Annotated in this window: 109 protein-coding genes (2 of these 109 only partly in view); 62 read left to right on the plus strand and 47 right to left on the minus strand. The window is 53.2% G+C overall.

Annotated elements, in window-relative coordinates; all coding sequences use genetic code 11:
* Both N9C89_RS11515 and N9C89_RS11520 read left to right on the plus strand, forming a co-directional pair.
* Window positions 1-1,236, plus strand: partial view of an ABC transporter transmembrane domain-containing protein gene (locus N9C89_RS11515; protein WP_263954020.1) — the 3' portion only. It extends 546 nt beyond the left edge of the window; the window shows 1,236 of its 1,782 coding nt (coding positions 547-1,782); its start codon lies beyond the left edge, outside the window; it ends in the stop codon at window positions 1,234-1,236.
* 99 nt (window positions 1,237-1,335) lie between these two features.
* Complete coding sequence (locus N9C89_RS11520; protein ID WP_263954021.1) at window positions 1,336-3,237, plus strand: acyl-CoA synthetase; 1,902 nt, start codon at window positions 1,336-1,338, stop codon at window positions 3,235-3,237.
* A 10-nt stretch (window positions 3,238-3,247) separates the two neighbouring features.
* On the opposite strand, the gene N9C89_RS11525 is transcribed toward N9C89_RS11520, so the two are convergent.
* From N9C89_RS11525 to N9C89_RS11535, 3 genes are all read right to left on the minus strand, one after another.
* Window positions 3,248-3,595 carry an ArsR/SmtB family transcription factor gene (locus tag N9C89_RS11525; RefSeq protein WP_263954022.1) on the minus strand — a complete coding sequence of 116 codons (348 nt, stop codon included), beginning with the start codon at window positions 3,593-3,595 and terminating at the stop codon, window positions 3,248-3,250.
* A gap of 140 nt (window positions 3,596-3,735) precedes the next feature.
* A complete protein-coding gene (locus N9C89_RS11530; RefSeq protein ID WP_263954023.1) occupies window positions 3,736-4,401 on the minus strand; it encodes an SOS response-associated peptidase in 666 nt (221 codons plus the stop codon).
* 99 nt (window positions 4,402-4,500) lie between these two features.
* On the minus strand, window positions 4,501-6,078 hold the full coding sequence (locus tag N9C89_RS11535) for a bifunctional metallophosphatase/5'-nucleotidase (RefSeq protein ID WP_263954024.1): 1,578 nt from the start codon (window positions 6,076-6,078) through the stop codon (window positions 4,501-4,503).
* Window positions 6,079-6,230: 152 nt separating this feature from the next.
* On the opposite strand from N9C89_RS11535, the gene N9C89_RS11540 reads away from it, so the two are divergent.
* Together N9C89_RS11540 and N9C89_RS11545 are read left to right on the plus strand one after the other, a co-directional pair.
* Window positions 6,231-6,569, plus strand: coding sequence for a DUF952 domain-containing protein (locus N9C89_RS11540; protein ID WP_263954025.1), 339 nt, complete (start codon window positions 6,231-6,233; stop codon window positions 6,567-6,569).
* Window positions 6,566-7,627, plus strand: a complete 1,062-nt coding sequence (locus N9C89_RS11545; protein ID WP_263954026.1) for a quinone-dependent dihydroorotate dehydrogenase — start codon at window positions 6,566-6,568, stop codon at window positions 7,625-7,627. The genes N9C89_RS11540 and N9C89_RS11545 overlap by 4 nt, the downstream gene beginning before the upstream one ends.
* Here the strand turns inward: N9C89_RS11545 and N9C89_RS11550 are convergent.
* From N9C89_RS11550 to N9C89_RS11560, 3 genes are read right to left on the minus strand one after another with little or no spacing between them, the layout of a single operon-like run.
* On the minus strand, window positions 7,624-8,949 hold the full coding sequence (locus tag N9C89_RS11550; RefSeq protein WP_263954027.1) for an MATE family efflux transporter: 1,326 nt from the start codon (window positions 8,947-8,949) through the stop codon (window positions 7,624-7,626). The genes N9C89_RS11545 and N9C89_RS11550 overlap by 4 nt on opposite strands.
* Complete coding sequence (locus N9C89_RS11555) at window positions 8,942-9,451, minus strand: PaaI family thioesterase (protein WP_263954029.1); 510 nt, start codon at window positions 9,449-9,451, stop codon at window positions 8,942-8,944. Before N9C89_RS11555 ends, N9C89_RS11550 begins: the two co-directional genes overlap by 8 nt.
* A complete protein-coding gene (locus tag N9C89_RS11560; protein ID WP_263954030.1) occupies window positions 9,448-9,885 on the minus strand; it encodes a PaaI family thioesterase in 438 nt (145 codons plus the stop codon). Before N9C89_RS11560 ends, N9C89_RS11555 begins: the two co-directional genes overlap by 4 nt.
* 133 nt (window positions 9,886-10,018) lie before the next feature.
* Here N9C89_RS11560 and N9C89_RS11565 point away from each other — a divergent pair, with 133 nt between their 5' ends.
* The 8 genes from N9C89_RS11565 (at window position 10,019) to N9C89_RS11600 (ending at window position 17,651) form a co-directional block, all read left to right on the plus strand.
* Window positions 10,019-10,387, plus strand: coding sequence for a MerR family transcriptional regulator (locus tag N9C89_RS11565; RefSeq protein WP_263954031.1), 369 nt, complete (start codon window positions 10,019-10,021; stop codon window positions 10,385-10,387).
* Between the two features lie 197 nt (window positions 10,388-10,584).
* On the plus strand, window positions 10,585-10,977 hold the full coding sequence (locus N9C89_RS11570; protein ID WP_263954032.1) for a MerR family transcriptional regulator: 393 nt from the start codon (window positions 10,585-10,587) through the stop codon (window positions 10,975-10,977).
* Between the two features lie 13 nt (window positions 10,978-10,990).
* The gene (locus N9C89_RS11575) at window positions 10,991-12,769 is read left to right on the plus strand and encodes an acyl-CoA dehydrogenase C-terminal domain-containing protein (protein ID WP_263954033.1); all 1,779 of its coding nucleotides are present in this window, start codon (window positions 10,991-10,993) and stop codon (window positions 12,767-12,769) included.
* Window positions 12,770-12,791: 22 nt separating this feature from the next.
* Complete coding sequence (locus N9C89_RS11580) at window positions 12,792-13,004, plus strand: hypothetical protein (RefSeq protein WP_263954034.1); 213 nt, start codon at window positions 12,792-12,794, stop codon at window positions 13,002-13,004.
* 37 nt (window positions 13,005-13,041) lie between these two features.
* The gene (locus tag N9C89_RS11585; RefSeq protein ID WP_263954035.1) at window positions 13,042-13,677 is read left to right on the plus strand and encodes a glutathione S-transferase family protein; all 636 of its coding nucleotides are present in this window, start codon (window positions 13,042-13,044) and stop codon (window positions 13,675-13,677) included.
* A 15-nt stretch (window positions 13,678-13,692) separates the two neighbouring features.
* The gene (locus N9C89_RS11590) at window positions 13,693-14,904 is read left to right on the plus strand and encodes an acetyl-CoA C-acetyltransferase (RefSeq protein ID WP_263954036.1); all 1,212 of its coding nucleotides are present in this window, start codon (window positions 13,693-13,695) and stop codon (window positions 14,902-14,904) included.
* 31 nt (window positions 14,905-14,935) lie between these two features.
* The gene (locus tag N9C89_RS11595) at window positions 14,936-15,406 is read left to right on the plus strand and encodes a cupin domain-containing protein (protein WP_263954037.1); all 471 of its coding nucleotides are present in this window, start codon (window positions 14,936-14,938) and stop codon (window positions 15,404-15,406) included.
* A gap of 43 nt (window positions 15,407-15,449) precedes the next feature.
* Window positions 15,450-17,651 (plus strand): 3-hydroxyacyl-CoA dehydrogenase NAD-binding domain-containing protein, encoded by a 2,202-nt coding sequence (locus N9C89_RS11600; protein WP_263954039.1) that lies wholly within the window; start codon window positions 15,450-15,452, stop codon window positions 17,649-17,651.
* 70 nt (window positions 17,652-17,721) lie between these two features.
* On the opposite strand, the gene N9C89_RS11605 is transcribed toward N9C89_RS11600, so the two are convergent.
* Complete coding sequence (locus tag N9C89_RS11605) at window positions 17,722-18,354, minus strand: Hint domain-containing protein (RefSeq protein ID WP_263954040.1); 633 nt, start codon at window positions 18,352-18,354, stop codon at window positions 17,722-17,724.
* A 537-nt stretch (window positions 18,355-18,891) separates the two neighbouring features.
* Here N9C89_RS11605 and N9C89_RS11610 point away from each other — a divergent pair.
* Entirely contained in the window at window positions 18,892-19,905 is a 1,014-nt protein-coding gene (locus tag N9C89_RS11610; protein WP_263954042.1) for a hypothetical protein, read from the plus strand.
* 4 nt (window positions 19,906-19,909) lie between these two features.
* Here the strand turns inward: N9C89_RS11610 and upp are convergent, their stop codons facing one another.
* Genes upp through N9C89_RS11635 form a run of 5 tightly spaced genes read right to left on the minus strand, consistent with a single transcriptional unit; the run spans window position 19,910 to window position 24,411 of the window.
* Window positions 19,910-20,542: a uracil phosphoribosyltransferase gene (upp, locus tag N9C89_RS11615; protein WP_263954044.1), complete on the minus strand. Its 633-nt coding sequence runs from the start codon at window positions 20,540-20,542 to the stop codon at window positions 19,910-19,912.
* Window positions 20,539-21,525: an adenosine deaminase gene (locus N9C89_RS11620; RefSeq protein WP_263954045.1), complete on the minus strand. Its 987-nt coding sequence runs from the start codon at window positions 21,523-21,525 to the stop codon at window positions 20,539-20,541. The genes upp and N9C89_RS11620 overlap by 4 nt, the downstream gene beginning before the upstream one ends.
* Complete coding sequence (locus N9C89_RS11625) at window positions 21,522-22,715, minus strand: phosphopentomutase (protein WP_263954046.1); 1,194 nt, start codon at window positions 22,713-22,715, stop codon at window positions 21,522-21,524. Before N9C89_RS11625 ends, N9C89_RS11620 begins: the two co-directional genes overlap by 4 nt.
* The gene (locus N9C89_RS11630; RefSeq protein WP_263954047.1) at window positions 22,715-24,019 is read right to left on the minus strand and encodes a thymidine phosphorylase; all 1,305 of its coding nucleotides are present in this window, start codon (window positions 24,017-24,019) and stop codon (window positions 22,715-22,717) included. The genes N9C89_RS11625 and N9C89_RS11630 overlap by 1 nt, the downstream gene beginning before the upstream one ends.
* Complete coding sequence (locus tag N9C89_RS11635; RefSeq protein ID WP_263954048.1) at window positions 24,019-24,411, minus strand: cytidine deaminase; 393 nt, start codon at window positions 24,409-24,411, stop codon at window positions 24,019-24,021. The genes N9C89_RS11630 and N9C89_RS11635 overlap by 1 nt, the downstream gene beginning before the upstream one ends.
* Window positions 24,412-24,584: 173 nt before the next feature.
* Here N9C89_RS11635 and N9C89_RS11640 point away from each other — a divergent pair, with 173 nt between their 5' ends.
* Window positions 24,585-26,885 (plus strand): NADP-dependent malic enzyme, encoded by a 2,301-nt coding sequence (locus N9C89_RS11640; RefSeq protein WP_263954050.1) that lies wholly within the window; start codon window positions 24,585-24,587, stop codon window positions 26,883-26,885.
* A gap of 96 nt (window positions 26,886-26,981) precedes the next feature.
* The gene (gene prpE / locus N9C89_RS11645) at window positions 26,982-28,877 is read left to right on the plus strand and encodes a propionate-CoA ligase PrpE (RefSeq protein ID WP_263954051.1); all 1,896 of its coding nucleotides are present in this window, start codon (window positions 26,982-26,984) and stop codon (window positions 28,875-28,877) included.
* A 41-nt stretch (window positions 28,878-28,918) separates the two neighbouring features.
* On the opposite strand, the gene N9C89_RS11650 is transcribed toward prpE, so the two are convergent.
* The gene (locus tag N9C89_RS11650; RefSeq protein WP_263954052.1) at window positions 28,919-29,680 is read right to left on the minus strand and encodes an NAD kinase; all 762 of its coding nucleotides are present in this window, start codon (window positions 29,678-29,680) and stop codon (window positions 28,919-28,921) included.
* A gap of 192 nt (window positions 29,681-29,872) precedes the next feature.
* Here N9C89_RS11650 and glyA point away from each other — a divergent pair, with 192 nt between their 5' ends.
* On the plus strand, window positions 29,873-31,168 hold the full coding sequence (gene glyA, locus N9C89_RS11655; protein WP_263954053.1) for a serine hydroxymethyltransferase: 1,296 nt from the start codon (window positions 29,873-29,875) through the stop codon (window positions 31,166-31,168).
* Window positions 31,169-31,220: 52 nt separating this feature from the next.
* Here glyA and N9C89_RS11660 read toward each other — a convergent pair whose 3' ends face one another.
* Complete coding sequence (locus tag N9C89_RS11660; RefSeq protein ID WP_263954054.1) at window positions 31,221-31,592, minus strand: hypothetical protein; 372 nt, start codon at window positions 31,590-31,592, stop codon at window positions 31,221-31,223.
* Between the two features lie 86 nt (window positions 31,593-31,678).
* On the opposite strand from N9C89_RS11660, the gene N9C89_RS11665 reads away from it, so the two are divergent.
* Complete coding sequence (locus N9C89_RS11665) at window positions 31,679-32,434, plus strand: alpha/beta fold hydrolase (RefSeq protein WP_263954055.1); 756 nt, start codon at window positions 31,679-31,681, stop codon at window positions 32,432-32,434.
* A 7-nt stretch (window positions 32,435-32,441) separates the two neighbouring features.
* On the opposite strand, the gene N9C89_RS11670 is transcribed toward N9C89_RS11665, so the two are convergent.
* Both N9C89_RS11670 and lepA read right to left on the minus strand, forming a co-directional pair.
* Window positions 32,442-32,999, minus strand: a complete 558-nt coding sequence (locus N9C89_RS11670; protein ID WP_263954056.1) for a PhnA domain-containing protein — start codon at window positions 32,997-32,999, stop codon at window positions 32,442-32,444.
* A gap of 81 nt (window positions 33,000-33,080) precedes the next feature.
* Window positions 33,081-34,880, minus strand: a complete 1,800-nt coding sequence (lepA, locus tag N9C89_RS11675; RefSeq protein WP_263954057.1) for a translation elongation factor 4 — start codon at window positions 34,878-34,880, stop codon at window positions 33,081-33,083.
* A gap of 265 nt (window positions 34,881-35,145) precedes the next feature.
* On the opposite strand from lepA, the gene N9C89_RS11680 reads away from it, so the two are divergent.
* Window positions 35,146-35,463 carry a hypothetical protein gene (locus tag N9C89_RS11680; protein WP_263954058.1) on the plus strand — a complete coding sequence of 106 codons (318 nt, stop codon included), beginning with the start codon at window positions 35,146-35,148 and terminating at the stop codon, window positions 35,461-35,463.
* Window positions 35,464-35,517: 54 nt separating this feature from the next.
* Here N9C89_RS11680 and N9C89_RS11685 read toward each other — a convergent pair whose 3' ends face one another.
* The 4 genes from N9C89_RS11685 to meaB all read right to left on the minus strand — a co-directional run bounded on the left by N9C89_RS11685 (window position 35,518) and on the right by meaB (window position 38,049).
* Complete coding sequence (locus tag N9C89_RS11685; protein WP_263954059.1) at window positions 35,518-36,039, minus strand: copper chaperone PCu(A)C; 522 nt, start codon at window positions 36,037-36,039, stop codon at window positions 35,518-35,520.
* A gap of 64 nt (window positions 36,040-36,103) precedes the next feature.
* A complete protein-coding gene (locus tag N9C89_RS11690) occupies window positions 36,104-36,445 on the minus strand; it encodes a hypothetical protein (RefSeq protein ID WP_263954060.1) in 342 nt (113 codons plus the stop codon).
* A gap of 161 nt (window positions 36,446-36,606) precedes the next feature.
* The gene (rpmB, locus tag N9C89_RS11695; protein WP_263954061.1) at window positions 36,607-36,894 is read right to left on the minus strand and encodes a 50S ribosomal protein L28; all 288 of its coding nucleotides are present in this window, start codon (window positions 36,892-36,894) and stop codon (window positions 36,607-36,609) included.
* A gap of 135 nt (window positions 36,895-37,029) precedes the next feature.
* Window positions 37,030-38,049 carry a methylmalonyl Co-A mutase-associated GTPase MeaB gene (gene meaB, locus N9C89_RS11700; protein ID WP_263954062.1) on the minus strand — a complete coding sequence of 340 codons (1,020 nt, stop codon included), beginning with the start codon at window positions 38,047-38,049 and terminating at the stop codon, window positions 37,030-37,032.
* A gap of 116 nt (window positions 38,050-38,165) precedes the next feature.
* Here meaB and N9C89_RS11705 point away from each other — a divergent pair, with 116 nt between their 5' ends.
* The 4 genes from N9C89_RS11705 (at window position 38,166) to N9C89_RS11720 (ending at window position 43,455) form a co-directional block, all read left to right on the plus strand.
* Window positions 38,166-38,906, plus strand: coding sequence for a DUF3108 domain-containing protein (locus N9C89_RS11705; protein ID WP_263954063.1), 741 nt, complete (start codon window positions 38,166-38,168; stop codon window positions 38,904-38,906).
* On the plus strand, window positions 38,903-41,371 hold the full coding sequence (gene hrpB, locus N9C89_RS11710; protein WP_263954065.1) for an ATP-dependent helicase HrpB: 2,469 nt from the start codon (window positions 38,903-38,905) through the stop codon (window positions 41,369-41,371). Before N9C89_RS11705 ends, hrpB begins: the two co-directional genes overlap by 4 nt.
* A gap of 68 nt (window positions 41,372-41,439) precedes the next feature.
* Entirely contained in the window at window positions 41,440-41,898 is a 459-nt protein-coding gene (locus tag N9C89_RS11715; RefSeq protein ID WP_263954066.1) for an NUDIX hydrolase, read from the plus strand.
* A 75-nt stretch (window positions 41,899-41,973) separates the two neighbouring features.
* Window positions 41,974-43,455: an inorganic phosphate transporter gene (locus tag N9C89_RS11720; protein WP_263954067.1), complete on the plus strand. Its 1,482-nt coding sequence runs from the start codon at window positions 41,974-41,976 to the stop codon at window positions 43,453-43,455.
* Window positions 43,456-43,512: 57 nt separating this feature from the next.
* Here N9C89_RS11720 and gndA read toward each other — a convergent pair whose 3' ends face one another.
* From gndA to N9C89_RS11745, 5 genes are all read right to left on the minus strand, one after another.
* Window positions 43,513-44,958 (minus strand): NADP-dependent phosphogluconate dehydrogenase, encoded by a 1,446-nt coding sequence (gndA, locus tag N9C89_RS11725; RefSeq protein WP_263954068.1) that lies wholly within the window; start codon window positions 44,956-44,958, stop codon window positions 43,513-43,515.
* 51 nt (window positions 44,959-45,009) lie between these two features.
* Window positions 45,010-45,936, minus strand: coding sequence for an ornithine carbamoyltransferase (gene argF, locus N9C89_RS11730; protein ID WP_263954070.1), 927 nt, complete (start codon window positions 45,934-45,936; stop codon window positions 45,010-45,012).
* The gene (locus tag N9C89_RS11735) at window positions 45,933-46,490 is read right to left on the minus strand and encodes an acetyltransferase (protein ID WP_263954072.1); all 558 of its coding nucleotides are present in this window, start codon (window positions 46,488-46,490) and stop codon (window positions 45,933-45,935) included. The genes argF and N9C89_RS11735 overlap by 4 nt, the downstream gene beginning before the upstream one ends.
* The gene (locus N9C89_RS11740; RefSeq protein WP_263954073.1) at window positions 46,490-47,662 is read right to left on the minus strand and encodes an aspartate aminotransferase family protein; all 1,173 of its coding nucleotides are present in this window, start codon (window positions 47,660-47,662) and stop codon (window positions 46,490-46,492) included. The genes N9C89_RS11735 and N9C89_RS11740 overlap by 1 nt, the downstream gene beginning before the upstream one ends.
* A 199-nt stretch (window positions 47,663-47,861) precedes the next feature.
* Complete coding sequence (locus tag N9C89_RS11745; RefSeq protein WP_263954075.1) at window positions 47,862-48,665, minus strand: ABC transporter permease; 804 nt, start codon at window positions 48,663-48,665, stop codon at window positions 47,862-47,864.
* A 169-nt stretch (window positions 48,666-48,834) separates the two neighbouring features.
* Here N9C89_RS11745 and N9C89_RS11750 point away from each other — a divergent pair, with 169 nt between their 5' ends.
* Window positions 48,835-49,410: a GcrA family cell cycle regulator gene (locus N9C89_RS11750; RefSeq protein WP_263954076.1), complete on the plus strand. Its 576-nt coding sequence runs from the start codon at window positions 48,835-48,837 to the stop codon at window positions 49,408-49,410.
* A gap of 58 nt (window positions 49,411-49,468) precedes the next feature.
* Here N9C89_RS11750 and N9C89_RS11755 read toward each other — a convergent pair whose 3' ends face one another.
* Entirely contained in the window at window positions 49,469-51,469 is a 2,001-nt protein-coding gene (locus tag N9C89_RS11755; protein ID WP_263954077.1) for an AsmA family protein, read from the minus strand.
* Between the two features lie 127 nt (window positions 51,470-51,596).
* Between N9C89_RS11755 and rimO the strand changes: the two genes are divergently transcribed.
* Window positions 51,597-52,979, plus strand: coding sequence for a 30S ribosomal protein S12 methylthiotransferase RimO (rimO, locus tag N9C89_RS11760; protein ID WP_263954078.1), 1,383 nt, complete (start codon window positions 51,597-51,599; stop codon window positions 52,977-52,979).
* Here the strand turns inward: rimO and N9C89_RS11765 are convergent.
* A complete protein-coding gene (locus N9C89_RS11765; protein ID WP_263954079.1) occupies window positions 52,976-53,428 on the minus strand; it encodes a nucleoside deaminase in 453 nt (150 codons plus the stop codon). The genes rimO and N9C89_RS11765 overlap by 4 nt on opposite strands.
* A gap of 75 nt (window positions 53,429-53,503) precedes the next feature.
* Here N9C89_RS11765 and N9C89_RS11770 point away from each other — a divergent pair, with 75 nt between their 5' ends.
* From N9C89_RS11770 to N9C89_RS11795, 6 genes are all read left to right on the plus strand, one after another.
* Window positions 53,504-54,427, plus strand: a complete 924-nt coding sequence (locus N9C89_RS11770) for a pseudouridine synthase (RefSeq protein ID WP_263954080.1) — start codon at window positions 53,504-53,506, stop codon at window positions 54,425-54,427.
* Between the two features lie 278 nt (window positions 54,428-54,705).
* Window positions 54,706-55,584, plus strand: coding sequence for a 5-bromo-4-chloroindolyl phosphate hydrolysis family protein (locus tag N9C89_RS11775; RefSeq protein WP_263954082.1), 879 nt, complete (start codon window positions 54,706-54,708; stop codon window positions 55,582-55,584).
* A gap of 8 nt (window positions 55,585-55,592) precedes the next feature.
* Window positions 55,593-56,780, plus strand: coding sequence for a toxic anion resistance protein (locus N9C89_RS11780; RefSeq protein ID WP_263954083.1), 1,188 nt, complete (start codon window positions 55,593-55,595; stop codon window positions 56,778-56,780).
* Window positions 56,781-56,869: 89 nt separating this feature from the next.
* Window positions 56,870-57,739 carry a DUF2927 domain-containing protein gene (locus N9C89_RS11785; RefSeq protein WP_263954445.1) on the plus strand — a complete coding sequence of 290 codons (870 nt, stop codon included), beginning with the start codon at window positions 56,870-56,872 and terminating at the stop codon, window positions 57,737-57,739.
* Between the two features lie 2 nt (window positions 57,740-57,741).
* Window positions 57,742-58,845, plus strand: a complete 1,104-nt coding sequence (locus N9C89_RS11790) for an SPFH domain-containing protein (RefSeq protein ID WP_263954084.1) — start codon at window positions 57,742-57,744, stop codon at window positions 58,843-58,845.
* A 40-nt stretch (window positions 58,846-58,885) separates the two neighbouring features.
* On the plus strand, window positions 58,886-59,965 hold the full coding sequence (locus N9C89_RS11795) for a TFIIB-type zinc finger domain-containing protein (protein ID WP_263954085.1): 1,080 nt from the start codon (window positions 58,886-58,888) through the stop codon (window positions 59,963-59,965).
* An 84-nt stretch (window positions 59,966-60,049) separates the two neighbouring features.
* Here the strand turns inward: N9C89_RS11795 and N9C89_RS11800 are convergent, their stop codons facing one another.
* Window positions 60,050-62,620, minus strand: a complete 2,571-nt coding sequence (locus tag N9C89_RS11800; protein ID WP_263954086.1) for a methyl-accepting chemotaxis protein — start codon at window positions 62,618-62,620, stop codon at window positions 60,050-60,052.
* A 294-nt stretch (window positions 62,621-62,914) separates the two neighbouring features.
* Here N9C89_RS11800 and N9C89_RS11805 point away from each other — a divergent pair, with 294 nt between their 5' ends.
* The 4 genes from N9C89_RS11805 to ptsP all read left to right on the plus strand — a co-directional run bounded on the left by N9C89_RS11805 (window position 62,915) and on the right by ptsP (window position 67,557).
* Entirely contained in the window at window positions 62,915-63,379 is a 465-nt protein-coding gene (locus tag N9C89_RS11805; protein ID WP_317134932.1) for an NUDIX hydrolase, read from the plus strand.
* 84 nt (window positions 63,380-63,463) lie between these two features.
* Window positions 63,464-63,916, plus strand: a complete 453-nt coding sequence (locus N9C89_RS11810; RefSeq protein ID WP_263954087.1) for a DUF1178 family protein — start codon at window positions 63,464-63,466, stop codon at window positions 63,914-63,916.
* A gap of 123 nt (window positions 63,917-64,039) precedes the next feature.
* The gene (locus N9C89_RS11815; protein ID WP_263954088.1) at window positions 64,040-65,278 is read left to right on the plus strand and encodes an aspartate kinase; all 1,239 of its coding nucleotides are present in this window, start codon (window positions 64,040-64,042) and stop codon (window positions 65,276-65,278) included.
* A gap of 26 nt (window positions 65,279-65,304) precedes the next feature.
* Window positions 65,305-67,557 (plus strand): phosphoenolpyruvate--protein phosphotransferase, encoded by a 2,253-nt coding sequence (gene ptsP / locus N9C89_RS11820; protein WP_263954089.1) that lies wholly within the window; start codon window positions 65,305-65,307, stop codon window positions 67,555-67,557.
* Between the two features lie 569 nt (window positions 67,558-68,126).
* On the opposite strand, the gene N9C89_RS11825 is transcribed toward ptsP, so the two are convergent.
* Complete coding sequence (locus N9C89_RS11825) at window positions 68,127-68,615, minus strand: GNAT family N-acetyltransferase (protein WP_263954090.1); 489 nt, start codon at window positions 68,613-68,615, stop codon at window positions 68,127-68,129.
* A 75-nt stretch (window positions 68,616-68,690) separates the two neighbouring features.
* On the opposite strand from N9C89_RS11825, the gene N9C89_RS11830 reads away from it, so the two are divergent.
* The 3 genes from N9C89_RS11830 to N9C89_RS11840 are packed head-to-tail and all read left to right on the plus strand — an operon-like array spanning window position 68,691 to window position 70,761.
* Entirely contained in the window at window positions 68,691-69,296 is a 606-nt protein-coding gene (locus N9C89_RS11830; RefSeq protein WP_263954091.1) for a flavin reductase family protein, read from the plus strand.
* A 3-nt stretch (window positions 69,297-69,299) separates the two neighbouring features.
* Window positions 69,300-70,181 (plus strand): S-methyl-5'-thioadenosine phosphorylase, encoded by an 882-nt coding sequence (locus tag N9C89_RS11835; RefSeq protein ID WP_263954093.1) that lies wholly within the window; start codon window positions 69,300-69,302, stop codon window positions 70,179-70,181.
* Window positions 70,182-70,224: 43 nt separating this feature from the next.
* On the plus strand, window positions 70,225-70,761 hold the full coding sequence (locus N9C89_RS11840) for an adenine phosphoribosyltransferase (RefSeq protein ID WP_263954094.1): 537 nt from the start codon (window positions 70,225-70,227) through the stop codon (window positions 70,759-70,761).
* Between the two features lie 114 nt (window positions 70,762-70,875).
* On the opposite strand, the gene N9C89_RS11845 is transcribed toward N9C89_RS11840, so the two are convergent.
* The 10 genes from N9C89_RS11845 to coxB all read right to left on the minus strand — a co-directional run bounded on the left by N9C89_RS11845 (window position 70,876) and on the right by coxB (window position 79,836).
* Entirely contained in the window at window positions 70,876-72,285 is a 1,410-nt protein-coding gene (locus N9C89_RS11845) for an FAD-binding oxidoreductase (protein WP_263954095.1), read from the minus strand.
* A 7-nt stretch (window positions 72,286-72,292) separates the two neighbouring features.
* Window positions 72,293-72,877 (minus strand): GNAT family N-acetyltransferase, encoded by a 585-nt coding sequence (locus N9C89_RS11850; protein WP_263954096.1) that lies wholly within the window; start codon window positions 72,875-72,877, stop codon window positions 72,293-72,295.
* Window positions 72,877-74,139 (minus strand): M16 family metallopeptidase, encoded by a 1,263-nt coding sequence (locus N9C89_RS11855; RefSeq protein ID WP_263954097.1) that lies wholly within the window; start codon window positions 74,137-74,139, stop codon window positions 72,877-72,879. Before N9C89_RS11855 ends, N9C89_RS11850 begins: the two co-directional genes overlap by 1 nt.
* Window positions 74,136-75,521 (minus strand): threonine synthase, encoded by a 1,386-nt coding sequence (gene thrC, locus N9C89_RS11860; RefSeq protein ID WP_263954098.1) that lies wholly within the window; start codon window positions 75,519-75,521, stop codon window positions 74,136-74,138. The genes N9C89_RS11855 and thrC overlap by 4 nt, the downstream gene beginning before the upstream one ends.
* Window positions 75,522-75,530: 9 nt before the next feature.
* Window positions 75,531-76,208, minus strand: a complete 678-nt coding sequence (locus N9C89_RS11865; RefSeq protein WP_263954099.1) for an SURF1 family protein — start codon at window positions 76,206-76,208, stop codon at window positions 75,531-75,533.
* Between the two features lie 98 nt (window positions 76,209-76,306).
* Window positions 76,307-77,107: a cytochrome c oxidase subunit 3 gene (locus N9C89_RS11870; RefSeq protein ID WP_263954100.1), complete on the minus strand. Its 801-nt coding sequence runs from the start codon at window positions 77,105-77,107 to the stop codon at window positions 76,307-76,309.
* A gap of 21 nt (window positions 77,108-77,128) precedes the next feature.
* The gene (locus N9C89_RS11875; protein ID WP_263954101.1) at window positions 77,129-77,704 is read right to left on the minus strand and encodes a cytochrome c oxidase assembly protein; all 576 of its coding nucleotides are present in this window, start codon (window positions 77,702-77,704) and stop codon (window positions 77,129-77,131) included.
* Complete coding sequence (locus tag N9C89_RS11880; RefSeq protein ID WP_263954102.1) at window positions 77,704-77,895, minus strand: hypothetical protein; 192 nt, start codon at window positions 77,893-77,895, stop codon at window positions 77,704-77,706. The genes N9C89_RS11875 and N9C89_RS11880 overlap by 1 nt, the downstream gene beginning before the upstream one ends.
* On the minus strand, window positions 77,895-78,836 hold the full coding sequence (gene cyoE / locus N9C89_RS11885) for a heme o synthase (protein WP_263954103.1): 942 nt from the start codon (window positions 78,834-78,836) through the stop codon (window positions 77,895-77,897). The genes N9C89_RS11880 and cyoE overlap by 1 nt, the downstream gene beginning before the upstream one ends.
* 82 nt (window positions 78,837-78,918) lie before the next feature.
* Window positions 78,919-79,836, minus strand: a complete 918-nt coding sequence (gene coxB, locus N9C89_RS11890; RefSeq protein WP_263954104.1) for a cytochrome c oxidase subunit II — start codon at window positions 79,834-79,836, stop codon at window positions 78,919-78,921.
* A gap of 181 nt (window positions 79,837-80,017) precedes the next feature.
* On the opposite strand from coxB, the gene tldD reads away from it, so the two are divergent.
* From tldD to N9C89_RS11935, 9 genes are all read left to right on the plus strand, one after another.
* Window positions 80,018-81,439 (plus strand): metalloprotease TldD, encoded by a 1,422-nt coding sequence (tldD, locus tag N9C89_RS11895; RefSeq protein ID WP_263954105.1) that lies wholly within the window; start codon window positions 80,018-80,020, stop codon window positions 81,437-81,439.
* 66 nt (window positions 81,440-81,505) lie between these two features.
* Window positions 81,506-82,672, plus strand: a complete 1,167-nt coding sequence (gene dprA / locus N9C89_RS11900) for a DNA-processing protein DprA (protein WP_263954106.1) — start codon at window positions 81,506-81,508, stop codon at window positions 82,670-82,672.
* A gap of 86 nt (window positions 82,673-82,758) precedes the next feature.
* A complete protein-coding gene (gene topA / locus N9C89_RS11905; RefSeq protein ID WP_263954107.1) occupies window positions 82,759-85,452 on the plus strand; it encodes a type I DNA topoisomerase in 2,694 nt (897 codons plus the stop codon).
* A 133-nt stretch (window positions 85,453-85,585) separates the two neighbouring features.
* A complete protein-coding gene (locus N9C89_RS11910) occupies window positions 85,586-86,281 on the plus strand; it encodes a CoA transferase subunit A (protein WP_263954108.1) in 696 nt (231 codons plus the stop codon).
* Window positions 86,282-86,284: 3 nt separating this feature from the next.
* On the plus strand, window positions 86,285-86,908 hold the full coding sequence (locus N9C89_RS11915; protein WP_263954110.1) for a CoA transferase subunit B: 624 nt from the start codon (window positions 86,285-86,287) through the stop codon (window positions 86,906-86,908).
* Window positions 86,901-87,191, plus strand: coding sequence for a GNAT family N-acetyltransferase (locus N9C89_RS11920; RefSeq protein ID WP_263954111.1), 291 nt, complete (start codon window positions 86,901-86,903; stop codon window positions 87,189-87,191). The genes N9C89_RS11915 and N9C89_RS11920 overlap by 8 nt, the downstream gene beginning before the upstream one ends.
* Before the next feature lie 79 nt (window positions 87,192-87,270).
* Window positions 87,271-88,278 (plus strand): lysylphosphatidylglycerol synthase transmembrane domain-containing protein, encoded by a 1,008-nt coding sequence (locus N9C89_RS11925; RefSeq protein ID WP_263954112.1) that lies wholly within the window; start codon window positions 87,271-87,273, stop codon window positions 88,276-88,278.
* Complete coding sequence (locus N9C89_RS11930; protein ID WP_263954113.1) at window positions 88,262-89,575, plus strand: FAD-binding oxidoreductase; 1,314 nt, start codon at window positions 88,262-88,264, stop codon at window positions 89,573-89,575. Before N9C89_RS11925 ends, N9C89_RS11930 begins: the two co-directional genes overlap by 17 nt.
* Entirely contained in the window at window positions 89,572-90,309 is a 738-nt protein-coding gene (locus tag N9C89_RS11935; protein WP_263954114.1) for an SDR family oxidoreductase, read from the plus strand. The genes N9C89_RS11930 and N9C89_RS11935 overlap by 4 nt, the downstream gene beginning before the upstream one ends.
* Here the strand turns inward: N9C89_RS11935 and N9C89_RS11940 are convergent.
* Window positions 90,306-91,748, minus strand: coding sequence for a UbiA family prenyltransferase (locus N9C89_RS11940; RefSeq protein WP_263954115.1), 1,443 nt, complete (start codon window positions 91,746-91,748; stop codon window positions 90,306-90,308). The genes N9C89_RS11935 and N9C89_RS11940 overlap by 4 nt on opposite strands.
* Window positions 91,741-92,652 carry a lytic transglycosylase domain-containing protein gene (locus N9C89_RS11945; RefSeq protein ID WP_263954116.1) on the minus strand — a complete coding sequence of 304 codons (912 nt, stop codon included), beginning with the start codon at window positions 92,650-92,652 and terminating at the stop codon, window positions 91,741-91,743. The genes N9C89_RS11940 and N9C89_RS11945 overlap by 8 nt, the downstream gene beginning before the upstream one ends.
* A 355-nt stretch (window positions 92,653-93,007) precedes the next feature.
* Between N9C89_RS11945 and N9C89_RS11950 the strand changes: the two genes are divergently transcribed.
* The 13 genes from N9C89_RS11950 (at window position 93,008) to N9C89_RS12010 (ending at window position 104,094) form a co-directional block, all read left to right on the plus strand.
* Window positions 93,008-93,193, plus strand: a complete 186-nt coding sequence (locus tag N9C89_RS11950; protein WP_263954117.1) for a Flp family type IVb pilin — start codon at window positions 93,008-93,010, stop codon at window positions 93,191-93,193.
* Between the two features lie 199 nt (window positions 93,194-93,392).
* Window positions 93,393-93,578: a Flp family type IVb pilin gene (locus N9C89_RS11955; RefSeq protein ID WP_263954118.1), complete on the plus strand. Its 186-nt coding sequence runs from the start codon at window positions 93,393-93,395 to the stop codon at window positions 93,576-93,578.
* Between the two features lie 197 nt (window positions 93,579-93,775).
* Window positions 93,776-93,958 (plus strand): Flp family type IVb pilin, encoded by a 183-nt coding sequence (locus tag N9C89_RS11960; protein WP_263954119.1) that lies wholly within the window; start codon window positions 93,776-93,778, stop codon window positions 93,956-93,958.
* A 180-nt stretch (window positions 93,959-94,138) separates the two neighbouring features.
* Window positions 94,139-94,981, plus strand: coding sequence for a Flp pilus assembly protein CpaB (gene cpaB, locus N9C89_RS11965; protein ID WP_263954121.1), 843 nt, complete (start codon window positions 94,139-94,141; stop codon window positions 94,979-94,981).
* Window positions 94,982-95,209: 228 nt separating this feature from the next.
* Entirely contained in the window at window positions 95,210-96,640 is a 1,431-nt protein-coding gene (locus tag N9C89_RS11970; RefSeq protein ID WP_263954122.1) for a type II and III secretion system protein family protein, read from the plus strand.
* Window positions 96,641-96,644: 4 nt separating this feature from the next.
* Window positions 96,645-97,298: an OmpA family protein gene (locus N9C89_RS11975; RefSeq protein WP_263954123.1), complete on the plus strand. Its 654-nt coding sequence runs from the start codon at window positions 96,645-96,647 to the stop codon at window positions 97,296-97,298.
* 192 nt (window positions 97,299-97,490) lie between these two features.
* Complete coding sequence (locus tag N9C89_RS11980; RefSeq protein ID WP_263954124.1) at window positions 97,491-98,729, plus strand: AAA family ATPase; 1,239 nt, start codon at window positions 97,491-97,493, stop codon at window positions 98,727-98,729.
* A gap of 9 nt (window positions 98,730-98,738) precedes the next feature.
* A complete protein-coding gene (locus N9C89_RS11985) occupies window positions 98,739-100,175 on the plus strand; it encodes a CpaF family protein (RefSeq protein WP_263954125.1) in 1,437 nt (478 codons plus the stop codon).
* A 5-nt stretch (window positions 100,176-100,180) separates the two neighbouring features.
* The gene (locus N9C89_RS11990) at window positions 100,181-101,149 is read left to right on the plus strand and encodes a type II secretion system F family protein (RefSeq protein ID WP_263954126.1); all 969 of its coding nucleotides are present in this window, start codon (window positions 100,181-100,183) and stop codon (window positions 101,147-101,149) included.
* Between the two features lie 9 nt (window positions 101,150-101,158).
* Window positions 101,159-102,145, plus strand: a complete 987-nt coding sequence (locus tag N9C89_RS11995; protein ID WP_263954127.1) for a type II secretion system F family protein — start codon at window positions 101,159-101,161, stop codon at window positions 102,143-102,145.
* Between the two features lie 3 nt (window positions 102,146-102,148).
* Window positions 102,149-102,715 carry a tetratricopeptide repeat protein gene (locus N9C89_RS12000; RefSeq protein WP_263954128.1) on the plus strand — a complete coding sequence of 189 codons (567 nt, stop codon included), beginning with the start codon at window positions 102,149-102,151 and terminating at the stop codon, window positions 102,713-102,715.
* Between the two features lie 18 nt (window positions 102,716-102,733).
* A complete protein-coding gene (locus tag N9C89_RS12005) occupies window positions 102,734-103,591 on the plus strand; it encodes a tetratricopeptide repeat protein (RefSeq protein ID WP_263954129.1) in 858 nt (285 codons plus the stop codon).
* A gap of 2 nt (window positions 103,592-103,593) precedes the next feature.
* The gene (locus N9C89_RS12010) at window positions 103,594-104,094 is read left to right on the plus strand and encodes a prepilin peptidase (protein ID WP_263954131.1); all 501 of its coding nucleotides are present in this window, start codon (window positions 103,594-103,596) and stop codon (window positions 104,092-104,094) included.
* Here the strand turns inward: N9C89_RS12010 and N9C89_RS12015 are convergent.
* Window positions 104,068-105,696 (minus strand): hypothetical protein, encoded by a 1,629-nt coding sequence (locus N9C89_RS12015; RefSeq protein ID WP_263954132.1) that lies wholly within the window; start codon window positions 105,694-105,696, stop codon window positions 104,068-104,070. The two genes, N9C89_RS12010 and N9C89_RS12015, sit on opposite strands and share 27 nt — an antisense overlap.
* Window positions 105,697-105,841: 145 nt before the next feature.
* Here N9C89_RS12015 and N9C89_RS12020 point away from each other — a divergent pair, with 145 nt between their 5' ends.
* From N9C89_RS12020 to pdeM, 3 genes are read left to right on the plus strand one after another with little or no spacing between them, the layout of a single operon-like run.
* The gene (locus tag N9C89_RS12020; RefSeq protein WP_263954133.1) at window positions 105,842-107,152 is read left to right on the plus strand and encodes an ATPase; all 1,311 of its coding nucleotides are present in this window, start codon (window positions 105,842-105,844) and stop codon (window positions 107,150-107,152) included.
* 42 nt (window positions 107,153-107,194) lie between these two features.
* On the plus strand, window positions 107,195-109,600 hold the full coding sequence (locus N9C89_RS12025; RefSeq protein WP_263954134.1) for a ligase-associated DNA damage response DEXH box helicase: 2,406 nt from the start codon (window positions 107,195-107,197) through the stop codon (window positions 109,598-109,600).
* Window positions 109,593-110,264, plus strand: a complete 672-nt coding sequence (pdeM, locus tag N9C89_RS12030; RefSeq protein ID WP_263954135.1) for a ligase-associated DNA damage response endonuclease PdeM — start codon at window positions 109,593-109,595, stop codon at window positions 110,262-110,264. Before N9C89_RS12025 ends, pdeM begins: the two co-directional genes overlap by 8 nt.
* Before the next feature lie 5 nt (window positions 110,265-110,269).
* On the opposite strand, the gene folD is transcribed toward pdeM, so the two are convergent.
* The 5 genes from folD to ftsH form a co-directional block, all read right to left on the minus strand.
* Entirely contained in the window at window positions 110,270-111,172 is a 903-nt protein-coding gene (folD, locus tag N9C89_RS12035) for a bifunctional methylenetetrahydrofolate dehydrogenase/methenyltetrahydrofolate cyclohydrolase FolD (RefSeq protein ID WP_263954136.1), read from the minus strand.
* A 3-nt stretch (window positions 111,173-111,175) separates the two neighbouring features.
* Window positions 111,176-111,478, minus strand: coding sequence for a chorismate mutase (locus N9C89_RS12040; RefSeq protein ID WP_263954137.1), 303 nt, complete (start codon window positions 111,476-111,478; stop codon window positions 111,176-111,178).
* Between the two features lie 62 nt (window positions 111,479-111,540).
* The gene (locus N9C89_RS12045; RefSeq protein WP_263954138.1) at window positions 111,541-113,217 is read right to left on the minus strand and encodes a formate--tetrahydrofolate ligase; all 1,677 of its coding nucleotides are present in this window, start codon (window positions 113,215-113,217) and stop codon (window positions 111,541-111,543) included.
* Between the two features lie 144 nt (window positions 113,218-113,361).
* Complete coding sequence (locus tag N9C89_RS12050; RefSeq protein WP_263954139.1) at window positions 113,362-113,946, minus strand: MOSC domain-containing protein; 585 nt, start codon at window positions 113,944-113,946, stop codon at window positions 113,362-113,364.
* 108 nt (window positions 113,947-114,054) lie between these two features.
* Window positions 114,055-114,496: the end of an ATP-dependent zinc metalloprotease FtsH gene (gene ftsH / locus N9C89_RS12055; protein ID WP_263954140.1), read on the minus strand. Its footprint extends 1,475 nt past the window's final position; 442 of the gene's 1,917 nt are visible here — the last part of the coding sequence; its start codon lies beyond the right edge, outside the window; its stop codon occupies window positions 114,055-114,057.

The raw sequence follows: 114,496 nt of genomic DNA on the forward strand, positions 1-114,496 counted from the left end.
GTTCCGATTGTTGTCCTTGGTCGGCGCCTTCGAACGCTGAGCCGCGAGAACCAAGACTGGATCGCGAATTCCTCCGGTAACGCGAGCGAAGCGCTTTCATCAGTTCAAACTGTACAAGCCTTTACCCACGAGGCAATCTCCGCAAAGACCTTCGCCGATGTCTCAGAAAAATCCTATCTGGTCGCACTAAGACGGATCAAAACCCGCGCGATTATGACGATTCTGGTGATCCTTTTGATCTTCTCAGGTGTTGTCGGGGTGCTTTGGGTTGGTGTCCAAAGTGTACGTTCCGAAGCGCTCACGCCGGGCGAACTTGTTGAATTTCTAATCTACGCGATCATGGTTGCCGGCGCCGTTGGCGCTCTGTCTGAAATTTGGGGAGAGCTGCAACGCGCAGCGGGCGCAACAGAACGACTTGTCGAGTTGCTAAACGCCACCGATGCGATCGAAGATCCGAACCAGCCCAAGCCCCTTCCCCGCCCTGTTCGCGGCGAGATCCTGTTTGACGACGTTACATTCCATTACCCTGCCCGCCCCGATATCGCAGCCCTAAAGGGCGCAAACCTATCCATCAAACCAGGCGAGACAGTTGCGCTGGTTGGGCCATCCGGCGCGGGGAAGTCAACCGTCATCCAGCTTTTGCAACGGTTCTATGATCCAACCAGCGGCACGGTTCAGATTGATGGGTATAACCTCAAAGATTTGCAACGTACTGACTTTCGCGAAGCTATCGCGCTTGTGCCGCAGGACCCGATCATCTTTGGCACCACAGCACGCGAGAACATTCGTTTCGGACGCCCAGATGCAACCGATGCAGAAGTCGAAGCCGCGGCCAAAGCGGCCGCAGCGCATGAGTTTTTGTCAGCACTACCCGATGGGTACGACAGCCAAGTTGGCGAGCGTGGCGTGATGCTCTCTGGTGGCCAAAAGCAACGGATCGCCATTGCCCGCGCCATCCTTCGAGACGCACCGATTCTGCTGTTGGACGAAGCTACAAGTGCGCTTGATGCCGAAAGCGAACGACTTGTGCAGGCTGCTGTTGAAGACATGGCAAAGGGCCGAACCACTCTGATCGTTGCGCATCGCCTTGCGACTGTGAAAAAGGCTGATCGGATCTTGGTATTTGATGGCGGCGAAATTGTTGCAGAAGGCACCCATGACGCCCTTGTTGCACAGGGTGGCCTCTATGCACGTTTGGCGCGCCTTCAATTCACTGACGGCGTTGCCGCAGAATAATCTTGGCGGTTTCGCAACGTAAAACTTGCGCATCCACCGCAGTATCCGCATGTTTTCTCAAAGGCTAAATCACGCTTTTGTCGAATTGGGAGGACAAGCATGAGCAAATTTGCGTCGCGCAAAGACATCGAAACCATCGAAGCGGAAGCGGAATGGGAAGATCGGGATGTCGCGAAGACCATGTATGAATTCGTTGCGGCGGCTGCAAACAAACATGGCGACCGCAACGCCTTTTCGTTCCAGCTCATGTCTGGCCCTCAAGACCCTGCAGAGACGCTCACGTGGAATGATCTGCGCGGAAAATCTGTACAAGCCGCAAATATGTTTCGCGCGCTCGGCGTCGGTGAAAACGACGTTGTTGCCTATCTAATGCCCAATGCAACCGAAACGGTTGTGACCCTGCTCGGCGGAATGATTGCTGGCATTTCCAACCCGATTAATCCGCTGCTGGAAGCGGAGCAAATTGGCTCTATCCTCCGCGAAACCAACGCGAAGGTTCTTGTAACGCTCAAATCTTTCCCTAAGACCGAAGTCGCTCAAAAAGCGGCCGAAGCCGTTAAACTTGCGCCGAATGTTGAAACCGTTCTTGAAGTCGACTTGGTGCGGTATCTTACCCCACCAAAAAGCTGGCTCGCGCGGCTAGTACGCCCGAAAAATCCTGTTTCGCACAAAGCTCGTGTTTTGAATTTCAATACCGAACTCGCGAAACACCCGTCCGACAAACTCGCGTTTGAAGACAGCAAAGTAGACCGCGTTGCCGCCTATTTCCATACGGGTGGCACAACGGGTATGCCAAAGGTCGCGCAGCACAAATATTCCGGCATGATCTACAACGGCTGGCTTGGGGAGCGGTTGCTGTTTACGCATGAGGATGTGGTGATTTGTCCGCTGCCTTTGTTCCATGTGTTCGCTGTCCATCCTATCTTAATGTCAACGATCGCCTCTGGTGCCCATGTTGTTTTCCCAACTCCTGCGGGCTACCGCGGAGAAGGCGTATTCGACAATTTCTGGAAGCTCGTGGAACGCTGGCAGGTCACATTCATGATCACCGTTCCAACGGCTATTTCAGCACTGATGCAGCGCCCAGTTGATGCGGACATCTCAACACTTCGGACGGCGTTTTCCGGTTCCGCCCCGCTTCCGGTTGAACTCTACCGCCGATTTGAAGAGGCAAGCGGTGTTACCATCGTTGAGGGATATGGCCTTACAGAAGCAACCTGTCTGGTGTCGTGCAACCCACCATCCGGTGAAAAGAAAATCGGCTCGGTCGGCATTCCGTTCCCGCACACCGAAGTTAAAATCCTTCAGGCAACCCCAGACGGCCCCGTTGAGGCTCCGCAAGACGAAGTTGGCGAAATCTGCCTCTACAATCCAGGCGTCAACCCAGGCTCGACCTATACCGAAGCCGACAAAAACCACGACCTCTTCCATCACGATATCTATCTTCGCACAGGCGACCTTGGGCGATTGGATGAAGATGGTTACCTCTGGATCACTGGTCGTGCAAAAGACCTCATCATCCGTGGTGGTCACAATATCGACCCTGCCGAAATCGAGGAAGCACTGTCAGGTCACCCTGCTGTTGGGTTCGTGGGTGCGATTGGTCAGCCTGACGCGCACTCTGGCGAAATCCCCTGCGCCTACGTCGAGCTTGTCGAAGACGCTTCTGTATCGACCGAGGAACTTCTCGAATATTGCAAGACGCACGTACATGAGCGTGCTGCTTGGCCGAAATATATCGAGATCATCGACGAACTTCCCAAAACCGCCGTGGGCAAAGTATTCAAACCGGACCTGCGCAAAATGGCGATCAAGCGCATCTATGACGCAGCCTTGTCTAAGGCCAAGGTTAACGCAAAGGTCGTCGAAGTTATTGAAAGCAAGAAGCGTGGGTTGGTCGCTCAGATCACATCAAAAACCGACGCAACAGAAACCGACATCAGCAAAGCCCTATCGATGTACACACGCCCTTGGGAATGGTTCGTCGAAGACGAAAGCTGATCGTGGAAGCCTAGCCCTGATCTTTACCGAGAAAATGATGGAGTGCTCCGAGTTGTTCGGAGCACTCCTGCCTTTTGAGCCTGTAAATGATGGATTTTCCGGACCTGCGGCATTGAACCAAGCCATCATTTCGAAGCCGCGAAAGCTGCTGCGATACCGCCGCCTGTCGCACTCCGAGTAGAGCTTCAAGTTCGCCCACGGTTTTCTCGCCCGAAGACAAGTGGCACAAAATCTGAAGCCGCCCTTCATGACTGATAGACTTGAGGAACCGCGAGATTGCAGGAATCTCGTTTTCAAAGCTAACCTGCCCATTAGCCTTTGCTTCTTCAACCTTCAGGTGCCGTTCGTGAGTGCCCATACGAAATATCCATTTTACAAGAATACTCTCATATCAATTGCGCGACGAACGGAAGGGTAGTCATTTACCGCACAGTGAAAGAACGGTTTTTCGCCCAAAACATCGCAGCGATGGGCAAAAAATGGCGCATGACCCAACGTTTAGTCCTCGATCGGCTCGATCAACTCGGGGCCGCTTGCTCTGTTCGAGTTTACTTTCGGGTCAACGCGGTGGGCTTGAAATCTGTCTTCTGGTGCAGCGACCATTAGCTGCGCAGCCCCCTTGCCTTCTTCACCGAGCCAAAGACCCCACTCGTTAGGTTCGAGAGAAACCGGCATCCGTTTGTGTATGTTTGACATCATTTCGTTGGCGCCCGTAGTAACTATCGCAACTGACCTTATACGCTCGCCCTCTTTCTCCCAATCTTGCCAAACTCCGGCAAACACACAGGGTTCGCCATCCTTCGGCGTGATGTACCAAGGCAGCCGCGCGCCCTCTTCGGTTTTGGTCCATTCATAAAACCCTGTCGCTGGAATTAAGCAACGCCGCTCGCGACAGGCTGCGCGAAATGCTGGCTTCTCCGCAATGGTCTCGGCGCGAGCATTGATTAATAGTGGGCCATCATTCAGCTTTTTGTACCAGTGGGGAAGGAAACCCCACCGCATCGGCACAAGCTTTCGCCCTTCGCCCTCGTTAAATACCGCATGAATGTTCACGGTCGGACAGACATTATAGTTTGGAACAGCAGGAAGATTATTCGCAGGTGACGCAGCAAAGATTTGCGCCATTGCATCATTCGGCAAAGTTACCGCAAGCCGCCCACACATGTCGTATCCTCCGAAACTTAAATTGGCCCGAAACAGAAAGGGCGCTCCACCAAGGAAGCGCCCCATCTCATGTTTTGCAAATCGCTGCGCCAGAGACGCTTATTTTACTGTGATGCGACCGTCGAGATAAGGCTTATATGGCCCTGCCTCCGCAAGGTATTCTGCAACCACTTCGGCAAGGTCCGGCCCAAAGTCATAGGCGTTCATTGCGTCGCGGAACATGCTATAGCCATCTCCTCCGCTACGAACAAAGTTATTTGAAACGACGCCATAAGTTTTCTCAGGATCAAGCGGTTCGAAACCGGAGCCCATATCGATCATCACGTCACTAATCCGGTTCCCAGTTGATTCCGATCCGGTGATTGTGAATTTCATGCCCGAAACCTGTGCAAACCGGCCGTCTTTGGACTCGTCGTCATATTGCAACACGGCATTTTCCAAAGCCTCTTTAAGCACAGCGCCAGTAACCTGGAATGTCGCCAGAGTATTCTGGAATGGAAGCACGGTATAAACCTCTCCCATTGTGACTTCACCGGCATCAATGCTGGCACGGAGACCACCACCGTTAGCAAGAGCAACCTGAATGCCTTGATCCTTCACGCGGGCGAGCATCGCATCGGCAACAAGATTACCCATCTGGCATTCCTGTGTCCGGCAGTTTTCGCGCGCGCCGTCAATCGCTTCTGCGGCTTCTGCAACGACTTTGTTGCGGATTTCATCAAGAGGTTTCGCCGCTTCCATGATCCGCGCAACAGTGTCGGAATCCTCCGATACGGATGCATCGTTCAGCAACGGCTCGCCCACTGCTTCAACAATCTCGCCAGCATCGTTGAATGTCACGTTCAGTTCGCCAAGAAACTTGCCGTAGGCATAAGCCGAGACGATTGCCGTATTGCCAACCATTGTCGGATATGGCCCTTCGGCTCGATCATTCGTATTCGACAGCAGCGTATTTGTGTGGCCACCAACAATCACGTCAACGCCAGTGGTTTCGGCGGCAACTTTTTGGTCAATGTTATAACCGGAGTGCGAGAGAACGATGATCTTGTTCACGCCCTCTTCGGTCAGCTTGTCAACTTCGCCCTGAACGGCGTCAACCGGATCGGTAAAAATCACGTTGTCACCAGGGCTTGAAAGCTCAGACGTATCGAGCGGTGTCAGGCCGATGAGGCCGATCTTCTCGCCATTTTTCTCGATCACAGTCGATTTCGGCAATTTACCGGCAAGTGCAGGTTCCTGTGAAACATCGGCGTTCGACATCAAAACAGGGAATTCCACCGCATCCATGAATCCGGCCAGAACTTCAGGGCCATCGTCAAACTCATGGTTGCCGACTGTCATTGCGTCGTAACCGAGTTTGTTCATCATCTCGGCAGCGAGTTTCCCTTTATAATAGGTATAGAACAGCGTGCCTTGGAATTGGTCGCCGCCATCTACAAGGATGCTGTTGTCCGAACGTGCGCGTGCGTCATTTACGGCAGTTACCAGACGTGCAGAACCACCAAAACATTTTCCTTCGGTGTTATCCTCAGCGGAGCAGCCGGAATCATATTTGCTGATCGGCTCGAAACGCGCGTGGAAATCGTTGGTATGAAGAATTGTCAGTGAGTAATCCGCGACTGCTGCACCAGCAGACAAAGCCAGTACGGCGGCGGACGTGAAATATCGGGCAAACATCTAAACACTCCCATTGTTGTTTTATTAAAGCAGCTTGGAGAAATTCGACCAAAGAGTCAAAGGTTCCGCGCTCTGGAGATAGAGTTCATTTGTAATGCTCAAATGACGTGCGGGGCTTGACCATATCTTTGGCAGAGGGCAAACCCTTCGCTATGCTGATTTACAAAGTTTTCCGCGTTCGAGAATGGAACGCACTTGCCGGTAGCGGCGAAACAGTGGGCGCGCCGATTGACCGCTCTGATGGGTTTATTCACTTCTCTACTGCCGAGCAGCTCCGCGAAACCGTTGCCAAGCATTTTGCCGATATTCCCGGCCTCGTCCTTGCGGCCGTAGACACTGAATCTTTAGGTGATGACCTGAAGTGGGAAGTGAGCCGAGGTGGAGACAAATTCCCCCATCTTTATCGTAAGCTGAAACTCTCTGAAGTCGTCCACCATGCGCCCTTAAAAGAGCTGGATGGCGTACATCTTTTTCCGGATGAGATCCCATGAACATACTTGAGCGCGTCGGGCTTAAAGCCCTTCACTCCTTTGATCCCGAAACGGCTCATGGCCTTACCATTACGGCGCTCAAAAAAGGACTGGTTCCACTTCCCGGTGCCCCCGTTGGAGGAACGCGCCTCGCAACAAATCTTTGCGGTATGGAAATGGCTAACCCGATTGGCCTCGCGGCGGGTTTTGATAAAAACGCTGAGGTGGTCAACGCGTTATCGAAAGCTGGTTTCGGTTTCATCGAAGTCGGCGCCGCGACCCCGCGCGCCCAAGCTGGCAATCCAAAGCCACGGCTATTTCGGTTGACGGAACAGAAAGCGGTTATCAACCGTTTTGGCTTCAACAACCAAGGCCAAGATGCGATCGCTGAACGGCTTGCCGCGGCCCGCCCGATAACGCCGGTTGGCATCAACCTTGGCGCGAACAAAGACAGTGAAAACCGTGCGGATGATTTTGCTCAGGTGATGCGGGCATGTGGACCACATGTGGATTTTGCTACCGTGAACGTTTCTTCACCGAACACAGAGAAGTTGCGCGACCTTCAAGGGGCAGAGGCGCTGAATAGCCTTTTAAGCGGTGTCATTGCGGCGCGCGGCGAACACGCCCCGAATGCAAAAGTCCTACTCAAAATTGCTCCTGACCTTAGTGAAAGCGAGCTCCAAGAAATCGCTGAGGTTGCGAAATCTGTTGGGATCGATGCTATCATCGCAACCAACACAACACTGTCGCGCGACGGTATTCCAAGCAAGTGGCAGGATGAAGCCGGCGGATTATCTGGCGCGCCGCTGTTTGAAAAAAGCACGCGTATTCTCGCTCAACTCTCCAAGATCACTAACGGTGAAATTCCACTCGTTGGTGTTGGTGGGATATCGTCCGCTCAAGACGCTTTCGCAAAAATCCAAGCGGGCGGCTCGGCAGTGCAACTATACTCCGCGTTGGTTTATCAAGGATTTTCGCTCGTATCCGATATTGCCAAGGGACTTGAACAACTTCTTGAACAGAACGGATTTGCGACCGTTGCGGATGCAATTGGCAGCAATCGGGATGCTTGGCTTTAAGCAGCTTCTTCCGCTCCGCGCTCTAGAGCGGGATAACGCGTGGCCAATGTAAGCGCGCGGGCAACAAAAGATATCAAGAGCGACATCCAGAGCCCGTGGTTCCCAAAGACTGGCACAAGGATCGCCGCGGCGAGCACATAAACAATCGCTGACTGAAACATCTTGTTGCGCATGTCGCGTGTACGGGTCGCGCCAATAAATACGCCATCCAAAATCCAAGACCCAAGGCCGGTTAGCGGCGCGAGGATCATATAGATCAGATAAACCCGCGCTTCGGCACGGACAGGTTCCGCCGTCGTCATTAGGTCGATGAATGTTGTCCCGAAAATGGCAAAGGCGAGTGTTAGAAGTACGCAAACCGCAAATGACCACCCCGAACATAAAACGACCGCACGACGCAAATTCGCCCGCGATTTTGCACCCAGCGCTTGCGCCACAAGCGCCTCTACCGCGAAGGCAAACCCGTCCAGCGCATAGGCCGTAACCATAAGAAACTGCATCAAGATTTGATTTGCGGCGAGCGGCACATCTCCGAGTCCGGCCGCGAAGAACATAAATGATAGAAACACCATCTGGAGGAGAACAGAACGGATCATGATGTCTATGTTGACGCTCATCATCCGCTTGAGTTTCTGCGGGTCGAATATATTGGATTTGGTGCGCCACGCCGTCCCTTTGAAGCCAGCGCGACAAAACCAAAGCGCAAGAGCACAGCCGCTCCACTCCGCGATGAAGGTTGCGAAGGCAACGCCCTGAACACCCCAGTCAAATCCAAGGACAAATACGAAATCGAGAACAATATTCAGCCCGTTCATAACGACCTGAATGGCCAAAACCGCACGTGTGCGCTCTGCCGCAATCAGCCATCCGGTAAGCCCATAAAGAGCAATCATTGCTGGCGCCGAGAAAACCCGTATCTGCATATACTCCCGAGCGAGGCTTTCGACCTCGGGCGATGCCGGAGAAACAAGGAACGCCCCCGCAAAAAGTGGCATCTGGAACAGGATAATCACAACGCCCGCAGTCAAAGCGATAAGAAGCGCACGAATTAGGATCGCGACTGTTTCCTCGGTATCCTTTGCCCCCATAGCCTGTCCGGCCAAGCCGGTTGTTCCCATGCGCAGGAACCCGAAAATCCAATAGATCGCCGTCAGGATAACTGCGCCGATCCCCACAGCACCGATCGGGGCGGCTTCGCCCATTTGGCCAACAACACCCGTATCGACGATGCCGAGCAACGGTACAGTGGCATTCGAGATAACAATCGGAATTGAAATATTCAGAACACGGCGATGCGTGATCTCTGGAGTGGCTTCATTCATCGCGGGCTGGCATCAAAAAGTGTCCTGTAGCCTGAGCGAAAAGACGCGCGCGATTATCTTGCCATGCTTCGACATGAACACTCGCATATCGCCGCCCAGAGCGGTTAACCCGCGCGCGCGCATAAGCATCGCGCGGCAATCCGGTGCGTAGATAATCAACCGTGAAATCAATCGTTTTCGGCATACGTGGCAAGCGTTCGGGCGTTACCTTTGTGGGATCGATTTTACCACTTTCGATATCATCCCAAATGTAAGACCACGACAGACCAATAATCGCCGTCACTTCAAGGAATCCAGCGGTCGCCCCACCATGCAGCGCAGGCAGAAGCGGATTGCCAATCAATTTCTCGGAATAGGGCAGAATAGCCGTAAGCTCGTCTCCGCGCCGATCAAACTCGACGCCGAGAAACTGGATAAAGGGCAAACCTTTGACCAAAGCGCCAAGGGCTGCGTCACGCCGCTGCTTAACGACTTGAACTGGTTCTGGTGCGGGGCGTCTCATGATTTGCCCTCCTTCGCGCGCTCAACGGTAAAGGCGCCGGTTGCTGCCGCCACCGGATTGGCGTCGTCATCGTCAAAAGCTGTTGCGCGTACAAAAGCAACATTGCGTGTCACATGATAGCACTCCGCGCGCGTTTTGATCCGCTGTCCGGGTGTGGCGCTGCGCATATAGTCGATCCTGAGATCAATTGTTGCCGTCGCAATCGCCATAGTCGGATGCGACATCACAGCTGCCCCACTACATGTATCCATGAGCGCAGAAACCGCTCCCCCATGAATAACTCCAGTTGAGGGGTCGCCCACCATTCGCTCGTCATACGGCATCGAAATCACAGCGACTCCGTCGTCAATCGCTTCAAGTCTCAAGTCCAGCGCCTTTGCATATGGAATGGCCTCAATAAATTGGCGAGCGAGGTTTTGGCGATCTTGATCCATGGTGGTCCCTCTCTTGCATGCCAGCAGGGTGCAGCAGGCGTTTTGATCAGCAAACATTTTTTTCGACGGCGTCACAACCCTTTGATTGAACCTATTCGCAGATATGCATAAGCTCCAAATCAGGAGAACCAATATGTCAGAAACACGCCTCAGTTTTAAAGAGATGTGCGCGAAATTCGATGTCACGCCGCGAACCCTGCGGTATTACGAGTACATTGAATTGCTGCAGCCAGAAAAAGAGGGCCGCAGCCGTTTCTACACGCCACGCGAAGTTGCGCGGATGGTTCTTATTCTTCGCGGCCGACGTTTTGGCTTCAGTCTTGAAGAAATCCGGCAATGGCTGCAGATCTACGAAGAAAAGGGCACGCGCCCGCAGCTTGAAGCATGGATCGACATGGCAGATCGGCAACTCGTTGAACTGCGTAAGCAGATGGACGAGCTGGCTGAGTCGATCGAAGACCTTGAAAAGCTCCGCGAGGACGCTGCCAAGATCATAAAGTAGCAGTTTTCGCCGCGTCCACTGCCAGCCTACGCCCAAATTTCGCGAACTTTTATTGCGTATGACCTAGCGTCACCTTTCTTGACCTTTCGTCAACTTGAAAATGACGCAGCGTTCCGTTTACGTCAACGTCAACTTTCCTTGTAAAGTAGCAGGAAGGCAAACACACTCAATTCGTATTCAAAAAGGAGAGCACCACAATGTCTAAAGTGATGACCATTCGCGAAATGTGTGACGCCTTTGATGTGACCCCACGCACATTGCGATTCTACGAAGCCAAGGAACTGTTGTTTCCGATCCGAGAAGGGCAACGCCGCTTGTTCACCAAGCGTGATCGCGCCCGCCTCAAGCTGATCTTGCAAGGCAAACGCTTTGGATTCAGCCTCGAAGACATCCGCCAGTTGCTTGATTTGTACGACATGGGGGATCAGCAATTTACCCAGCTAAACCGCACATACGAACTCGCTCAGGAGCGCCTTGCTGACATGATCAGCCAACGCGACGAGCTTACCGGTGCAATCGAAGATTTACGGCAGCAACTAAAGTGGGGCGAAGAGCGCCTCGCAGAGCTTAAACGGCACGCCGCCGAATAAGGGAGACTACGAAATGCCCACATACACAGCCCCAATCCAGGATATGAACTTTGTCCTCCACGAAGTTCTCAAAGTCAGCGAAAGCAACATCCCGGGGTATGACGAGCTTGAATCAGACCTCACCAACGCCGTGCTTGAAGAAGCGGGCAAAATCGCAAGCGATGTGCTTGCACCGCTGAATGCAGTTGGTGACACTGAAGGCTGCCGTCTTGAAAACGGTGTTGTGTATACGCCGACCGGCTTCAAAGAAGCTTTCGAACAACTCAAGGAAGGCGGTTGGACCGCGCTTGATTGCGATCCGGAATATGGCGGCCAAGGCATGCCTTATATCCTCGGCACAGCAGTGGGTGAAATCTTCGTTTCCTCGAACATGGCGTTTAACATGTACGCTGGCCTGACACACGGCGCATATTCTGCGATCCACGCACACGGTACAGACGAGCAGAAACAAACCTACTTGCCCAAGATGGTGAGCTGCGACTGGACCGGCACGATGAACCTGACAGAGCCACATTGCGGCACCGATCTGGGTCTCATGCGCACCAAAGCAGAGCCACAGGACGACGGCAGCTACAAGATCACTGGCCAAAAAATCTTTATCTCGGCAGGTGACCACGACATGAGTGAGAACATCATTCATCTCGTTCTGGCCAAAATCCCTGGTGGCCCCGAAGGTGTTAAAGGCATCTCGCTCTTTATCGTACCGAAATTCATCGTGAACGAGGATGGCTCGCTTGGCGATCGTAACAGCCTCTCGGTTGGTAAAATCGAAGAGAAAATGGGCATCCACGGCAACTCGACCTGTGTGATGGATTACGACGGCGCAACCGGATACCTGCTTGGCGACATGCACAAAGGTATGCGCGCAATGTTCACCATGATGAACGAAGCACGACTTGGCGTTGGGCTCCAAGGCTATGCACAAGCCGCAGTCGCTTATGAAAATGCGCTTGCTTATGCGAAGGACCGTTTGCAGGGCCGCGACGTGACTGGAACGAAAAATCCGGATGGCCCTGCTGATCCACTGATCGTACACCCAGACATCCGCCGCAACTTGATGGACCAGAAGTCTTTTGTTGAAGGCGCACGCGCATTTGTTCTTTGGGGTTCATCTCTCATCGACCAAGGGCACAAGCTTAACGACAAAGACGCCGAAGGCCTCGTAAGCCTGATGATCCCTGTGATCAAAGGGTTCCTCACCGATAAGGGCTTTGAGAATGCTGTAAACGCACAACAAGTCTATGGCGGCCATGGCTATATCGAAGAATGGGGCATGTCTCAGTTTGCCCGCGATGCGCGGATCACCATGATCTACGAAGGTGCAAACGGCGTTCAGGCGCTTGACCTTGTGGGCCGTAAACTCGCGACAGATGGCGGCAAGCATGTCATGGCCTTCTTTGAAATGGTGAAAGCTTTCCTCAAGGAAAATGCCGAGCACCCCGCCCTTAAGGATGATTTCATCCCGCAACTCAAGCAAGCGTCCAAAGACCTTCAAGCCGCTGGCATGTTCTTTATGCAAAACGGGATGAAGAACCCGAATGATGCGCTCTCTGGGTCTTATGACTTCATGCATATGTTCGGCCATGTTTGCCTCGGCCTGATGTGGGCGCGTATGGCAAAGGCTGCGCATGACGCACTTGAGGGTGGCGCTTCCAACAAAGAGTTCTACACTGCGAAAATCGCAACCGGTCGCTACTACATGGCGCGGCAACTGCCCGCCACTCGTCTGCACCTTGCCCGCATTGAAACCGGTGGAGATCCGGTCATGGCTTTGGACGCAGAGGAGTTTTAGACCGAAATTTTCGGAGGATCTCATGCCCAAACGCTTTCGCCTGACACGTCGCTTTCCCTGCGCAATGACCGAGGATGGTTATCGCCGCCTCAAAAGGTTCGCAGCGGAGGCTGGATTAGACGAAGGCGAGGCACTGAGCTTCTTGTTCGAGAATTTCACCTCGGTCATCGACGAGGACAACCTGACGCATCGGCTGCGGCTGTTCAACTCGGAGCTTGACGCGCGGAAGCGTTAGGTTGCCTCGACGACATATGACTAAAGGATAAGAAAAAATGACCATCCAACTCTATTGTTTCGGTGAAAGCGGACACTCCTATAAAGCGGCACTCGCACTCGAGTTGTCTGGCCTAGAATGGGAGCCGAAATACGTTGATTTTTTCAACGGAGAGGCGCGCAGCCCAGAATACCTCAAAATCAATGCAATGGGGGAGTGCCCCGCAATCGTGGATGGCGATCTCTCGCTTTCTCAATCCGGCGTCATCATTGATTATATAACAGAAAAAACAGGAAAATTCGGCGGCAAGACGCCCGAAGAGAAACGCGAAGTTCTCCGCTGGGTTCTATGGGACAACCATAAACTTAGTGCGCAGCTTGGCCCGCTGCGTTTCATGATGAACTTCCTACCAGAAGAGAAGCGCAACCCTGAGGTGATCGCGTTCCTAACCGGCCGCACCCAAGCCGCGTTGAAAACGTTGGAATCAGCCCTTGAAGGCAAAGACTGGCTGGTTGGCGACGAAATCACAGCTGCTGACTTGAGCTGCTGTAGCTATCTCTTCTATCCCGAGCCGTTCGGTTTTACCCGCTCGGATTGGCCAAACATTGACACCTGGCTCGCTCGTATCGAGGCGCTGCCCGGCTACAAAATCCCTTACGATCTAATGCCCGGTTCGCCGGCAGATCGTGCCTAAGAAAAGGACAAACCCATGACCGAAGCATATATCTATGACGCAGTGCGATCGCCGCGGGGCAAAGGCCGCAAGGACGGCTCTTTGCACGAGGTTACATCGGTGCGCCTTTCGGCTCAGGTTCTGAACGCTGTCAAAGAGCGGAACGATCTTGATACGAAAGCCATCGAAGATGTGATCTGGGGCAACGTTACCCAAGTAAAAGAGCAAGGCGGCTGTCTTGCGCGGACTGCTGTCTTGGCAAGCGATTTTGACGAACAGGTTCCTGGCCTTTCGATCAACCGCTTCTGTGCCTCGGGCATGGAGGCCGTGAATCTCGCGGCCAACCAAATCAAAGGTGGCTCAGGCATGGCCTATGTCGCCGGTGGTGTTGAGATGATGGGCCGTGTTGCAATGGGCAGCGACGGTGCGGCAATTGCCGTTGATCCGTCTGTTGCAATGAATACCTATTTTGTGCCGCAAGGCATTTCGGCGGACATCATCGCGACAGAATACGGCTTCACCCGTGATCAGGCCGACGCGCTTGCCGTTGAAAGTCAGCGCCGCGCTGCCGAAGCGTGGGAAGACAAGCGCTTCGCAAAGTCGATCGTCGAGATAAAAGACCAGAATGGCCTAACCATTCTTGACCACGATGAGTACATGCGCCCTGGTACCGATATGCAGGCTCTGGGCGCGCTCAACGCAAGTTTTCAGGCAATGGGCGAAGTAATGCCCGGCTTTGATAACGTCGCGCTGATGAAATACCCGCACCTTGAGCGGATTAACCACATCCACCACGCAGGGAACTCCTCCGGTATTGTAGATGGTGCAGCCGCTGTGCTGATCGGCAACAAGGAATTCGGCGAGAAATACGGCCTCAAGCCGCGCGCGCGTATCCGCGCGACTGCGAAAATCGGCACCGATCCGACCATTATGCTCACCGGCCCAGTCCCTGTGACCGAGAAAATCCTTGCCGACAATGGCATGGACATCAGTGACATTGACCTCTTCGAAGTGAACGAAGCTTTTGCATCTGTGGTTCTGCGCTTCATGCAACGGTTCGACGTTGATCCATCCGTGGTGAACCCGAATGGCGGCTCAATCGCGATGGGTCACCCGCTCGGTGCGACCGGCGCGATTATCATCGGCACCCTGCTCGACGAGCTTGAGCGTCAGGACAAAGAAGTTGGTCTTGCAACGCTCTGTATCGCCTCTGGTATGGGCGCGGCCACAATCATTGAGCGGATGTAAGCGGGAGCAAAGTCAACAACGGGAGGATACTATGAGCAAAATTGACCTTGATAACATTTCAGAGCGCGCAGGCTCTATCTATCCCGGTCGGTATGCGGACGAAATGAAGGGGCGCTCCTCGCTGCGGATTGGCGCGGCGGGTGGCCTCACACAATTCGGCGCAAACCTCATTATCCTTCAACCGGGCGCGAAATCCTCGCTACGCCATTGGCATGTAAACGAGGATGAATTCGTAATGGTAACCGAAGGGGTGGTGCAGCTTGTCACGGACGAAGGCGAAACCGAGATGGGCGCAGGTGACTGTGCCGCATTTCCCGCCAACGTCCCAAATGGGCATTGCTTCATCAACCGCTCCGGCTCCGAAGCCCGCTTTCTTGTTGTTGGTACATCTGCCCCCGAAGAAACCGCCTTCTACGCGGATATCGACATGAAATACACGCGGAAGAACGGCCAAAACAGCTTCACCCGCAAAGACGGCAGCCCTCTGCCCGACGATATCTAACGCACGTAACACCGATCTACTCCACAGATTTGGGAGACTATAAATGACTGATTTCACATCAAAAACCGACAAAGACGGCGTTGCCGTCATCACATGGGACGTTCCGGAAAAATCCATGAACGTATTGAACCTCGAAGGGTTCAAAGAACTTGACGAGGCCGTAGACGCAGCCCTTGCTGATGACGCCGTGAAAGGTATCGTTATCACTTCGGGCAAGCCAGACTTCGCAGGCGGCATGGACCTCAACGTGATCGCATCCATGAAGGACAACGCCGGCGACAATCCAGCCAAGGGCCTGTTTGACGGCCTAATGAACATGCACAAAGTGCTGCGCAAAATCGAGCGCGCCGGCATGGACCCGAAAACAAACAAAGGCGGCAAACCAATCGCTGCAGCCCTCCCCGGCACCGCACTTGGCATCGGTCTTGAACTACCTCTTTCGTGCCACCGCATTTTCGCGGCCGACAATCCAAAGGCCAAAATTGGCTTGCCGGAAATCATGGTCGGTATCTTTCCTGGTGCGGGCGGTACAACACGCCTTGCCCGCAAGCTCGGCGCGATGGCGGCAAGCCCCTTCCTCCTCGAAGGCAAGCTCTCTGATCCGCAGAAGGCCAAAGCAGGCGGAATTATCGACGAGGTTGTTCCTGCAGATGAATTGCTTGAGAAAGCCAAAGCGTGGGTTCTTTCGGCGACTGATGCCGATATTCTCAAACCATGGGATGCCAAAGGATACAAAATGCCAGGTGGCGCGCCCTACCACCCTGCGGGCTTTATGACGTTCGTTGGTGCATCCGCCATGGTAAACAGCAAAACCAAAGGCGTTTACCCAGCAGCCAAGGCTCTACTCTCTGCTGTTTACGAAGGTGCATTGGTTCCGTTTGATACCGCCCTCAAGATCGAGGCTCGCTGGTTTACTTCGGTTCTGATGAACCCAAGCTCCAGCGCAATGATCCGCAGCCTTTTCGTCAACAAAGAAGCGCTCGAAAAAGGTGCGGTACGCCCTGCAGATGTGGCGGACCAGCGTGTGAAGAAAGTTGGCGTCCTTGGTGCTGGCATGATGGGCGCAGGGATTGCGCTTGTATCTGCCAAGGCAGGGATCGAAGTTGTCTTGCTCGACCAGGACCAATCCGCTGCGGATCGTGGCAAAGCCTATTCCGAAACCTACATGGACAAAGGCATTTCCCGTCGCAAAGCCACAGAAGAGCAGAAAGAAGCCCTTCTATCGCGCATCACAGCAACCACGGACTACAACGCGCTTGCTGACTGTGATCTGATTATTGAAGCCGTTTTCGAAGATACAAAGGTTAAGGCAGACGTGACAGCAAAGGTCGAAGCTGTGATCTCTGAGGACTGCATTTTCGCAACCAACACGTCTACCCTGCCGATCACCGAATTGGCCAAAGCCAGCAAGGCGCAAGATCGCTTTATCGGCATCCACTTCTTCTCTCCAGTCGAGAAAATGCTGTTGGTTGAGATCATCAAAGGGGCAAAAACCGGTGATCGCGCAGTTGCGAAAGCGCTCGACTACACGCGTCAAATCCGCAAGACACCAATCGTCGTGAACGACGCGCGGTTCTTCTATGCTAACCGTTGCATTATCCCTTACCTCAACGAAGGTATTCGGATGGTTTCGGAAGGTGTTGCACCGGCGCTGGTTGAGAATGCCGCGAAGCTGGTTGGCATGCCACTTGGCCCGCTCCAACTTGCAGATGAAACATCGATCGACCTCGGCGTAAAAATTGCCAAGGCTACGATGGCAGCAATGGGTGATGACTATACCGACCACGCATCCTCAGACTTGCTGTTCTGGCTTGCTGACGAGGGCCGACTTGGCCGCAAAGCCAAGGCTGGGTTCTACAACTACGACGAAAAAGGCAAACGCCAAGGATTCTGGGAAGGGCTTGCCGAGAAACACCCGCATGCGGAAACCCAGCCGGAACTCACCGAAGTCCAACATCGCCTTTTGATGACACAGGTGCTTGAGGCCGTTCGCGCGCTTGAGGAGAATGTGTTGATGGATATTCGCGAGGGCGACGTTGGCGCAATCCTAGGCTGGGGCTTTGCGCCTTGGTCCGGTGGTCCGTTTAGCTGGCTCGATATCATTGGCGCTGAACGCGCTGTTGAGATTTGTGATGCACTTACCGAAAAGCACGGCGATCGCTTCACAACACCAGCACTCCTGCGCGAAATGGCGAAAAACGGCGAAACATTCTATGGCCGTTTCGGCTCCCAGAAAGCCGCTTAAAAACGAAGAAACGGCGCGTTGCCCTGCATCAACGCGCCGTTCTTAAATAGATCAAATCGCTATAGAGCGCTCAAGCGGCGAAACGGCCCCCATCAACCAGGTCCGCGGCGTCTTCCATAGCAATTGCACTTGCCAATTTCTTGGCTTCAGACATGGGCAGGGCCTCGTAGGCAGGCTGATCTGCACCTGCCACCTGAACGATGTCCACTTTTTGCCTTTTGGGGCAAAAAAACAATGCGCCGACATTGGCAAAAACCACTTCGTCACGCGCAAATTCCAAGGTTACCACTTCGGGGCAAAGCTCCGGAGCGGACCGTTCGATGCCACGAATGCCTTCGAGAGCCAAGGCGGGCAACAAAACGAACGGGTCGCCATACAGATTTTCGGCTGTATCGCTTTCGACCATCACATGTTGCGATGGCAGTAGAAAAATCTCTTCTCGGTTGCCAAGCGCCTCTGCCGGAACGCGCAACAAGAATGAGTTTTCATCAGCGGAGAATTTCTGGCGGGTAATTGCAAGCACTTCCTGCAAACCACCATCAAACGTCAGAACCTTGTCACCAACAGTGATATTCTGAACTGGGCTCCATCCCCGGCTCGTCGCAACTTTGGTGCCTGACATTATCCCCGGATTATTGACGGAACACAGATCAGCATCACGAGCGCCGGAAACTGCACCAGCAGCCTTCCTAACTCTGTTCATTACTGCGTTTCCAAGTCCGAGCATTCGGGTTCTCCGTTTTCGTTACATCGGGCGTTGCTGCTGTGTGCGGGCAGCTTTTGCCGTCGACTTAACCAATTAGATTGATTCTTTCGTTCAGATCGCGTCGAGATTTGGGCAAAAATTTGTCAGAGTTTCCCGTGAGAAGACAAAAGGAGCAGACAGGAGTTATTGACTCCGAGAAATGGAAAAAATGCACATTTTTCGTTCATTTAGCGGGCTTTTTTGGGTGAAAATTTTGTGGAATTTCGTTCGTTATCCGTCCGGACATGTCCTTTTAGGCAGGTGCACTCTATCCGAAAGAGCCAATTTGGAGCGAATCTGTATGAGAAGACCTGTCCTTTTCGGTAGGTTGACCCAAGTTTTTGAGCAAATGTGGCAAAGCCTGACGTTGGGTAAACTTGATCTTAAGTTTCGTGACCACAATTGTCGTTTGGCGCATGTGTGAACTGGTTCTTGTTGCGGAAGGGCTGCTCCGCTAATCTCACTTCATATTCATAAGAACCGAGCAGTAAATTAATGACCGCACTTTCCGAGTACGAACGGTTGGAAACAGAAGGGCTGTGGCGCGAAACGCCCGATGCCCAACTTAGGCGCGTCATTGTGAGCGTTGGGGACACCACGCTCGTTCTAACTGGAAACGCAGACACACCATTGGCGCACTGGTCGCTTCCTGCGATTGTCAGACTGAATCCTGGTGAACACCCTGCTGTCTTTTCCCCGAGCGCCGACGGCGATGAAACGCTTGAGATCGACGAAGAGCTTGTTGTTACCGCGATTGAACGTGTGAAGCGCGCCATTGATCGGCGCCGCTCGCAGCCTGGGCGGTTGCGGTTAATTCTGACGGTCGCCTCACTTACCGCCGTCATTGCGCTCAGCGTGTTTTGGCTTCCGCAGGCGTTGGTCGGGTATGCAGCGCGCATAACGCCGGAAATCAAACGTGCAGAGATCGGAGAAAGCCTTCTCACGCAAATCCGTCGCGTTACGGGGCCTCTATGTTCGCAACCCGAAGCAAATCGGGCCTTGGCACAAATAGCAGCCCGTCTCGGAATAGAAACCGAACGACTTATTGTTGTACGTTCCGGCGTCGCGACGACAAAGCACCTACCCGGCGGATTTATCCTCTTGAACAGCAGCCTCGTTGAAGACACCGAAGACCCGAACGTCGTCGCGGGATATATTATCGCGGAACAACAGCGTGCCGCTCAAGACGATCCGCTCGTAGCGTTGTTTTCAGACGCTGGTGTCACGAGCACCGCGCGCTTCCTGACTTCCGGTCAGATACCCGTTGAAGCGCTCACAGACTACTCCGAGACGCTCCTCACACTTCCGATGGAAGAGCCGCACATCGAACCGTTGCTGGATCGGTTCCGTACGGCCAACATCCCAGCAACGCCTTATGCCTATGCGCTTGATATCTCTGGCGAAACAACCTTGCACTTGATTGAAGCGGACCCAGTCGCGATGACGGCTTACGTACCGATCCTAAGCGACGGAGAATGGGTCGCGCTGCAGGAAATCTGTCAGGGTTAACGCCCTATTTAGTGCCGAACATCCGATCACCAGCATCCCCCAAGCCAGGAACGATATAGCCTTTATCGTTCAGGCGTTCGTCCAGAGACGCCGTGACAATCGGGACATCAGGATGCGCTTCTTTCATGCGCTCCACGCCCTCCGGCGCGGCCAGAAGACACAAGAAGCGAATGTTTTTGGCGCCCGCTTTCTTTAGCAGATCAATCGCAGCCACCGAGGAGTTACCAGTGGCAAGCATCGGATCTACGGCGATGACAAGCCGATCTTCAAGCTCTGTCGGAACCTTGAAATAATACTGAACCGGTTCGAGCGTTTCTTCATCACGATAGAGGCCAACAAACCCCACACGCGCGGAAGGGATGAGCTCCAGAACCCCATCAAGCAATCCGTTGCCCGCACGCAGGATCGAAATAAGCGCCAGCTTCTTCCCGTCAAGAACTGGTGCCTCCATGTCTTGCATCGGCGTTGTGATCGTTTTGGTGGTCATCGCCAGCCCGCTGGTCACCTCATAGGCAAGCAACTGGCTGATTTCGCGGAGCAACTGGCGGAATACTGCGGTCGAGGTTTTCTCTTCGCGCATGAGCGTCAGCTTATGTTGCACGAGGGGGTGTTCGACGACTGTGAGATGCTGGCTCATGCGGCCTCCAATTTCTTTTCGATTTCACTTCGCGTTTCTTCGGAGCAGAACGCCGAGGAGATCGCGCTTTTGTTCAATTCACGGAAAATGCTTTCGTCCCAACCGAATGTTTTGTTGAGCATATCATATTCGTTTTTCATCGTTGTGTGAAAGAAGGGTGGATCATCTGTGGAAACAGAGACTGTGACACCTGATTTGCGCAACAGATCAATCGGATGCTTATCCCACGATGAATAGACGCCCAGCGCGACGTTAGAACCAGGGCAAACTTCAAGCGCAACACCCTTGTCTTTGATCTCGCGGATCAGGTCTGCGTCTTCTATCGCTCTTACGCCATGACCAACTCGCTTGATGCCAAGGTCGCGGATGGACGCGCGAACTTCGTCCGGTCCATTCCATTCGCCCGCGTGCGACGTGAGCTGCAACTTGGCTTCTCTCGCCATATCAAAGGCATAAGCATAATCCTTGGGCTCTCCGTATTTCTCGTCTCCGCCCATGCCAAAACCAACAACCCAATCGCCTGCGGTCTCTGCTGCGCAGAGGGCGGTTTTGCGAGATTGGTCGGCGCCAAAGTGCCGAACCGCGGTTACGATACCCCGCAGAGTTACACCAAGATCGCGCTCGGCGGCATCCGCAGCTTCCTGAATTGCGTGCAGATACTCTTTCCACGCGGCCACATCTCCGCCACCGCAGAAGTCCGGCGCGAGGAACGTTTCGGCATAAACGACTCCGTTCGCGGCACACTCCTCGAGAACGGCCGTGGTAAGGCGCGCGAAATCCTGCGGTGTTTGCAGGCAGGCGGTTGCGGCTTCATAGACTTTCAGGAAATCCCAAAAATCCTTGTATTGATAGTGGCCGTCGTCATCAAAAACGCCTTCAAGCGGCACGCCTTTTTCTTGCGCTAAGCCGCGAATAAATGTGGGGGGAGCTGCGCCCTCCAGATGAAGATGAAGCTCGACTTTTGGTAGCTCTAGTATGCTCATAGCAAATTCTTTCCCGGCCCCTGCGAAGGCACGTCTAGATGTGCAGCGATTGTGGCGGCAACATCCGTAAATTGGCAAATCCCGATCTCACCTGTTCCAGCGCCCTTTATGAGAACTGGAACGCGCTCACGCGTATGATCGGTTCCATGCCATGTGGGGTCATTGCCGTGATCAGCGGTGAAAATCACAAGATCATCTTCTTTGAGGTTCGCGTAGAATGCTGGGAGAGCAGAGTCAAACCATTCAAGCGCTCTGGCATACCCAGAGACATCGCGGCGGTGGCCATACAAGCTGTCAAATTCCACGAAGTTCGCAAAAATCAGGCTGCCGTCCTCTGCGCTTGCGGCATAATCTGCAAGGTGCTGCATCAACTTTTCATCCGCGCCTTTGCGGACCTCATCTATGCCACGCATAGAGAAAATGTCACCAATCTTGCCAACCGCATAGACCTTACGCCCTGCACCTTGAACCCAATCACACAGCGCGGGCGCTGGTGGCAGGATTGCGTAGTCCTTGCGGTTAGTTGTGCGCGTGAACCCGTCTTCCACAGAGCCGACAAAAGGCCGTGCAATTACACGTCCAACTTTCATTTCGTGAAGAATTGGCGCGAGCGTTTCACAGAGATCGAGCAATTTTTGCAGCCCGAAGCTTTCTTCATGCGCGGCTATCTGAAACACGCTGTCTGCGGAGGTATAGCAAATCGGCCACCCTGTTTTGACATGTTCAGCACCGTGCTTCTCGATGATTGCCGTTCCTGATGCATGGCAGTTTCCGAGCGTTCCAGAAACTTGCGCCGATTTACACACCAGTTCCAGAAGTTCATCGTCAAAGGTGTTCTCCTCTGGAAAATAGTGCCAATCCCACGGCACTGGCAAACCAGACAATTCCCAATGACCCGATGGCGTATCTTTGCCGATAGAAACTTCAGTTGCGGCCGCCCAGCGCCCCTCTCTTCCGCCTGTAAGGCCAGGGGCTTTCTCACCCGATGCTAAAGTAATCGCATCTCCAAGACCGAGCGCATCAAGGTTTGGCAATTTCAGCGGTCCGCTGCGCCCCTCCTCTGCACGACCCTCGGCACAAGCCTGCGCAATGTGAAACAGCGTGTTTGCGCCTTCGTCGCCAAACTGAGCAGCATCAGGTGCGCCGCCGCATCCAACGGAATCCAGAACAACCAGAAATGCACGAGCCATCACGTCACCCTTTCTATTACTAGCGGTCTTTGCTCAGGTGTAGCGTTGCCGATCTGGATTGCATCCGTGACCGACTTTACCGCAATCCGCGCATCAACCTCGTTGGCTGCATGAACACGCGCTAAAACGTCTCCCTGCTGAACCACAGCACCAAGGCGAATAACATGAGACAAACCAACAGAGGGATCAATCCGAGCGCCGCCAACCAGCCTTCCACCGCCAAGATGAACAACAGCCTGCCCCAAGGCCTGCCCGTCGATTGCAATTACGCGGCCATTCTCTCGCGCTGGAATATCAATGACAAAACGCGCCGCCGGTAGCCGATCGCGCCAGCGTTCAATGAAATCTTTTGGGCCGCCCATTCGGACGATCATTTTGCCAAACCCTTCGGCCGCATGCCCGCCCTCGATCGATTGGCGGATCATCGTTTGACCCTTCGCCTCTGTGTCGGCCTGCCCACTCAAAGCGAGAAGCGTTCCGCCCAATTCAACAGTAAGATCTTGGAGCGGTGTTTGGTGTGGCTCCGTTAGGGCTTTTATGATCTCCATAATTTCAAGCGCGTTGCCGAGACTGCTTGCCAAAGGTTGATTCATATCAGTTATGAGGCCCGCAGTTTTGCAGCCCGCACCATTACCCGTATTCACCAAGGATTGCGCAAGCGCTCGAGCGTCTTCGACCGTTTCCATAAACGCGCCAGAGCCACATTTGATATCAAGAACCAAGGCCTCAAGGCCACTTGCAAGTTTCTTTGAGAGGATCGAAGCAGTTATGAGATCAACGCTTTCAACAGTTGCCGTTACATCCCGCACCGCATAGAGGCGTTTGTCTGCGGGTGCGATATCAGCGCTCGCACTTACAATGGCAAAGCCGATATCCTCGACAATCTCGCGAAACTCTTGTTTTCCAACCTCAGTGGACACACCCGGGATCGCCTCAAGCTTATCCAATGTGCCGCCTGTATGGCCAAGGCCACGACCGGAAATCATCGGAATATAGACACCACAAGAGGCCAATGCCGGAGCGAGCAGTAATGAGACACAATCACCAACGCCACCGGTTGAATGCTTATCCACCACCGGCCCGGGCACATCCCAATTCAGTATTTCGCCGCTGTCGCGCATAGCTTCGGTGAGCGCAACCCGCCCCTCTTCGCCAAGTCCATTGAGACAAACGGCCATCGCGAATGCACCTGCCTGCGCGTCAGAAATATCTCCGCTAGCAAGCCCATTGGCAAAGTCGCGCAGGTCTTCGCGTGAAGGCGTTTCCCCCTGCCGCAACTCCGCAATGACGGCGCGCGCATCCATCAGGAGTTATCCATGTGCGCCTGCGTGAACACACCGGGCAACAGCTCTGCCAGCGTCATAGTTTGAGCGTTTCCTTCGAGCGTTGTCATCGTGACCTTGACGTCGCCTTTGCCAAACTCGGACAATTTTTGCCGGCACCCGCCACACGGGCTAACGGGCAAAGGCGAATCCGCGATCACAACGACCTCTTCGATTTCACTATCACCCGCAGCAATCATCGCTGCGATAGCGCCCGCTTCCGCGCAAGTTCCCTCAGGATAAGCCACGTTCTCGACATTGCAGCCCTGATACACATTGCCAGAGGTTGCGCGGATCGCAGCACCTACTTTGAAATTTGAATAGGGCGCATATGCGCGCTCTCGGATTTCGGTTGCGGCATCTAGCAAAGACATATGAGCCCCCATTTTTTACCTATCGGTCAACTTTGCCTTGCCCTGCTGAATGATGCAAGTGTTACCGATCGGCAATAAAGTGTTTCTTGATAGCCCGTATTGACGCAACGCAAGGCAATGCGTTAGGCATGTCGCGAAATAGTTTAACGCTAAACTATACATGGAGGCCCACCATGAATGACACAGTAAACGACTCGAACCGCCAAGCTGCGCTATACTACCACGAGTACCCCAAACCGGGGAAACTCGAAGTGCGCGCAACCAAGCCCCTCGCTAACGGACGTGACCTTTCGCGCGCCTATAGTCCCGGGGTTGCCGAAGCCTGCTTAGAGATCAAATCCGATGCCTCGACAGCCAGTCGATACACTTCACGCGGCAATCTTGTGGCGGTGGTCAGCAACGGTTCTGCTGTTCTTGGACTTGGCAACATCGGCGCGTTGGCTTCCAAACCTGTGATGGAAGGCAAAGCGGTTCTTTTCAAGAAATTCGCCAATATCGACTGCTTTGACATCGAAGTTGATGAAACAGACCCGGAAAAGCTTGCAGATATCGTTTGCGCACTTGGCCCGACGTTTGGAGCGATCAATCTTGAGGACATCAAAGCGCCAGACTGCTTTATCGTGGAGAAAATCTGTCGCGAACGGATGAATATCCCTGTGTTCCACGATGATCAGCACGGAACGGCGATTGTTGTGGGGGCCGCCGCAACAAACGCGCTTCGTGTGGCTGGCAAAAAATTCGAAGACATCAAAGTTGTCTCGACCGGTGGCGGAGCGGCGGGGATCGCGTGTTTGAACATGCTTCTCAAGCTTGGCATCAAACGCGAAAACGTTTGGCTCTGTGATATCGACGGCCTCGTCTACAAGGGCCGCGAGAGCGAAATGACTCCGCAGAAAGCGGAATTCGCCCAAGACAGCGATTTGCGAACTCTTGATGATGTCATCGATGGCGCAGACTTGTTCCTTGGCTTGTCAGGGCCAGGCGTTCTGAAGCCCGAAATGGTTTCCAAGATGGCGGAAAAGCCAATCATCTTCGCCCTTGCGAACCCGACACCAGAAATCCTGCCGGAATTGGTCCGAGAAGTGGCTCCCGATGCGATTATCGCCACCGGTCGCAGCGACTACCCTAATCAGGTGAACAATGTTCTCTGTTTCCCGTTTATCTTCCGAGGCGCGCTAGATGCTGGCGCAACAGAGATCAACGACGAGATGCAGCTTGCCTGTATCGAAGGGATCGCCGCCCTAGCCCGTGCAACCACGAGCGCAGAAGCCGCTGCCGCCTATAAAGGCGAGCAAATGACATTTGGCGCAGACTATCTCATCCCTAAACCGTTCGATCCGCGCCTTATGGGTGTTGTTGCCAGCGCAGTTGTAAAAGCTGCAATGAAAAGTGGCGTTGCCAAGCGCCCAATCGAAGACCTCAAGGCGTATAAGGCAAATCTTGATGGTTCGGTCTTTAAATCGGCGCTCATCATGCGCCCGGTTTTCGAAGCTGCGGCAACCGCCGAGCGCAAGATTGTATTTGCCGAGGGAGAAGACGAACGCGTTTTGCGCACCGCTAGCGCAATGCTTGAAGAAACAACGGACAAACCGATCCTGATCGGACGCCCCGAAGTTATCGAAATGCGGTGCGAACGCGCCGGTCTCTCTATTCGACCAGGCCGCGATTTCGATCTCGTAAACCCAGAAAACGACCCGCGCTATCGGGACTATTGGGGTACGTATCACCAGTTGATGGCCCGAAAAGGTGTTTCACCAGATCTTGCCAAAGCAATCATGCGCACGAACACCACAGCGATTGCGGCTGTGGCCGTTGCACGCGGGGATGCAGACAGCCTGATTTGCGGCACTTTTGGCCAGTACCTATGGCATCTGAACTATGTCCAAAACATCCTTGGGACAGGGCCACGCGAAGATGGCCGCGCAGGGCTGCACCCTGTTGGTGCACTCTCGATGATGATCCTTGAGGACGGACCGCTATTTATTGCCGACACCCACGTTCACCCCGAACCCACTCCAGCACAAATAGCCGAGAGTGTTGTTGGAGCGGCCCGCCACGTGCGCCGCTTTGGTGTTGAGCCACGAATTGCGATTTGTAGCTACTCGCAGTTCGGCAACCTTGATTGCGATACAGGGCGCCGTTCCCGCGCTGCACTTGAGATACTCGACAGCGAGCCACGTGATTTCATCTACGAAGGCGAAATGCACATCGATTCCGCTCTCGATCCTGAACTTCGCTCGCGTATCTTCCCGGATTGCCGCCTTGAAGGCGCCGCGAATATCCTTGTGTTTGCCAATACCGACGCGGCCTCTGGCGTTCGCAACGTATTGAAAATGAAAGCAAATGGCCTAGAAGTTGGGCCTATCTTGATGGGTATGGGCAACCGCGCGCATATCGTCACGCCTTCCATTACGGCACGTGGCCTTTTGAACATGAGCGCGATCGCCGGGACGCCTGTTGAATACTACGGCTAGAAGGGCGGCAATCGGGCGCAGGCGTGCCTCTTGCCGCAATTCTCTTGCCCCGCTATGACTTACCTCACGAGAGCGCGATTCTGAGGAGGACGAACCATGGGTTATTCCCAGGTTTATGACGCGTGGAAACAAGACCCCGAAAAATTCTGGATGGACGCCGCACAGGGTATTGATTGGGTCACCCCCCCATCAAAGGCGCTGTTTGACGAACGCGCGCCTCTTTACGAATGGTTTAAAGACGGACAAGTCAACGCGTGTTACAATGCCGTTGATCGGCACGTTGAAAATGGCCGCGGCGAGCAGACCGCACTGATCTATGACAGCCCGATAACCCACACAAAACGCGAAATTAGCTATGTCGAGCTTCGCAATCGCGTTGCCAATCTTGCTGGTGCGCTACGAGCCAAAGGCGTTGAGAAAGGTGACCGCGTTGTCATCTATATGCCGATGATCCCTGAAGCAATTGAGGCCATGCTCGCCTGTGCGCGGCTTGGAGCCGTTCACTCGGTTGTTTTCGGCGGCTTTGCCTCAAATGAACTCGCAGTGCGGATTGACGACGCAAAGCCAAAAGCGATTATCGCAGCTTCGTGTGGATTGGAACCCGGACGTGTTGTGCATTACAAACCGCTGCTTGATGGCGCGATTGACCTTGCTACACACAAGCCCGACTTCTGCGTTATTTTTCAGCGGGAACAAGAGGTTGCCGAACTTGTCGAAGGGCGCGATTTTAACTGGCACGGATTTCAATACGGTGTTGAGCCTGCTGAATGCGTGCCTGTTTCGGGCGATCACCCCGCGTATATCCTATATACATCAGGCACCACAGGCGCACCAAAAGGCGTAATCCGCTCTACTGGCGGGCATCTCGTTGCGCTGAATTGGAGCATGAAGAACGTCTATAACGTCGACCCGGGCGCGGTCTTTTGGGCGGCGTCTGATGTTGGCTGGGTCGTTGGGCACAGCTATATTTGCTATGGGCCATTAATCCACGGCAATACTTCTATTGTGTTTGAAGGAAAGCCCATCGGCACACCCGATGCCGGCACATTCTGGCGCGTAATTTCGGAACATAATGTAAAGAGCTTCTTTACGGCGCCCACAGCGTTTCGCGCCGTCAAACGCGAGGATCCTAACGGAGATTTTGTCAAGAAATACGATATGTCGTCGCTCAAGGCGGTGTATCTCGCGGGAGAGCGCGCAGACCCAGACACGATTGTTTGGGCGCAGGAAAAGCTTAACGTTCCGGTGATCGACCACTGGTGGCAGACTGAAACTGGCTGGGCCATTGCTGCAAACCCGCTGGGCATTGAGGAACTGCCCGTCAAGCTCGGTTCGCCCTCCGTTGCCCTACCCGGTTATCAAGTCGAAGCACTAGATGAAGGCGGACATCCACTTCCCGCCGGAGAGCTCGGCGCGATTGCGATCAAACTACCATTGCCGCCGGGCACACTTCCCAACCTCTGGAATGCCGAGGAGCGATTTGTAAAAAGCTATCTCTCGCACTTCCCCGGTTACTACGAAACGGGCGATGCGGGTTACATAGATGAGGACGGATATGTCTACATCATGGCGCGCACCGATGACGTGATCAATGTGGCAGGCCATCGGCTTTCAACAGGCGCTATGGAAGAGGTTTTGGCAAGTCACCCAGATGTTGCAGAATGCGCGGTGATTGGGCCGAAAGACTCTCTCAAGGGGCAAGTTCCGCTCGGGTTTGTCTGTCTCAACGCAGGGCTTGAGCGGCCACATGACGAAATCAAAGCCGAAATCGTCAAACTGGTGCGCGAAAAAATTGGCCCCGTTGCGGCATTCAAACTGGTTCTTGTAGTAGATCGGCTCCCCAAAACGCGGTCAGGCAAAATCCTGCGCGGAACAATGGTCAAGATCGCGGACGGCGAGGATTTCAAAGCGCCTGCGACGATTGATGACCCTGCTATCCTTGATGAAATCCGAGAAGCCCTTGGCGAAATCGGATTTCCTTCAGCAGCCTAAGCGTAATCAGGAAGGCGGCAATTGCTGCCTTCCCACGTGCCCTAAACGAATTGTTCTCGGATTAGGCGCTCTTCCAGACCGTGGCCTGGATCAAACAAAATCCGGTGCGCGATGCTAGGCTCGCTTCGAATTTCAACAGACAGAACATTCTTTTCCGAACGGCTATCTGCGGCAACCATTACAGGGCGTTTTTCTGGCTCTAGCACATCAAAGCGAACCTTAGCCATTTTCGGCAGCAACGCCCCGCGCCAGCGCCGTGGTCGGAACGCAGACATCGCCGTAAGCGCAAGTACATCCGCACCAATCGGCAAGATCGGCCCATGCGCAGAATAGTTATAAGCTGTTGAGCCTGCTGGCGTAGACAGAAGCGCGCCGTCACAGAAAAGCTCTGGCATCCGGACTTTATCATCCACCGTGATCTGTAGCTTCGCGGCTTGCGGCCCCGCACGCAGCAGAGAGACCTCGTTAATGGCAAGCTCATCATGGGTGCTGCCGTCCGCGCTAACGGCGTGCATGGCGAGCGGGTTGAGGATTTCTTCTTCTGCCGCGTCGAGCCGCTCTTCAAGTTCCTCTTCCGAAAATTCGTTCATCAGGAAACCGATAGTGCCGCAATTCATGCCGTAGACGGGGGTATCAAGATGCTGCGTTCCGTGGAGCGTTTGCAGCATAAAGCCATCCCCACCAAGCGCGACAATCACCTCAGCCAAATCGGCTTCGGCATTTCCGTGCAAATCCTCAAGCCGTTTCAGCGCAAATTGCGCGATCTCGCTATTGCTTGCCCTGAAGTGAAACCGCGCGGTCATAGCCTGCCTTATCCTTGCCTTTCCAACAGTTTGCCCGAGCCAATCGGAAACACAAGGCCCGATTGGAAATAAACCATAACGGAATTTCATGATCCATGCGCAAAAAGTCATGGAATGCAATCAAATCGGGCTTTTGCGAACGGCACGCTTTGGGTAAAAGGCCACATCATTTTTCGCGACAGGGAGACCCCGATGACCGCCACCACAAGCGATAACGGCTTTTTCACAGAAAGCCTTGAAAGCCGTGATCCGGAAATTTTTGCCGTTACACGGCAAGAGCTCGGACGCCAACGAGACGAGATCGAGCTGATCGCCAGCGAGAACATCGTTTCCGCCGCCGTTATGGAAGCGCAGGGTACTGTGCTGACCAACAAATACGCCGAGGGATATCCGGGCAAGCGCTACTATGGTGGTTGTCAGTATGTGGATATTGCCGAAGATCTCGCGATTTCCCGTGCGAAAGAGCTTTTCGGCTGTGAGTTCGCAAACGTTCAGCCCAACTCTGGCTCACAAGCGAACCAAGGTGCCTTTAACGCGCTCATCAAGCCGGGCGACACAATTCTTGGCATGAACCTCGCATCCGGTGGCCACCTCACCCACGGTGCCGCGCCAAACCAATCGGGCAAATGGTTCAACGCCGTTCAATACGGGGTGCGCAAACAAGACAGCCAGATCGACTATGACGCGATCCAAGAGCTTGCAAACGAGCATAAGCCCAAGCTGATCATTGCCGGTGGTTCTGCAATCCCTCGTCAGATCGACTTTGCAAAGTTCCGTGAAATCGCCGATTCCGTGGGCGCATACCTCATGGTCGATATGGCGCATTTCGCTGGTCTTGTTGCTGCTGGTGAACACCCATCGCCCTTCCCGCATGCCGATGTTGTGACAACAACAACCCACAAAACTCTTCGCGGTCCGCGCGGCGGCATGATCCTGACCAACAACGAAGATATCGCCAAAAAAGTCAACTCTGCGATCTTCCCTGGCATTCAGGGTGGCCCGCTCATGCATGTGATCGCCGGCAAGGCCGTTGCCTTCGGCGAAGCCCTGCGTCCAGAGTTCAAAACCTATCAAAAGCAGGTCCGCGCCAATGCTGTTACGTTGGCTGATCAGCTGATGAAAGGTGGCCTTGATATCGTAACTGGCGGTACGGACACACACGTGATGCTCGTTGATTTGCGCCCCAAAGGCGTGAAGGGCAACGCGACTGAAAAAGCGCTCGGACGTGCGAACATCACGACCAACAAAAACGGTATTCCGTTTGACCCCGAAAAGCCGTTTGTGACATCCGGTATCCGCCTTGGTACCCCTGCGGGCACCACACGTGGATTTGGCGAAGAAGAGTTCCGCCAAATTGCCGATATGATTGTTGAGGTCGTTGACGGTCTTGCAACCAATGGCCCTGAAGGCAACGCGGAAGTTGAGGAAGCAGTTAAGGCAAAGGTCGCTGACCTCTGTGCCAAGTTCCCGATCTACCCGAATCTTTAAGTCTTAGGACAAAGCTTCAAGGGGCTCCGCTTTGCGGGGCCCTTTTTCGTTGCTAAACCAGATCGCGCCAGACAAGAAACGCGATGAAAAGCGCGCCACTCACAAAAATTGCAAAGGAAACACTACCCAAGATCGACATGAACAGCCCTTTGCGCCGCTCGCTCGGATTGACCGACTTAAGATAGCTCACGCAGGTCTTGTGGGACTTTGCCAATTTCTTCTCGTCAAGCATCCGCGCAAGTTTTGGATGCTGTGAAAGCTTCTGGGATTCAACGATGTACTGCGCGTCCTTGCGGACATAGCCCGGAAGCAACCGCCCGCTACGCTTAATCCTTTTCTCTAGTGACTTACCCTTTACAGAAAGCTGTTTGGTAAGCAGTGCCGCGACGTCGTCGGCATAACTATCTACTGAAACGATTTTCATAAAATACTCCGCGCGCCACGATACGGCGCAAACAGATTCGGCTCAAGCGGGTGGCACACAAACTCTATACAGGTTACATGAGCAACATGCTTAGAGTTGTTTCCCAAGGTTCTCAGACGAACCTCCCGTCGTTGCTAATTGTCCATGGCTTGTTTGGCTCTGCTCGCAACTGGAATGTTGTAGCAAAGCGCATGTCGGCCACACGTATGGTTTATACGGTTGATATGCGCAATCACGGAGAAAGCCCACGCGCGGAAACGCAAAGCTATGCAGATATGGCGGATGACCTCGCGGAAGTGTTGGAAAGCATCCAAGGCAATGTCGACGTCATCGGTCACTCCATGGGCGGCAAAGCCGCGATGGTTCTGGCATTGCAGCAGCCTGATCTAGTCAATCGCTTACTTGTCGCTGACATCGCGCCAGTTGGCTATTCACATACGCAAACACCGCTGGTTCACGCAATGAAATCGCTCGACTTGTCAGCCATTGAGCGGCGTAGCGAAGCCGATGGGCAGCTTGCATCGCAAATCGAGGATGCGGGTGTTCGAGCCTTCCTGCTTCAGTCTCTCGATGTAAAGGAAAAGCGCTGGCGTTTGAATTTGGATGTTCTGGAGGCCGAAATGGAAAAGATTGTCGGCTTTCCCGATGTGACAGGCCAGTATGACAAGCCGACTCTTTTCCTATCGGGCGCGAACTCTGATTATGTTCAGCCAGAGCATCGCCCAAAAATTAAATCGCTGTTCCCGAATGCAAAATTTGCGAAAATTCCAGGAGCGGCCCATTGGCTTCATGCAGAAAAACCGCGTGAATTCGAAGCCGCGCTACAGGCATTCTTCAATTAAATGCGTTTCAGCGCTTCTTAACAAACTCGGTTAAGATCACGATCCGCTGCCCTTCTACACGGCCTTCAATCTGGCCCGCGTTGTCTTCGACGAGGGAAATGTTACGAACGGCAGTCCCCCGCTTCGCCGTAAAGCCCGCGCCTTTTACAGGCAAATCCTTCACGAGCGTCACAGCATCGCCCGCAACCAGAACAGTTCCGTTTGCATCTTTGTGCTCGAGTTTGGGCACTGCGGCACCGGCCTTGGCCCACTCCAGTTCATCCGCTTCAAGATCGAGCATATCAAATAGATCATGCGCCCATGCCTCGTCTTTCAGACGATCAAGTAAACGCCAGACCAAAACCTTTACGGGCGCATGTTCGCTCCACATTGAAGATGTAAGACAGCGCCAATGGTGTGGGTCAAGCTCGCCATCGATCTGCTCGATGCACTTCTGGCAAAGAAATGCAGACATATGCACCGTATTGTCGGCGTTTGGCCCGACATCATATTGCGCAAGATGGTCGCTTGAGCCGCAAAGCTCGCATTGATCGTTTGAGCGGGCGGACAGTGCGGAAAGAGGCATGGCGGACCTTTATGTTGAGCTTCGCGTACACGAAGTCTACTCCCGCACCGAAACGATGCCAACCCGCGCAGATGGTCGCGCCTAGTCGTCCATCTTGAGCGCGTTGATAAAGGCCTGCTGTGGGATTTCCACCTTGCCGAATTGGCGCATCTTTTTCTTACCGGCCTTTTGCTTCTCCAAGAGTTTTTTCTTACGAGAAACATCGCCGCCGTAACATTTGGCTGTCACGTCCTTGCGCATTGCCGAAAGTGTTTCGCGTGCCACCACACGGCCACCAATAGCCGCCTGAATCGGAATTTTAAACATATGACGCGGAATAAGCTCTTTGAGCTTTTCAACAAGCGCGCGCCCGCGTTGCTCTGCGCGGTCACGGTGCACCATGGTCGAAAGCGCGTCCACAGGATCCTCATTCACGAGAACGGTCATTTTGACCAAAAAATCCTCGCGATAACCAGTGAGTTGATAGTCAAACGAGGCATAGCCCTTAGTCACCGACTTAAGGCGATCATAAAAGTCAAAGACGACCTCGTTGAGCGGCAAGTCATAAACCACCATCGCCCGCGAACCCGCATAAGTCAGGTCAAGCTGGATGCCGCGGCGGTCTTGGCAAAGCTTTAGCACGTCACCGAGGTATTCATCCGGCACAAGGATTGTCGCTTTAATCCGCGGCTCTTCTATATGGTCCACATGGGTCAGATCAGGCATGTCAGCGGGATTGTGAAGCTCCAGCATCGTGCCGTCACGCATATGCACATGATAAATCACCGACGGCGCGGTCGTGATCAGCTCGATGTTGTATTCACGCTCAATCCGATCGCGGATCACCTCAAGGTGCAACAGCCCGAGGAAGCCACAGCGAAAGCCAAAGCCAAGCGCTGCCGAGGTTTCCATTTCGTAAGAGAAGCTGGCGTCGTTCAGAGCGAGCTTCTCAATTGAATCGCGCAGGTCTTCGAACTCGGCATTATCAACGGGGAAGAGCCCACAGAACACAACTGGCTGTGCTGGTTTGAAGCCCGGCAGTGGCTCCGCGCAACCTTTCTTCTCGTGAGTGATCGTGTCACCAACACGGGTGTCTCGCACTTGTTTGATCGACGCTGTCAGAAAGCCGATCTCGCCCGGTCCAAGCTCATCAATCATGGTCATCTCTGGCTTAAACACGCCAATACGATCAACCGGATGAACAGAGCCGTTCTGCATCATCTTAATGCGGTCACCCTTGCGAAGAACTCCGTCAATCACACGCACAAGAACAATCACACCAAGGTAGGCGTCATACCAGCTGTCAACAAGCATTGCCTTGAGTGGTGCATCACGATTGCCTTCGGGCGCAGGAAGCTCCTTCACAATCGCTTCAAGCGTTTCGTGGATGCCCTGCCCTGTTTTGGCTGACACCTGAATTGCACCTGTGGCGTCAATTCCGATCACGTCCTCGATCTGCTCTGCGACGCGATCGCAATCCGATGCGGGCAAATCAATCTTGTTGAGAACGGGCACAATTTCGTGGTTCGCCTCAATCGCATGGTAAACGTTTGCCAGTGTCTGGGCCTCTACGCCTTGCGAAGAGTCCACAACAAGCAAGCTGCCCTCAACCGCACGCATACTGCGACTCACCTCATAGGCAAAGTCGACGTGGCCCGGCGTGTCGATCAGGTTCAGTACATACTGCTCGCCATCATCGGCAAGGTAATCAATACGCACCGTGTTGGCCTTGATCGTAATACCGCGCTCTCGCTCGATATCCATCGAGTCGAGCAATTGTTCTTTCATCTCCCGCGTCTCAACGGTGCCGGTCTCTTGGATGAGACGGTCAGCGAGCGTGGATTTACCGTGGTCAATATGCGCCACGATGGAGAAGTTACGAATTTTGGCGAGATCTGTCATGGAATTGGATATGAGGTGGATTCGCGTGCTGGTCAAGCGGGGTTGACGCTTGGCATCGTCTCAATTGCGGGTTTTTGCAATAAAAATGGCGCAACCCATCGCCAGTGGCGCTCGGGGTGTATTTGAATTGCCTTTTCGCATCAGGAAAAGAGGAATTTTTATCAACAAATTGATTTTTTCCCTGATTTGAGTCATTCTGCGCTCAGGCAATTCGCACAGAGACTCGCAAAGAGCGCGTGCGAACATCGGTAGAATAGGTAGACATATGAAAACGACAGGCATCCTTATGCTGGCGATGGCGGCCAGCCTTTCTCTAACAGCCCCTCAACCTCTTAACGCTAGCGCGATCGAAAACGCCTGCAATAGCTCGGGCCGCAAAGCCGCAAACCGTGCGCTTTGCGGATGCATTCAAGATGCAGCAGATATGATCCTGACGCGCAGCGACCAACGCAAAGCAGCGAAGTTCTTTAAAGATCCGCATCAAGCACAAGTTATTCGCCAATCCAGCAAGGCAAGTGATGAACGCTTCTGGCTTCGTTACAAAGAGTTTGGCCAGACAGCAGAAACATTCTGTTCTAGCTAAAACGCGAAAAGGCCGGAGAATTCTCCGGCCTTTCCTACTTAAGACGATAACGATTTAGTTCGATTTATCGTCATGCTTCATGTCGCCATGGTCCATTTTGGAATGATCCATGTCGCCGTGATCCATCTTGTGATCTGCGCCACGTTCAAGATCGACAGGAATGTCGACGGTAATGTCACCCGCGTTTTCAAATGTCAGGGTCACAGAAACTGTCTCGCCCTCTTTGAAGCCTTCGCTCAGGCCCATGAACATGACGTGATCGCCACCACGCTCAAGCGCGTGCATACCACCCGCAGGAATGACAAAGCCCTCTTCGACTTCCATCATCTTCATTACGCCGTCACCCATGTCTTTATGAGTATGCAGCTCTGTACGAGGCGCAACGTCTGAAGAAACCGCCACAAGACGATCGTCCTGATCAGACTTATTCATGATGTGGAAGAACGCACCACCCGCTTTTGCGGTTGGTGTGGATGTACGGGCATATGCATCGTGGATTTCGATATCTGCGGCAAAAGCAGGCGCAGCAAGAGCGCCCATGAATACGGAAACGGCAAGGGATTTTACAAAAGACATTTCGAGTCCTTTCTTATGGTCATTGATTGTTAGTTAAGTGTTGGCGGAATCCGCCATGGGTTGCTTAGGCAGCTGCAGGGGGCGCACGTGAGGGCGGCGCTACCGCACTATGTACAGCACGGCGGATTTCGCCCTCGCTTTGGAATATTGCATCCGAATAAACGATAGAGCTTGGGGTCGCATGTGTTTGCTGCGGCGCACCGAAAGCAACCGTCGCCATACATTCGGGGCAAACTGTCTTCTGCTGAATCGGCTGGCCGTCGGCATCGACCTGAACGGTGATATGGCCGTTGCCAACACATAGAACCATCTCGCCCGAAGCATCGGCGCGCATCTGTCCAACCGCCATTGCAACATTGGTCAGCCCAATCAAGGCAACCAACGCGAAGGCGAGCAACTTGCTCATATCTGGAAAAATCCGGCGGTTCATGGCGCGACTATATGGCCGCCTGAAATGCTCCGCCAGTGACAAATTGTAGCTTCACTTGAGCGCGCTTCGAACCAACTGACGCAAACGAGAAAAGCCCCGCCGGTTAGGGCGAGGCCTTTAAGAAATCTGAATGCCGATTAAGCGGTTGCTTGGGCTTTCAGGATGTCTTTTTTGATTTTCAGCGCGTTTTCCGAAAGCTCAGCGTCTTTTGCTTTTGCAAGATACGCGTCCAGACCACCACGGTGATCTACAGAGCGCAGAGCAGCAGCAGAGATTTTGAGCTTGAATGTGCGGCCCAGTGTTTCGGACTGCAGGGAAACGTCATTCAGGTTCGGGAGGAACCGACGACGTGTACGGTTTTTCGCATGGCTGACATTGTTGCCAACCATAGGGCCTTTTCCGGTCAATTCGCAACGACGTGCCATGATGATCTTCCTTTGTCGTGGCCATGTAAGAGCGGATCCCTCACACAACTCGATAACATAAATGGGCGCCAACACAGTGACGCCCTGAATTCCGTTCGCGGTTATTACGTCCGATATGAGGGGACGTCAAGCGATTCATCCGGTGGTTTTTAACGCTTTCAGCAAGTTTTCCGCGGCAACCGAGGGGCTCACTGTGCCATCACTCACATTGGAGCGGTAGTTTTGCATTAAATTCCGAATCGTTTCGCTTTCCGTGAGCTGCGCGAGCAGCCCCGCTTCGACCTCTTGTTGAAACCAATCCGCGGCCTGACTTGCGCGAGCCTTATCCCAAACCCCGCTCTCTTTACGCCAATTGGCAAGAGTTTCGATTTCTTCCCAAACGTCGGCAATCCCCTCCTCCTCAAGTGCAGAGGCAAGCATCGCCTTTGGAAACCCGTCCGGATCACGCGCGCGCTTTCGAAGCAGCCGAAGCGCACCGGCATAATCTGCACAGGTTCGCGTGGCCGCTTGTTTGAGGTCCCCATCCGCTTTGTTCACGACGATGATATCGGCAATTTCCATAATGCCGCGTTTTACACCCTGAAGCTCGTCGCCTCCGGCTGGAGCCATAAGCAATAGAAAGATGTCGGAAACACCAGCTACCATTGTTTCGCTCTGCCCGACTCCCACGGTCTCGATCAGGATCACATCATATCCCGCCGCTTCACACAGGGTAACCGCCTCGCGCGTTCGCCGTGCAACGCCACCAAGGGTGTTGGAGCTTGGCGAGGGACGAATGAACGCGTTGGGCGCACGCGACAATAGGCTCATGCGCGTTTTATCACCAAGGATAGAGCCGCCTGATCGCGCAGAACTTGGATCAACCGCAAGAACCGCAACACGTAAGCCCTTGTTGACGAGCATCATACCGAATGACTCGATGAACGTTGATTTCCCGACTCCCGGCGTGCCGGACAATCCAATCCGAAGCGCTTGTTTAGAGTTGTCGCCAGTCTCCTGCCGGACCCGCGACAAAAGCTCGAGCGCATCTTTGCGATGGCTTGGCTTAACACTTTCGATAAGTGTGATCGCCCGCGCCAAGGCGCGTCGCTGTCCGCCAACCAATCCCTCAGCAAGCTCGGCGACCTCAGATGTTGGTTTTTCTGGTGCGCTCAATGGGCAGCCTTTCGCCTGATAGTGTCACGACTTTGCGCGTGATATTGGATAACATTGCCATTTCCACCAAGTATTTGCCATACCAAGAGCCGAATCCACACAGGAATCCTGTCTATATGTTCAAATCCATTCTGCGCGTCGCTGTTACCCGCATGGCCGCAACACTTTGTCTCGTAATTTCGACGCCGCTATTGGCCGAAACACTCAAAGATCAAGGGCAATACAAACTGTATCTCAGCGGGATACCCGCGGGCGGACTTGCATTCAATGCTGTGAACGACGGGAATACTTACCGCATCGGCGGGAAGCTTGCGAGCACAGGCCTTGTTGGTTCAGTGGTTAAAGTTAGCTATGACGCGCAATCCGCAGGGCTTGTGCGCGGCGACAAGCTGATCCCAACGCGATACTCCGAACAGGCAAACACCGGCCGGCGCAAACAAAGTAGCTCGCTCAATTACAAGAATGGCGTACCGCAAGTCTTGGAAGTTAAGCCAAAACGCAAACCCAAGAAATACGATGCCGACCCATCAAAACAAAAGGGCACATTGGATACGCTAACATCGATGTACACACTGCTGCGCAAGGTTGATCAAAAAGACGTATGCACGCTCAATGTTCAAACCTTTGATGGCCGCAGGCGCAGCGAAACGCGCCTGTCAAAGCCAATCGTGAACGGAAACGAAATCACATGTAATGGCGTTTACCGGCGTATCGAAGGTTTTTCGCCTCGTGAGATGCGCGAACGCGTTAATTTCGAGTTCAAGGTCGTTTACTCGAAATTGCCTACGGGGCAGTATCATGTAACCAAAATTTTCACCGACACCCTTTTCGGACGCGCCAGCCTGATACGACAGTGAACCCAAGCCAGTTTTCTCTTCCTATTGACGAAGTTGTCGGCGCGTTCTGTGACGCGCTCCACCGGCATGGCCGCGTCGTTTTGCAAGCGCCTCCAGGCGCAGGCAAAACAACACGTATCCCTCTAGCGATACGAGAGAGCAGCAAGACCACTGGCCGCATTCTCATGCTTGAACCAAGACGGCTTGCAGCGCGCGCCGCCGCAGAGCGAATGGCCAGAACACTTGGCGAAAACGTCGGCGAAACGGTTGGCTATCGGATTAAGGGCGAAGTCAAATCAGGCAAGAATACACGTATTGAGGTTGTAACCGAAGGTATCTTGACGCGCATGATCCAATCCGACCCCGAATTATCGGGCGTCGACACGATCATATTTGACGAATTCCACGAGCGAAGCCTCAATGCCGATTTGGGCTTGGCTCTCTGTTGGGAGATCAAGGGTGCGCTGCGTGACGATCTCCAGATTGTCGTAATGTCGGCCACGCTTGACGCTGCTCCAGTTGCTGCATTGCTTGATGATTGCCCAATTATAACATCAGAAGGCCGCAGTTTTCCGGTAGAGACCCGACACCTGCCAAAACCAATCGCAAGAACCGCCAAGAAACGCGGGTGGTTTGAAGACGCCGCCGCGAGTTTGATCGAAACAGCGGTGAACGAAACAGAGGGCGGCGTTTTGGTGTTTCTGCCTGGAGAGGGTGAAATCCGGCGTGTCGAAACGCGACTAAAAGGCCGCGTTCCCTCGGATTGTCATATTCACACACTTTTCGGCGCTATGAACTTCAAAGACCAGCGCGCAGCGATTGCGCCAGCCAAGTCCGGTCGCAAGATCGTGCTGGCCACCGCAATTGCAGAAACTTCCCTTACAATTGAGGACGTGCGCGTTGTTGTGGATTGCGGACGATCGAGACGCGCACGTTTTGATCCATCATCAGGCATGTCGCGGCTCGTGACCGAACCGGTGTCCCGAGCAGAGGCGGAGCAGCGCCGCGGTCGCGCGGGCCGCGTTGCCGAAGGTACGTGTTATCGAATGTGGACAAAAGGAGAGGAAGGCGCACTTTCGGCCTTTCCTCCTGCTGAAATTGAATCAACTGATCTGGCATCCCTTGTGCTGGAACTCGCGCTTTGGGGCGCAGCAAGCGCAGATGAACTCGCCTTTCTCACTCCACCAAACACCGGTGCAATGATAGAGGCCCGTCGTCTATTACAATCTCTCGGCGCGCTCGACGATGAAGGGCGCACTTCCCACCATGGCAAACAAATCGCGCGCCTTCCGCTGCATCCTAGATTGGCGCATATGCTGCTAAAGGCTGGTGACAATGCTATTCCCCTCGCCGCGCTGATTAACGGTCGCGATCCAATTCGCGGCCAAGGATGCGACATACGCAAGCGGCTCGAATTAATCCGCTCGTCTTCTCCTAAAAACTTTGCCGCAGAGCTTAACCACGCGGCATTTCACTCAATAAAAGATGAAATGAAGTCGCTGGTAAAATCACTCAAAGGGGTCCAGCCCCCCGAAGTTGACTATTCTGAAGCTGAAATGATTGCACTTGCCTATCCAGACAGGATTGCAATGCGACGTCCGGGCGGGCAGCCAAGGTATATTCTATCCGGCGGGAAAGGCGCCTTTTTGGCCGACGATGATCCCCTTGCTGGCGCGCGCATGCTTGTGGTCAGCGATCTCGACGGAGACGCGAAAGAAGCGCGAATTCGTCAAGCACTTCAAATTGACCAAAGCAGCGTAGAACGATTGTTTTCCGATCAACTCATTTGGGTGGAGTCCTGTGAATGGTCACGCCGAGAGCGCAAAGTTCTGGCGCGCAAACAGCAGAAACTTGGCGCTCTTACTCTAAGCGATACAAACTGGAAAGATGCACCAGATGACGCAATTGCCAATGCTGCGCTTGACGGATTCCGCGATATTGGCTTGCCAGTGTCAGCAGCAACGGCGCGCTTTCTGTCGCGCGTCGCACTGTTCCCAGACGATCTGCCTGATATGTGCGTTGATAAGATACTCGACGATGCAGAGGATTGGTTACTTCCTCATATCGCGGGCCTCAAAACTGAAAACCAATTGCGCGGCTTTGATCCACTCCCCGCGCTGAAGCAGCGACTGAACTGGGAGCAAACCAAACTTTTGGACCAACTCGCACCGGCAAGTTTTGTTACGCCACTTGGTCATAAAACGCCGATTGATTATAGCGGAGAAGCTCCCGAAATATCCGTAAGGCTACAGGAGATGTTTGGGGTTACAGAGCACCCAACAGTTGGAAAAAACAGGACTCCGCTGCGCATAACTTTGCTGTCACCTGCTCGTCGGCCCTTGCAAACAACCGCCGACCTCCCAGGCTTCTGGGCCAATTCTTATGCTGATGTTCGCAAAGATATGCGCGGGCAGTATCCAAAGCATCCATGGCCCGAAGACCCGACCAAAGAGGCACCAACTCTGCGTGCGAAGCGGCGTCAATAGTCAACTATTTGTAAACTATTAAAAAATAGCCTATATTATACAAAACAAAGAAACGATGAGGCAAAACAATGGGCAATGCTCTTAAGAAAGCATGGGAAGATTACGTATCGCCCCTGATAAAGCGCCCTGCTCGCGTGCAGGTTGCAGTGCTTTGTTACAAAGGTAACGGAAGCGATAAAAAGGTTCTGCTTGTGACCAGTCGGGACACGGGCCGTTGGATTCTACCCAAGGGTTGGCCGATTGACGGCAAAGATGCTCCGAGTGCTGCCATGCAGGAAGCATGGGAAGAAGCCGGTGTCTCCGAGGGAGAAGTCTCCCGTAAAGCCATCGGTCAGTTTTCCTATGAAAAGAAGATGGATACAGGCGGCATTGAAGTTTGCGAAACATCTATATTTGCGGTCAACGTGAAAAAGCTCGAGGATTCATTTCCCGAAGCTGCGGAACGGGAACGCAAATGGGTAACTCCGACCGAAGCTGCAAACATGGTCCAAGAACCAGAGTTGCAGGCAATTCTCGAAGAATTGTAACGGAAGTACGACATTTTCCTTGATCGAAAGGGTCTCGCCCGTTAGCGATCACCAAAGCCGATTCCGGGGGATGAAATGTCAGACAAACCCAAGAGCAACCAGTGGCAGACACTGGACAAAGACCTCAACAAAATCAGCCAAATTGAATCAGCGACCGCGTATATCTCTCGGCCGCTGATTGCGCCGGGCATTGCGCTCGCCTTCATTGTGCTGACAGTTTTGATGGCGGCGATCTTTTTTGATGCGACGCCTACCAATTTTGTTGTTATCGCCGCAGCCGGTTTCGGCGCGTATATGGCGATCAACATCGGTGCAAACGACGTTGCGAACAACATGGGGCCCGCCGTCGGGGCGAATGCGCTTACGATGGGCGCGGCGATTGTCATTGCCGCCTTGTTCGAAAGCGCCGGAGCGCTGATCGCGGGGGGCGATGTGGTTTCGACCATCTCGAAAGGTATTGTTGATCCTGCCGGGTTCACCGAAACCCGTGTCTTTATCTGGGCTATGATGGCCGCGCTAATTAGTTCGGCGCTTTGGGTGAACCTTGCCACTTTTGTCGGTGCACCTGTTTCTACGACGCACTCTGTTGTTGGTGGTGTTATGGGCGCTGGCATCGCCGCCGCTGGCCTGACCGCTGTAAATTGGCCAACAATGGGCGCTATCGCCGCAAGTTGGGTGATTTCGCCGGTTTTGGGTGGTGTGATCGCCGCTCTGTTCCTTGCGTTTATCAAGGCCAAAATCATCTATCAAGACGACAAGATTGCCGCCGCAAAGAAGTGGGTACCTGTTCTGATCGGCATCATGGCTGGCGTATTCGCGACTTACCTCGCGATGAAGGGCCTCAAGAGAATTATGAAGATCGATATCGGAACTGCGCTTCTGATCGGTCTCGTAATCGGCGCAGTCTGCTACGTCGTTTCCGCACCGCTGATCAACAAGAAGGCAGAAGGCCTAGAGAACCGCAACAAATCGCTAAAGATCCTGTTTGCCGCTCCGCTGGTCATTTCTGCTGCGCTTCTTTCGTTCGCTCATGGTGCGAACGACGTTGCCAATGCCGTTGGACCATTGGCTGCGATTGTGCACGCCGCAGAGTTTGGTGATTTTGCCGCGAAAGTTTCTATTCCGTCGTGGGTCATGGTGATTGGCGCTTTGGGCATCTCGTTCGGTCTCGTACTGTTCGGGCCAAAGCTTATCCGCATGGTCGGAAGCCAGATTACAAAACTCAACCCGATGCGTGCCTACTGTGTTTCGCTTTCTGCCGCGATTACGGTCATCGTGGCAAGCTGGCTCGGCCTTCCTGTTAGCTCGACGCATATCGCTGTGGGCGGTGTTTTCGGCGTTGGATTTTACCGCGAATGGCATACTGAAAAGCGCCTGAAGCAAAGCCGCGCAAAACGCCCGCCCGAGCTTCGGATAGCACCCGAAGAGCGCCGCCGCAGAAAGCTTGTACGTCGCTCGCACTTTATGACCATCATTGCAGCATGGGTGGTCACAGTCCCCGCTGCAGCGATCATGTCAGCCGTGATCTTTATGATCCTGAACCTATTGGTTGGCTAATCCCAACAAAAAAGGGCCGCTCAATCAGCGGCCCTTTTATTTTCGTGCTCACGTAAGTTAACGCGATACGTTCATGTCTTCTGCGCTCAGCGCCCATGGGCCGTGGAAGCCACCACCCTCTTGATCAACACGTTCAAATCCATGCGCACCAAAGAAATCACGTTGCGCTTGCACAAGGTCCGTTGTTCCGCGCGCAGTACGCATTGTGTCAAAATAGGCGAGTGCGGCAGAGAATGCTGGTGTCGCTTGACCGTTCATTGCTGCGGAGGCAACAACGCGGCGCAAAGCCGCAGAGCCGTTCACAAGCCGTTTTGCGAACGCAGGCGCCAAGATTAGGCGGCCTTTTGGCAACTCGCCACGGAACGCGGCCGAAATATCATCAAGAAGTGCAGACCGAATAATACAACCGGCACGCCAAATCTCTGCAACACGGGCCATATCCAAATCCCAACCATAGGTCTCTGATGCCGCGGTCAGGATGTCAAAGCCCTGTGCGTAGGCAAGGATACGCGCTGCAAGCAAAGCATCGGCAAGGTCTTCTTCGGATACCTGAGGGCCACCCTCTGGCTGAACTGCCAATATCTCAGCGCCCGCTTCGCGAACGTCCTTGGCCGCAGACCAGCTTCGTGCACCGACCGCTGCTTCAATCGTTGACGCAGATTGACCAAGGCCAAGCGCTTCAATCACCGTCCAGCGCCCCGTGCCTTTTTGGCCAGCACGATCAAGGATAATATCTACAACCGGTTTGCCAGTCGCTTCATCCGTCGCGCCAAGCGCTTTACCGGTTATCTCAACCAGATAACTCTTTAGCTCGCCTTCGTTCCAACGGTCAAATAGAGCGCCCACTTCTGCGGCGGACTTTCCCTGCCCGTCACGAAGGATGCCCCAGACCTCAGCAATCAATTGCATATCGGCATATTCAATGCCGTTGTGAACCGTTTTAACGAAATGCCCAGCGCCATCAGGGCCAAGATGAGCAGCGCAAGGATCGCCTTCATACTTAGCAGCAATTGCATTGATGATTGGCTCAATAGGCTTGAAGCTTTCTTCGGGGCCCCCAACCATGATGGACGGACCGAAACGCGCGCCTTCTTCTCCACCAGATACGCCCATGCCAACAAACCGGAAACCATCCGCCGCAAGCTCTGCATCACGGCGTCGGGTATCGTGGAAGTTCGTGTTTCCCGCATCAATGAGCGTGTCGCCCTCATCAAGATAAGGCTTCAGCGCTTCGATCTGGTCGTCAAACGGCTTCCCTGCGGGAACCATCACAATAATTGCGCGCGGAGTTTGCAGTGAAGCGACAAAGCTTTCGATATCATCGCAACCGATCAGATATTCAGACAACTCGCCCGCATCGTTGATAAACTCGCTCACACGCGAAACAGTTCGGTTGGTCACAGCGATCTTGTAGCCATTGTCTGCAATGTTCAGCGCCAGTGCGCTCCCCATCGTTCCAAGGCCAATCAAGCCAATTGCGGCCTTATTCCCACTGTCACTCATATTCATCCCATCCTTGGTCCGTTAGCGTAAAACTTCGCGACAAATACGACCTTATAGGCCGAGACACCAGCGCATGATCGCTTTTTGTGCGTGAAGGCGATTTTCAGCTTCGTCAAACACAACCGATTGCGGCCCGTCCATTACCTGATTGGTCACCTCTTCTTCGCGATGCGCGGGGAGACAATGCATGAACAATGCGTCGGAGTTTGCCTGCTCCATCAAGGCTTGATTAACCTGATATGGATAGAGCAGATTGTGCCGCCGTTGACGCGCCGATTGCGGGTCGTGCATCGACACCCATGTATCAGCAACTACCAGGTCCGCGCCCTGTACCGCCTTGGCGGCATCGCGTTCCACTTCGACTTTCACGCCTTTCGCGCGGGCTTCGTTCATGAAGACATGCTCAGGATCAAACTCCTCTGGGCCCGCGAAGGTGAAATCAAAGCCAAATTGACCAGCAGCATGTACAAATGACGCTGCAACATTGTTACCGTCACCGGTCCACACGACTTTCTTGCCCGCAATTGGTCCGTTGTGCTCTTCGAATGTCTGAATGTCCGCCATGATTTGGCACGGATGCGTTCTATTGGTTAGGCCGTTAATTACGGGAACGGTGGCATATTCTGCCATCTCCAGTAGCGTCGACTCTTCGAACGTGCGGATCATGATGAGATCAACGTAACGGCTCAGCACCCGAGCGGTATCGGCAATGCTTTCACCGTGACCAAGCTGCATGTCGCTGCCAGAAAGAACCATCGTTTCCCCGCCCATCTGGCGCACACCAACGTCAAAGGAAACGCGTGTCCGGGTTGAGGGTTTTTCAAAGATCAATGCAACCATCCGCCCCGCAAGAGGCTGATCGTCGTCCTTCATACCTTTCGGCCGATCATTCCGCGCAGTTTTCATTGACTTCGAGAGTTCAATCATTGCCCGCAGATCATCAGGCGCGGTTTTGTTGATATCTAGAAAATGGTTCATGTTTTATCCGTTTCGGGTGTTTGTTGGGGCTTGGCAATGCTATCGCCGCCCTTGAATGTCATGATGTATACTGGGTCGCCCGTTTCACAGATGCGCCTCGGGCCTTGCTCGAACCCGGCGCCCTTGAACATGGCGATGCTTCGTGCGTTTCGGCATTCTGGGTCTGATACAACGCGTGCGGCGCCATTTGCCAACAGCAGCTCGGCATACTGCCGAACAAATGCTTTTGCATGGCCCTGCCCCAGAAACGCCGCGTCCCCCAGAAACACGTCAATCGCACGCGTCCCTGTTGGCACATCGTCCATATGCGGAATATCGACCGTTTCTGGCCCCCAATCCTGAATGAATGCAAAGGGCTGGGCCGCCTCGCGCCCATCGGCAATGCCCCAAACGATATGCATATTGCAGTCGCCGCCATCGATTTCTTCTTCGATTAAGGCCAGTTCGCGATCCGGATCTCCCCAAAACTCGCGCACCGCGGCTTGCGAAAGCCATCCGTACAACAACGGGAAATCCTCCCGTGTTGCACGTTTGAATTGATACGTTTGTGGCATCACCCGCTCGCCTTTTTCGCAACAGCCTCAAGCCGCGCCAGCCCTTCGGCAATGTCATCGTCCGTGAGGTTTAGGGGCGGTAAGAGACGGATAACGTTATCCGCAGCGGGCACAGTGATCAGGCATTCGTCATAGCCCTTTGCAACGATATCCGCACAGGCCGGAACGCATTTCAGCCCCAACATCAAACCGCTGCCGCGCACTTCGGCGAATACATCCGGATATGTTGCAACCAATCCTTCCAGACCTTGGCGCAGCAGCGCAGATTTGCGCGAAACTTCGGCCAGAAACTCCGGTGTGGAGACCTCCGACATCACCGCAGAGCCAACAGCACAGGCCAGTGGGTTACCCCCATATGTAGAGCCATGCGTGCCCGCAGTCATTCCGCTTGCAGCCTCTTCTTTGGCAAGCACTGCACCGAGCGGGAAGCCACCTCCGATACCTTTGGCAACCATCATAATATCTGGCTCGATACCTGCGAATTCATATGCAAACAGTTTACCTGTTCGGCCCATGCCACACTGCACTTCGTCCAGAATGAGCAGAGCGCCGCAGTCGTCACATATTTCACGAAGGGCCTTGAGTGTGCTGTCAGGAAGCGCGCGAATACCGCCCTCACCCTGAATTGGCTCAATCATGATCGCGGCTGTCTTGTCGCTCGCGGCGGCCCTCACTGCGTCGAGGTCGTTGAATGGCAGGTGTGTGAACCCACCGACAATCGGGCCAAACCCTTTGACCATCTTTTCGCTACCCGCCGCCGCAATACCTGCCGCCGAACGCCCGTGGAATGAACCTTCAAACGTCAGGATTTCAACACGCTCTGGCTGACCTTTCTCAAACCAGTATTTCCGCGCCATCTTAACGGCAAGTTCACAGGCCTCTGTACCGGAATTGGTAAAGAATACCGTGTCCGCGAATGTCGCATCGACGAGTTGATCCGCAAGTTTTTGTTGCTGTGGTATTTGATAGAGGTTGGACACATGCCAGAGTTTCTCTGCCTGTTCTGTCAGCGCCTTTACCAATGCCGGATGCGCATGCCCGAGTGCCGAAACGGCTATCCCAGCACCAAGATCCAAAAATCGGCGGCCGTCTGCCTCTACAAGCCAAGCACCTTCACCTTTTTCAAAGGAAAGTGGAGCGCGGTTGTACGTCGGCAGAACGGTAGAAATCATGGGTATTGTCCTTATAAGAAGGGGCTTTGGTGCCGTAAGGGCAGCCGTGTGTCAAGATTTTGAGGAGTGTTGCGCAATATTGCGCGAAATCAATAGCGAATTGGCCGCAGCTATACTTAGCGTCGGCGTCGGAAAGATATGTTCGCAGCGTTGATCATGCGGCTCGTATAGACGGGAGCGGCTAGAGCTGACAAGCTTTTTATGGCTTGAGCCGATAGCCCTTGCGGAACCACGCCCAACATATTGCAATAATGCAACCGGTCGTCACGACACAGATCAGCAACCCAAGCCATGGGCCTGTCTCCGCTCCTCCAAGCACTCCATAGCGCACACCGTCAATCAGGTAGTAAATTGGATTGGCACGTGTGAGTGTTTGGATAAGTGGCGGCAGCGCATCTATGGAGTAAAAAGTTCCGGACAAGAACGCCAAAGGTGTCACTATGAAGTTGGTGATTGCCGCAACTTGATCGAACTTATTGGAATAGACGCCAGCAAGAATGCCAAGCCCCCCGAGCATCGCGCTGCCAAGAAACGCAAAGACCAGAGCCCAGATCGGATGATGAATCTCGATGCCCAAGATCAAGCTCATTCCAAGGCCGATAACAACGGCAACAAGCATCCCGCGCCCGATCGCCCCTGCTAGGTATCCGGCAACGAGTTCAATTGGGGAAAGCGGCGGCATCAATGTATCGACGATATTGCCCTGAACCTTCGCAACGGTGATGGAGGATGAAGTATTCGCAAACGCGTTCTGAATAACCGTCATCATTAGAATACCCGGCGCGATGAAATGCAGAAACGGCACCCCGTTTACGTCACCACGGGTCGGCCCGATTGCAACGGTGAAAATTGCAAGGAACAAAGCAGCAGTCACCAACGGCGCAAGTAGCGTTTGCGTCCAGACAACGACAAAACGGCGTATCTCGCGTTGGGCGAGCGTATAGGTTCCAAGCCAGTTGATCCGGCCAAACTTGCGTTTCTGCTCCGAATATTCCGCCTGCATGCTCATACTTCCTCAACTAATTTCTCGGATTCAACCTGAATCGACTCCTGTGCCTTGTATCCCGTTGCGGGGTGATTAAAATAGGGGGTCAGTTGAATTCTTTCAGGTTGCGGCCTGCGAGACTGTTTTGTGCGGTCTTAATCCCGCGAACCGAACCAAAGGAAGTTATATGTCCTGGACAGATGAGCGCGTCGAAACCCTGAAAAAAATGTGGGGCGAAGGCCAGTCCGCGAGCCAGATTGCCAAGGAACTTGGCGGCGTTACCAGAAACGCCGTTATCGGCAAGGTGCACCGTCTTGGCCTTTCCAACCGCACAACCAGCAGCGCCAAGCCAAAAGCCAAAGAAAAGCCCGCAGCGGCAAAGCCAGCCGCGCGCGCAAAGCCGGCCACACCAAAGGCCGCGCCGGCAGCGGAGAAAGCTGCTGCACCTGCGGAAGCACCCGCTCGCCCAGCTACACCTGCGCGCAAAGCGATCATTCCTGCCGGACAGCCATTGCCTCCTCAACCTTCGGCCAATGAAATCAGCCCTGAAGCGCTGGCATCGGTTCGTGAAGTTGAAAAGACGGCCAAGAAGCTTTCGCTCATGGAGTTGACCGAGCGTACATGCAAATGGCCAATTGGCGACCCCGCCACAGACGAATTCTGGTTCTGCGGTCTCAATGTCCAAACTGGAAAACCTTACTGCGAGGCGCATGTCGGCGTTGCATTCCAGCCAATGAGCAGCCGCCGCGACCGTCGCCGCTAAGGCTTCGAAACATTCAAACATTCAGAGCGCCTCATCGGGCGCCCTTTTTTCTTTCTGGCTAGTTTCCGCCGCCCAAAATCTTCATAAGCTCCTTGGTCGCGGTATCTTCGATCGTTCGGCGCGCGGCATCCTTCAAGCTCTCGCCCTTTTTCTGTTTGATCCCAAGCTTTTTGGCGATGTCGTTCTTTGCTTTCTTCCTCGCCTTTTTCACCTTCTTATCAAGATCTTCTTGATCAATATCCAAATCCTTAGCGTTTAGCGCCTCAACATCGAGGAAATAGCGCGGCCCCGCCCACGGGCCTTTGATCCGAACTGGAACCTTTACGCCGCCTGTACCGTCTTCTTTCACAAGCGCGGTCGGGACGATGCGGAAATCAAGCATCTGCTCGCCGAGATCGACTTCACCTGTACCAACAGCAGTCAGCCCATTTGCCCGAGCATCAAGATCATCCGTACGCGCAATTCCATTCTCCATATCGAAAGATGCCGTCAGGCTGTCAAAAATTGTCCGCTTGCCTTCACCTTGCTGATCCGGGTCTGTATTCGCAATCATCCGCTTCAGATCAACACCCTTTAGCGCGCCTTTGCGCATCGCAAGTTGAGCAGAACCAGAGAAGTTATGCATAATTTCATCAACGGATTCCCCGACGCCAAGGAACTCGATCGAAAAATCTCCCTTTCCGGAAAAGCGTTCTAGATCAACAAGGTCGACGAGAAGCGGCTCCACATCAACATTTGCTGCTGCAAGATTTCCGCCAACAGAAAGCCCACCTCTCCCATTCATCACAAACTGCCCCGAAAGCGCACCGTCATAGGCAGCGGTTTGTTCAAGCGCGAACACAGCCCTGCCCGCTTCAGCCCGCGTTAGAATCTGACTATTGCCGAGCTTCAAACCGCCAAGGACAAGCTTGTTTGCCCGAAGGGAAACTTCAGCATCGGTCAGAAATAGAAACTCAGTACTGATTTGGTCTTTGGGCCAACCCGTTTGTGTTTTGGGTTTCTTTGGCCGAGCAGATTGTGGCTTGCCTTGTGAGTTGCGCGATTTTGAAGTTTCGGAAAAGTCCAAGACGTCCGCCGTCAACGCGGCTTTTAACTTCGGCCGATCCTTGCCTGGAAGGAGGTCGATATCACCGCGCACTTCATTTTCACCAATCGCGATCCGCCCAGAGCGTAAAAAGAGCGCGCCGTCGTCTGTGCGTGTCGCTTTTCCTGAAAGCGCGAGCGCACCGTCGAATGCGCCCCCTGCGCCACCCATTCGTGCCGCTATGGTCGACAGGTCATTGGCATATGCTGATAGTTGCCCGTCAAACTCGAAATTGCCGAGGCCCAGCTTACCATCGAAGCTCGCTTTAACGCCGCCATACTCGGCCGAAATTTCAAGCGGCGTGACGAGCCCATCAATGAAGTTTCGAGCGTTGGTAACGGTCGCTCCCATTTTCACGACTGCGCCGGAATACTCACCCGACCCGACAACCTTAATCGCACCATCTGCATCTGGCATCCGAAGCGTGAAGTCCACATTTTGAAACCGCTCATGTCGTCCATTCTGGTGGTCAATAAAACGGATGTCCGCCCCCTTCACCGCAGCCTCATCTACGCTGTAGGACCTTGAAGTTGCGGCTTTTTCGCCGCCCCCTTCATTTGAGGATGGCGCCTTCACGGCTTGAATGGTCTTCTGGTCAAATGACCAGTTTTCGCGGCCATCCTCGGCAATTTCGAGTAGAATTTTTGGTTGATTAAACTCAACCGTCTTGATCACGACATCGCCGCTCAGCAACGAAAAGAAGGAGACACCAACTTTCAAGCCCTCAGCAGTGATCATCGGGCCAGAATCTGACCAATCTGCATTTGCCAGCTTAACAGGTCCGGTTTTAATCGACAGATGCGGAAACAAGCTTGTTGTTACATCGCCCTCAATCTGAACATCTCGTCCGGTTACAATTTCCAACCGCTCGCTCGCGAGGTCCGCGAGCTTTTGACCAGGAATAAGCGCGAGTGCGACAAGTGCAAGAAAGCCGAGGGTAAATAGGAATGCGACACCCCGATAAATCCAACGCATAGCTCACCTCAATTATTTTCTTTCCTGTGTAAGCGCCATTTCAACTGCCCACAATGGCCCTCACCTCAGTGTGACTTCGCTTATGTTTGTCTTTGCTCCGCATCAAACGCCAGTGTATAGCCACGCCATGAGCCAGAATCCGCCAGAACTCCGCCCCGACCTTGCACCACGCGCGCAAATCTCTGACCCCATTCGAGAGGGCCAGCCGAAAATCGGTATGGTGAGCCTTGGGTGCCCGAAAGCATTGGTGGATAGCGAGCGCATCCTTACACGTCTGCGCGCCGAAGGGTATGCTATCTCTCCGGACTATGGCGGAGCAGAGGCTGTGATCGTCAATACCTGCGGTTTTCTGGATAGTGCGAAGGCAGAGAGCCTTGAGGCGATTGGCGAAGCGATCAACGAAAACGGCCGCGTCATTGTAACGGGATGTTTGGGCGCAGAACCTGAATACATTACCGGTGCGCATCCAAGCGTTTTGGCCGTAACTGGCCCACACCAATACGAGCAAGTGCTTGATGCGGTTCACCAAGCTGTGCCGCCAAGCCCCGATCCGTTTGTTGACCTTCTTCCCGCCCGCGGGGTTTCGCTAACACCGCGCCACTTTAGCTATCTCAAAATTTCCGAGGGCTGTAACCACAAATGCAAATTCTGCATTATTCCCGACATGCGCGGCAAACTTCAGTCGCGCCCTGCACACGCAGTTTTGCGCGAGGCAGAAAAGCTTGTTGATGCGGGCGTGAAGGAACTCTTGGTCATCTCACAAGACACCAGCGCCTACGGCCTTGACCGCAAGTATGATGTAAACCCTTGGAAAGATGGCGAAGTGCGTAGCCACATCACTGATCTCGCTCGCGAACTGGGGAGTTTGGGCGCTTGGGTTCGGCTGCACTATGTTTATCCCTATCCCCATGTACGTGATCTCATTCCGTTGATGGCGGATGGACATATTCTCCCTTATCTCGACATCCCGTTTCAACACAGCCACCCAGATGTTCTGCGTCGTATGGCACGCCCCGCAGCCGGCGCCAAAACGCTGGACGAAATCAATGCGTGGCGCGAAATTTGCCCCGACATAACGCTGCGCAGCACTTTTATCGTCGGCTATCCTGGTGAAACCGAAGAAGAGTTTCAGCATCTGCTCGACTGGCTGCAAGAGGCGCAACTCGATCGCGTAGGCTGCTTCCAATACGAGAACGTCGAAGGCGCGCGAAGCAATGCCCTCCCCGATCACGTTCCTGCCGAAGTAAAAGAAGAGCGTTGGCACCGATTTATGGAAGTTTCGCAATCCATCTCGGCCGCGAAACTTGAGCGCAAGGTCGGAACGCTTCAGGACGTCATTGTTGATGAAGTGGACGACGAAGCCGCCACATGCCGTACCAAAGCCGATGCGCCCGAAATCGACGGAAACCTGTTTATCGACGAAGGGTTTGAGGACCTCAAACCGGGCGATATGCTTACGGTAAAAGTAGATGAGGCAAGTGAATACGACCTTTGGGGCAAAGCCGTTTAGCGGCGAGATTTGAAGAAGCTTTTTAGCAGCTCTTCTGACTCTTGCGCCGAAATGCCATCATATACTTCAGGAACATGATGCGCCTGCGGGTGCGCGAAAATTCGCGGCCCCTGCGCAATACCGCCGGACTTTGGGTCGGCCGCCCCATAATAAACACGCCGGAGACGCGCAGCTGAAATGGCCATTGCACACATCGGACAAGGCTCAAGCGTGACGTAAAGATCGCAATCAGTAAGACGCTCGGTCTGAAGCTTTGAACATGCTTCTCTTATGACAAGAACCTCTGCGTGTGCGGTCGGGTCATTAAGCTCACGAGTCCGATTGCCATTCTCTGCAAGCACTTCACCAGATCCAGAGACCAGCACCGCGCCAACAGGCACTTCCCCACGCTTTGCAGCGTTCTTTGCTTGGATAAGCGCATGTTTCATATGGCTGTTGAAGCGTGTCATGGCATCGTTTTGCCTCGTTCTGGGTTCTATGCCAAGCTGCTTTCTATTCTCCAAGAACTGCTATAGAGCGAGCCTATGGAAAAATCAGCCAATACACCGACCACAAAATCAGGCGACCGGATCGCCAAAGTCCTAGCCCGAGCGGGCGTTGCGTCGCGCCGCGAGGCCGAGCGGATGATTGAAGCTGGTCGGGTATCGGTCAATGGCAAGGTAATAGACAGCCCCGCTTTGAACGTTACTGAAAAGGACAAGATCGAAGTCGACGGGAAGCCGCTTGCCGAACCAGAGCACGCACGTATGTGGCTTTACTATAAGCCGCTCGGCCTCGTGACGACAGAAAGCGACGAAAAAGGCCGAGAGACAGTATTTGACGCCCTGCCAGAAGAGTTGGGGCGCGTTTTGAGCGTTGGCCGGCTGGACATCAATTCGGAGGGGCTCCTGCTTCTAACGAATGACGGCGGCATTAAACGCAAGCTTGAGTTGCCTTCTACCGGATGGCTGCGCCGCTATCGCGTACGTGTGAATGGCCGCCCCGATGAAACAACCCTTGAACCGTTGCGCAAAGGGATCAGCGTGGATGGAGAAACTTTCCAGCCCATGATCGTATCTCTAGACCGCCAACAAGGCGCAAACGCGTGGCTCACGGTCTCTATTCGCGAAGGTAAAAACCGCGAGATCCGGCGCGCTATGGCGGCGATTGGGCTAACTGTGAACCGCTTGTTGCGTGTATCTTATGGTCCGTTCAGGCTTGGAGAACTTAAGCCCGGTGAGGTCGAAGAAGTGAAGCAGCGTGTCCTACGCGACCAACTCGGCCTCGCGCAGGATGAAGGGAAACCTTCAAAGCCAATGCCAGTGCGAAAACGCAAAGAACTTGCAACAAAAGGCAAGGCAGCAGGTTTCAAGGGAGCGGCGAAATCTGGCGCTTTCGGTGCAAAATCCGCGAAGAAGCCACGCAAGACAACAAGCGCTCGACCACCGCATAAGCGCAATAAATCCTAGGCGATTTCGCGACTGTAAGCTCCTTAAGCGACAGGCAAGAATTTTAAGCGCGCCAGCTTCGAATGGGGCAGCGCATTCTGTCGTGCTTCGCTCATCCGAAATTTCCCCCTTAAAAATTCGGGTCATGCGCTAGCATGAATCGGTGTACTGCCCTATATCTTAAAGTAATTTTAAAGCACCCGCATGGGGGAATTCATGGCTGGGACAGGTATTCAAAAACTTGCGTTCATTCTTTTGGTGGTATTGACGCTTTATGTTTCAATCTCCGGAGGGGCATAATGGCCCAGCGCTTCGGAGGGAAATACAGCCCGAACGGCGCGACAGAGGGGCAATCTCAGCCCCCTTCACACCCGTTTCGCGGCAAGAAACCGGCGCGCGCTGCCGCGCGACTTAACGTCCTTTTCTTTACCCCGCTGCCACTTGCCCTGCTCGCGTTCTTTCGCGAGCCCGCTCAAATGGCTCTCTCTCTCCTCGCAGTAGCGCTGCTGTTGGCGGCTGCGTGGCTTACCCGTGAAGGTGTACTTGCCCACGAAGCTTATGATTCAAGGCGCGTTGCCCGAAAACCCGCGTTTCCACGCAAGATATTTGGCTCGGTTTTAACTGGCTGTGGGCTTGGTGTTGCCGGACTTGCTGGCGGCGGCGAAGTGTTTGAAGCTGGCCTCTATTTTACTTTGGGGTCTGCACTTCATTTGATTTCGTTCGGCCCTGACCCTTTGAAATCCAAAGGGACCGAAGGTGCAGACGAATTTCAACAAGATCGGGTTGCCCGCGCAGTTGCAGAAGCGGAAAAACACCTTGAGTACATGTCAAAGGCGATCCGACGTGCGGAAGACCGACAGCTAATTGCTCGCGTCGAACAGTTCCAGACTGTCGCGCGCGATCTCTTTCGGACCGTTGAGGAAGATCCGCGCGACCTTTCCGCCGCACGTCGCTACATGGGCGTCTATCTAATGGGTGCACGAGACGCGACAACCAAATTTGCCGACATTTACAGCCGCACGCAGAACCAGCAAGCCAGACTAGACTACGAGAATTTACTTACTGACCTTGAAACAAATTTCGCAGCCCGCACGCGTTCACTTCTAGAAGCGGACAAAGGCGATCTTGATGTTGAAATCGAAGTCCTTCGAGAGCGCTTAGCGCGCGAAGGTGTATAGGGGGAATTATGGACGAAAACATTCGCAAACAAGCCGAGAAAGCAACCGAATTGGTTGAAGAGGTCGCAAAAGTTGAGCTGGCAGAGCCCTCAAACAGCCTTGTTTCACTCAAGGAAGCCGAACCACCTATCGCGGAAGAAATCCAAAAACGTATGGATGAGTTAGATCTGACTGATACAGGATCAATTGTGAACTTCGGTTCATCCGCACAAGCAGAGTTGCAAACCATTTCGCAAGCTATGCTGAGCGATGTGAAGAATAAGGATGTCGGCCCCGCTGGTGACAGCCTGAGAAGCATTGTTTCGACGATACGCGGCTTTAGTGTTTCTGAGCTAGACGTTCGGCGGAAGCGCAGTTGGTGGGAACGCCTCACCGGACGCGCCGCTCCTTTTGCAAAATTTCTTGCAAAGTTCGAGGACGTTCAGGGGCAAATCGACAAGATTACTGACAGCCTCCTCACACATGAGCACAAGCTGCTGAAGGATATTAAGTCGCTTGATAACCTGTATGACAAGACCCTGAGCTTCTATGATGAACTCGGGCTGTACATCACAGCAGGCGAAGAAAAAATCGAAGAACTCGACACAAAGACCATTCCAGAGAAAGAGGCTGCAGTTAACAAAGCCGCCGAAAACGACGCTGTGATGGCGGCCCAAGAGCTTCGTGACATTCGCGCAGCACGGGATGATCTTGAGCGTCGCGTTCACGACCTAAAGCTTACACGACAAGTCACAATGCAGAGTTTGCCGTCCATTCGTCTCGTACAAGAGAATGACAAATCTCTCGTTACGAAAATCAACTCTACTTTGGTCAACACCGTTCCGCTTTGGGAAACCCAATTGGCCCAAGCCGTCACAATTCAACGCAGCTCCGAAGCAGCACATGCCGTTAGAGATGCAAATGATTTGACGAACGAATTGCTAACTGCCAACGCCGATAACCTTCGCCAAGCCAACAAAGTTGTCAGAGAAGAAATGGAGCGTGGTGTATTCGATATTGAGGCCGTGAAAGCAGCGAATGAAACTCTGATCGGTACAATCAACGATAGCCTTGCCATCGCTGACGAAGGCAAACGCCGACGCGCCGAAGCAGAAGAAGAGCTTGTCCGTCTCGAGCACGAGCTTAAAGAAACTCTCGCATCAGCAAAGGCGCGCGGAGACAAGACCGGAAGTGAAATCGGGACGTCCGTGAACTAATGAGCACAGTCCGGCGCGCATTAAAAACTGTTGGAGCAGCGAGCATTCTTTTGCTCGCTGCCTGTCAGAGCGCGCCGCCACCAATGCCGATGCCGAAACCGCGCCCAGAAGCCCCTGCGCCGACGCGCTCGGAACTGAGTGAGTTCTATATTCAGCATTTCGCTAGCCTCCAAGAAGACTATCTTGTTCGCGGTTTGCTGCGCACGGATGGAGGCGGCGTTGACGTTCCGTTTGACGCGAACGACCTCACGCAGAATTTTATGAAAATCGCATTCTTTGCGGAGTTTTCGCCGCTCAACGACCGCCTCATCGCGCAGGAAATGGCAACACCCCTACGTCGTTGGGAAAGACCCGTTGTTATCAGCGTCGAGTTCGGAGAGTCTGTTTCACCGGAAAGCCGCCGCAAAGATACATCTGAAGTCGAGCGATTTGCGCGCAGGCTGGCATCGGCAACAAAGCATCCTATTTCAACAGGATCGGCAAGGAACGCTAATCTTCATGTGCTGATTTTGAACGAGGATGAACGGCGCGAAATAGCGCCTCTCTTGCAAGAGTACGTACCCGGCATTGCTCAAAGAGAAGTCAACGCACTGATAAACATCACGAAAAATGACCTGTGCATCACTCAATCCCACAGCGAAAGCGGCAACCCCAACGTCATAGGAAGCGCGGTTGTTATCATTCGAGAAGAGCATCCAGACTTGCTTCGCCAAAGCTGCATTCACGAAGAAATTGCGCAAAGCCTAGGACTATCAAACGACAGCGATGCCGCGCGACCATCGATTTTCAACGATGACGAGGAGTTCGCTTTGCTAACGACACATGACGAGCAACTGCTTCGAATTTTATATGACTCTCGGCTTTCCGCTGGAATGGATGCGAGTACGGCCCGCCCGATCGTCAATGAAATTGCCACAGAATTGATGGGTGGCGAAAAGATAGCCCAATCAGGGAGGTAGAAATGGGAATTTTTGATTTTCTTACCGGTGAGTTCATTGATGTCATTCATTGGACCGACGACACGCGCGATACCATGGTTTGGCGATTTGAGCGTGAAGGACACGAGATTAAGTACGGTGCAAAGCTGACTGTTCGTGAAGGGCAGGCCGCAGTTTTCATCCACGAGGGGCAACTGGCGGATGTCTTCACGCCCGGACTCTACCTTCTTGAAACCAACAATATGCCCGTACTGACAACGCTGCAGCACTGGGACCATGGCTTCAAAAGCCCCTTCAAATCCGAAATTTATTTTGTGAACACCACTCGGTTCAACGACCTTAAGTGGGGGACGAAGAATCCGATCATTTGCCGCGATCCTGAGTTTGGTCCGGTGCGCCTACGGGCTTATGGCACCTATAGTGTGCGTGTGTCCGACCCGGCGGTATTTCTGCGCGAGATTGTCGGGACCGATGGTGAATTCACGATGGATGAGATAAGCTTCCAGATACGAAATATAATCGTTCAAGAGTTTAGCCGTTCGATTGCCGGAAGCGGCATTCCAGTCTTGGACATGGCGGCAAACACCGCTGACTTGAGCAAACTCATAGCCAGTCAGATCAGCGCCCAAGTCGCAGAGTATGGACTGGTTTTACCCGAATTATACATCGAAAATATAAGCCTACCCCCAGCAGTAGAAGCAGCCCTCGACAAAAGGACATCGGTCGGAATTGTTGGAGACATGGCAACCTACACCCAGTTCTCCGCTGCTGAAGCGATGACAGCCGCTGCACAAAACCCAGCGGGCGGCGGAATGGCCGCCGGCATGGGGGCCGGAATGGGGCTCGCCATGGCGGGCCAACTCGCTGGACCGTGGGGGCCAAGACCCGCCTCTCCTCCCAGCGCACCTCCGCCGCCACCGGTTGAAAAAGTATGGCACATCGCAAAAAATGGTGAAACAACAGGCCCATTCTCTAGGGCAACTATGGGGCAAATGGCGACCGACGGGCGCCTCACACGCGAAAGCTTAGTTTGGACCGCTGGGCTCGATGGGTGGAAGAAAGCAGAAGACGTTTCAGACCTCGCAACCCTGTTTACGGTGCTACCCCCACCGCCCCCGCTACCTTAGAAGCGAGCCTTTTGGGTATGGGATTTGAGGACATTCAGATATGAACAGCCCCCACGAGGAACACCGTTTCCCCTGTGAGCAATGTGGTGCGGATCTTAGGTTTTCGCCCGAGACAGGCGTCTTAACCTGCGATCATTGCGGGTTTACCGAAACTGCGGAGAACCCTACCTCCCCTGAAATTCTAGAGTTGGATTTTCAAGATGCGTTAAGTAATTCGCTGTCCGAAGAACAGTTAGAAGAACGACGCGTCACCAATTGTACAAATTGTGGCGCTCAAATCACCTTTGATGAGCAGGTCCACGCGGACGAATGCCCGTTTTGTGCCACACCGGTCGTGACTGATACAGGCTTGCATCGCGTGATAAAGCCGAAAGCGGTTCTCCCTTTTGCTATTCCTGAGAGCGAAGCGCACGATCATATGGAAAAGTGGCTCGGCAGGCTTTGGTTCGCTCCAAACGGGCTTGCCGCTTACGCACGTAAAGGGCGCAAAATGCAAGGTGTGTACATACCTTACTGGACGTATGACGCCCAAACCAAAACTCGGTACACTGGCGGCAGAGGAACTGAATATACAACAACCAAAACAGTTGTCATTGATGGCAAGCGGCAAAAACGAACTGTTGTGAAAGTTCGGTGGGTTTCTGTCTCCGGTCGGGTATCGCGATTTTTTGATGACGTTTTGGTTATGGCAAGCCATTCGCTTCCTAAGGGTTACTCAGATGGCTTGCATCCGTGGGACCTCTCATCTCTTGAAACCTATCAGCCACGCTTTCTTGCCGGTTTTATGTCGGAGGGATACTCAGTTGGACTTGATGAAGGCTTCATTATTGCAAAAGACGTTATGGCCAACCGAATTCGCCGAGACATTCGTTTCGATATCGGGGGAGACCGTCAAAGAATTGATCGCGCCGAAACTCAGTACTCCGACATAACATTTAAGCACATTTTAGCTCCGATCTGGATGGCCGCATACAAGTACAGAGGGAAGTCCTATCGCTTTGTTGTAAATGGCCAAACCGGGAAGGTTCAAGGAGAACGTCCCTATTCAATTTGGAAGATCTTGTTTGCGGTATTGCTTGCAGTGATAGCGCTTGCCGCAGGTATGTATTTCACGCAGTGACGCTTTTGGTATTGTCTGGCGATTAACGCGCCTAGCGCTCTCTCAAATATGGCCCACCGAACTAAACCCGGTGGGCCATTACATTCAAAAATCTTCCCACCCGTCGTCGATTCTATCCGGAAGCGAACTTCCATTAACAACAGACTTTGCCGCAGCAGAATTCGCTCCAGGAGAAGGAGGCGAACTTATTGGAATTGGGCTCGTAACCTGTGGTGGTTGGTTACCTGTGTTGAACTGAGCCATTGTGTTCGCCAGATTTTCAGCTTCACCGGTCAACGCGTGGCTTGCCGCGGTTGTTTCTTCAAACATAGCTGCGTTTTGTTGTGTAACTTGGTCGAGTTGATTGACCGCTGTATTGATCTCTGCGAGCCCTCGGGATTGTTCTTCTGCGGAAACTGCGATCTCCGCAACATGGCTCGAAATCTCTGATACGCGATCAAAAATTCCTTTCAACGCGTCACCAGTCTGATCAACCAAATCTACCCCTCGCTTAACGTGATTTTCACTCGTAGAGATCAACCCATTGATTTCGCGTGCTGCATCTGAGGAACGCTGAGCTAAGTCACGAACCTCTGTCGCAACCACTGCGAACCCGCGGCCAGCATCCCCCGCTCTGGCGGCTTCAACACCGGCGTTGAGTGCGAGTAGATTTGTTTGGAAGGCGATATCGTCGATGACGCTCGTAATCTTGGATATCTGTTGTGACGAACTTGCAATCTCGCTCATCGCTGTAACTGCTTCTCGAACGACATCGCCGCTGGCCTCTGCATTGTCGCGGGCTTCCGTAACCATTTTCCGCGCAAGTGCTGCGCCATCAGCCGCGGAAGAAACCGAGGACGTCATTTCTTCAAGCGCGGCCGCGGTTTCTTCCAGAGTTGCGGCTTGGGTTTCTGTACGCCGTGAAAGGTCGTCAGCCGCTTTGCTTATTTCACCGGTTTCGTTGCGGATCATGTTTGAGTTCTCGACAACGCTTGTCATGGCTAGGCAAAGCGCCTCGATCGCATGGTTAAAATCGTTGCGGAGTTGTTCATATTCTGGAGCGAAACTTTTTTCGATTTTTGCAGACAGGTCGCCGTTTGAAAGCTTTTTCAGTCCAACGCGCAATCCGTCTACTACGGCATTTTGCTCGGCTTCCATTTTGGCTCGTGTTTCTTCTGCAGTTTGGAGCTCGAGCTGTGCAGTTGTTACATCATTCGCAATCATTACAATTCGACTAACGTTGCCTTCTCGATCGACAACCGGACTGAAGCTGCCATCAAATATTGCTGTTTTTCCTGAACTATCGCGGTAATTAAAACGGCCGACCACAGATTGTCCGCTTGCGAGAGCGTGCCACATAGGCGTGTCATCTCTATTCGCTAGCTCATTTTGCGGAAGTAAATCCTGACCTTGCTTTCCGGATACTTCCCGCTCTGTCCTCTCGACTACAGAACAGAAATTATCATTTGCCTTAATAACTTTGCCGTCGGGTTGGAATTCCACACGTGCTTGGCTTGCATCAAGAGACGTTAGAATCGCTCTGTTCAGGCGCTCTTCTGTAACATCTTTCCATTCAATCACGCGGCCAATAGGCGCCCCACTCGCGTCATGTACGATATTGATCGACTGTGAAATTCGAACATCGCCCAAAACAATATCCGAGATATGAGGCAGATTATCCGTATCCGAAAGAATGCGCTCGATACTGTGATCACCTCCAAGTAATTCAGCATAGGGCTTGCCAATAATGTCATTGATCTCGGAGCTTCTGATTGCTTTGGGAAGAGCCGCTTCGTTATCTTTCAGAAGCGCAAAAAACGCAGAGTTCACGTAGTTTATTCTGAGCTCTTTATTGACCATCATCATCGCAGACGAAGAGGATTCAAACGCGGCTCCTTTAAATTGGCTCTCCCGCGCACTTTTCTCGGCATCTTGCAGCGTTTGGCGAAACTCTTCCAAGGATCGCGCGATGTCGCCGATCTCATCGTTGCGCTTCTGACTTGGGACCTCTGCTTCGTAGTTAGCCTTCGCGACGTCTTCCATCGCATGACGAACTTGGACGAGTGGTTTTGAAAGTAAAGCGCGCAGCACAAACATTACCGAGACCAAGGCAATCAGGAAAACCGCAGCCGCAATGAGCAACGTTTGGATCTGATCCTTTTTCATCTCTGCAAGCACCAGCGCCGGGGTCCAAGAGAAGGCTATTGCTCCAACGAGGTCATTACTCTTCCCAAAAAACGCAGGCATTGCGATTTGAAAACCGTCGGCAGAGGTTTGCGCCGCTCCGCTTGAAACTGCTTTTGCGGCTAGTTCATATAGTTCTGTTCCGCCTAGATCCTTATTCTCGTGACTATAGATGACCTCGCTTTTCAAGTTCAGAACGAGACTGTCTAGGGCGCTACCCTGTGAGGAGGAAACCGCTCCTTTGACAATTGAATCAAGTGCTTCCTTGTTGCCAAACCTGATCGCGCTCGCGCTTTGGCTTGCTGAAAATGTCGTTACTTTTTGAGCAAATGCTCGTGTGTTGTTTTCAGCGATGTCTTTGCTAGAGACATACGACATGTAAGCCATCGTGCCCGCGACAGCAGCGGTACAAACGGCCATGATGGCAGAGACACGAAAGAACACGGATCGAAACGAGCCGACGGACTTCCGCAATGAAGAGATCAGCGACATAAAAACTCCCTCAGAGTAAAAGGCGCATCCCGCTTGGGATACCAATCCACGGGACACAGCCCCACTTGCCCTGACGCTAGAGCGCGAATCTTTCGAACGGTTTAAGGCCGCGTCTCTCAAGCGCGTGTTGTTCACAAACTTTGATTAAAAAGCCGCGAAACAAACTTGGGGGTGGCAGGCATGCTTCTGTAACTGTCAAATTCGGACAAACATCTTGCCAATCTCCGATTATCAATGGAAAATTGGCGTTAGATATCAGGTGACGCCATCAGAAAAAAAGTTGAGAAAAAGAAAGTGGCACGCATAAGCCCGCAACCTTTGTATCTTCCCGCGGAAGGAAAGCGCGGGATTCGAACGCAGTTTGGAGCTATTTGTTATCGCGTGGTAAATGCACGCGTTCAGGTTCTTTTGGTTACAACGCGGCGCTCTGGCCGATGGATTGTACCAAAGGGATGGCCGATGGATGGACAAACCGCTGGGGAAGCCGCCGCTATCGAAGCTTGGGAAGAGGCTGGCGCGAAAGGCAAAGTTAAAGAATTCTGTGTAGGCGTCTATTCCTATACGAAAGACCCAGACACAAAAGCAGCGCTTCCGTGTATAGTCGCGCTTTATCCAATCAAAGTAAAAAAGCTGGCCAAAGAATACCCGGAACGCAAATCCCGCAAACGCAAATGGGTAAGCCCGAAAAAAGCCGCAAAACTTGTGAAAGAGCCAGAATTGGCGGCAATACTTAAGCGGTTCAACCCCAAGATTTATTAAGTATTGCATGGCCGCTTGAATTGGCCTTAAACACGAGCCGCCGCTTACCTATATAAAGAGTGCACCCAAGATAGGACCCGCTAAATGATCCGCTTTGCCCTGAAATGCAGCAATGAACACAGCTTCGAGAGCTGGTTTCAATCCGGTGCTGCATTTGAAAAGGTTAATGCGTCTGGGATGGTCTCGTGTCCGGATTGCGGCGATACAGAGATCAGCAAAGCGGTTATGGCGCCACGTGTTCAATCGGGGATGGCCAAACGTGCCCCGGAAGCCGACCCAACTGATGCAGCGCCCTCTGCGCAGTCTGCTCCTCCAGCTGATATCGAGAAGCAAATTCGCGAGCTGAAAGCGCATATAGAAGCAACATCAGACTACGTTGGTGATAAGTTTAGCGACGAGGCCCGCGCGATACATGATGGGGATGCGCCGGAGCGCCCTATCTATGGAGAAACTTCGCTGAAAGATGCGAAGTCTTTAATTGATGATGGCATTCCCGTCGCCCCTCTCCCGTTCGTACCGGCGCGAAAAACGAATTAACCGCGATTGGCACTCGAAACGCGCGTTGAATGACCGTTCTTTTGTGCTGTTTGCTCCTTCCCTGCTTGCTCTTGAGACCACTTCCGCCTAAGACACACGCGGTTTAACCAAAAAGGAGCACCCATGCCGCTTTTGGTCATGAAATTCGGGGGCACTTCAGTTGCGACACTCGACCGTATTCGGCGTGCAGCCAAACGCGTCGGCGTAGAGGTTGCGAAGGGCTATGATGTAATCGTTATTGTCTCGGCGATGTCGGGCAAAACGAACGAACTTGTTGGCTGGGTCAAGGAAACGTCACCACTATTTGACGCGCGCGAGTACGACGCGGTGGTGAGTTCCGGCGAGCAGGTAACAGCAGGCCTCATGGCATTGACGCTTCAGGAGATGGACGTTCCTGCACGAAGCTGGCAAGGCTGGCAGGTTCCGGTGCAAACTACATCCGCACATAGCGCCGCGCGCATTGAAGACATCCAGACAGAAAACATCAACGGCAAGTTTGCCGAAGGGATGCGTGTTGCGGTTGTTGCTGGTTTCCAAGGTGTCAGCCCAGAGGGCCGGATTACAACGCTTGGTCGCGGCGGCTCAGACACAACCGCTGTTGCTTTTGCTGCCGCATTTGGCGCAGAGCGCTGCGACATCTATACTGATGTTGACGGTGTTTATACGACTGATCCGCGCATCAGTTCAAAGGCGCGCAAGCTTGACCGGATCGCATTTGAAGAGATGCTTGAACTCGCCAGTCTTGGGGCAAAGGTTCTGCAAACGCGCTCCGTAGAGCTTGCAATGCGCTATAAAGTGAAACTGCGCGTTCTTTCGTCCTTTGACGAACAAACAGATACATCCGGCACTCTAGTGTGCGACGAGGAGGAAATCATGGAAAGCAATGTAGTAGCTGGCGTCGCCTATTCTCGGGACGAAGCGAAGATGACACTTATCTCGGTTGCTGACCGCCCAGGCATTGCCGCCGCGATCTTTGGGCCACTTTCAGAATCAGGCGTAAATGTTGACATGATCGTGCAGAACATCTCCGAAGATGGCCGTACCGACATGACATTTTCGCTCCCAACAGATCAGGTCGCACGTGCTGAAAAAGCAATGGAAGATGCTAAAACATCGGGCAGCATCAATTATCATGACCTCGTCACAGATACAGATGTCGCCAAGGTGAGCGTTGTCGGAATCGGCATGAGAAGCCACACAGGTGTTGCCGCTAAGATGTTTGCTGCTCTCAACGCCGAGGGCATCAATATCAAGGTTATTACAACCTCAGAGATCAAAGTTTCTGTGCTCATAGACCGGAAATATATGGAACTTGCGGTCCAAGCCCTGCATGATGCCTTTGAATTGGAAAAAGTGGCTTAGTTCACAGGCATTACAAAAGGGGCCATATGGCCGACAGCACAGAAAGCGAAAGCCGGAAGCTCCTCGGGCGGCTCAGAGAGGCGTTGGCCGAAGATAGCGAAGGTCAGGAGCGCCTTGATCACATCACCCATCTGATCGCAGATTCGATGGCGACAGAGGTGTGTTCAATCTACCTCTTCCGTGATGACGAGACGCTAGAACTCTGCGCAACCGAAGGGCTGAAAGCTGAAGCGGTTCACCAAACGCGTATGCGACTTGGCGAAGGCCTCGTTGGTCGCGTGGCCAAGAGCGGCTCAGTTGTGAACTCTGCTGATGCGCCAAAAGAGCGTGGCTTCCGCTATATGCCGGAAACCGGCGAGGAAATATACAGCAGTTTCCTTGGTGTCCCGATTCAGCGGCTTGGCGATGCGCTTGGGGTTCTTGTTGTTCAGTCCAGAACCGCCCGCGAATTCTCCGAAGATGAGGTCTATGCGCTCGAGGTCGTTGCGATGGTCCTTGCTGAAATGGCAGAACTCGGTGCCTTTATAGGTGAAGGGGCCGCTCTGTCTGCGCGTCATCAACACCCGGTTATGATACGCGGCGGCGTCGGACAAGAAGGGACAGCCGAAGGGCATGTCTTTCTCCACGAACCACGCGTCGTTGTAACGAACCCGATCGCTGATGACCCTCACGCAGAGCGCGAACGTTTGCACGAAGCCGTTGATACATTGCGAATGTCTGTCGATGAGATGCTCGCAGGCGCGATGACGGGCGACACCGAGCAGGTAAAGGTTCTGGAAGCCTATCGCATGTTTGCCAATTCCAAGGGCTGGATGCGGCGCATGGAAGAAGACATTGCGCGCGGCCTTTCGGCAGAGGCCGCGGTCGAAAAAGAACAAAGCAAAGCGCGCGCGCGCATGAGTCAGGTGCCGGACGCCTATTTGCGCGAACGGCTCCATGATTTGGATGATCTTTCCAACCGTCTTCTGCGTATTTTGACCGGTCAGGGTAAAGACACTGGCGCCGAGATGCCCAGTGATCCCGTATTGGTCGCGCGCAACATAGGCCCCGGAGAGTTGCTCGAATATGGCCGCAGCCTCAAAGGTATAATCCTTGAAGAAGGGTCAGTCGGGAGCCATGCAGCGATTGTCGCTCGTGCGCTCGCAATACCTCTTGTTATCAACGCCGATCGGATTATCACCGAAGCCCTTAACGGTGATCACGTGCTCGTGGATGGCGAACAGGGCATCGTCCATCTTCGCCCCGAAGACAGCATTAAAACTGCTTTCCGCGACAAGATCGCAATGCAGACCACCGCTGCCGAGAAGTATTCCTCGATCCGCGAATTGCCTGCAATTACAAAAGACGGAACAGAGATCAGGCTTTCGATGAATGCCGGTTTGATGGCCGATTTGCCGTCGTTGGAATCATCCGGCGCAAACGGCGTTGGACTGTTTCGCACAGAGCTTCAGTTCCTGATCCGCAACCAAATGCCGAAACGCGGCGAATTGGTTGCCCTGTATCAGCGCGTTCTTGCGGCCGCTGACGGACAGAAAGTTGTTTTCCGCACGCTGGATATCGGCTCAGATAAGGTTCTGCCCTACATGAAGCCTCAAGAAGAGCCGAACCCAGCTATGGGCTGGCGCGCCATACGCCTCGGCCTCGACAAGCCGGGCGTTATGCGCATGCAGCTTCAGGCCTTTATCCGCGCCTGTGCTGGACGGCCATTGTCTGTGATGTTTCCCTTCGTGGCTCAGTTCGATGAATATCGTGTCGCGCGGGCGCTGTTGGAGAAAGAGCTCGAGAACGAAGCCCGCCTCGGTCACATCTTGCCCGAAAGCGTTGAAATTGGAGCAATGTTAGAGACCCCATCTCTCGCTTATGCCCCCACGCAATTCTTCGAGAGTTGTGATTTCATTTCGATTGGCGGTAACGACCTTAAACAATTTTTCTTTGCTGCAGACCGAGAAAACGAGCGCGTTCGCAAGCGATATGATTCACTAAATGTCAGTTTCCTGAGTTTTATTGAGCAAATTGTAGAACGCTGCGAGTCCACAAATACACCTGTGTCTTTCTGCGGCGAGGACGCTGGGCGCCCTCTCGAAGCACTTTGCTTTGCCGCGATGGGGCTGCGCACTCTCTCTATGCGGCCAGCATCAATCGGGCCAATCAAAAGCATGCTTAGAAGCATAAACCTTGCCGAAGCCAAGTCTGTGATTGATGAGGCGCGCAACAGCGGCACCCAGTCCGTGCGTCCCGCGATCGAAGAGTGGCTGCGCGAGCGCGTTGGCGCTGACTAATCAAAAGCTGAGACAAGAAATTGCGATTCGTGGTTAAGGGATTTCTAGTCGCTGTTATCGTTACAGTAGCGGCACTTGCTCTTGGCGTTGGTTGGAAATCCTCGTTTCTCCTATACATCGCAAGTGGTATCGCCATTACGTTAGCATTGGCTTTGTTAGACTTCGCGAAGTCAAAATAAATGTTTAAAACAAGCAACTTAAGTGCCAGTTATTGCACAGCCGCGATTATCCCTTCTTATTGAAGAATAACGCCCTTTGTACGAACATGTCTGAAAATACTTTTCCCGTTAACCGGCCAGAAACGATTATTCGGTAGCTTCGATCACAGTTAAGAATTGCGTATCAGGAGGACGCTTGATGATCGGCTCTGTTGTGATGGGATTTTGTATTGGAAGCATTTCGGCAATTGTGGCTCTGGACGCCGGATTTTCGCTGTCACTCGCGCTGCTCGCCTACTCCGGGACCGGAACAATGACCTATCTGCTGCTTGCCGCGTGCATTTACTTGATTTCAAGACTACGCCGCCCTGCGAGAAACTGGCCGACCGCAACTGATACGGCTCCCAGAATTCAAACCGGCATTTTCTCTACAAGCCCTGCACATTCGTCCCAAGCGCCAGCTTGCAACGCAAGGCCAAGTACACGTTCTGGATTGGTTAATGGCGGCATGATCACCCCATTCAGTCGGGTAAATCCAAACCGTCCATAATACGGTTCGTCCCCCACAAGCATGACCCGCTCCCAGCTTTCATTTGTTGCTTTCTCAAGGCTGGAGCGGATCAGCAAGTCTCCCAAACCTTCGCCCTGCCTCGTCGGATGGACGGCAACTGGCCCCAACAACAACACAGGCTGATTATCAACCTGCACCGGCCAAAACCTGATGGCACCAGCCAGTATGCCCTCTTCATCACGCGCAACAAGTGACAACCCTTCAACGGGCGGCACGCCGTCACGAAACCGATATGAAGTAAGCGCCTCTCGACCCGGTGCAAAGCACAGATCATAGAGCGCTTCCACCTCCCACCAGTCCGATTTTTCCTCGCGGTGCAATTGATACACGCGACTTTCTCCGTTTTTGCTGGCAACGCCCCTAACACGGCGTTACCTCTTGTTCAAATACAAGAAAGGCCTCGCATGTTCTATATCCCAAAAAACGGTCACGGCTTACCGCATAACCCTTTCAACGCGGTTGTAACCCCAAGACCGATTGCGTGGATCTCAACGAGAGATTCCGATGGAAATGAAAACCTTGCCCCCTATTCCTTCTTCAATGCCGTAGCATATGAACCGCCACAGATTATGTTTGCCTCGACAAGCGCCAAACTGGATCGCGATGGAACGAAGGACACTGTTAGCAACATTCGGGAAACAGAGGTCTTCTGTGTAAATATTGTCGCATACGAAATGCGCGATATGATGAATAAAACGTCCGGTGCCTATCCAAAAGAGACCAATGAATTTGAACTGGCGGGCGTTGAAAAATCGGAATGCAGCGAGATCAATGCCCCACGCGTTGCAAACGCTCCCGCAAGCCTAGAATGCAAACTTACGCAAATTGTAAAGCTTCCGGGCGAGGCAAATTTCACAGTATTCGGCGAGGTGGTAGGCGTTCATCTCCGCGACGATTGCATTAAAGATGGTGTGTTTGACGTCACAAGTTTCTCGCCTCTCGCACGGCTTGGATACCGTGATTATTCAAGAGTTGAGAACCTGTTTAGCTTAACGCGGCCGGAGGTTTGATCAATGACACGTGAAACAATGATCGGCGTAATTGGCGGTTCGGGTTTATACGAGATCGATGGCCTGCAAGATGCGAAATGGGTCGAACTTTCAACGCCATGGGGCGCACCAAGCGATGCTATTTTCACAGGCACACTCAACGGTTTACCAATGGCGTTCTTGCCTAGACACGGCAGAGGCCACGTTCATTCGCCAAGTTCCGTTCCCTACCGAGCAAATATCGATGCCTTAAAGCAACTCGGCGTGACTGATATCATTTCGGTTTCAGCTTGCGGTTCGTTTCGCGAAGAGATGGCCCCCGGAGACTTTGTAGTTGTCGACCAATTTATCGACAGAACTTTCGCAAGGGAAAAGAGCTTCTTTGGAGAAGGGTGCGTCGCGCATGTTTCCGTTGCGCATCCAACCTGCAGTCGTTTGTCAGAAGCCTGTTTCGAAGCGGGCAAAGCGCAGGGTGTTAAAATGCATAATGGCGGCACCTACCTTGCAATGGAGGGGCCACAATTCAGCACAATCGCAGAAAGCAAAATGTACCGCGAGAGCTGGGGCTGCGACGTGATTGGCATGACGAATATGCCGGAGGCCAAACTCGCGCGCGAAGCCGAGATATGCTATGCCTCCCTTGCGATGATCACTGATTACGACAGTTGGCATCCAGATCATGGCGAGGTCGACATCACCGATATTATCAAAACATTGATGGGCAACGCAGATAACGCGCGCGGCCTCGTTGCGCGCCTTCCTGAAATTCTAGACGCAAAACGCAACGCTTGCGAGCAAGGTTGCGACAGTGCTCTTGAGCATGCGATCCTGACCGCACCAGAAAAGCGCGACGCCGAACTCGTTGCTAACCTAAATACTGTCGCCGGTAGAGTGCTAAATCGATAACCCGATCACCTTGGCATACCGCCTAAGAAAGAACGGACCCAATATGAGCAAGAAAACAGTTAAAGACTACATTCGCACGATCGTAGATTTCCCCCACGAAGGCATTCTGTTCCGCGATGTTACAACGCTTTTTGCAGACCCGCGCGGTTTTCGCATGGCCGTCGACCAAATGCTGCACCCCTATGCTGGCCTACAGATCGACAAGGTTGTTGGCCTCGAAGCTCGCGGCTTTATTCTTGGGGGAGCCATTGCTCACCAACTTTCGGTTGGTTTTGTTCCAGTTCGCAAAAAAGGCAAACTGCCTGGTCGGACAATCTCACAAGAATACACGCTGGAATACGGTGAAGCCATTGTGGAACTCCACGAGGACGCCATCCAGCCAGGGGAGAAAATCCTACTCGTTGATGACCTCCTTGCAACCGGCGGAACCGCCGAAGCTGGCATCAAACTTATTGAGCGGCTTGGCGGAGAGATTATCAGTTGTTCATTTGTTATCGATCTTCCTGACCTTGGCGGCCGGAAGCGGCTTGAGGCCATGGGGATGGAAGTATTGAGCTTGTGTGAATTCGAAGGGCTTTGATCGCCAACAAATTGGTAGGAAACTGATCTAGCAGGTACATTCCAGTTATGAATTGGAGGTTTTTTGCAAGAGCCAAAAGGGCGCCCCTCACCTCCGATGGGGCGCCCGTTTCCTTTAGCGCAGCACCGCACCCGGATTCATAATTCCATTGGGATCCAGCGAAGCTTTGATTGCACGCATTGCGGAAAGTTTCGCCGCGTCCCCATAGATTTCGAGGGTTTCGGCCTTTAGCCGCCCAACACCATGCTCTGCGGAGAATGAACCGCCCTTTGAGGCTACCAACTCATTCACGACCGTCTGGATTTCCTGCCGTAGATCTGCATATTCATCCCGGCTTTTTCCTTTCGCGGGAAATACATTGAAATGCAGGTTTCCATCACCAAGATGCCCAAAACAATTCAATCTGATATTGCCAAGGGCTTCGAGTTTTCGACGCCCTTCATCAATAAAGTTGGCGATTTCGCTTAACGGCAATGAAACGTCATTCGACACAATGGAACCAATGCGCTTGTTTGCCTGAGGAATACGCTCTCGAACTGCCCAGAACTGCTCGCGCTGTGTGGCGTTTTGCGCAACGAGCCCATCCAGAACGACTCCACGTTCCATGCCATCTTCAAAAATATGAAGCAACAATTCGCTGCAATCCTGAGAACCGATCACGCCCAAGTCTAACAGAACGAGCCATTCCGGCAGATCTTCGAACGGCTGCCGGACTTCAGGAAGAGTTTCGCGCAAAAATTCCAGTCCAACGCGATGCATGAGTTCAAACGCAGACACATCATTACCAGCAACACGCCGAGACAGGTTTAGCAACTCAAGTGCGGCATCAGGCGATGGCACAGTAAATAGCGCGGTGCCGTAGTTTTGCGGACGTGGGAACAGCTTCAGAGCGGCCGCCGTAATAACCCCGAGGCTGCCTTCGGAACCGATAAGAAGATTTCGCAGGTCATACCCCGTGTTATCTTTGCGCAGCCGCGTCAAACCATTCCAGATTTGCCCGTCCGGCAGAACAGCTTCCAGACCCAAACAGAGATCACGCGTATTACCATATCTCAGAACGTTTAGGCCGCCCGCATTCGTTGCCAAATTTCCGCCGATGCCGCACGAGCCTTCTGAAGCAAGTGATAAAGGAAATAGTAGCCCCTTTTCCTCGGCGGCCTCTTGAACATTTTGCAAGATCGCCCCCGCTTCCGCGATGATGACGTTCTCCTCTGCATGGACGTTTCGGATTGCGTTCATGCGTTCAAGCGACAGGATTAGAGGAACTGGCCCATCCGGGCAAACCTGCCCGCCAACAAGCCCCGTTCCGCCCCCATACGGCACAACACCGACCCGTGCTTGGTTGCACGCAGCAACGATAATAGAAACTTCTTTGGTTGATTTCGGCTTTGCAACAAAACCAGGTTGTCCAAAGTACCTACCGCGTGGTTCTTCGAGATAACGGTTATCGGCAGGCTGAATCGTCCCTTTTGGAAGCTGGCTTTCCAGCGTCTCAACAAATGCCGCATCCAAGGAATTCAACATGGTTTTGCTACCTAACGTCGGTTTTTCCGCGCCTATCGCGTCTCAGATTGGCGTAAAGAACATGATTTCTCCAGCGCCCAGAAATCTGCAGATAGCTTTGCGCGACACCTTCATATTTGAAGCCGGATTTTTCAAGGACACCACGCGAAGCTGTGTTTTCAGGCAGGCATGCGGCCTCAAGCCGTGAAATATCGAGAACTGTGAAGGCATAGTGCGTCACAGCTTGGATCGCTTCTCGCATGTAACCGTTGCGAGCGTGGCGCTCTCCGATCCAATACCCCAAGGTACCCGCTTGCGAAGGTCCTCTACGAATATTGTCTAGCGTCAGCGCACCAAGCAACTCACCGCTATGGCGCTCTGTCAGGAATAGCGGGAGCGCGCTACCGCTCACAGTTGATCGCTGTGCCCAGTACACACGGTTAGTAAACGATTTGCGTGACAGATGATCACTCGACCAGAGCGGCTCCCACGGGATCAGAAACGCGCGGCTTTCGTTTCGCAGCGTTGACCAAGCCCGATAATCACTATGCAGCGGCAAGCGCAGTGTCATGCGCTCAGTTTCAATCAGAACCTTTTTCCGCCGCACAAACATCAGCCAACCAATCGCTCGCGCAACTCCTGAACCGAGACAGATGTTGCTTTTGGCCCGTATGTGGCCATAGAGATTCTAGCGTCAGCGGACATTTTAGCAGCCATCTCGCGCACGCCCATATGCGTAACGGCATCAACTTTCTCAACCGTTTCTTCTAGCGACGGAACTCGCCCCCAGATAGAAACCAATCGCGCAAGCCGTTCGGCGCGGCTGCTCGGGCTTTCTAGCCCCATTAGCATGCCTGCTTTCATTTGAGCGCGAGCGCGAGCGACCTCTTTTTCTGACATGTCATCCGCCGCGCGTTTGACTTCGTCCACCGCAAGGCAAGCAAGCTCAGCCAATTGATCACCACTGGTGCCCGCATAGATCGTTGTCGTGCCGCCATCGGAAAACGCCCCTGCTTGGGCGAAGATTGTATAGCAGAGCCCGCGCTTTTCGCGCACCTCTTGAAACAGTCGCGATGACATTCCACCGCCAAGTGCCGATGCCAAAATCTGGCTCGTGTAAATGTCATCGTTTCGATATCCGGGGCCGTCAAAGCACATTGCAAAATGCGCTTGCTCCAACTGTTTCTCGACCCGATGCTCACCGCCAATGAAACTTGCTGGTGCCTCTGCTGGCCGCGCACCTTTTGCAAGACCGCCAAACAGAGCCTCGGCCGCCTTTACCAGCGCATCATGATCAACGTCACCCGCAGCAGATAATATCAAGTTCTCCGGTCCGTAGTGCTCCGATACAAACTCAGAAAGGTCGCTGCTTTGAAAAGAGCTAACATTCTCTGCTGGGCCAAGGATTGTGCGCCCGATTGGCTGGTCGGGATAGGTTGCACCTTGCAGCCAATCAAAAACAACATCATCCGGCGTGTCGAGCGCCTGTCCGATTTCCTGAAGAATAACACCGCGCTCTGTTTCAAGCTCTGCGGCTTCAAAGGTCGGGTTGAGCAAGATATCCGAAATAACATCAAGGCCAAGCGGCACATCCTGACCAAGGACGCGCACGTAATACGCCGTCATCTCGCGGCTCGTGTAGGCATTGATATAGCCGCCAACATCTTCGATGGCTTCCGCGATCTGAAGCGCGCTACGCGACTTGGTTCCCTTGAAAGCCATATGTTCAAGGAAATGCGCGATACCGTTTTGCTCAAGACGTTCGTGGCGTCCGCCGGCAGCAACCCAAATTCCGACGCTTGCGGACTTCAGTCCCGGCATATTTTCGGAGACGATCCGAAACCCGTTATTCAGGGTCGTTACTTGGCTGGTCAACGTGCGCGCCTTTCGTGAACGAGCTTTTTCAGGGCATCGAGATCGTTGGGAACGCGCGTGACGCGTTCGGGTTTATCAGCCATCTCCGCCATATGTGGGGGCAGATCTGGATAGTGCCCACAGGCGGCGATGACCGCATCCGGGAACTTTGCCGGATGCGCGGTCGAGAGAGTGATCATCGGAACATCGCTTAGGTGCTCTTTGGCAACCTTAACGGCCACAGCGGTGTGTGGGCATAGAATTTCGCCCGTTGTCCGCTCCATATCCCTGATGGTGTCTGCGCACTCCTCTTCCGAGGCGCGACCCGACGTGAATGTTTCGCGAAGCTGCTCTAGCGCGCCTTGGGATATCTTGAAGCTGCCGGACTTCAATTCTTCCATCAGCTGCGCAATTGCGCCACCGTCACGGCCGTACATATCGAACAAGGCGCGCTCAAAGTTGCTGGACACTTGGATGTCCATACTTGGGCTCATGCTCGGGATTGTTTCGGCCTTTGCGTATTCTCCGGTTTCGAGTGTGCGATGCAGAATATCGTTCTGGTTGGTCGCGATCACCAATTCACGCACCGGAAGGCCCATCTTCTTGGCAATGTACCCAGCAAAAATATCGCCGAAGTTGCCAGTTGGAACTGTGAACGAAACCTCGCGATGCGGCGCACCGAGCGAAACGGCGGAGGAAAAATAATATACGACCTGAGCCAGGACGCGGGCCCAGTTGATAGAGTTCACACCTGCCAGTCCTACACCATCTCGGAATTCGAAATCATTGAACATGTCCTTAAGGCGCGCCTGACAGTCGTCAAAGTCGCCATCCATCGCTAGGGCATGAACGTTTGCATCTTCCGGCGTTGTCATCTGTTTGCGCTGGATGTCGCTGACACGGCCGTGTGGAAACAAGATAAAGACATCCACGTTAGACAGGCCACGGAATGCTTCAATCGCCGCAGAACCGGTATCACCAGAGGTTGCGCCAACAATGGTTACGCGTTTGTTCGCGCGCATAAGAGAGGCTTGAAACAACTGGCCAATAAGTTGCATCGCGAAGTCTTTGAATGCCAATGTCGGGCCGTGAAACAGTTCCAGAAGGAAATGATTGGGGCCAAGCTGAACAAGCGGCGCTCTGGCCTCATGGCGGAACCCTTCATAGGCGCGGGCAATGATTGCTTTGAATTCTTCATCTGTGAACGCATCGCCAATGAACGGGCGCATCACGATAAAAGCAATCTCTTCATATGACTTGCCTGCTAGACCAGCGATATCTTCTGGTGACATTACCGGAATCTCGGCGGGAACGTACAATCCTCCGTCGCGGGCCAGACCTGTCATCATGGCTTCTTCAAAACTCAAGCTGGGCGCTGTGCCCCGTGTCGATACATATTTCATAGTCTGCCTCTAAACGGTTCTCTGCCTGATACGCCACAGAAAGAACGCTGTCATCCCAAACCATACAATTGCCAACCCAAACCACGTTAAAACATATTCAAGGTGGCGATTTGGTATGCCCGAAGAATCAACAGGAAAGGGTGTGGTTACCAAGTTTGGCTCTGTGCTGCTGCGTTGGACAAGCAGGACGGGTTCGGTATCAAGTGCTTTTGCCATTGCCGGAATGTCCCGTCCGAACCAAACGCCAGCATCTAAGTCCGGCGGAGGCGTTGACGATTGCATCTCATCTGGCCAGAGCAGGTTGCCCGTGATTTCTGCTGCAACAACCGGTCGTGGCGCATCTTTGGCAGGAATAGCAACAAAGCCACGATCAAGCAGGATGCGCCGTCCGTTCTCTAGGGTGAATTCCGAGATGATGCGGTACCCTGCCCCGATCTTTTGCACCGATGCCAAAACAGTGATTTCGCGCGGTCCGACAGTTCCAGCGGCCTTGACCGGTAAATACTGATCGCGATCTTCATTCGGCACCTCTGGAACTGACACGGGATCGGCGAGAATTGTCGCGTCGATTTTGGCCAATTCCTCGGTTTTCTCGTCAAGTCGATCAAGCTGCCAAAAACCCAGCGAACATAAAATCAGGGTTCCGACAATTCCGAATATAAGCGGCAAGATATACTTGCGGTTCATAAAGCTCTTCTCTCCAAGTAAAAAGGCGCGGAACAGTTCCCGCGCCTTTACTATTCTTTATCACACGACACAAAGCGCGTAGGTGCGAACGGCTCCTATTAGCCGCCCCAGACGTAAACAGCCGCAAACAGGAACAGCCAAACAACGTCAACAAAGTGCCAGTACCAAGCCGCAGCTTCTAGGCCCACGTGCGCTTCGGGTGTGAACGCGCCGCGCATCGCACGGATCAAACAAACTGCGAGGAAGATGGTTCCGATCACAACGTGGAAGCCGTGGAAGCCTGTCGCCATGAAGAAGTTGGCTCCATAGATGTTGCCGGAGAACCCGAATGCAGCGTGGCTGTATTCGTAGATCTGGAACATTGTGAAGAACACACCGAGGATGATCGAAATCGCAAGGCCATTGATCAGGTCTTTGCGGTTGTTCTCATGAGCAATCGCGTGGTGCGCCCATGTACACGCAGCACCAGAGCAGAGCAGAATCAGCGTGTTGATCAGCGGCAGGTGCCATGGATCGAATGTTTCAATGCCTGCTGGCGGCCAAACGCCGTCAACGGCTGGGGATTCTGGCCCCATGGGATAGATGGCGTGCTTGAAGAAGCTCCAGAACCACGCTGCAAAGAACATGATTTCAGACATGATGAACATGATAACGCCGTAGCGCAGACCGATTTTCACGACAGGTGTGTGATCACCTTCGTTCGCTTCGGTGATTACGTCGCTCCACCATTCAAACATCACATAGAGAACACCGGCGAGGCCAATCAGGAACATGAAGGGCGTGATACCCTGCATCCAGATAACCGCGCCGAAGAGCATGATGAAGCCCGAAACGGCACCGGCCAGAGGCCAGATTGACGGCGGTAGAATGTGATAGTCGTGGTTTTTTGCGTGTGCCATATAGGATCCCCTGTTTGGGACTTAGTTAACATCAGCCTTTGGTGTGGTCGAGAGGCTCGCCACATCTTTAGGCAGTTCGGTTTCATAAAACGTATAGGATAGGGTTATGTGATGCACGTATTTTGCATCTCTATCCGAAACGATTTCGGGATCGACGTAAAAGCTCACCGGCATCATAACGGTTTCACCCGGTTCGAGCACTTGTTCGGTAAAGCAAAAACAGTCGATTTTCGTGAAAAAGCCACCCGCTTCATAGGGGGCAACATTGTAGGTCGCAGACCCAGCAACACGGCGGTCCGTCGGGTTGTGCGCTTCGTAAAAGGCAAGACCGGTTTCGCCGATGTTGATCTCCATCTGTCGAACAACAGGCTTGAAGGTCCATGGCATATCGCGGTCTAGCGAAGCATCAAAACGAACGGTGATTGTTTGGTCGAGGACTTCGTCGGACCCAACAGCTGACACAGAAGTTGTGCCGCCAAATCCAGTAACCCTACAGAACCAGTCATAGAATGGCACAGACGCCCAAGCTAGCGAGCCCATCGTAAAGACGACGGCGAATGCTTGTAGCGCGGTTTTATGTGTCGATTTCATCGCCATCAGTTGCCAGAGTCCTGTGTTTCAAGGGATGGGCGAGCGGTATGGTCAAACGCCTCCACAGGTTCTCCGCGCTGAACTTTTGCAAGCGTCAGCCAAAAGACAATAGCAACGAAAGCAAAAAGCGAGAGGCCAAGACCTACGTTCCGACCAAGTCGGCGATAGTGCATTTCATGTTCAACTTTGGGCGCCATCAGAAACCTCCCCAAGTCACGCCCAGAGCCGATTGCAAGAGCAGTGCCGTGAAATGCAGGAATAGGTAATAAAGCGATAGTTTAAAGAACTTACGCTCCGCCAGATACTTGTCAGCTTGGGCCTCATCTTCGTCACGGCGCCAGATTTTAATGGCTCCGCGGATGAACAACAGATTCAAGACAAGTGAAACTGCGAAATAGATCGGCCCACCGATAGATGTGAAGCTCGTCGCAAGCGCGACAGGCGCAAGTAAAAGCGTATAAACCAGAATGTGTTTACGCGTAGATTTGCGGCCATGCGTTACAGTGAGCATCGGCACTTCGGCTTTGGTGTAGTCGTCATTCATGAACAGCGCGAGCGCCCAGAAGTGTGGAGGTGTCCACATGAACGTAAGCGCAAACATCAGAATGCTTTCAATCGAAACTCCACCGGTCGCAACGGCCCACCCGATCATTGGAGGGAAAGCACCAGCGGCGCCACCAATCACGATGTTCTGTGGCGTCCAGCGCTTGAGCCACATGGTATAGATGACCACGTAGAAAAAGATCGTAAACGCCAGGAGCAGTCCGGCAACAATATTTGCAGCAAGCGCAAGCATGACAACCGAAATGCCGGACAGCGCGATACCAAAGCCCAGCGCCTCGCCTTCTGCAATTTTACCTGCCGGAATGGGGCGCTTCTGCGTGCGCTTCATGATCCGGTCAATATCTGCGTCCCACCACATGTTGAGCGCGCCAGAAGCACCGCCACCAAGTGCGATAAACAAGATCGACGTAAACGCCACAAACGGATGAACCGGATTGGGTGCAACCAGAATCCCGACCAAGGCCGTGAAAACCACAAGCGACATTACGCGCGGCTTCAAAAGCGCAACGAAATCGCGGAAACCTGCATCACCAGCAGGTGTGGTTACATTTGATTGTAGGCTTGCGTCGCTCATGCTGGCCCTATCGAGGTCGGATCATCAAAAAAACGGACGTGGCCCCGATATTAGGAGCCACACCCTTCTCAAAGAACTGCCGTTACTTGGATGCCAGTGTGAGTGGCGTATCCAGACCTGCATATTCCTCTTTGGCGTCAACCAGCCAGTTTTGGTAAGCTTCTTCGCTTACAACTTTGACTGTGATTGGCATGTAGCTGTGGTCCTTGCCGCAAAGCTCGGAACACTGACCAAAGTAAACGCCCTCTTTCTCAGCAGTGAACCAAAGTTCAGCCAGGCGACCAGGTACGCCATCTTGCTTCACACCGAACGCCGGGATTGCCCAGCTGTGGATCACGTCGGCACCAGTAACTTGAATTACGATTGTTTTGCCAACCGGAATAACGAGAGCTGTGTCCGTCGCAAGAAGGAAGTCCTCGCTTGCATAGCCATTACGCTCCAGAAGCGCGTCCATATCTGCGCTGCGAACGAATGGCTCCACGCCATCATCGTCGTCGGTAAGCGTTGCAGGGTGACCAAGCATGTATGAGTCAAAGCCAAACTCATGGTCGACATACTCATAACCCCAGTACCATTGGTAACCAGTTGCCTTGATTGTTACGTCAGCCGTTGGAATTGTCTGTTGCTTGAACAGAACCGGCAGCGAGAACGCACCGATGAATACGAGAATCAAAATCGGGATCAGCGTCCAAGCAACTTCGAGCGGCGAGTTATGTGTGAACGTCGCAGGCTTCGGGTTTGTTTTGGAATTATAGCGAATCATAATCCAGATAATCAGCGCGGTCACAAAAATGACGATCGCGGTGATGATCACGAGGATCATGTTGTCTAGACCCTGAAGATCGCGGGCCAGCTCAGTTGCGGCGGGTTGGAAGCCAAGCGATTTTTCTGTGGGCTTACCGATAACCTCTAGGTTTCCCAACGAATCTTGCGCGTTTGCTGCGCCTGCTGCTGCCAGCGCAATCGCTGAAAGGCCTGAAATCTTGGTCAAAAATCGCATAGTCATTTCCTGTTCGCACAAAGCAGATTTGCTCTGCTCACATCTTACTCCCGCCCAAACGGTCGGAATCCCATTGTCTTTGCTGCGCCAAAAACCATATTAGACGCAACAGAACAAGCATCTTTCCACGTGGCTTTGAACCACCATGTCGCTTTTATGCGTCAATTACCGGAGTTTTTCTATGTCAAATACGCGTTTTCGCCCTTTTGAAACCTCGTTGGACATCGACTCAACTCTGGGAATTCTCAAGGAAACTTGTGCAGGAGCGGATGATGGCGAACTATTTCTCGAGCGAAAGAGTTCGGAGGCCATCGTATTTGATGATGGGCGGGTAAAAACTGCGAGTTATGACGCAAGCGAAGGATTTGGATTACGCGCTGTACGTGGCGAGACATCCGGCTATGCGCATTCCACCGAAATGACCGAATCCGCAATTCGGAGAGCATCAGAGACAGCTCGCCTAGCTGTTGGTGACGGAGGTGGCGCTATGGCCCCTGCGCCAAAACAGACCAACCGCAAACTTTATAGCGACGATGATCCCATCGCGCAGGCTGCTTTTCCTGTTAAAATTGATCTGCTCAAGGAAATTGATGCTTTCACACGCGGGCTCGACAAGCGCGTTATTCAAGTTTCTGCAACCCTTGCTGCGTCCATGCAAGAAGTTGAAATCCTCCGCCCCGATGGGCATCACGTGCGCGATGCCCGCCCGATGAGTCGTTTGAATATCAGCGTCATAGTCGAGGAAAACGGTCGTCGCGAAAGCGGAGGCATGGGTGGCGGCGGGCGCGCTTCGCTCTCTGGACTCTTGGAAACCGAGCACTGGCAGTCTGTCGCTCGTGAAGCTTTGCGTATTGCGCTTGTTAACCTTCGTGCGGTCCCTGCCCCTGCGGGTGTTATGGACATTGTCCTTGGCTCTGGCTGGCCTGGGATCCTGCTGCATGAAGCTGTCGGGCATGGCCTCGAAGGAGACTTTAACCGCAAGGGAAGCTCCGCCTTTTCCGGCCTCGTGGGGCAGCAGGTCGCGGCCAAAGGTGTGACGGTCCTTGATGATGGAACTATTCCAGATCGGCGCGGCTCTATTACCTTCGATGATGAGGGCACGCCCAGCGGCAAAAACGTTCTGATCGAGGACGGCGTGCTGGTTGGCTATATGCAAGACCGACAAAACGCGCGGCTTATGGGCGTTCCAGAAACGGGCAATGGTCGTCGCGAAAGCTATGCTCACACGCCGATGCCGCGTATGACCAACACATATATGCTTGGCGGAGACAGCGCCCCAAGCGACATTGTCGCGGACCTAAAAGACGGAATTTATGCAGTCGGGTTTGGCGGCGGACAGGTTGATATCACCTCTGGTAAGTTTGTGTTTTCCTGCACTGAAGCCTACCGCGTCAAAAACGGAGTGGTCGGTGAGCCCGTCAAAGGCGCGACACTCATTGGCGACGGCCCCACGGCCATGAAGAAAATCCGCGCGATTGGCAATGATATGAAGCTCGATCCGGGTATCGGGAATTGTGGGAAAGCCGGACAATGGGTGCCGGTTGGCGTCGGACAGCCAACGCTCATGATCGGGGGGATAACTGTGGGCGGCTCGGCGGCCTAGAAGGTATTTTTAGAATGCCTGCGGAAATGTTCACCATTCATTAACCATCGTGGTCCTAATGTCGGGATGCAAACCGACGGAGCCATGATGGACGAAGACAGCGTTTCCTCTTTGACACCCCTCACCCCACCCACTTCAGAGGATGCGCGGTTGTCATGGCTCCGTCTTTTGCGTTCACGCAGGGTCGGCATTTCGACGTTCTATCGATTGATGCAGGAGAACGAGACAGCCGAGCGTGCGCTTGAGGTCTTGCCAGAGGTAGCGCGCGCTGCAGGAGTTACCGACTACGCAATTGCGCCACTGAAAGACATCGAGAACGAGTTTGCTGCGGCGCGCAAAGCCGGTGCGCGAATGATCTGCAGAGGAGAAGCCGACTATCCCAAGGAATTGGCAAACATCGCCGATGCTCCTCCACTATTCTGGGCAATTGGCGATATCTCTCTGCTTAAACGGCCCAAAATTGGCATTGTCGGCGCCCGAAATGCATCTTCGCTCGGAGAGCGCATGGCGCGAAAGCTGTCCGAGGGGCTTTCGCAGCAAGGGCTGATTGTTGTTTCCGGGCTTGCCCGCGGCATAGACGCCGCCTGTCATAAAGCGGCGCTTGAAGGCGGAACAATCGCGGTTCAGGCTGGTGGTGTGGATAAAATCTATCCCAAAGAAAACACCGAATTGTTCTGGGAGATTGGCGCAAAAGGCCTCCGCATATCAGAAGATCCGATTGGAGTAGCACCGCAAGCGAGGCATTTTCCGAAACGGAACCGCATAATCTCGGGGCTATCCATCGGGCTTGTTGTTGTAGAAGCGGCGGCGCGATCCGGAACTTTAATCACAGCTAGAAACGCTTTGGATCAAGGGCGCGAAGTTATGGCCGTTCCGGGACACCCCTTTGACGCGCGCGCCACAGGGAGCAATATGCTAATTCGCGATGGCGCAGCTCTTATCCGAAATGTCGATGATATACTTGAGCAAGTTGCTGATGCTTTGGAAGAGCCAATGACTGTGGCGGAACAAGCCGAACCAGATGAACAATCTTGCACACAAAACACAATCGCGGAAAGCGCCGATCTCCACCGTCAAATTCTCGAGCGACTCGGACCAAGCCCCCTTGCCGAAGACCAACTCATTCGCGACCTAGCGCAGCCAGCCCACCACGTCACGGCAGAACTCGTTTCGCTGGAGGTTGAGGGACGAATTGAGCGTGCTCCAGGGGGGTATTTGATGCGCGTGGGGTAATTCATACTTAACTGTGCATTGACAATTCACTCGAAGCACCCACATCTTGCGCCGCCATATGCTCCCTGTGAGTCGAGAGGAATTTTATGCCCGTCGTCGTTGTCGAATCTCCGGCTAAAGCCAAGACAATTAACAAATATCTAGGTGACGATTACACCGTACTCGCGAGCTATGGTCACGTAAGGGACCTTCCGCCAAAAGACGGTTCAGTTGATCCAGACTCCGATTTCGACATGAAATGGGAAGTTGGCTACGACAGTCGTAAACACGTCAAAGCAATCGCCGATGCGCTTGCCGACGATAACGAACTGATCCTCGCAACCGACCCTGATCGCGAGGGAGAAGCGATTTCTTGGCACCTTCAAGAAGCCTTGACCAAACGCAAAGCGATCAAGAAAACAACGCCTGTTAGCCGTGTTGTTTTTAACGCGATTACAAAATCCGCCATCACCGAAGCAATGGAACATCCACGCCAAGTTGATGCGCCACTCGTCGAAGCTTATCTCGCACGTCGTGCGTTGGATTACCTTGTGGGCTTCAACCTTTCGCCGGTGCTTTGGCGCAAACTGCCCGGCGCCAAATCGGCTGGGCGTGTTCAATCTGTCTGCTTGCGCCTAATCGTTGAGCGCGAACAGGAAATTGAGGCCTTTGATCCGCGCGAGTACTGGAGCGTTAAAGCAATGCTCGCCACGCCGCGCGGGCAAGAGTTCGAAGCACGCCTAACAGTTCTTGGTGGCAAGAAGCTCGACAAATTTGACCTTGCGAATGCAACGGCTGCGGAATTGGCGGTTCAGGCAGTTCATAGCCGTGCGCTTTCGGTTCAACGTGTTGAGGCAAAACCAGCAAACCGCAGCCCCTCTGCGCCGTTTATGACATCGACTTTGCAGCAGGAAGCGAGCCGCAAGTTCGGATTTGGTGCACGCCAGACAATGAGCACTGCGCAACGCCTCTATGAAGCTGGTTACATCACATATATGCGTACCGACGGTATCGATATGGCGCCCGAAGCAGTCGCGGCGGCACGAGATGCAATCGTTGAACGCTATGGCGACAAGTATATTCCGTCCGAGCCTCGCGTTTATAAGAACAAAGCGAAAAATGCGCAGGAAGCACACGAGTGTATCCGCCCGACCGATATGAAACTCGATGCCGGCCAACTTGCCAAGCTCGAAGCAGATCAGCGGAAACTCTATGATCTGATCTGGAAGCGGACACTCGCAAGCCAGATGGCCGGCGCTAAACTTGAACGCACGACTGTCGATATCGGGAGCGAGGACGAACAGGTCATGCTTCGTTCGACCGGACAAGTCGTCGTATTTGACGGCTTTATGAAGGTTTACACCGAAGGCCGTGATGACGTTGATGACGAAGACGAAAAGCGTCTGCCGCAAATCGCCGAGGGCGATGCAACCAAGCTCGTAAACGCGGGCCTCGAAACAGATTTTGCCAAAGGTGAGAAATCCGACAGCAAGATCACTGCACCAGCCGTTGAGGGCATGCGTCGCAACGCGGGGGCTATCCTAACAGACGATGGCGCAGTTCTGGGGCAGCAGCATTTCACCCAGCCTCCTCCCCGCTTCACAGAAGCGACGCTCGTGAAGCGCATGGAAGAGCTCGGAATCGGGCGCCCGTCTACATACGCAAGCATCGTCACCACCATTCAGGACCGTGAGTATGTTCGCAAAGAGAAGAACCGGCTCATTCCGGAGGACAAAGGGCGGATTGTTACGGTTTTCTTAACGAACTATTTCCGCAAATACGTTGGATACGATTTCACAGCCGGCCTTGAGGCCGAGCTAGACGATGTATCTGCAGGCGATCGGGACTACAAAGAAGTCCTCCGCCAATTCTGGAAAGATTTCTCAGCCGCAATTGGCGAAACGAGCGAGCTGCGCATCTCCGAGGTGCTCGACACCCTCGACGATGTTCTTGCGCCAACCCTCTATCCGCCACGTGAGGATGGATCGGATCCACGCACCTGCCCTCTTTGCGGCGAAGGAAAACTGCACCTGAAGACTTCGAAATCCGGCGGTTTTGTCGGTTGTGGTAACTATCCTGAGTGCCGTTACACGCGACCAATCGGTGGCGAAGGCGACGCGAGCGGTGACCGTGTTCTTGGTATGGATGGTGATGACGAGATCAGCCTGCGCTCTGGCCGTTTTGGTCCATATGTTCAGCGTGGCGAGGTTACCGAAGACAACAATAAGCCACCCCGCGCGAGTCTACCGAAAACATGGGCGCCGGACGCGATGACGCTTGAAAAAGCGTTGATGCTGCTCTCGCTACCTCGCGAGATTGGCCCTCATCCGGAAGACGGTGAGATGGTTGAATCCAGCATTGGACGGTATGGCCCCTATGTGAAGCACGGGCGGGTCTACGCAAATATTCCCGATGTTGACGAAGTGTTCACGATTGGCATGAACCGCGCTGTTGAAGTTTTGGCGCAAAAAGCTGCAAAGACCGGCCGCGGTGCGGCAGCCAAACCGCTCAAGGAGCTTGGCGAGCATCCAGATGAAGGCGGTCCGGTAAACGTTATGGAAGGTCGATACGGCCCCTACGTGAAGTGGGCCAAAATCAACGCGACTATTCCAAAAGACGTAGAACCAGCCGACGTCACGATGGAGCAAGCAGTTCAGTGGATCGCCGAAAAGGCCGCGAAAAAAGGTGGTCGAAAAAAGGCGGCGAAGAAACCTGCAGCCAAGAAAACGACAGCTAAAAAAGCGCCCGCGAAGAAAAAGCCGGCAGCGAAAAAGAAAACCAAAGACGATAGCGACAGTTAACCGCTGTAACGCTAGAATTTTGATTGGGCCGCGTCAGGAAACTGGCGCGGCCTTTTTCTGCAATGCAGCAAAGTGATTGACACTGTGAAGGACTCCGTCAAATATCACGCGAGATAGCTTGCAGGAGGAAAACATGAAGAAGATTTACGGCTCAGCAGCGGAGGCCCTTGATGGCTTGCTGTTTGACGGGATGTTCATCGCAGCGGGCGGTTTTGGCCTTTGCGGCATTCCAGAACTTTTGCTGGGCGCGGTTCGCGACGCAGGCACCAAAGACCTTACCTTTGCGAGCAACAACGCGGGTGTAGATGATTTTGGCATTGGCATCCTCCTCCAAACGAAGCAGGTCAAAAAGATGATCAGCTCCTATGTGGGTGAAAACGCGGAATTCATGCGCCAGTATCTTTCTGGTGAGCTTGAACTTGAGTTCAACCCACAGGGCACACTCGCGGAACGGATGCGCGCGGGTGGCTGCGGAATCCCTGGCTTCTATACAAAAACGGGCGTGGGAACCGTGATTGCGGAAGGCAAAGAGCACAAAGAGTTCCGCGGCGAGACATATATCCTGGAAGAAGGCATTTTTGCCGATCTAGCTTTGGTGAAGGCCTGGAAGGCCGACGAAACAGGCAACCTTGTCTTCCGGAAGACCGCGCGCAATTTCAACCCACCAGCTGCAATGTGCGGGAAAGTCTGTGTTGTTGAAGTGGAAGAGATCGTGCCAACGGGCAGCCTTGATCCGGATTCCATTCACTTGCCGGGTATCTACGTGCATCGCCTGATTCAGGGTGAACACGAAAAACGTATTGAGCAACGTACAGTGCGGGAGGCCTAAAACATGTGGGATCGCAATCAAATGGCGGCACGCGCCGCACAAGAACTGCAAGACGGTTGGTATGTGAATCTCGGAATCGGCATCCCAACGCTCGTTTCAAACCACATTCCAGATGGGATTGAGGTAACGCTTCAGAGTGAGAACGGAATGCTTGGCATGGGCCCCTTCCCTATTGCAGGCGAAGAGGATGCAGACCTCATCAATGCTGGTAAGCAAACCATCACGGAACTTCCCCAAACAGCCTATTTCGACAGCGCACAGAGCTTCGGAATGATCCGAGGTGGAAAGATCGCAATGGCGATTCTCGGCGCAATGGAAGTCGCCGAAAACGGTGATCTTGCAAACTGGATGATCCCCGGAAAGCTTGTCAAAGGAATGGGCGGCGCGATGGACCTTGTTGCTGGCGTGGGCCGCGTTGTTGTTGTGATGGATCACACAAGCAAGCACGGCGACAGCAAGCTCTTAAAGGAATGCACCCTTCCGTTGACTGGTAAGAACGTGGTGGATCGCATCATCACAAACCTTGGCGTGTTTGACGTTGTCGAAGGTGGGCTAAAGCTTGTGGAACTTGCGGACGGCGTAACAGAAGAAGAGGTTCGCGCTTCGACTGAGGCAACTCTTGTCTGAAATCGAAATAAGACTTGAAACAACTGGAAACCGCGGCCGCTACGTGGTTTCCAGACCTGATGGTATTGCTGAACTAACGTTTTCTTTGCTGTCTGATGGCAAGATACTGGCTGACCATACCTTGGTCCCTGCGGAGTGGCGCGGACAGGGCGTCGCGCTAAAGCTGGTCGAACGCCTGGTAGAAAATGCGCGCACTGACGGAAGAAAGATCATTCCTCAGTGTTCCTATGTTGCCGCACAGGCCCAAAAACATCCCGAATGGGCGGATGTATTTGTGCAATAGTCGATCAAGTTTTCGGGCATCAACACCGTAGGTTCACAATCCTGCCTGAATTTCATTTTACTCCGCCCGAATGATAGTGATGCGCACCAAAAGCGATATTAAGACATTTGCAACCACTGTATTCACGTCCAAGTGGCGCGATCCGGTGATGTTTGCGGGCTTGTTGCTCTTGGTATTGATAGGCCTTATCGGCCTCGCTGCGGCGACTGGCTGGGAAGAAACTCTATCTCACCTCGAGAGCCTGACGTTTTGGCAAATTTCTCTTTTGTTACTGCTATCTCTCGCGAATTACGGATTGCGTGGAATACGGTGGCACGTATTTGCACATCGATTGGATCTCCCGCTTTCTCTGTTTCAATCCCTACGGCATTTCTTTGGCGGGTTCGCAATGAGTGTTACACCAGCTCGTGTTGGTGAGTTAGTTCGAATACGCTGGATTGGGCGCGAAACGGGCGCAAGCCCAGAACGCACGGCACCGCTTGCAATTGTTGACCGCGCAAGCGATTTGTCCGCGATGGCGATATTGCTGGCGATTGCACTTGTCTTTGCTGCGGGCGGGCCCAAAGGGGCAATTGTGGTGGCAGCGTTCGCGATTATTGCGGCCATCATTGCAACCAACCCTCGTATTTTCAGCGCGTGCGTGACGAGATTCTATCGCATCACGGGTGTTTTCCCTCGATTTTTCGTTCGAGTACGTCGGGCTTCACAAACACTCGCGCAGTTTTCGCACTTTCCTACCGTCGCGATGACTTTGCTGTGCGGATTGGCTGGCTGGTTTGCCGAGGGTTATGCCTTTTTCATTTTGTTGCAATGGATGGGCGCAGACATTGGCCTTGCCACGTGCATCGTAATTTTCGTCTTCTCCACACTCGCCGGCGGATTGACTGGCGCACCGGGCGGAATAGGTGGCGCAGAGGCAGCAATGATCGCGCTATTGAGCCTCGAAGGGGTTCCAATCTCCTTGAGCGTTCCTGCAACAGCAGTGATCCGATTGACCACGCTCTGGTTTGCCATTGCTCTTGGGCTGGCTATCTTCCCGCTCGCCGAACGTATTTCAAAAAGAGGGCCTTATGCGCTGGAAAAATGATACTATCCACGGCTGGGGGCGCGCGCTGTCAGCTATGTGCGAGATTGCACGCCCCGAAAAGTCCAGCGAACTCGCCGAAGTTTTGGCAGACGGCGCGGTTCCAGCCATGGGCAATCGGCGCTCCTATGGTGATGCGGCGTTAAATGACGATGGTCGCGCGCTTGATATGACGCGCCTCGACAAGTTTCTCGCCTTCGACGATGAGACTGGAGTTTTGAGTGTCGAAGCTGGTGTCGAGCTTGGCGAAATCACCCGTTTATTTGCACCGCGCGGTTGGCTGCCTCCTGTCTTGCCCGGAACCGGCTTTGCAACGGTCGGCGGAGCCATTGCGATGGATGTGCATGGCAAGAACCACCACCATATTGGCAGCTTTGGCCAGCACCTCGCCTCGATCACACTGCTAATCAATGGAAAATCACGCAAGATTAAACCGGACAGAGACGCAGGCTTGTTCAAGGCGACGGTCGGAGGCCTCGGGCAGACAGGGATCATTGTGGCGGCCGAAATTATCATGTTGCCCTGCAAAGGCGACGTGATGATGGTCACCGAAAGGCGTGTCGAAGGGTTTGACGAGTTTCTAACCCTGTTGGACGGCTCCGAAGCGACATATACCGTTGGTTGGATCGACGCGACAGCCAAGGGAAGCGCGCTTGGGCGCGGGATACTTGAAGAAGGCGAAACAGGTTCTGGCCTTGTTCCTTCTCCTGGCCGTTCGAAATCAGTTCCTTTCAATGCGCCCAAATTCGCGCTTTCCGCTCCGATCGTGAAGCTATTCAACTGGCTCTATTATCGACGTGTTCCAGAACACGGGCGCACTTTGGTTAAGCCAATCTCTGATTTCTTCTTTCCGCTTGATAAAATTCACGATTGGAACCGCCTCTATGGCAAGAATGGTTTTCACCAATTCCAATGTGTTGTTCCGATCAACAGTGCTGCTGCATTACGCGAAATACTTCAATTGATCGCAAATTCCGGCCTCGCAAGCCCGCTTGCAGTATTAAAGCGTATGGGTGAAGGACGCGGAGGATACCTGTCCTTCCCGATCGAGGGCTATACGCTCGCTGTGGATTTTCCGAATACAGAAGCCGCGCGCGTTCTCATTCCCCGCCTTGAAGCGATGGCTGTTGAGGCTGGAGGCCGTATTTACTTCGCGAAAGACTCGCTCTCCAAAGGCGACAAAATTGCCGACATGTACCCAGACTACTCAGATTGGCGCAAAGCAGTTGAAAAAACCGATCCGGACAGAAACCTAGCTACAGACCTAGTTCGCCGCCTGAACCTGAGGAGCGCAGAATGAACGAAACATGGATTATACTCGGCGCGACCTCTTCGATGGCACGCGCATATGCCCGTAAAGTTAGCGAAACGGGAGCTGCTGTCATTCTCGCCGGTCGGAATACAAAGGAACTGGCTGCGCTTGCTACTGATTGCGAGATTCGCGGTGCGCGCTCTGCAAAGGCTGCGAAGCTTGATGTTCGTGATGAAAAAACATTTGGTGCGATCATCAAAGACGCGATCAAAGAAGAGGGCACAATAAATGTCGCCTGTTTTGTCGGCTCAATGCCCGATCAATCCGAAATTGATGATGATCCAAGCCTAATTGATGGTGTTGTCACCGACAGCTTCACCGGCCCTGCAAAATTCTTGCAGACTATCGCGCCCGAACTTGAAGCACGCGATGGAGGGACGGTTGTTGGCGTGGGATCTGTTGCTGGAGACCGTGGTCGCGTTGGAAACTACGTCTATGGCGCGGCCAAGGCAGGGTTTCACACTTATCTTTCCGGATTGCGAAATCGGCTTACTCGAAGCGGCGGTCATGTTGTCACCGTAAAACCAGGTTTTGTGGATACGGCGATGACCTGGGGCATCGAAGGAATGTTCCTTGTTGCAAAGCCAGAGGATATCGCAGACGAAATTCACAAGGCCGTAAAGAAGAAGCGCAACACAATCTATACGCCCTTCTTTTGGCGGTACATTATGCTCATCATTCGCTCGATCCCAGAGCCAATCTTCAAGAAAATGTCGATCTAGCCCGCCCAGATCTGGAACCAGCGTTGCCAAAGCCCTGCCGCATAGAACATCAGCGACAGCGTGAAAAACAGGATGCCCAACCCGATTTTATCGGTGAGAGCAAAGACGATTGGATCGTGATCCTGTTTGCCTTGATACCCGAGAACAAGCATTCGGATCAGCCAAATCGCAATTGGCACAAGCGCAAGCCACAGCAACCACTGGATCGGATAAAGGCTTAGGGCGTGGTCTGACATGCTATAAAAGAAGAAAAGCAAAAGCGCTCCAACAATGCCAAGACTACCGACATTGACCAGATCGCTGCGATCATTGCGGCCATAGCCGCGGCCGGGCAGGCGCTCTTCATTTGTTGCAAGAGTAAGTTCGGTGAGACGCTTCACGCAACCGAGCGTGAGGAAGATCGGCAATATGAATAGTAGCATATAGCCGGAGGTCTCGACCCCCACCGCCGCCGCACCAGCAACAACGCGTAAGGTATATAGAGCCGCCAAAACGGCGATATCAATCCACCGCATACGCTTCAGCCGCATGGAATAAGCCAGCGACAGAGCAACATAAAGCAGGATGACACCCAAGAACGCCGGTCCAAGCGCCGCTCCAACGCCCAGCGCAATTCCCGCAAGAACTACAAAGCCTAGCATTCCATATTTTATCGGCACCAAACCTGCGGCGAACGGGCGTTTGCATTTCTTGACGTGAAGCCTGTCAGCTTCAAGATCGAGCAAATCATTCACCAGATAGATCGAAGATGCGGCGGCGCTGAATGCGATCATACCGAGCAGTACTAGCAACCAAGATTGCAAATCGAACTGATGTGCTGCGATTAGAGGAAGCACCATAAGAATGTTTTTGACCCATTGGTGCGGTCGCATAGAGCGGTAGATATCTTTGAGACTAACGCTGTTCTTAACTTCAGCGACGCTGTGCCCCGCTTGCTGAAGCTTCTCCGCGATTTTGGGCTGCCCAACAACGATTGCGCCATCTGCCTTCTCCCAAATCGGGATATCCACAGCTTCATTCCCAGCGTAGTGGAACCCTTTTTCACCATAACGCGCGACCAAAGCATCGGCCTTCACCGCGCCTTTCATGTTTGTTACGCCATCAGAAGCGATTACTTCGGCGCTAAACTCATGTTCCTTGGCCAGCTTTCTAACAAGTTGTTCATCAGAAGCTGACGCCAGAATAATATCGCATCCGTGTGATGCCGCAACTTTGGCCAGTTCGTTGACCTCTGCGTTCACTGGAAGCAGTTCCGTACGCAGGTTGGCAATCTGTGCAAGCTTCTGTTTCAAACGCGCGCGGTCGCCAAAATCTTGTAGGCATGTCTGAAGTGTCTGGAGAGGCGCTTTGCCTAGGCCCGCCCAGAAACACTCGTACAGCATATCTGTATTTAGAAACGTTCCGTCGACATCGAGAACGAGCGGTTTTTCATTAGCCATCGACCTTGTCCTCGGTCTTCTTCGCGCTCTTTACCGCAAACACGCATCCATCAGATACGAGCTGAGGTGGCGTTAAGCATAGTCCCCGTGCCACTGTCCACGCGCTAAGAACCTTTGGAACATACGCACGTGTTTCTGCATATGGTGGGACGCCGCTATTGTCTAACACTGCATTCTCACCCGCATTATAACCCGCCAACACCAGAATCGGATCGTTATCGAACTTTTCCATCAACCAATTAAGATAGGCCACACCACCTTTAATGTTCTGCACTGCATCAGAAGTGTCTGTAACGCCAAATCGCTCTGCTGTAGCGGGCATGAGCTGCATGAGGCCATTCGCACCAGCATGCGACGTCGCGTCTGTTCTGCCTCCCGACTCAACCGAAATTAGCGCAAGTACGAAAGCAGGCGAAACACGGGTACCAACTGTGGCCAGCAAAATATCAGTGCCGTGTTTAGCCGCGATATCCTGAAGCGACTGTAGACGTGGTGGAACAACTTCCTTGCCAATAGGAGCTTTGGCCAGATGATTTACCGCTGAGGGCAACCGCCCTGGGCCGGATGCCGAAATGCTCGGCGAAACCTCCGCCCAGAACCAAGCCATCGTATCGGCGCCGCTTGGTTTCTTTGTTAGGGCTGGCTTTTCGGGATCTGCAGGAATGACCTCTTCGCCTTCAATATACTTTTCCGGCTTTAACTCTTCGCGCGCGCGAGGCGGCGTTAAACGGATCGGAACTTCGTCCGGATCAATTTGTACAGTAATCTTCGGCGGAGCACCCTTTTTGGGAACTGTAATCCGCTTAAAGGTAAAATCTTTCCCAATCGCGACATTCTCTGCCGACGACAGCGAGGCAAAAAACACCCCACAAACGAGAAATATGAAACCGAAGCTCCGCTTCATGCGGTTACTGCCCTGCCCGGATATGAATTTATTGTTTCCTTTGTCGCAAAAAAACGCCCTTCACACTAGTAAAAGGCGCAAAAAACTTGGGCAATGCGGCCACATTTATTAACAGGCTTCAGCAGTCGTCCAGTTGAATAGATTTTTTCTCATTTTTATTTTGTTTAGAATCAACTGATTAGATGAAATCCCTGAGAATTTAACACTTTACCAACTTTTGTACGGTTAGCGCCAAATTACCGCCCCATTCCCCCACCTATATGTACTCATCCAAGGCGAACACGGGATCAAATCAGGCCGATCCACTCAACGTCGAGCCAGGGAAAACGAGCTAAACACATCTTGGAGAGACACAATGACTAAACTTTTTAATAACTTCGTAAAAGACGAATCCGGCGCTGTAACTGTTGACTGGGTTGTTCTGACTGCCGCCATCGTTGGCCTCGGCATCGCTGTTCTTGCTTCCGTTCGCGGCGGTGTAACAACACTGTCCGGCAACATCTCGACTGCTGTTGCGGGTGTAGCTGTAGACGGTTCCTAAGTTCGAGCGGGCCTGCGCTCGCTTTCCCTGCGCCTCCATCTTTCAAGAGGAGGAGGCGTATCAAGGCATCGCCCAGAAGTTCACAACTTCTTAAGATTGCCCAGCAACGTCCACTATGTTGCCACAATCAATGGGCAATTTATTCACAAGCACTGATTTTTCGGTGCATCATAACGACAAGATCACTAGGAGAGACACAATGACTAAACTTTTCAACAACTTCGTAAAAGACGAATCTGGCGCCGTAACAGTTGACTGGGTTGTTCTCACAGCTGCAATCGTTGGCCTCGGCATCGCCGTTCTCGCAACAGTTCGCGGTGGTGTTACAACACTGTCCGGCAACATCTCTACAGCAGTTGCAGGCGTAGCCGTAGACGGTTCCTAATACCGAACCAAACAAAGCGGATTTTTTCGCAGTGGCCGCGCTCCTTCCTGGGTCGCGGCCATTTTTGTAACTAGCCTAGCGGGTATTCAAACTAAAACCCCTTCACATCCAATTTGTCGCCACATTCGGAAGACAATGTTTGGATGAACACAAAAACACTGCGAACAAAATCACCTTCAAACAAAAGGGAAACAGCAATGAAACGCCTTCTCAAGAATTTCTACGCAGATGAAACCGGCGCAATTACAGTTGATTGGGTTGTTTTGACTGCAGCGATCATCGGCATGGTCATCGCAATCTTTGCATTTTTTAATGGCCCTACTTCGAACATCGCAACAGCAATCGGTAATGCAATTGGCGCAATGACGGTTGGCGGCTAATACCACCAGTGGTCAAATAAGCACTGCGTCAAATTGATTGTTTACCAATGTCGAAAAATTCCTGTAATTGACCCTTACTTTTCACAGTATCGCCGCAATTCGTTGCGATGAACGTCTATCGAGTAATGCGTTCGACCGGCCCGAACTCACCGGACAACGCCCAAATAGAAAGGGCATATCATGAGATTAGTTTTTGGATTGGTCCTTATCCTGGGTTTGGGGCTTGCTGGCTTTGCTGTTTATACAGCCAAGGGATATATCGGAAACTATCAGGCAGAATTGCAGCGCGAACGGGCAGCAGCCAAAAAGATCGTCCCCACCAAAGATGTCTATGTTGTTACGCGCGTCGTTGAATACGGTGAGCGGCTCGCCCAAGAAGACATGAAAACAATCGCCTGGCCGGAGAATTCGATTCCCGAGGGCGCCTTCACATCCGAAGAAGACATGTTCCCCGAAGGCCCAGAAACACTTCGCACTGTTTTGCGGACGATGGAAATCGGCGAGCCGGTTATGCAGGTCAAAGTGACTGAGCCCGGAGAGGATGCTGGTCTTACATCGCGTCTCAAAAAGGGGATGCGCGCGTTTGCCATTAAAGTTGACGTGACTTCCGGTGTTTCCGGCTTCCTGCGTCCAGGGGATCGCGTCGATGTGTATTGGTCCGGTTCTCTTGGTGGCGGCAACAATGTCACCAAGATCATTGAGGCTGGTATTCGTATTATTGCCGTTGACCAAACGGCAAACAAAGATCGGAACGGCGCAATCATCGCTCGGAACGTAACTGTTGAGGCAACACCGAAACAGGTTGCTGGACTTGCTCAGGCGCAAGCAACAGGTCGCCTTTCTCTCTCGCTTGTTGGCGCACAGGATGACACGATCGCCGATCTCGCGATCGAAGTTGACCAGAAGCAACTCCTTGGCATCGAAGAGGCACAACGCGTGATCGAAGAGGTAGAAGAAGTCTGTACCGTTCGCACACGGAAAGGCGCAGAAGTGATTGAAATGCCAATCCCCTGCACCAACTAGAATTCTCTCAGCCTGAAAATTTCCAGAAGAGCGCACTCTATTTCGGAGTGCGCTTTTGTGTTTCCACTATATATGCCCCTCAAATGTGTATGTGTTGCGACATATCCACATCAATGCTTCCGTGGAAGGCATTGATTCTTGCAAAAAAATGACACCTGAGCCATGGTGATGGGCAAATGGGCAAAAAAGACCCAATTCCAGAGGCGTGGTCGGAGAGGCAGGATCACAATGATCATTAGAAATATCCTAAGTGCGGCTGCGTTAGGAGCAGCGTTAACCTTTGCGGTTGCCCCATCGGCGACGCACGCAGAGACTCTTAAAGTATTGAGAGGCGCAACATCGACTGCGCTGAGTGTTCCGATGAATCGGGCTGTTGTGGTCGAAAGTGAAACACCGTTTGCCGAACTTTCAATTGCGAACCCCGGCATCGCGGATATCTCCACCCTATCGGACAGAACAATCTATGTTCTTGGTAAGGCTCCGGGTCGTACGACGTTAACCTTGCTTGGCGCTGATGGCGGCTTGCTCACCAACGTTGAAGTCCACGTCACGCCAGACATCGCCGAATTCAAAGAGCGGCTGCGTCAGATTCTCCCGAATGAGAAAATCGAAGTTCGCACCGCAAATGATGGGATCGTCCTTTCCGGCACAATCTCCAGCATCGCACGCATGGATCGTGCGCTTGACCTGGCACAGCGATATGCACCGGACCGTGTTTCAAACCTCATGGTCGTAGGCGGCAATCATCAAGTTCTTCTGAAAGTTAAGTTCGCAGAGATGCAGCGCTCCGTTCGCAAGAGCCTAAGCTCAAGCATCGGTGTTTCGAGCTTGCTAGGCGATCCGACAGTGGTTGGGGGCGCAGGAAACTATGCTGAGAGCGCGCTCCTGAACAACGCGCTAAACAACAACAGCACATTGTCCGCAAACGATCGAAATGGCGCCGTGCTATTTGGTTTCAATGCAGGCGGTACGCAAGTTGCTATTATGCTTGAAGCCCTTGAATCTAAAGGCGCTGTCCGCACACTGGCAGAACCAAATCTTACCGCTCTTTCAGGCCAAGAAGCAAAATTCCTTGCCGGTGGCGAGTATCCCGTACCTGTGGCACAGAACAATAGCGGTGGCGGCACGACAACCACCGTTGAGTTTAAACCATTCGGTATCGAGCTGAACTTTATCCCTCGCGTTGTGGATGGCGATGTTATCAACCTCACACTTGATGCAGCTGTAAGTAGCCTTGATCCAACAAACGGTATTACCGCGAGCGGTTTCCAGATCGACGCCTTCCGTCGCCGCGAAACATCGACAACAGTTGAAATGCGAGACGGTGAAAGCTTTGCAATTGCCGGCCTGCTTCAAGATGACTTCCGTGATCTTAACAGTCAGGTTCCTTGGCTCGGCGATATCCCTGTTCTGGGCGCCCTATTCCGCAGCGCAGAGTACGAGCGTGAGCAAAGTGAGCTTGTGATCATTATCACACCGCATCTTGTAACACCTACTCGTGGCGAAGCGCTCGCTCTACCAACAGATCGCATTCGCCCACCGTCAGAAACCGAACTTTTCCTCTTTGGGAATGTGCTTGAAGACAAGAAGCCACAAGGCGTTGCTGGCGAAGTTGCCAAGCAAGACTTTGGCGGATCCTTCGGCTACGTGATGGAGTAAGACAATGCAAAGATCTAAAAAACAGACCTTGGCTATCAAATCGATTGCAGTAGCAAGTGTCCTCGCCATCGCGGGTTGTGACAGAGAAGCCGGCCGCGCAGTAGACGCATCCGCCTTCGGCACGTCGACCGAGAACAACTATCTGGTCCAAACCGGACAGCGAAGCTACGCGATCAGCTTGGCAAAACGCTTTGCCGAAGAGGTCCCGTCAACAATCAACTTCGCTTTTGATTCTTATCAACTTGATCAAAACGCACGTGCGGCCCTCCGTGTTCAGGCAGACTGGATCAAGCAGTTCCCTGAGGTCACATTCAAGGTCTACGGTCACACAGATCTCGTTGGTTCGGCGGCTTATAACAAGAAGCTTGGCCTTCGCCGCGCCCAGGCTGCTGTGAACTATCTGATCTCACAAGGCATCAGCCGAGATCGACTCGCAGCGGTTGTTTCATACGGCAAAACCCAGCCGCTCATCGTAACTCAAGGTCGCGAACGGAAGAATCGCCGCACAGTTACAGAAGTGTCGGGTTTCCTGAAGCGTCATCCAACTGTGCTTAACGGCAAATATGCGGAGATCATTTTCCGCGATTATGTTGCCTCTGCGGTTCCAGCAACCGAGCTCACAGGTATCACTGTAAGCGGCACCGGTTCGTCTGAATAATCGTCTTAAGAATTCGCACAATTACGGTTTTTTAGCCCCAATGTTGCCCAAATTGGCTGTCATTTAAAAGAATGGGAGCAATACGTGCGGATGAGTCGCGCGTTGGGCGACAACGGGGCGAACCGAAACCCTCGAAATTTTCGGCTCGCTGACTAGACCGTTTTCGTCCTTTAGCAAAAGGACGTAAGTCAGATGACGAGTAACGCGATGTTGCAGCCGGAACCGGCACCGATTTTAGCGTGTACAATTTCGCGCGATGTACAGAATTTCGATCTTCTGATTGAAGATATGGAAGCCGAGCTGGGCGAGAGCTGGGGGGATCTATCCTTCTCTGATGCTCTGGTTTTTCTCGAGCATGAAGACGCAAAGACATTGGAATTTGTGGCGATTGCCGTCGATGACCAAGACGAAACCGATCTTTCGATTATTTCCAACCTGATCACAGCGGCGAAAGCGGCCTCGGTTAAAGTCATCCTGATTGCGGATGATGTAAGTCCGATCGCTCTACACAAGTTGCTTCGGTTGGGCGCCGATGATTTCATCCCCTACCCGCTTCCTGAAAACGAGTTGCATGAGGCGATCGAGCGCCTTCGTCAGGAACCCGAAGTTCAAGCACCTGAAGTGGCTCCCACCACATTGAAGCCAACTGGCGATCGTAACGGCGTTGTTTTGCCTGTTCATGGCCTCGCTGGTGGCGTTGGTGCGACAACATTCGCGGTGAACCTCGCTTGGGAACTCGCGACAATTGACAAAAAGAACGCACCACGCGTGTGTATCCTTGATTTCGATCTGCAGTTCGGCTCCGTTTCAACATTCCTGGATTTGCCGCGCCGCGATGCGGTTTACGAACTGCTTTCGGACACCGAAACAATGGACAGCGAAAGCTTCATGCAGGCACTTTTGCCATTCAATGACAAGGTGCATGTCCTGACCGCCCCTGCGGAAATCTTGCCGCTTGATATCGTTGAGCAATCGGACATCGAGCGGCTGATCGAAACAGCGCGCTCCAACTTCGACTATGTCATAATCGACATGCCAACCACCTTGGTTGCATGGACAGAAACTGTTCTACAACAATCACTTGTCTATTTCGGTATGTTTGAAATGGACATGCGGTCCGCACAAAATATGTTGCGTATGATCCGCGCGCTGAAAGCCGAACAGCTTCCAGTCGACAAGATGCGCTTCATCCTGAACCGTGCGCCGAAATTCACCGATATTGCCGGCAAATCGCGCGTCAAGCGGATGGCGGAAAGCCTCGACATTAGCGTCGAAGTTCAAATGCCAGACGGGGGCAAGCAGGTTCTTCAAGCGAACGACCATGGTCAGCCTCTTGGGATGAACGCTGCCAAAAGCCCATTGCGCAAAGAAATCAGCAAGCTCGCCGCCTCACTACACGAGCTTAACCAAGCCGCCGAAACAGGCTCATAAGAGGTAGATATGTTCTCACGCTATTCGAAGAAAGACGCGCCGCAGACCGCGCCAAAAGAGGTAGCGGCCCCAGCTCCGGCGGAAAATAAAGCCCCCGAAGCCGAGAAGAAAGTTCTGCGGAAGCTCGCAGCGGCTACAGCTGCGCCAGCAAACAAAGAGTTAAAGCGAAAGTCGCGTTTGGGCGAAATCAAAGTCGAGCTCCACAAGACTCTGCTTGATAACCTGAACCTTGCCGCGCTTGAGAATGCATCGGAAAAAGACCTGCGCAGCGAAATTGTAGAGATTTCGAGCGAAGCGCTTTCCGATATGCAGATTGTGCTAAACCGGGACGAGCGTAATCAGCTCAACCAAGAACTGTTTGACGAAGTCATGGGCCTCGGTCCTCTAGAACCGCTTCTGCAGGATCCTTCGGTAAACGATATTCTTGTGAACGGTCCTCAGCAAATTTTCGTTGAGCGCGAAGGTAAGCTTGAACTCACTGACATCACCTTCAACAACGAGAAACACCTTCTTCGGATTATCGACAAGATTGTTTCCGCGGTTGGCCGTCGTGTTGACGAAAGTAACCCTTATGTTGACGCCCGTCTTGCAGACGGTTCGCGTTTCAACGCTATGGTTTCGCCAATTGCGGTTGACGGTAGCCTTGTTTCCATTCGGAAATTTAAGAAAGACAAGCTTGGTATTGATGATCTGGTGAATTTCGGTGCCTTTACCGAAGAGATGGCTGCCTATCTACAGGCCGCTGTTGCCACCCGGCTAAACGTCATTGTTTCTGGTGGTACCGGTTCTGGTAAAACCACCACGCTCAACGCACTGTCGTCGTTCATTGATAACAACGAACGCATCCTGACAATCGAGGATACGGCCGAACTTCAGCTCCAACAGACACACGTGGGACGCATGGAAAGCCGCCCTGCCAACGTTGAAGGCAAAGGCGAAGTTTCTCCACGCGACTGTTTGAAAAACGCCCTTCGGATGCGTCCGGATCGCATTATCGTTGGTGAGACGCGCGGCGAAGAAGTTATCGATATGCTTCAGGCCATGAACACAGGTCACGATGGCTCGATGACAACAATTCACGCCAACTCGGCTCGTGATGGTATTTCTCGTCTCGAAAACATGATCGCGATGGCCGGTATCGAAATGCCGCTCAAAGCGGTGCGGAGCCAAATTTCAAGTGCGGTAAACTTGATCGTACAGGCTAGCCGACTTCAGGACGGTTCGCGCCGCATGACCTCAATCACCGAGATCACCGGTATGGAAGGCGAGGTTATTTCGATGCAGGAAATCTTCAAGTTCCAGCGCGTCGGCCTTACACCAGACAACAAAATCATCGGCCACTTCACCGCAACGGGCGTTCGGAGCCACTTCTCCGAGCGGTTCCGCATGTGGGGCTATGATCTGCCGGCAACATTGTTTGAGCCAACCAAAATGGCCGCGGAGTAACGCTCATGATTATCAGCGCAGAGCCACTAATCTATGGCATGATCTTTATCGCCGTGTTGCTCTTGGTTGAGGGCATTTACCTTACCGTGTTTGGTAAATCCATCAGCCTGAACAGCCGCGTGAACCGCCGTCTGGACATGCTGGAAAAAGGCGGAAACCGCGAGCAGGTTCTAGAGCAACTCCGCAAGGAAATGAGCCAGCACCTCAAGTCTGATGGTATTCCGCTCTATTCTCTCCTCGCGCAAAAAGCGCAAAAGGCCAACATCGCCTTTTCTCCGATGCAGCTTATCATGCTCATGGCGGTTCTTGGTTTGGTTGCCTTTGTTGGCCTGACCGTAGGAACGGCGGCTTCTACACCTATCCGCGTTGGTATTTCCGTTGTTATGGGCGTTGGCGCCGTGTTCATGTGGGTCAACGGCAAGGCCAAGAAACGCCTCGCAATGATGGAAGAGCAGCTTCCAGACGCCGTTGAACTCATGGTTCGAAGCCTTCGCGTCGGGCACCCTTTTACGTCGGCAATCTCGATTGTTGCCAAGGAAATCGCTGATCCCCTTGGCACAGAAATGGGCGTAATTGCCGACGAAGCCGCTTATGGTCGTGATATAGGTGAAGCACTCAAACACATGGCCGAACGTATGGACATGCAGGATTTGCGCTTCCTTGCGGTTGCCGTGACGATCCAACAGGTCTCGGGAGGTAACCTTGCCGAAATCCTTGAGGGCTTGTCCAAAGTTATCCGCGCTCGCTTCAAGCTTTTCCGTCGCGTTAAGGCGATCACGGCTGAGGCGAAATGGTCTGGTATGTTCCTATCGGGCTTCCCACTCGCCGCACTTGTTACCATCAACGTTCTTAAGCCGGACTACTATGACGGCGTGAAAGAGACTTCTGTCTTTATTCCGGCCTGTCTTGTGGTTGCGGGTTTCCTCGGCGCAAACGTTCTTGTGATGCGCGCTCTTGTCGATATCAAGGTTTAGGAGGCAGCAATGGAATTTTTTAGTAGCATCAACACTATGCTGACCGACAATTTCGGTCCATTTGGCCCCTTGCTGGTCGCCGGTATCGTCGGCCTTTTCTTGATCCTTGGCACGCTTCCCGTGCTGCTGCGCAAGGAAGAAGATCCGCTTGATAAGCTCAAGAAGAGCATGAACAAGCAATCCGCGAGCAAAGGTAAAGCCGAAAACCTTCGTCAGGGTAAAAACGACAAGCTCGAAAAATACTCTAATTTCCTTGAGCCGCAGACTGAGGAAGAATATTCCGCGATGCGTCTTAAGATGATGCAAGCGGGTTATCGCGACAAGAATGCCATCCGTACTTTTCATTTTGCCCAGTTTGCACTCGGCATCGGCGGTCTTGCTCTTGGCGGACTTTATGTGCTGATCAATGCATCCTCGTCTGGACAAGAAGTCTCGATGCAGTCCTCTATTCTTACGCTACTTATCCCTGGTGCAATCGGCTATATGGCACCGAAATACTGGGTAAGCCGCCGCCAACAGACGCGACAAGAAGCGATCATCAACGGCTTTCCGGATTCGCTCGACATGATGCTCGTCTGTGTTGAGGCCGGCCAGTCTATGGACCAATCAATCCTTCGCGTAAGCGAAGAAATCCGCGCCGGTTTTCCTGACCTCGCTGACGAGTTCGAGATTGTGTCGAACGAATCTAAGGCGGGTAAAGACAAAGTGGCCGTTTTGAACGACATGGCGGATCGTTGCGGCGTGCAAGACGTTCGCAGTTTCGTAACCGTGCTGAACCAGTCGCAAACCTTTGGTACCTCGATCGCTGGCGCCTTGCGCGTCTATGCCGAAGAAATGCGCGACAAACGCGTGATGCGTGCCGAGGAGAAAGCGAACAAGCTTCCGACCAAAATGACTCTGGCGACCATGATGCTGACAGTTCCGCCACTATTGATCATTCTTATCGGGCCATCGGTTTACGGTATTGCCACACAACTCGGAGGCATTAAGTTCTAATGCATGGCATTAGAGCGGTTTGCACCTTTTTTCATTTTGATACTTCTTGCTGCGTGTAACACAGCCGGCAATGTCGATCCTGATGGCGATCCTTATGCGCCCGGATTCAGCAAAGAAGAAGGGGTCGATGGCCTGCTTGTTGGGCACCGTCTCATGGAGGCTGGAGAATACGAGCTCGCACTGAAAGCTTACTTACGAGCTGGCGCAAAATATGGACTGAACGTTGATGTACTCAGTGCACTAGGGTCAGCCAACCTCCGCCTTGGGCGGCTTGGGCAATCCGAAAAACTTCTCAGACAGGCAACAGAAGAAGATCCAACCTTCGTTCCAGCGTGGAACAACCTTGGTGTTGTCCTCATGGAAACCGACCAAATCGGTGAAGCAAGCCGCGTTTTCAAGACCGCATACGCTCTAGATAGTGGCGAAAGCGACTCAATTCGCGAAAATTTACGCCTCGCGCTCGCAAAAATTGAAAATCCGGGCTATGCTGAACAAAATAAAAATAAGTTTGAGTTGGTGAGGCGGGGCAGCAGCAGCTACTTGCTTCTTCAAACTCCAAATGAGAATTGAGCAGTAAAGGACGCAAAAATGCGCCATCCACTTTTACTATCCGTGTGCCTTGGCGGCACGCTTCTTCTTGCCGCGTGTGACCAGGACAAGCAGACAGCCGAAGAAGTTGCGCGCTCGATGAAAGACGTCAATGTCATCGACGAAAGCAACCTCAATGACATCATGCTTACCGTGGCCGACCCGAACGAGGCGGTTATCTATTTCAAGCGCGCCGTAGCCGACAATCCAAACCGGATTGATCTCAAACGCGGCCTCGCTAAATCCCAAGTTCGCGCCAAAGAAGCAACAGCATCGCTCCCCAACTGGGAAGCCGTTGTCGCCAGCGATCAGGCCACCAACACGGATCGCCTTGATTACGCCTCCGCACTCATCCGCGCAGGAAAGTGGGACAAAGCAGAGACCGTTCTCGACACGATCCCGCCAACCGTTGAGTCCTTTGAGCGTTACCGCTTGGAGGCCATGGTTGCTGATTCCGAGAAGAATTGGAAAAAGGCAGACAGCTTCTATTCAACTGCTGTTGATCTAACGACCAAGCCTGCAGGCATCCTCAACAACTGGGGCTATTCCAAACTTTCACGCGGTGATTACAAGGGCGCGGAAAAACTGTTCGCAGAGGCCGTTGCCTACGATCCAAAGCTTTTCACCGCCAAGAACAACCTCGTACTGGCTCGCGGCGCACAACGGAATTACGAAATTCCGATCGTTCCGATGAACCAGTCCGAACGCGCTATGCTGCTTCACACTATGGCTCTTACGGCCATTAAACAAAACGACGTTGCGACAGGGAAAGGGCTACTCAAAGAGTCCATCGAAACCCATCCGCAGCACTTCGAAGCAGCAGTACGCTCGCTCAATGCACTGGAAGAAGGCGTCTAAACTTGGACTTTGAGCTTGCGGCAAAGGCAGCGATGTGGTTCCTCCCCCTCTCGCTGCCTATTTGTTTCTGGGTTGCCTATAGCGACCTGAAATCGATGAAAATTCCCAACAAAGCGATGCTTGCTCTATTGGCGGTATACGCGATTGTTGGCCTTATTGTTCTGCCAATGCCGCTCTATCTTGCCGGATGGCTCAACTTTGTTGTCATGATTATTGCCGGCTTCATTATTAGTTCGCTCGGTGTTGTCGGAGCGGGTGATGCCAAGATTTTGGCCGCAATGGCCCCCTTCATCGCGCGCGGAGATATCCCAGCATTTGCAATGCTCTTGGCGTTCTGTTGCATCGTCGCTTATGCACTTCATCGTGCTGCAATGAATATCGCACCAATCCGCAACCTCGCACCTAATTGGCAAAGCTGGTCAGCGGGCAAAGACTTCCCTGCTGGACTAGGGCTTGCTTCGGCCTTCGCAATCTACCTAGTTGCTGCTGCTTTCGGCGGCTAAGCGGTTTAGCCGATAGACGGACGAAACCGCGCTATCCACCAATGGCTCCAAGACCAAATCCTCGCGTTGTGCGATTGAAACGAGCATCGCGTTATGAACGCTAAGCTGTGTCGCACATTTCGGCACGACGAGGATGTCTGCATTCTCAATACCCGGCAACCCACCATAAGCCCACGGCGCGCTGCCCTTCGTTGGCTGCATGTTGCTAAACATCCAAACCGAAGAGCTTACATCCGCGACATACAGCGCCTCTCCTTCGAAATTTACGAGATCGCTTGCAATTGCGGAATTAAACGTCGAATTGCCTAGCCTTATTTGACAATCGGCAAAGGTGGTAGGGTCGAATTCGGCAAGATCGTTGTTGGTTGTGTTCGTTTCACTCAGCAATGGAACCATCGCGTTCACGGTATCCACACGAAGGTTGGCCATGTGGATGTCATCAGCAACGGGAAACCGAGTTGTTGGAATGACCCGCTGATATTGCCCCTCGTCTAAAAACAGGTGCCGCAATCCACTCGTTCCAAAGTTCAGCAGAACAGGTGCAATTATCACGGCACCAGTAATCGAGACTACCGAGAGCGCAGTCCGAATGTCCCATCCGAATTCGTTCCGAAACTCCCCCTCTGGCCGCATCGCATAGACATAGACAACGACGAATCCGAGCCACAGCGGATCATTTCCGAAGTTCTGGTAGGTAATATAATACAGCCCAGGTAACGCAATGAGCAGCAACAGAGCCGCGCCATTTTGGGATGATTGGCGAAGAAAAATGACGCCCGCTGCCGCAACAATCAGTGTGGGAAGGAACGCGGGCGCGGAAATCAAATCTGCAAGGCTCGCGCCGGGAAACGCTCGGTTTGCAGAGTTGGCGACAGTTAGAAGGTCCTCATAATACGCCTGCCAAGGCGCGAGCCCATGCAAGAATGTGATAGCAGCAAACGCCGCGCATCCAGCCAGAAATGCGCCCGCGATTCCTCGGAAGTTTGCGGTCATCAACAACCCTCCGAGCACGGGCAAAGCAATCCCGACCAAGTAAGTAACTTTCAAAAATGCGAGCGCGACAAGACAGATGCCGATCACAATGCCTTCAAAGAAACCGCCGCCAGTAAGGCCGCGCTTGCGGGGTAGCATTGAAAGGCCCAACGCCACGAATGCCAATGCCCATGCCCAGCGGTTGTAGTACATCGAGATGGACGACGAGACATCGGTTTGCCCATCCACAATCGCTGTCGCCGTGACGAGCGTTACGCCCCCCAAAAGCATTGCTGCCCCTGTGCTCAGGCGGCTAACGCCGATCCACCAAAGAGGAAGAACAAGCGCAAGGGCCAAAACAGCCTGCGTGGCAAGAAATGCCATGCCGAAGTTGAGGCCAAGCGGTGAAAACCAGATGATCGGCGCAAATGCGAGGGTTCCGATTGGCGTTGAAAAATCAGCGTGTATTCGAGCGCCATCTTCCAAGCGCAGCAGAATATCAATCAAATGCAGCGTATCGACCTCGTGTTTGCCGAGATATAGCCCCCCCTTCGCCAGACCAATCGCGCCGCCCAATAGGGCAACTGCAAACAAAAACACCAACAAAATCGCGGAATTTGCCTGTTTCATCCGACCTCACTTTCGCATTTGAGCAACACTAGCCACAGAGAGAGCACCAAGTAAAAGATCGAGGCGCTTTTTGTTGGTCATTCTGGCACAGCGCGGTAGAATCAGCACAAAAAAGACCGTTCCGGCACAACTACAGGTAATCACCATGAATGCAGAACCCACTGGGGTTTTAGCCCCGCCCGCCCCGAAGCGCCTTGAGGAGATGAACCTCCCCATCGTTATGATGCGGGATATCCTTCTCAAAACGCTGTTCCGTCAGAACCTTGATATGGTTTCGGAAATTGCGAGGGCGATCTGTTTGCCAATACCGGTGACGCAAGAGCTTGTGGATATGGCGCGCGAGCAGCGGCTTTTGGAGGCGACTGGTACTCTGCATGCTAACTCTGGCAACGAAATGGGCTACCAGCTTACTGACCAAGGCAAGGCCCGCGCACTCGATGCGTTAAGTCAGTCAGAATACTACGGCGCTATGCCCGTGCCGCTGTCGATTTATCAGGAGCAGGTCAAACGCCAGTCGATCCGCAATATCCAGATTTCGCGCGATCAACTCACCGGTGCGATGGGTCATCTGATCCTACCGCCGACGTTGCTTGACCAACTTGGCCCTGCAGTAAGTTCTGGCCGTTCGATCCTTATGTACGGTCCTCCGGGCAATGGTAAATCCTCTATCTCGAACGGTATCCGTGACGCACTTGGCGACAAGATCTATGTACCGCGCGCGATTGAATACTCCGGTCAGGTGATTACTGTTTATGACCCAATCGTGCACTCCGCCGCCGAAGAACAGAAAGACGACCCAAACTCACTCCGCCGTACCGGCAACCGCTATGACACGCGCTATGTGCGTTGCGAACGGCCAACAGTAATCACTGGTGGTGAATTGACGCTTTCGATGCTTGATCTCGTCTATAACCCGACAGCCCGAACCTATCAGGCGCCGTTGCAGCTCAAGTCCTCTGGTGGCGTCTTTATTGTGGACGACCTTGGCCGACAGGAAGAGCCGCCACAGTCGCTTATCAACCGTTGGATTGTGCCTCTCGAAGAGGGCAAAGATATCCTCGCGCTGCAATCGGGCGAAAAATTCGAGGTGCCGTTTGACACGCTCGTCATCTTCTCGACCAACTTTCACCCGAACAAGATTTTTGACCGCGCTGCGTTGCGCCGGATTTTCTTCAAAATCAAAATCGATGGTCCGGATCAGGAAGACTTCCTCAAAATCTTCGCGATGATGGCGCGTCGCCGCAAGATGCCGCTGGACGAGGCCGCGCTGGTGCATTTGCTTAAGAAGAAATACCCCGAAATCAACAACGAATACGCCAACTATCAGCCGATCTTCTTGATTGATCAAATGATTTCGATCTGTGAGTTCGAGGGCATCCCATACCAAATGACGCCTGATCTCATCGACCGGGCTTGGGCGAACATGTTCGTAACTGAGGAAGACATCGTTCACTAATTCGGTGTTTTCGGCGGGCTCTAATTCGCATACCCTTTTGGGATGACCGCGCTTCCGCAGCACTTTGAAAACTGGTTTGATGCAAGGGGCTGGCAAGCTCACCCGCATCAACTCGAGATGCTCGCCAAAAAAGACGAGCCGGCGCAGCTCTTGATTGCGCCAACGGGTGGCGGCAAAACACTCGCCGGATTTCTTCCGACCCTCGTTGAACTCGGCAGCAGGCCACAATCCGGCCTACACACGCTCTATATTTCCCCGCTCAAAGCGCTCGCCGCAGATATCCGACGGAACCTTGAAAAGCCAGTTACCGAAATCGGGCTTGATATTCGCATTGAGGACCGGACCGGAGACACGCCCGCGACCCGCAAAAAACGACAACGGGTTGATCCACCACACATTCTGTTGACCACACCCGAGAGCCTCGCGCTTCTGCTCAGCTATGAAGATGCGCCTCGCATGTTCGCAGGTGTGTCTCGTGTGATCGTGGACGAGATTCATGCACTGGCCGAAAGCAAACGCGGAGATCAGTTGATGCTCGCGCTCTCTCGACTTCAGGCACTTGCGCCAAATCTCCGCCGTGTGGGCCTCTCCGCTACGGTTGAAGAGCCTGAGGCCATTGCAAAAACACTCGCATTTGGCTCACAACCCTGCAGCATCCTTCATGCTCCAAGCGGTCCCACGCCTGATATTCAGATGCTAAAGACCACTGAAGCCCCGCCTTGGTCAGGTGGCGGCGCGGCCTACTCCATTCCTGCGGTTATGGAATTGGTCAAACAACACAAAACCACCCTGATCTTTCACAACACCCGCGCACAGGCCGAGATATTTTTTCACAATCTTTGGCTCGCGAATGACGACGCCTTACCAATCGGAATTCACCATGGCTCCCTCGCCCGCGCTGCACGCGAGAAAACAGAAGCCGCTATGGCCGAAGGGAAACTGCGCGCGATTGTCTGTACGGGTAGCCTCGATCTGGGGATCGACTGGGGTGATGTTGATCTTGTTATCCAGATTGGCGCACCCAAAAATGTGAAACGCCTTGTGCAGCGGATCGGCCGCGCCAACCACGTCTATAACGCTCCCTCTAAAGCTATTCTTGTTCCCGCAAATCGATTTGAGGTTGTCGAATGTGTTGCGGCGCTCGAAGCCGTGCGCGAGATGGATCTTGATGGCGAACCGCATGGCCGAGGCCCGCTTGATGTGCTGTGCCAGCACATACTTATTCGCGCCGCATCTGGCCCATTTCATGCTGACGCGTTGTTCGACGAATTCCGCTCAACAGGCGACTACGCAAGCCTAACTCGCGCCGAATTTGACGGCTGCCTCGATTTTATCGCGACAGGTGGCTATGCCTTAAGAACTTATGACAGATGGCAGCGCCTCTTGCTCAAGGAAGACGGCATGTGGCATCTGCGCGACCCGCGCTCGACCCAACGCATCCGCATGAACCTCGGGACAATCCAAGATACCGACAAACTGAAGGTTCGCATGCGTGGTCGTGGTTCTGCTGCACCTTTGGGCGAAATCGAGGAGAGCTTTGCGGCGACGTTGGAGCCTGGCGATACTTTTCTGATTGGTGGCGAGATCGTTCGCTTCGTTGGCCTCCGAGAGATGGACGTGATCGTGCGTAAAGACGCTGCGAAGCGCCCGCGCATCGCAACCTTTATGGGTACAAAGTTCGCCACCTCAACACAGCTTTCTCACAGAATTCTCGACTATTTTCAGCGATCCGACTGGAGCGAATTGCCAAACCACACCGCCGACTGGCTCATGCTTCAAAAGACGATATCGGCACTGCCAAACAAAGACGAACTGTTGATCGAAACCTTTCCCAACGATGGTTTGGAACATCTTTGCATCTACGGCTTCGCTGGGCGTAACGCGTTACAAACACTTGGGTTATTGCTGACACACAGACTTGAAACCTTGGGTTTTCATCCTCTGGGGTTTGTCGCCACGGATTACGCACTCATGATCTGGGGTCTTGATGAGGTCACGGATTTCGCGCCACTTTTTGAGCCTGCTAACCTACGGGACGGATTGGAAAACTGGCTTGCGGAAAGCGCGGTCATGAAGCGCTCTTTCAAGACCTGCGCAACGATTGCCGGTTTGATTGATCGCAATGGCCCCCACCCCAAAAAGAGCGGCCGACAAACAACATTCTCCTCTGACATTCTTTATAATACGCTTCTGAAATATGATCCCGACCACCTGATGCTCCGCATCACCAAAGAAGAAGCTATGCGTGGCCTCGTTGATTTCTCCCGCATCGAAGAAATGCTTACACGGACAAACGGCAAGCTTTTGACCAAACGGCTTGAACGTGTCTCTCCGCTCGCGGCTCCTCTCTTGCTGGAAATTGGCAACGTACCTGTAAGAGGCTCCGCACAAGAGCGCCTCCTTACCGAAGAAGCGGAGCGGATGCTTTCGGAGGTCGGCCTTGAATAGCGACGTTTCAACACCCTTAGAGTTTCAGGGAAACAGCTTCCACCTCTTTGCATCAGGCGCGCTGTACTGGCCTGCAGAGCGCTTGCTGTGCGTCTCCGATCTCCATTTGGGCAAGTCCACTCGCTATGCCAAATCAGGCGGTGCATCCCTTCCACCTTATGAGGTTCAGGAGACCCTCTCTCGAATGGAAGAAGCGATTGAAGCCACCCAACCGGATACTGTTGTGTGTCTCGGGGATAGTTTTGATGCTGTTGATAGTCAGGACGACATCCTTGAAAGTGACTACCTTCGCCTTACGGCAATGATGGCGGGTCGCTCTTGGATATGGATCGAAGGCAACCACGATCCTGGGCCTGTCGGGCTTGGCGGTCAGCACCTCAAGAGCGTGAATGTTCGTGGAATTACCTTTAGACATATTGCCGAAACAACAGATACGCCCGAAATATCAGGACATTACCATCCGAAAGCCCGCATTCGGACACGGGCGCGTGGCCTTTCCTTTCGAGCGCTTCTTGTAGACCAAAAGCGGATCATCATGCCCGCATTCGGAACGTATACCGGCGGACTTTGGAGTGATCACCAAGTCTTTAGCGCCCTAATGGAAGACCGCGCGCAGGCCTATCTCCTTCGCCAGCCGCCGCTTAAAATTCCAATGCCGCGGTAAGCAGCTTAGGCGGTCAGGCCTTCGGGTTCTTCAAGACCGTTTGCGCGGCAGGTCGCCGTCAGCGTATTCGCCAACAGGCATGCGATTGTCATTGGGCCCACACCGCCAGGAACAGGCGTGATCGCACCAGCATTTTCCTTCGCCGTTGCGAAATCAACGTCTCCAACAAGCCGTGTCTTGCCTTCGCCCTTTTCTGGCGCGGGGATACGGTTGATGCCAACATCAATTACGGTCGCGCCTTTCTTGATCCAATCGCCCGGAACCATCTCTGGCCGACCAACGGCCGCGACCACGATGTCCGCACGTCGCACGACATCGGGCAAGTCTTTGGTGCGGCTATGCGCGATTGTAACTGTGCAACTATCGCCCAAAAGCAAGTTGGCCATAGGTTTGCCAACGATATTCGAACGCCCGATAACAACCGCGTCCAAACCAGAAAGCGATCCATGGTGTTCCCGCAACATCATCAAGCATCCCAATGGAGTACACGGCACCATCGATTTCTGACCTGTGCCAAGCAAGCCCACGTTGGAAATATGAAAGCCGTCAACGTCTTTGACCGGATCAATCGAGTTGATGACAAGGTCTTCGTTAAGGTGGTCAGGCAAAGGAAGTTGCACAAGAATACCGTTAATGCTTTCATCCTTGTTCAGCTTTTCGATGAGCGCGAGGAGATCCGCTTCTGAAGTGTTGGCGTCGAGTTTGTGCTCATAGGAGTTCATGCCCACTTCGACGGTCATTTTGCCCTTGGAGCGCACATAGACCTGACTTGCAGGGTCTTCACCAACAAGCACAACCGCCAACCCTGGGGTAATGCCATGCTCAGATTTCAGCTTGGAAACATGCGAAGCAACCTTTTCGCGGACGGTTGCGGCAAAAGCTTTGCCGTCGAGAAGTTTAGCGGTCATGGGTTACTCCTTTGTCGTATTCAGGTGCACTTCTTCGCGTGCGATCGACCAGCGAATTAGCTCGCGCCAAAGATTTTCGGCCAAGTCAGGTGAAAGCCCTTCGCCCTCTGCAAGTCGCCGGACATTCCCCACAACTTCTTCGACGCGAACTGGAATATTCGCGGCAAGCCCATCACGTTTTTTGATCTCTGCCGCACGGTCGATATATCTCGCACGAATGCGAAGGGTCTTAATCAATTCCGCGTCGAGCGTGTCGATCTCGGCGCGAAGCTGTTCCATGTTTTCGCAGTCTTTGGGCTCACGCATATCCGCATTCCAATCGTTTCGCGGCCCCTCATACTCCGAGCAAGACAGTTCTTCAACGCCCCCTAGAACAAACCTTCGATTTCACCTGCGTCATTGAGCTTAATCTGCTCCGCAGACGGCACGCGCGGCAAGCCCGGCATGGTCATGATCTCTCCGCAAATCGCGACGACAAACCCCGCGCCTGCTGAAAGGCGGACCTCACGAATAGGAACGGAATGCCCCGTTGGCGCGCCGCGCAGATTTGGGTCGGTCGAAAAGCTATACTGTGTTTTCGCCATGCACACCGGCAGATCACCGTAGCCATCCTGCTCCCAAGCGCGAAGTTGATCGCGGATTTTCTTATCGGCCAGAACCTCATCCGCACGATAGATCGATTTCGCAATCCGTTCGATTTTCTCAAACAACGGCATGTTATCGCGGTAAAGCGGGGCGAACTGCGCAACGTCTGCATCTGCAATCTCTGCAACGCGCGTTGCGAGTTCTTGAATGCCCGCGGAGCCTTTTTCCCAATGCTTGCACAGGATCGCCTCGGAACCTTGCGAGGCAACATAATCCATCACCGCTTGAACTTCCGCGTCTGTATCTGAGGTAAAGTGGTTAATACCAACAACAACAGGAACGCCAAATGATTTCAAGTTGGCGATGTGACGCCCGAGGTTGTCACAACCCTGCTGAACTGCTTCAACGTTTTCGGCACCAAGATCAGCTTTGGCGACCCCGCCATTCATCTTCATGGCCCGAACCGTCGCCACAAGCACAACGCAATCAGGCGCGATGCCCGCTTTGCGGCATTTGATGTTCATGAATTTCTCGGCCCCAAGGTCAGCGCCAAATCCCGCCTCGGTCACAACATAATCAGCAAGCTTCAACGCCGTTTTCGTCGCAATCACCGAATTACACCCATGCGCGATATTCGCAAACGGTCCGCCATGAACAAAGGCAGGATTGTTCTCAAGTGTCTGAACAAGATTTGGCTGCATCGCTTGCTGTAGAAGTACAGTCATTGCGCCATCGGCCTTGATGTCACGTGCATAGATCGGCGTTCTATCACGACGATAGGCGACGATAATATCACCGAGCCGTTTCTTAAGATCGTCCAGATCGTTGGCAAGGCAAAGGATCGCCATAACTTCGGAGGCAACAGTTATGTCAAACCCCGTCTGGCGCGGGAAGCCGTTTGCAACGCCACCAAGCGACGTCACCGTATCGCGGAGCGCACGGTCGTTCATGTCCATCACACGCCGCCATGTGACACGACGCTCGTCTATCTCAAGCGCATTACCCCAATAGATGTGGTTATCAATCATTGCCGAAAGCAGGTTGTGCGCTGAGGTGATCGCGTGGAAGTCACCTGTGAAGTGCAGGTTCATATCTTCCATCGGGATGACCTGTGCGTAGCCACCGCCAGCTGCACCGCCTTTCATACCGAAACACGGACCAAGCGAGGCCTCGCGGATACAGATTGCCGCTTTCTTGCCGATGCTGTTCAACCCATCACCAAGCCCGACTGTGGTCGTTGTTTTACCCTCACCCGCCGGCGTCGGGTTAATAGCAGTCACAAGAATAAGTTTACCGTCTTTCTTACCCTCAAGCGACTTGATGAACTCCGCACTCACCTTTGCTTTGTCATGTCCAAAGGGCAGCAAATGTTCGCTTTGAATTCCCAACCGAGCGCCAACTTCTTGAATCGGCTTCTTTTGTCCTTCGCGCGCAATCTCGATATCGGTTTTGAACGTCATAACGGCCCCTGACTAAAATGCTAATGCTTCGGTTCTACAGACCACTGAACACAGTTACAGCGGTAAAACCGACATTTTTCGCATATAAAGCGCCCAGCGAAGTTTCACATCGGAAAAATCAGCGCCTTTGCGAATGCTTGGCGCCTATGATCCGTGCGGCCAAGGTCTTTGATCTGGAATGTGCAGCCGCAATTGATCTCCGCGCCGAAGCGTACCTTCGCGCTCGACCCAAGCCGTGACACCGCGCTTGCCTGCAGCTTTCGCGCGGAACGCCTTGCCCTCGCCTTCATGCTTCAGTCCGATTTCGCGCGTAACGAGGTTGCACGGCTGGTTCTCCATATCAATCGTAACTGTCGCGCCGCTTTCTGCCTGCAGTCGCGATGAAGGAGGTACAGCCGTAAAATCCGGTATGCCTTTCACAACCATGTTCGCCCCCAACAAGGCAGGATCAAGTTGCTCCAACTCAAGCGCCTCCGCGATCTCTTCGATCTCTTCGGCAGAGACAATTGTAAGTTGGCGTACGTTGCGAATTTCAGTTCCACGCGGATATTGCGTAATGACTCGCGAACAAGACGGTCGCGTTAGCCCTCCGTGATCCTCACGAAGGGGTCCGGAAAAGGTAAGCTCCATTTCATCCATTGGCGTCGCCAAGAGGCTTTCATTGCGGTCAAGAACGCATCCCAGCCAGACGATCTCACAGAAAAAATCCGTTGCTTTAAGTGCAGGCATAAGACCCCTGTTTTGAATGTTGCGACGACGAGTTTGCAATTGCCGCTGAGCGATAGTCAAAACAAAAACGCCGCATGGAGGTCCATGCGGCGCTATCTTTGTTGCGAACTATGCTGTCGGCTCTGGCTCCATGCCGCCGCCCGACTTGGGCTTTTTCGGCTTGGTTTTCGGAATCGCCGTGACACTTGGCGCGCTGCCCGTATCCGGCTTGTCCTCGTCATCGTCGATTTGGGGTGGCTCGCCGCGCATCACGCGCTCAATTTCCTCGCCCGTCAGAGTCTCATACTCAAGCAGACCCTGCGCAAGACGTTCAAATTCTTCCGATTTCTCGAGCAAGATTTTGCGCGCAGTTTTATATCCCTCGTCGATCAGGCGTTTAACCTCTTCTTCGACAAGTTCCTTGGTATGAGCGGAAATAGACAATCCGCCGCCGCCGTTGCCCATATATCCTTCATGGGCCTGCTGGTAATCAATGTTGCCGACTTTATCGGACATACCCCAGCGCATCACCATCGCCCGTGCGAGGCCGCTGGCTTGCTGGATATCTCCA

The sequence above is a fragment of the Halocynthiibacter sp. SDUM655004 genome (assembly GCF_026015885.1).
GTDB classification, from domain to species: Bacteria; Pseudomonadota; Alphaproteobacteria; order Rhodobacterales; family Rhodobacteraceae; genus Falsihalocynthiibacter; species Falsihalocynthiibacter halioticoli.

What these genes read in the sequence shown, in the direction of transcription:
- glyA (WP_263954053.1), top strand. Translation starts at nt 29,873, where the DNA reads ATGACCGCCACCACAAGCGATAACGGCTTTTTCACAGAAAGCCTTGAA.
- N9C89_RS11960 (WP_263954119.1), top strand. Translation starts at nt 93,776, where the DNA reads ATGAAACGCCTTCTCAAGAATTTCTACGCAGATGAAACCGGCGCAATT.
- N9C89_RS12005 (WP_263954129.1), top strand. Translation starts at nt 102,734, where the DNA reads ATGCGCCATCCACTTTTACTATCCGTGTGCCTTGGCGGCACGCTTCTT.
- N9C89_RS11665 (WP_263954055.1), top strand. Translation starts at nt 31,679, where the DNA reads ATGCTTAGAGTTGTTTCCCAAGGTTCTCAGACGAACCTCCCGTCGTTG.
- N9C89_RS11570 (WP_263954032.1), top strand. Translation starts at nt 10,585, where the DNA reads ATGTCTAAAGTGATGACCATTCGCGAAATGTGTGACGCCTTTGATGTG.
- N9C89_RS11745 (WP_263954075.1), bottom strand. Translation starts at nt 48,665, where the DNA reads ATGCAGGCGGAATATTCGGAGCAGAAACGCAAGTTTGGCCGGATCAAC.
- folD (WP_263954136.1), bottom strand. Translation starts at nt 111,172, where the DNA reads ATGACCGCTAAACTTCTCGACGGCAAAGCTTTTGCCGCAACCGTCCGC.
- N9C89_RS11600 (WP_263954039.1), top strand. Translation starts at nt 15,450, where the DNA reads ATGACTGATTTCACATCAAAAACCGACAAAGACGGCGTTGCCGTCATC.
- N9C89_RS11625 (WP_263954046.1), bottom strand. Translation starts at nt 22,715, where the DNA reads ATGGCTCGTGCATTTCTGGTTGTTCTGGATTCCGTTGGATGCGGCGGC.
- N9C89_RS11650 (WP_263954052.1), bottom strand. Translation starts at nt 29,680, where the DNA reads ATGACCGCGCGGTTTCACTTCAGGGCAAGCAATAGCGAGATCGCGCAA.
- N9C89_RS11985 (WP_263954125.1), top strand. Translation starts at nt 98,739, where the DNA reads ATGTTCTCACGCTATTCGAAGAAAGACGCGCCGCAGACCGCGCCAAAA.
- N9C89_RS11565 (WP_263954031.1), top strand. Translation starts at nt 10,019, where the DNA reads ATGTCAGAAACACGCCTCAGTTTTAAAGAGATGTGCGCGAAATTCGAT.
- N9C89_RS11955 (WP_263954118.1), top strand. Translation starts at nt 93,393, where the DNA reads ATGACTAAACTTTTCAACAACTTCGTAAAAGACGAATCTGGCGCCGTA.
- N9C89_RS11845 (WP_263954095.1), bottom strand. Translation starts at nt 72,285, where the DNA reads ATGTTGAATTCCTTGGATGCGGCATTTGTTGAGACGCTGGAAAGCCAG.
- N9C89_RS11580 (WP_263954034.1), top strand. Translation starts at nt 12,792, where the DNA reads ATGCCCAAACGCTTTCGCCTGACACGTCGCTTTCCCTGCGCAATGACC.
- N9C89_RS11990 (WP_263954126.1), top strand. Translation starts at nt 100,181, where the DNA reads ATGATTATCAGCGCAGAGCCACTAATCTATGGCATGATCTTTATCGCC.
- N9C89_RS11815 (WP_263954088.1), top strand. Translation starts at nt 64,040, where the DNA reads ATGCCGCTTTTGGTCATGAAATTCGGGGGCACTTCAGTTGCGACACTC.
- N9C89_RS11530 (WP_263954023.1), bottom strand. Translation starts at nt 4,401, where the DNA reads ATGTGTGGGCGGCTTGCGGTAACTTTGCCGAATGATGCAATGGCGCAA.
- N9C89_RS11995 (WP_263954127.1), top strand. Translation starts at nt 101,159, where the DNA reads ATGGAATTTTTTAGTAGCATCAACACTATGCTGACCGACAATTTCGGT.
- N9C89_RS11605 (WP_263954040.1), bottom strand. Translation starts at nt 18,354, where the DNA reads ATGAACAGAGTTAGGAAGGCTGCTGGTGCAGTTTCCGGCGCTCGTGAT.
- N9C89_RS11575 (WP_263954033.1), top strand. Translation starts at nt 10,991, where the DNA reads ATGCCCACATACACAGCCCCAATCCAGGATATGAACTTTGTCCTCCAC.
- ptsP (WP_263954089.1), top strand. Translation starts at nt 65,305, where the DNA reads ATGGCCGACAGCACAGAAAGCGAAAGCCGGAAGCTCCTCGGGCGGCTC.
- N9C89_RS11790 (WP_263954084.1), top strand. Translation starts at nt 57,742, where the DNA reads ATGGGAATTTTTGATTTTCTTACCGGTGAGTTCATTGATGTCATTCAT.
- prpE (WP_263954051.1), top strand. Translation starts at nt 26,982, where the DNA reads ATGGGTTATTCCCAGGTTTATGACGCGTGGAAACAAGACCCCGAAAAA.
- N9C89_RS11800 (WP_263954086.1), bottom strand. Translation starts at nt 62,620, where the DNA reads ATGTCGCTGATCTCTTCATTGCGGAAGTCCGTCGGCTCGTTTCGATCC.
- rimO (WP_263954078.1), top strand. Translation starts at nt 51,597, where the DNA reads ATGAGCCAGAATCCGCCAGAACTCCGCCCCGACCTTGCACCACGCGCG.
- cpaB (WP_263954121.1), top strand. Translation starts at nt 94,139, where the DNA reads ATGAGATTAGTTTTTGGATTGGTCCTTATCCTGGGTTTGGGGCTTGCT.
- N9C89_RS11880 (WP_263954102.1), bottom strand. Translation starts at nt 77,895, where the DNA reads ATGGCGCCCAAAGTTGAACATGAAATGCACTATCGCCGACTTGGTCGG.
- N9C89_RS11830 (WP_263954091.1), top strand. Translation starts at nt 68,691, where the DNA reads ATGTTCTATATCCCAAAAAACGGTCACGGCTTACCGCATAACCCTTTC.
- N9C89_RS11740 (WP_263954073.1), bottom strand. Translation starts at nt 47,662, where the DNA reads ATGATTTCTACCGTTCTGCCGACGTACAACCGCGCTCCACTTTCCTTT.
- N9C89_RS11980 (WP_263954124.1), top strand. Translation starts at nt 97,491, where the DNA reads ATGACGAGTAACGCGATGTTGCAGCCGGAACCGGCACCGATTTTAGCG.
- coxB (WP_263954104.1), bottom strand. Translation starts at nt 79,836, where the DNA reads ATGCGATTTTTGACCAAGATTTCAGGCCTTTCAGCGATTGCGCTGGCA.
- gndA (WP_263954068.1), bottom strand. Translation starts at nt 44,958, where the DNA reads ATGAGTGACAGTGGGAATAAGGCCGCAATTGGCTTGATTGGCCTTGGA.
- rpmB (WP_263954061.1), bottom strand. Translation starts at nt 36,894, where the DNA reads ATGGCACGTCGTTGCGAATTGACCGGAAAAGGCCCTATGGTTGGCAAC.
- N9C89_RS11750 (WP_263954076.1), top strand. Translation starts at nt 48,835, where the DNA reads ATGTCCTGGACAGATGAGCGCGTCGAAACCCTGAAAAAAATGTGGGGC.
- N9C89_RS12025 (WP_263954134.1), top strand. Translation starts at nt 107,195, where the DNA reads ATGACCGCGCTTCCGCAGCACTTTGAAAACTGGTTTGATGCAAGGGGC.
- N9C89_RS12040 (WP_263954137.1), bottom strand. Translation starts at nt 111,478, where the DNA reads ATGCGTGAGCCCAAAGACTGCGAAAACATGGAACAGCTTCGCGCCGAG.
- N9C89_RS12015 (WP_263954132.1), bottom strand. Translation starts at nt 105,696, where the DNA reads ATGAAACAGGCAAATTCCGCGATTTTGTTGGTGTTTTTGTTTGCAGTT.
- N9C89_RS12045 (WP_263954138.1), bottom strand. Translation starts at nt 113,217, where the DNA reads ATGACGTTCAAAACCGATATCGAGATTGCGCGCGAAGGACAAAAGAAG.
- N9C89_RS11535 (WP_263954024.1), bottom strand. Translation starts at nt 6,078, where the DNA reads ATGTTTGCCCGATATTTCACGTCCGCCGCCGTACTGGCTTTGTCTGCT.
- N9C89_RS11945 (WP_263954116.1), bottom strand. Translation starts at nt 92,652, where the DNA reads ATGAAGCGGAGCTTCGGTTTCATATTTCTCGTTTGTGGGGTGTTTTTT.
- N9C89_RS11865 (WP_263954099.1), bottom strand. Translation starts at nt 76,208, where the DNA reads ATGAACCGCAAGTATATCTTGCCGCTTATATTCGGAATTGTCGGAACC.
- N9C89_RS11640 (WP_263954050.1), top strand. Translation starts at nt 24,585, where the DNA reads ATGAATGACACAGTAAACGACTCGAACCGCCAAGCTGCGCTATACTAC.
- N9C89_RS11520 (WP_263954021.1), top strand. Translation starts at nt 1,336, where the DNA reads ATGAGCAAATTTGCGTCGCGCAAAGACATCGAAACCATCGAAGCGGAA.
- N9C89_RS11975 (WP_263954123.1), top strand. Translation starts at nt 96,645, where the DNA reads ATGCAAAGATCTAAAAAACAGACCTTGGCTATCAAATCGATTGCAGTA.
- N9C89_RS11715 (WP_263954066.1), top strand. Translation starts at nt 41,440, where the DNA reads ATGGGCAATGCTCTTAAGAAAGCATGGGAAGATTACGTATCGCCCCTG.
- N9C89_RS11595 (WP_263954037.1), top strand. Translation starts at nt 14,936, where the DNA reads ATGAGCAAAATTGACCTTGATAACATTTCAGAGCGCGCAGGCTCTATC.
- lepA (WP_263954057.1), bottom strand. Translation starts at nt 34,880, where the DNA reads ATGACAGATCTCGCCAAAATTCGTAACTTCTCCATCGTGGCGCATATT.
- N9C89_RS11835 (WP_263954093.1), top strand. Translation starts at nt 69,300, where the DNA reads ATGACACGTGAAACAATGATCGGCGTAATTGGCGGTTCGGGTTTATAC.
- N9C89_RS11660 (WP_263954054.1), bottom strand. Translation starts at nt 31,592, where the DNA reads ATGAAAATCGTTTCAGTAGATAGTTATGCCGACGACGTCGCGGCACTG.
- N9C89_RS11775 (WP_263954082.1), top strand. Translation starts at nt 54,706, where the DNA reads ATGGCCCAGCGCTTCGGAGGGAAATACAGCCCGAACGGCGCGACAGAG.
- N9C89_RS11755 (WP_263954077.1), bottom strand. Translation starts at nt 51,469, where the DNA reads ATGCGTTGGATTTATCGGGGTGTCGCATTCCTATTTACCCTCGGCTTT.
- tldD (WP_263954105.1), top strand. Translation starts at nt 80,018, where the DNA reads ATGTCAAATACGCGTTTTCGCCCTTTTGAAACCTCGTTGGACATCGAC.
- N9C89_RS11970 (WP_263954122.1), top strand. Translation starts at nt 95,210, where the DNA reads ATGATCATTAGAAATATCCTAAGTGCGGCTGCGTTAGGAGCAGCGTTA.
- N9C89_RS11685 (WP_263954059.1), bottom strand. Translation starts at nt 36,039, where the DNA reads ATGTCTTTTGTAAAATCCCTTGCCGTTTCCGTATTCATGGGCGCTCTT.
- N9C89_RS11705 (WP_263954063.1), top strand. Translation starts at nt 38,166, where the DNA reads ATGTTCAAATCCATTCTGCGCGTCGCTGTTACCCGCATGGCCGCAACA.
- N9C89_RS11950 (WP_263954117.1), top strand. Translation starts at nt 93,008, where the DNA reads ATGACTAAACTTTTTAATAACTTCGTAAAAGACGAATCCGGCGCTGTA.
- N9C89_RS11850 (WP_263954096.1), bottom strand. Translation starts at nt 72,877, where the DNA reads ATGTTTGTGCGGCGGAAAAAGGTTCTGATTGAAACTGAGCGCATGACA.
- N9C89_RS11785 (WP_263954445.1), top strand. Translation starts at nt 56,870, where the DNA reads ATGCCGAAACCGCGCCCAGAAGCCCCTGCGCCGACGCGCTCGGAACTG.
- N9C89_RS11915 (WP_263954110.1), top strand. Translation starts at nt 86,285, where the DNA reads ATGTGGGATCGCAATCAAATGGCGGCACGCGCCGCACAAGAACTGCAA.
- upp (WP_263954044.1), bottom strand. Translation starts at nt 20,542, where the DNA reads ATGAGCCAGCATCTCACAGTCGTCGAACACCCCCTCGTGCAACATAAG.
- cyoE (WP_263954103.1), bottom strand. Translation starts at nt 78,836, where the DNA reads ATGAGCGACGCAAGCCTACAATCAAATGTAACCACACCTGCTGGTGAT.
- N9C89_RS11780 (WP_263954083.1), top strand. Translation starts at nt 55,593, where the DNA reads ATGGACGAAAACATTCGCAAACAAGCCGAGAAAGCAACCGAATTGGTT.
- topA (WP_263954107.1), top strand. Translation starts at nt 82,759, where the DNA reads ATGCCCGTCGTCGTTGTCGAATCTCCGGCTAAAGCCAAGACAATTAAC.
- argF (WP_263954070.1), bottom strand. Translation starts at nt 45,936, where the DNA reads ATGAACCATTTTCTAGATATCAACAAAACCGCGCCTGATGATCTGCGG.
- N9C89_RS11735 (WP_263954072.1), bottom strand. Translation starts at nt 46,490, where the DNA reads ATGCCACAAACGTATCAATTCAAACGTGCAACACGGGAGGATTTCCCG.
- N9C89_RS11555 (WP_263954029.1), bottom strand. Translation starts at nt 9,451, where the DNA reads ATGAGACGCCCCGCACCAGAACCAGTTCAAGTCGTTAAGCAGCGGCGT.
- N9C89_RS12050 (WP_263954139.1), bottom strand. Translation starts at nt 113,946, where the DNA reads ATGCCTGCACTTAAAGCAACGGATTTTTTCTGTGAGATCGTCTGGCTG.
- thrC (WP_263954098.1), bottom strand. Translation starts at nt 75,521, where the DNA reads ATGAAATATGTATCGACACGGGGCACAGCGCCCAGCTTGAGTTTTGAA.
- N9C89_RS11585 (WP_263954035.1), top strand. Translation starts at nt 13,042, where the DNA reads ATGACCATCCAACTCTATTGTTTCGGTGAAAGCGGACACTCCTATAAA.
- dprA (WP_263954106.1), top strand. Translation starts at nt 81,506, where the DNA reads ATGCAAACCGACGGAGCCATGATGGACGAAGACAGCGTTTCCTCTTTG.
- N9C89_RS11550 (WP_263954027.1), bottom strand. Translation starts at nt 8,949, where the DNA reads ATGAATGAAGCCACTCCAGAGATCACGCATCGCCGTGTTCTGAATATT.
- N9C89_RS12020 (WP_263954133.1), top strand. Translation starts at nt 105,842, where the DNA reads ATGAATGCAGAACCCACTGGGGTTTTAGCCCCGCCCGCCCCGAAGCGC.
- N9C89_RS11810 (WP_263954087.1), top strand. Translation starts at nt 63,464, where the DNA reads ATGATCCGCTTTGCCCTGAAATGCAGCAATGAACACAGCTTCGAGAGC.
- N9C89_RS11840 (WP_263954094.1), top strand. Translation starts at nt 70,225, where the DNA reads ATGAGCAAGAAAACAGTTAAAGACTACATTCGCACGATCGTAGATTTC.
- N9C89_RS11770 (WP_263954080.1), top strand. Translation starts at nt 53,504, where the DNA reads ATGGAAAAATCAGCCAATACACCGACCACAAAATCAGGCGACCGGATC.
- N9C89_RS11620 (WP_263954045.1), bottom strand. Translation starts at nt 21,525, where the DNA reads ATGAGCATACTAGAGCTACCAAAAGTCGAGCTTCATCTTCATCTGGAG.
- N9C89_RS11765 (WP_263954079.1), bottom strand. Translation starts at nt 53,428, where the DNA reads ATGACACGCTTCAACAGCCATATGAAACATGCGCTTATCCAAGCAAAG.
- N9C89_RS11910 (WP_263954108.1), top strand. Translation starts at nt 85,586, where the DNA reads ATGAAGAAGATTTACGGCTCAGCAGCGGAGGCCCTTGATGGCTTGCTG.
- N9C89_RS11940 (WP_263954115.1), bottom strand. Translation starts at nt 91,748, where the DNA reads ATGGCTAATGAAAAACCGCTCGTTCTCGATGTCGACGGAACGTTTCTA.
- N9C89_RS11690 (WP_263954060.1), bottom strand. Translation starts at nt 36,445, where the DNA reads ATGAGCAAGTTGCTCGCCTTCGCGTTGGTTGCCTTGATTGGGCTGACC.
- N9C89_RS11590 (WP_263954036.1), top strand. Translation starts at nt 13,693, where the DNA reads ATGACCGAAGCATATATCTATGACGCAGTGCGATCGCCGCGGGGCAAA.
- N9C89_RS11545 (WP_263954026.1), top strand. Translation starts at nt 6,566, where the DNA reads ATGAACATACTTGAGCGCGTCGGGCTTAAAGCCCTTCACTCCTTTGAT.
- N9C89_RS11795 (WP_263954085.1), top strand. Translation starts at nt 58,886, where the DNA reads ATGAACAGCCCCCACGAGGAACACCGTTTCCCCTGTGAGCAATGTGGT.
- N9C89_RS11680 (WP_263954058.1), top strand. Translation starts at nt 35,146, where the DNA reads ATGAAAACGACAGGCATCCTTATGCTGGCGATGGCGGCCAGCCTTTCT.
- N9C89_RS11925 (WP_263954112.1), top strand. Translation starts at nt 87,271, where the DNA reads ATGCGCACCAAAAGCGATATTAAGACATTTGCAACCACTGTATTCACG.
- N9C89_RS11875 (WP_263954101.1), bottom strand. Translation starts at nt 77,704, where the DNA reads ATGGCGATGAAATCGACACATAAAACCGCGCTACAAGCATTCGCCGTC.
- N9C89_RS11720 (WP_263954067.1), top strand. Translation starts at nt 41,974, where the DNA reads ATGTCAGACAAACCCAAGAGCAACCAGTGGCAGACACTGGACAAAGAC.
- N9C89_RS11525 (WP_263954022.1), bottom strand. Translation starts at nt 3,595, where the DNA reads ATGGGCACTCACGAACGGCACCTGAAGGTTGAAGAAGCAAAGGCTAAT.
- N9C89_RS11610 (WP_263954042.1), top strand. Translation starts at nt 18,892, where the DNA reads ATGACCGCACTTTCCGAGTACGAACGGTTGGAAACAGAAGGGCTGTGG.
- N9C89_RS11560 (WP_263954030.1), bottom strand. Translation starts at nt 9,885, where the DNA reads ATGGATCAAGATCGCCAAAACCTCGCTCGCCAATTTATTGAGGCCATT.
- N9C89_RS11670 (WP_263954056.1), bottom strand. Translation starts at nt 32,999, where the DNA reads ATGCCTCTTTCCGCACTGTCCGCCCGCTCAAACGATCAATGCGAGCTT.
- N9C89_RS11635 (WP_263954048.1), bottom strand. Translation starts at nt 24,411, where the DNA reads ATGTCTTTGCTAGATGCCGCAACCGAAATCCGAGAGCGCGCATATGCG.
- N9C89_RS11630 (WP_263954047.1), bottom strand. Translation starts at nt 24,019, where the DNA reads ATGGATGCGCGCGCCGTCATTGCGGAGTTGCGGCAGGGGGAAACGCCT.
- N9C89_RS11930 (WP_263954113.1), top strand. Translation starts at nt 88,262, where the DNA reads ATGCGCTGGAAAAATGATACTATCCACGGCTGGGGGCGCGCGCTGTCA.
- N9C89_RS11935 (WP_263954114.1), top strand. Translation starts at nt 89,572, where the DNA reads ATGAACGAAACATGGATTATACTCGGCGCGACCTCTTCGATGGCACGC.
- N9C89_RS11870 (WP_263954100.1), bottom strand. Translation starts at nt 77,107, where the DNA reads ATGGCACACGCAAAAAACCACGACTATCACATTCTACCGCCGTCAATC.
- N9C89_RS11540 (WP_263954025.1), top strand. Translation starts at nt 6,231, where the DNA reads ATGCTGATTTACAAAGTTTTCCGCGTTCGAGAATGGAACGCACTTGCC.
- N9C89_RS12000 (WP_263954128.1), top strand. Translation starts at nt 102,149, where the DNA reads ATGGCATTAGAGCGGTTTGCACCTTTTTTCATTTTGATACTTCTTGCT.